Annotated in this window: 105 protein-coding genes and 4 tRNA genes (1 of these 109 only partly in view); 73 read left to right on the top strand and 36 right to left on the bottom strand. The window is 69.7% G+C overall.

What is annotated here, in order from left to right; all coding sequences use genetic code 11:
- Positions 1-430, bottom strand: partial view of an AMP-binding protein gene (locus tag ACT541_RS00545; protein WP_476133435.1) — the 5' end (the start) only. It extends 596 nt beyond the left edge of the window; the window shows 430 of its 1,026 coding nt (coding positions 1-430); it begins with the start codon at positions 428-430; the stop codon falls past the left edge of the window.
- Positions 431-517: 87 nt separating this feature from the next.
- On the opposite strand from ACT541_RS00545, the gene ACT541_RS00540 reads away from it, so the two are divergent.
- Positions 518-799: a sulfurtransferase TusA family protein gene (locus tag ACT541_RS00540; RefSeq protein WP_476133433.1), complete on the top strand. Its 282-nt coding sequence runs from the start codon at positions 518-520 to the stop codon at positions 797-799.
- On the opposite strand, the gene ACT541_RS00535 is transcribed toward ACT541_RS00540, so the two are convergent.
- The gene (locus tag ACT541_RS00535) at positions 771-2,048 is read right to left on the bottom strand and encodes a CobW family GTP-binding protein (RefSeq protein WP_476133432.1); all 1,278 of its coding nucleotides are present in this window, start codon (positions 2,046-2,048) and stop codon (positions 771-773) included. The genes ACT541_RS00540 and ACT541_RS00535 overlap by 29 nt on opposite strands.
- Positions 2,049-2,079: 31 nt before the next feature.
- A complete protein-coding gene (locus tag ACT541_RS00530; protein ID WP_476133430.1) occupies positions 2,080-3,642 on the bottom strand; it encodes a D-alanyl-D-alanine carboxypeptidase family protein in 1,563 nt (520 codons plus the stop codon).
- Positions 3,643-3,882: 240 nt separating this feature from the next.
- Between ACT541_RS00530 and ACT541_RS00525 the strand changes: the two genes are divergently transcribed.
- The 6 genes from ACT541_RS00525 (at position 3,883) to ureC (ending at position 8,160) form a co-directional block, all read left to right on the top strand.
- Positions 3,883-4,734, top strand: coding sequence for an urease accessory protein UreD (locus ACT541_RS00525; protein WP_476133428.1), 852 nt, complete (start codon positions 3,883-3,885; stop codon positions 4,732-4,734).
- A gap of 88 nt (positions 4,735-4,822) precedes the next feature.
- Positions 4,823-5,125 (top strand): urease subunit gamma, encoded by a 303-nt coding sequence (locus ACT541_RS00520; RefSeq protein ID WP_476133427.1) that lies wholly within the window; start codon positions 4,823-4,825, stop codon positions 5,123-5,125.
- Positions 5,126-5,204: 79 nt separating this feature from the next.
- Positions 5,205-5,456 carry a DUF1272 domain-containing protein gene (locus ACT541_RS00515; RefSeq protein WP_476133425.1) on the top strand — a complete coding sequence of 84 codons (252 nt, stop codon included), beginning with the start codon at positions 5,205-5,207 and terminating at the stop codon, positions 5,454-5,456.
- 10 nt (positions 5,457-5,466) lie between these two features.
- On the top strand, positions 5,467-5,772 hold the full coding sequence (locus tag ACT541_RS00510) for an urease subunit beta (RefSeq protein ID WP_476133423.1): 306 nt from the start codon (positions 5,467-5,469) through the stop codon (positions 5,770-5,772).
- A gap of 20 nt (positions 5,773-5,792) precedes the next feature.
- Positions 5,793-6,440, top strand: a complete 648-nt coding sequence (locus tag ACT541_RS00505; RefSeq protein ID WP_476133421.1) for a LysE family translocator — start codon at positions 5,793-5,795, stop codon at positions 6,438-6,440.
- A gap of 7 nt (positions 6,441-6,447) precedes the next feature.
- Positions 6,448-8,160, top strand: coding sequence for an urease subunit alpha (gene ureC, locus ACT541_RS00500; protein WP_476133420.1), 1,713 nt, complete (start codon positions 6,448-6,450; stop codon positions 8,158-8,160).
- A 28-nt stretch (positions 8,161-8,188) separates the two neighbouring features.
- Here ureC and ACT541_RS00495 read toward each other — a convergent pair whose 3' ends face one another.
- Entirely contained in the window at positions 8,189-9,913 is a 1,725-nt protein-coding gene (locus tag ACT541_RS00495; protein ID WP_476133419.1) for a methyl-accepting chemotaxis protein, read from the bottom strand.
- Positions 9,914-10,107: 194 nt separating this feature from the next.
- On the opposite strand from ACT541_RS00495, the gene ACT541_RS00490 reads away from it, so the two are divergent.
- Genes ACT541_RS00490 through ureG form a run of 4 tightly spaced genes read left to right on the top strand, consistent with a single transcriptional unit; the run spans position 10,108 to position 12,702 of the window.
- Positions 10,108-10,926 (top strand): urease accessory protein UreE, encoded by an 819-nt coding sequence (locus tag ACT541_RS00490; protein WP_476133418.1) that lies wholly within the window; start codon positions 10,108-10,110, stop codon positions 10,924-10,926.
- Positions 10,916-11,653 carry an urease accessory protein UreF gene (locus ACT541_RS00485; RefSeq protein ID WP_476133417.1) on the top strand — a complete coding sequence of 246 codons (738 nt, stop codon included), beginning with the start codon at positions 10,916-10,918 and terminating at the stop codon, positions 11,651-11,653. The genes ACT541_RS00490 and ACT541_RS00485 overlap by 11 nt, the downstream gene beginning before the upstream one ends.
- Positions 11,650-12,078 (top strand): DUF3995 domain-containing protein, encoded by a 429-nt coding sequence (locus ACT541_RS00480; protein WP_476133416.1) that lies wholly within the window; start codon positions 11,650-11,652, stop codon positions 12,076-12,078. Before ACT541_RS00485 ends, ACT541_RS00480 begins: the two co-directional genes overlap by 4 nt.
- Before the next feature lie 3 nt (positions 12,079-12,081).
- A complete protein-coding gene (gene ureG, locus ACT541_RS00475; RefSeq protein WP_476133415.1) occupies positions 12,082-12,702 on the top strand; it encodes an urease accessory protein UreG in 621 nt (206 codons plus the stop codon).
- Between the two features lie 3 nt (positions 12,703-12,705).
- Here ureG and ACT541_RS00470 read toward each other — a convergent pair whose 3' ends face one another.
- Entirely contained in the window at positions 12,706-13,605 is a 900-nt protein-coding gene (locus tag ACT541_RS00470) for a LysR family transcriptional regulator (protein WP_476133413.1), read from the bottom strand.
- Between the two features lie 122 nt (positions 13,606-13,727).
- Between ACT541_RS00470 and ACT541_RS00465 the strand changes: the two genes are divergently transcribed.
- Together ACT541_RS00465 and ACT541_RS00460 are read left to right on the top strand one after the other, a co-directional pair.
- A complete protein-coding gene (locus ACT541_RS00465; RefSeq protein ID WP_476133412.1) occupies positions 13,728-14,186 on the top strand; it encodes a tautomerase family protein in 459 nt (152 codons plus the stop codon).
- 119 nt (positions 14,187-14,305) lie between these two features.
- Complete coding sequence (locus ACT541_RS00460) at positions 14,306-14,584, top strand: hypothetical protein (RefSeq protein WP_476133410.1); 279 nt, start codon at positions 14,306-14,308, stop codon at positions 14,582-14,584.
- A gap of 61 nt (positions 14,585-14,645) precedes the next feature.
- On the opposite strand, the gene tlpA is transcribed toward ACT541_RS00460, so the two are convergent.
- The gene (gene tlpA / locus ACT541_RS00455; protein ID WP_476133408.1) at positions 14,646-15,335 is read right to left on the bottom strand and encodes a thiol:disulfide interchange protein TlpA; all 690 of its coding nucleotides are present in this window, start codon (positions 15,333-15,335) and stop codon (positions 14,646-14,648) included.
- Between the two features lie 39 nt (positions 15,336-15,374).
- Here tlpA and argH point away from each other — a divergent pair, with 39 nt between their 5' ends.
- From argH to ACT541_RS00440, 3 genes are all read left to right on the top strand, one after another.
- Positions 15,375-16,775 (top strand): argininosuccinate lyase, encoded by a 1,401-nt coding sequence (gene argH / locus ACT541_RS00450; RefSeq protein ID WP_476133407.1) that lies wholly within the window; start codon positions 15,375-15,377, stop codon positions 16,773-16,775.
- 28 nt (positions 16,776-16,803) lie between these two features.
- A complete protein-coding gene (locus ACT541_RS00445) occupies positions 16,804-17,034 on the top strand; it encodes a hypothetical protein (RefSeq protein WP_476133406.1) in 231 nt (76 codons plus the stop codon).
- Between the two features lie 141 nt (positions 17,035-17,175).
- On the top strand, positions 17,176-19,689 hold the full coding sequence (locus ACT541_RS00440; protein ID WP_476133405.1) for a TIGR02302 family protein: 2,514 nt from the start codon (positions 17,176-17,178) through the stop codon (positions 19,687-19,689).
- 174 nt (positions 19,690-19,863) lie between these two features.
- Here the strand turns inward: ACT541_RS00440 and ACT541_RS00435 are convergent, their stop codons facing one another.
- The 3 genes from ACT541_RS00435 to ACT541_RS00425 form a co-directional block, all read right to left on the bottom strand.
- A complete protein-coding gene (locus ACT541_RS00435; RefSeq protein WP_476133404.1) occupies positions 19,864-20,253 on the bottom strand; it encodes a response regulator in 390 nt (129 codons plus the stop codon).
- 109 nt (positions 20,254-20,362) lie between these two features.
- Complete coding sequence (hpt, locus tag ACT541_RS00430; RefSeq protein ID WP_476133402.1) at positions 20,363-20,902, bottom strand: hypoxanthine phosphoribosyltransferase; 540 nt, start codon at positions 20,900-20,902, stop codon at positions 20,363-20,365.
- Positions 20,899-21,846, bottom strand: coding sequence for a zinc-ribbon domain-containing protein (locus tag ACT541_RS00425; RefSeq protein ID WP_476133401.1), 948 nt, complete (start codon positions 21,844-21,846; stop codon positions 20,899-20,901). Before ACT541_RS00425 ends, hpt begins: the two co-directional genes overlap by 4 nt.
- Before the next feature lie 184 nt (positions 21,847-22,030).
- On the opposite strand from ACT541_RS00425, the gene ftsE reads away from it, so the two are divergent.
- From ftsE to ACT541_RS00385, 8 genes are all read left to right on the top strand, one after another.
- Complete coding sequence (gene ftsE / locus ACT541_RS00420) at positions 22,031-22,690, top strand: cell division ATP-binding protein FtsE (protein ID WP_476133399.1); 660 nt, start codon at positions 22,031-22,033, stop codon at positions 22,688-22,690.
- A gap of 9 nt (positions 22,691-22,699) precedes the next feature.
- Positions 22,700-23,668 carry a cell division protein FtsX gene (locus tag ACT541_RS00415; RefSeq protein ID WP_476133398.1) on the top strand — a complete coding sequence of 323 codons (969 nt, stop codon included), beginning with the start codon at positions 22,700-22,702 and terminating at the stop codon, positions 23,666-23,668.
- Positions 23,669-23,788: 120 nt separating this feature from the next.
- Positions 23,789-24,454: a YdcF family protein gene (locus tag ACT541_RS00410; RefSeq protein ID WP_476133396.1), complete on the top strand. Its 666-nt coding sequence runs from the start codon at positions 23,789-23,791 to the stop codon at positions 24,452-24,454.
- A gap of 27 nt (positions 24,455-24,481) precedes the next feature.
- Positions 24,482-25,270 (top strand): lysophospholipid acyltransferase family protein, encoded by a 789-nt coding sequence (locus ACT541_RS00405; RefSeq protein ID WP_476133394.1) that lies wholly within the window; start codon positions 24,482-24,484, stop codon positions 25,268-25,270.
- A gap of 86 nt (positions 25,271-25,356) precedes the next feature.
- The gene (locus ACT541_RS00400; protein WP_476133392.1) at positions 25,357-25,803 is read left to right on the top strand and encodes a hypothetical protein; all 447 of its coding nucleotides are present in this window, start codon (positions 25,357-25,359) and stop codon (positions 25,801-25,803) included.
- Positions 25,804-25,938: 135 nt separating this feature from the next.
- Positions 25,939-26,970, top strand: a complete 1,032-nt coding sequence (locus tag ACT541_RS00395) for a DUF2125 domain-containing protein (RefSeq protein ID WP_476133391.1) — start codon at positions 25,939-25,941, stop codon at positions 26,968-26,970.
- 130 nt (positions 26,971-27,100) lie between these two features.
- Positions 27,101-27,961, top strand: a complete 861-nt coding sequence (locus tag ACT541_RS00390; RefSeq protein ID WP_476133389.1) for a pirin family protein — start codon at positions 27,101-27,103, stop codon at positions 27,959-27,961.
- A 209-nt stretch (positions 27,962-28,170) separates the two neighbouring features.
- Complete coding sequence (locus ACT541_RS00385; protein ID WP_476133388.1) at positions 28,171-28,611, top strand: MerR family transcriptional regulator; 441 nt, start codon at positions 28,171-28,173, stop codon at positions 28,609-28,611.
- A 26-nt stretch (positions 28,612-28,637) separates the two neighbouring features.
- Here the strand turns inward: ACT541_RS00385 and ACT541_RS00380 are convergent, their stop codons facing one another.
- Positions 28,638-30,608 (bottom strand): methylmalonyl-CoA mutase family protein, encoded by a 1,971-nt coding sequence (locus tag ACT541_RS00380; RefSeq protein ID WP_476133387.1) that lies wholly within the window; start codon positions 30,606-30,608, stop codon positions 28,638-28,640.
- A 441-nt stretch (positions 30,609-31,049) separates the two neighbouring features.
- Between ACT541_RS00380 and ccrA the strand changes: the two genes are divergently transcribed.
- A complete protein-coding gene (gene ccrA / locus ACT541_RS00375) occupies positions 31,050-32,342 on the top strand; it encodes a crotonyl-CoA carboxylase/reductase (RefSeq protein WP_476133385.1) in 1,293 nt (430 codons plus the stop codon).
- Positions 32,343-32,465: 123 nt separating this feature from the next.
- Here the strand turns inward: ccrA and ACT541_RS00370 are convergent, their stop codons facing one another.
- A complete protein-coding gene (locus tag ACT541_RS00370) occupies positions 32,466-33,392 on the bottom strand; it encodes a YihY/virulence factor BrkB family protein (RefSeq protein ID WP_476133383.1) in 927 nt (308 codons plus the stop codon).
- 166 nt (positions 33,393-33,558) lie between these two features.
- Here ACT541_RS00370 and ACT541_RS00365 point away from each other — a divergent pair, with 166 nt between their 5' ends.
- The 4 genes from ACT541_RS00365 to ACT541_RS00350 all read left to right on the top strand — a co-directional run bounded on the left by ACT541_RS00365 (position 33,559) and on the right by ACT541_RS00350 (position 38,682).
- Positions 33,559-36,135, top strand: coding sequence for a DUF3772 domain-containing protein (locus ACT541_RS00365; protein WP_476133382.1), 2,577 nt, complete (start codon positions 33,559-33,561; stop codon positions 36,133-36,135).
- A 23-nt stretch (positions 36,136-36,158) separates the two neighbouring features.
- Positions 36,159-36,674 (top strand): CAP domain-containing protein, encoded by a 516-nt coding sequence (locus tag ACT541_RS00360; RefSeq protein ID WP_476133381.1) that lies wholly within the window; start codon positions 36,159-36,161, stop codon positions 36,672-36,674.
- A gap of 124 nt (positions 36,675-36,798) precedes the next feature.
- Positions 36,799-36,873 (top strand) — tRNA-Val (locus ACT541_RS00355).
- A 156-nt stretch (positions 36,874-37,029) separates the two neighbouring features.
- On the top strand, positions 37,030-38,682 hold the full coding sequence (locus ACT541_RS00350) for an AMP-binding protein (protein WP_476133380.1): 1,653 nt from the start codon (positions 37,030-37,032) through the stop codon (positions 38,680-38,682).
- 7 nt (positions 38,683-38,689) lie between these two features.
- Here ACT541_RS00350 and ACT541_RS00345 read toward each other — a convergent pair whose 3' ends face one another.
- The gene (locus ACT541_RS00345) at positions 38,690-39,115 is read right to left on the bottom strand and encodes a L,D-transpeptidase (protein WP_476133378.1); all 426 of its coding nucleotides are present in this window, start codon (positions 39,113-39,115) and stop codon (positions 38,690-38,692) included.
- Between the two features lie 185 nt (positions 39,116-39,300).
- Here ACT541_RS00345 and ACT541_RS00340 point away from each other — a divergent pair, with 185 nt between their 5' ends.
- Positions 39,301-39,684, top strand: coding sequence for a hypothetical protein (locus tag ACT541_RS00340; RefSeq protein WP_476133377.1), 384 nt, complete (start codon positions 39,301-39,303; stop codon positions 39,682-39,684).
- Between the two features lie 4 nt (positions 39,685-39,688).
- Here the strand turns inward: ACT541_RS00340 and ACT541_RS00335 are convergent, their stop codons facing one another.
- Both ACT541_RS00335 and gluQRS read right to left on the bottom strand, forming a co-directional pair.
- The gene (locus ACT541_RS00335; protein ID WP_476133376.1) at positions 39,689-40,108 is read right to left on the bottom strand and encodes a response regulator; all 420 of its coding nucleotides are present in this window, start codon (positions 40,106-40,108) and stop codon (positions 39,689-39,691) included.
- Between the two features lie 26 nt (positions 40,109-40,134).
- Positions 40,135-41,034, bottom strand: a complete 900-nt coding sequence (gluQRS, locus tag ACT541_RS00330; protein WP_476133375.1) for a tRNA glutamyl-Q(34) synthetase GluQRS — start codon at positions 41,032-41,034, stop codon at positions 40,135-40,137.
- 90 nt (positions 41,035-41,124) lie between these two features.
- Between gluQRS and ACT541_RS00325 the strand changes: the two genes are divergently transcribed.
- The 7 genes from ACT541_RS00325 to ACT541_RS00295 all read left to right on the top strand — a co-directional run bounded on the left by ACT541_RS00325 (position 41,125) and on the right by ACT541_RS00295 (position 47,321).
- Positions 41,125-41,769: a DNA-3-methyladenine glycosylase family protein gene (locus tag ACT541_RS00325; RefSeq protein WP_476133374.1), complete on the top strand. Its 645-nt coding sequence runs from the start codon at positions 41,125-41,127 to the stop codon at positions 41,767-41,769.
- Between the two features lie 197 nt (positions 41,770-41,966).
- Positions 41,967-42,524 (top strand): HNH endonuclease, encoded by a 558-nt coding sequence (locus ACT541_RS00320; protein ID WP_476133372.1) that lies wholly within the window; start codon positions 41,967-41,969, stop codon positions 42,522-42,524.
- Between the two features lie 140 nt (positions 42,525-42,664).
- Positions 42,665-43,045, top strand: a complete 381-nt coding sequence (locus ACT541_RS00315; protein WP_476133371.1) for a DUF2946 family protein — start codon at positions 42,665-42,667, stop codon at positions 43,043-43,045.
- A gap of 87 nt (positions 43,046-43,132) precedes the next feature.
- Positions 43,133-45,385, top strand: a complete 2,253-nt coding sequence (locus ACT541_RS00310; protein WP_476133369.1) for a TonB-dependent receptor — start codon at positions 43,133-43,135, stop codon at positions 45,383-45,385.
- Positions 45,386-45,475: 90 nt separating this feature from the next.
- On the top strand, positions 45,476-46,087 hold the full coding sequence (locus ACT541_RS00305) for a MotA/TolQ/ExbB proton channel family protein (protein ID WP_476133368.1): 612 nt from the start codon (positions 45,476-45,478) through the stop codon (positions 46,085-46,087).
- Complete coding sequence (locus tag ACT541_RS00300) at positions 46,084-46,584, top strand: ExbD/TolR family protein (protein WP_476133367.1); 501 nt, start codon at positions 46,084-46,086, stop codon at positions 46,582-46,584. The genes ACT541_RS00305 and ACT541_RS00300 overlap by 4 nt, the downstream gene beginning before the upstream one ends.
- The gene (locus tag ACT541_RS00295; protein WP_476133366.1) at positions 46,581-47,321 is read left to right on the top strand and encodes an energy transducer TonB; all 741 of its coding nucleotides are present in this window, start codon (positions 46,581-46,583) and stop codon (positions 47,319-47,321) included. Before ACT541_RS00300 ends, ACT541_RS00295 begins: the two co-directional genes overlap by 4 nt.
- A gap of 10 nt (positions 47,322-47,331) precedes the next feature.
- On the opposite strand, the gene ACT541_RS00290 is transcribed toward ACT541_RS00295, so the two are convergent.
- Positions 47,332-47,862 (bottom strand): disulfide bond formation protein B, encoded by a 531-nt coding sequence (locus ACT541_RS00290; RefSeq protein ID WP_476133365.1) that lies wholly within the window; start codon positions 47,860-47,862, stop codon positions 47,332-47,334.
- Between the two features lie 19 nt (positions 47,863-47,881).
- Complete coding sequence (locus tag ACT541_RS00285) at positions 47,882-48,466, bottom strand: YqaA family protein (protein WP_476133363.1); 585 nt, start codon at positions 48,464-48,466, stop codon at positions 47,882-47,884.
- A gap of 158 nt (positions 48,467-48,624) precedes the next feature.
- On the opposite strand from ACT541_RS00285, the gene ACT541_RS00280 reads away from it, so the two are divergent.
- Both ACT541_RS00280 and ACT541_RS00275 read left to right on the top strand, forming a co-directional pair.
- Positions 48,625-48,710 (top strand) — tRNA-Leu (locus ACT541_RS00280).
- A gap of 151 nt (positions 48,711-48,861) precedes the next feature.
- Complete coding sequence (locus ACT541_RS00275) at positions 48,862-49,719, top strand: hypothetical protein (RefSeq protein ID WP_476133362.1); 858 nt, start codon at positions 48,862-48,864, stop codon at positions 49,717-49,719.
- Positions 49,720-49,818: 99 nt separating this feature from the next.
- Here ACT541_RS00275 and ACT541_RS00270 read toward each other — a convergent pair.
- Positions 49,819-49,903: transfer RNA gene (locus ACT541_RS00270), tRNA-Leu, on the bottom strand.
- A 172-nt stretch (positions 49,904-50,075) separates the two neighbouring features.
- Here ACT541_RS00270 and ACT541_RS00265 point away from each other — a divergent pair.
- From ACT541_RS00265 to mepA, 9 genes are all read left to right on the top strand, one after another.
- The gene (locus ACT541_RS00265) at positions 50,076-51,068 is read left to right on the top strand and encodes a complex I NDUFA9 subunit family protein (RefSeq protein WP_476133360.1); all 993 of its coding nucleotides are present in this window, start codon (positions 50,076-50,078) and stop codon (positions 51,066-51,068) included.
- 146 nt (positions 51,069-51,214) lie between these two features.
- Positions 51,215-51,907: a glutathione S-transferase family protein gene (locus ACT541_RS00260; RefSeq protein WP_476133359.1), complete on the top strand. Its 693-nt coding sequence runs from the start codon at positions 51,215-51,217 to the stop codon at positions 51,905-51,907.
- Between the two features lie 11 nt (positions 51,908-51,918).
- Positions 51,919-52,572: a (d)CMP kinase gene (cmk, locus tag ACT541_RS00255; protein ID WP_476133357.1), complete on the top strand. Its 654-nt coding sequence runs from the start codon at positions 51,919-51,921 to the stop codon at positions 52,570-52,572.
- Between the two features lie 315 nt (positions 52,573-52,887).
- The gene (gene rpsA / locus ACT541_RS00250; protein ID WP_476133356.1) at positions 52,888-54,582 is read left to right on the top strand and encodes a 30S ribosomal protein S1; all 1,695 of its coding nucleotides are present in this window, start codon (positions 52,888-52,890) and stop codon (positions 54,580-54,582) included.
- A 177-nt stretch (positions 54,583-54,759) separates the two neighbouring features.
- Positions 54,760-55,722: a signal peptide peptidase SppA gene (sppA, locus tag ACT541_RS00245; protein ID WP_476133355.1), complete on the top strand. Its 963-nt coding sequence runs from the start codon at positions 54,760-54,762 to the stop codon at positions 55,720-55,722.
- An 18-nt stretch (positions 55,723-55,740) separates the two neighbouring features.
- Positions 55,741-56,037, top strand: a complete 297-nt coding sequence (locus ACT541_RS00240; protein WP_476133354.1) for an integration host factor subunit beta — start codon at positions 55,741-55,743, stop codon at positions 56,035-56,037.
- A gap of 47 nt (positions 56,038-56,084) precedes the next feature.
- Complete coding sequence (locus tag ACT541_RS00235) at positions 56,085-56,474, top strand: lipopolysaccharide assembly protein LapA domain-containing protein (RefSeq protein ID WP_476133353.1); 390 nt, start codon at positions 56,085-56,087, stop codon at positions 56,472-56,474.
- A gap of 46 nt (positions 56,475-56,520) precedes the next feature.
- A complete protein-coding gene (lhpI, locus tag ACT541_RS00230; protein WP_476133351.1) occupies positions 56,521-57,483 on the top strand; it encodes a bifunctional Delta(1)-pyrroline-2-carboxylate/Delta(1)-piperideine-2-carboxylate reductase in 963 nt (320 codons plus the stop codon).
- A gap of 67 nt (positions 57,484-57,550) precedes the next feature.
- Complete coding sequence (gene mepA / locus ACT541_RS00225) at positions 57,551-58,480, top strand: penicillin-insensitive murein endopeptidase (protein ID WP_476133349.1); 930 nt, start codon at positions 57,551-57,553, stop codon at positions 58,478-58,480.
- A 46-nt stretch (positions 58,481-58,526) separates the two neighbouring features.
- Here mepA and ACT541_RS00220 read toward each other — a convergent pair whose 3' ends face one another.
- From ACT541_RS00220 to ACT541_RS00205, 4 genes are all read right to left on the bottom strand, one after another.
- Positions 58,527-59,042, bottom strand: coding sequence for a TIGR00645 family protein (locus ACT541_RS00220; protein ID WP_476133347.1), 516 nt, complete (start codon positions 59,040-59,042; stop codon positions 58,527-58,529).
- A 57-nt stretch (positions 59,043-59,099) separates the two neighbouring features.
- Complete coding sequence (locus tag ACT541_RS00215; protein WP_476133345.1) at positions 59,100-59,972, bottom strand: CHAD domain-containing protein; 873 nt, start codon at positions 59,970-59,972, stop codon at positions 59,100-59,102.
- Positions 59,969-60,631 carry a peptide-methionine (S)-S-oxide reductase MsrA gene (gene msrA / locus ACT541_RS00210; RefSeq protein ID WP_476133343.1) on the bottom strand — a complete coding sequence of 221 codons (663 nt, stop codon included), beginning with the start codon at positions 60,629-60,631 and terminating at the stop codon, positions 59,969-59,971. The genes ACT541_RS00215 and msrA overlap by 4 nt, the downstream gene beginning before the upstream one ends.
- Positions 60,632-60,793: 162 nt before the next feature.
- Positions 60,794-61,120, bottom strand: coding sequence for a hypothetical protein (locus ACT541_RS00205; RefSeq protein WP_476133341.1), 327 nt, complete (start codon positions 61,118-61,120; stop codon positions 60,794-60,796).
- Between the two features lie 323 nt (positions 61,121-61,443).
- Between ACT541_RS00205 and ACT541_RS00200 the strand changes: the two genes are divergently transcribed.
- Together ACT541_RS00200 and ACT541_RS00195 are read left to right on the top strand one after the other, a co-directional pair.
- A complete protein-coding gene (locus tag ACT541_RS00200) occupies positions 61,444-63,780 on the top strand; it encodes an NADP-dependent malic enzyme (RefSeq protein ID WP_476133340.1) in 2,337 nt (778 codons plus the stop codon).
- A gap of 56 nt (positions 63,781-63,836) precedes the next feature.
- On the top strand, positions 63,837-66,224 hold the full coding sequence (locus tag ACT541_RS00195) for a transglycosylase domain-containing protein (RefSeq protein WP_476133338.1): 2,388 nt from the start codon (positions 63,837-63,839) through the stop codon (positions 66,222-66,224).
- A 13-nt stretch (positions 66,225-66,237) separates the two neighbouring features.
- On the opposite strand, the gene ACT541_RS00190 is transcribed toward ACT541_RS00195, so the two are convergent.
- The 5 genes from ACT541_RS00190 to ACT541_RS00170 are packed head-to-tail and all read right to left on the bottom strand — an operon-like array spanning position 66,238 to position 71,251.
- Positions 66,238-67,548, bottom strand: a complete 1,311-nt coding sequence (locus tag ACT541_RS00190; RefSeq protein ID WP_476133337.1) for a bifunctional folylpolyglutamate synthase/dihydrofolate synthase — start codon at positions 67,546-67,548, stop codon at positions 66,238-66,240.
- A gap of 20 nt (positions 67,549-67,568) precedes the next feature.
- A complete protein-coding gene (gene accD / locus ACT541_RS00185) occupies positions 67,569-68,447 on the bottom strand; it encodes an acetyl-CoA carboxylase, carboxyltransferase subunit beta (RefSeq protein WP_476133335.1) in 879 nt (292 codons plus the stop codon).
- A 50-nt stretch (positions 68,448-68,497) separates the two neighbouring features.
- Positions 68,498-69,325: a tryptophan synthase subunit alpha gene (gene trpA, locus ACT541_RS00180; RefSeq protein WP_476135992.1), complete on the bottom strand. Its 828-nt coding sequence runs from the start codon at positions 69,323-69,325 to the stop codon at positions 68,498-68,500.
- A 10-nt stretch (positions 69,326-69,335) separates the two neighbouring features.
- A complete protein-coding gene (gene trpB / locus ACT541_RS00175) occupies positions 69,336-70,574 on the bottom strand; it encodes a tryptophan synthase subunit beta (protein WP_476133333.1) in 1,239 nt (412 codons plus the stop codon).
- Entirely contained in the window at positions 70,571-71,251 is a 681-nt protein-coding gene (locus tag ACT541_RS00170; protein ID WP_476133332.1) for a phosphoribosylanthranilate isomerase, read from the bottom strand. The genes trpB and ACT541_RS00170 overlap by 4 nt, the downstream gene beginning before the upstream one ends.
- Before the next feature lie 229 nt (positions 71,252-71,480).
- Between ACT541_RS00170 and coaBC the strand changes: the two genes are divergently transcribed.
- Both coaBC and ACT541_RS00160 read left to right on the top strand, forming a co-directional pair.
- Positions 71,481-72,689 (top strand): bifunctional phosphopantothenoylcysteine decarboxylase/phosphopantothenate--cysteine ligase CoaBC, encoded by a 1,209-nt coding sequence (gene coaBC, locus ACT541_RS00165; protein WP_476133331.1) that lies wholly within the window; start codon positions 71,481-71,483, stop codon positions 72,687-72,689.
- Between the two features lie 91 nt (positions 72,690-72,780).
- Positions 72,781-73,215, top strand: a complete 435-nt coding sequence (locus tag ACT541_RS00160) for a GFA family protein (RefSeq protein WP_476133330.1) — start codon at positions 72,781-72,783, stop codon at positions 73,213-73,215.
- Positions 73,216-73,765: 550 nt separating this feature from the next.
- On the opposite strand, the gene ACT541_RS00155 is transcribed toward ACT541_RS00160, so the two are convergent.
- From ACT541_RS00155 to recQ, 3 genes are all read right to left on the bottom strand, one after another.
- A complete protein-coding gene (locus tag ACT541_RS00155; RefSeq protein ID WP_476133328.1) occupies positions 73,766-73,924 on the bottom strand; it encodes a hypothetical protein in 159 nt (52 codons plus the stop codon).
- 60 nt (positions 73,925-73,984) lie between these two features.
- On the bottom strand, positions 73,985-75,466 hold the full coding sequence (locus ACT541_RS00150; protein ID WP_476133326.1) for an NAD(P)/FAD-dependent oxidoreductase: 1,482 nt from the start codon (positions 75,464-75,466) through the stop codon (positions 73,985-73,987).
- A gap of 252 nt (positions 75,467-75,718) precedes the next feature.
- The gene (gene recQ / locus ACT541_RS00145; protein WP_476133324.1) at positions 75,719-77,557 is read right to left on the bottom strand and encodes a DNA helicase RecQ; all 1,839 of its coding nucleotides are present in this window, start codon (positions 77,555-77,557) and stop codon (positions 75,719-75,721) included.
- Between the two features lie 168 nt (positions 77,558-77,725).
- Here recQ and ACT541_RS00140 point away from each other — a divergent pair, with 168 nt between their 5' ends.
- Positions 77,726-78,898: an acyltransferase gene (locus ACT541_RS00140; RefSeq protein ID WP_476133322.1), complete on the top strand. Its 1,173-nt coding sequence runs from the start codon at positions 77,726-77,728 to the stop codon at positions 78,896-78,898.
- Here the strand turns inward: ACT541_RS00140 and ACT541_RS00135 are convergent, their stop codons facing one another.
- Positions 78,899-79,531, bottom strand: coding sequence for an alpha-ketoglutarate-dependent dioxygenase AlkB family protein (locus ACT541_RS00135; protein ID WP_476133321.1), 633 nt, complete (start codon positions 79,529-79,531; stop codon positions 78,899-78,901).
- 279 nt (positions 79,532-79,810) lie between these two features.
- Here ACT541_RS00135 and dnaK point away from each other — a divergent pair, with 279 nt between their 5' ends.
- The 9 genes from dnaK to dnaN all read left to right on the top strand — a co-directional run bounded on the left by dnaK (position 79,811) and on the right by dnaN (position 90,835).
- Positions 79,811-81,718: a molecular chaperone DnaK gene (gene dnaK, locus ACT541_RS00130; RefSeq protein ID WP_476133319.1), complete on the top strand. Its 1,908-nt coding sequence runs from the start codon at positions 79,811-79,813 to the stop codon at positions 81,716-81,718.
- 109 nt (positions 81,719-81,827) lie between these two features.
- On the top strand, positions 81,828-82,970 hold the full coding sequence (gene dnaJ / locus ACT541_RS00125; RefSeq protein ID WP_476133318.1) for a molecular chaperone DnaJ: 1,143 nt from the start codon (positions 81,828-81,830) through the stop codon (positions 82,968-82,970).
- Between the two features lie 89 nt (positions 82,971-83,059).
- Complete coding sequence (locus ACT541_RS00120) at positions 83,060-83,677, top strand: class I SAM-dependent methyltransferase (protein WP_476133316.1); 618 nt, start codon at positions 83,060-83,062, stop codon at positions 83,675-83,677.
- Between the two features lie 70 nt (positions 83,678-83,747).
- Positions 83,748-84,473: an orotidine-5'-phosphate decarboxylase gene (pyrF, locus tag ACT541_RS00115; RefSeq protein ID WP_476133315.1), complete on the top strand. Its 726-nt coding sequence runs from the start codon at positions 83,748-83,750 to the stop codon at positions 84,471-84,473.
- 316 nt (positions 84,474-84,789) lie between these two features.
- On the top strand, positions 84,790-85,095 hold the full coding sequence (locus tag ACT541_RS00110) for a DUF485 domain-containing protein (RefSeq protein WP_476133313.1): 306 nt from the start codon (positions 84,790-84,792) through the stop codon (positions 85,093-85,095).
- Entirely contained in the window at positions 85,095-86,810 is a 1,716-nt protein-coding gene (locus ACT541_RS00105) for a cation acetate symporter (RefSeq protein WP_476133312.1), read from the top strand. Before ACT541_RS00110 ends, ACT541_RS00105 begins: the two co-directional genes overlap by 1 nt.
- A gap of 234 nt (positions 86,811-87,044) precedes the next feature.
- Positions 87,045-88,859 (top strand): putative nucleotidyltransferase substrate binding domain-containing protein, encoded by a 1,815-nt coding sequence (locus ACT541_RS00100; RefSeq protein WP_476133311.1) that lies wholly within the window; start codon positions 87,045-87,047, stop codon positions 88,857-88,859.
- A gap of 10 nt (positions 88,860-88,869) precedes the next feature.
- Positions 88,870-89,541, top strand: a complete 672-nt coding sequence (locus ACT541_RS00095; protein WP_476133309.1) for a 3'-5' exonuclease — start codon at positions 88,870-88,872, stop codon at positions 89,539-89,541.
- Between the two features lie 145 nt (positions 89,542-89,686).
- Positions 89,687-90,835: a DNA polymerase III subunit beta gene (gene dnaN / locus ACT541_RS00090; protein ID WP_476133308.1), complete on the top strand. Its 1,149-nt coding sequence runs from the start codon at positions 89,687-89,689 to the stop codon at positions 90,833-90,835.
- A gap of 76 nt (positions 90,836-90,911) precedes the next feature.
- On the opposite strand, the gene aroA is transcribed toward dnaN, so the two are convergent.
- On the bottom strand, positions 90,912-92,258 hold the full coding sequence (gene aroA / locus ACT541_RS00085; protein ID WP_476133306.1) for a 3-phosphoshikimate 1-carboxyvinyltransferase: 1,347 nt from the start codon (positions 92,256-92,258) through the stop codon (positions 90,912-90,914).
- Between the two features lie 181 nt (positions 92,259-92,439).
- Between aroA and ACT541_RS00080 the strand changes: the two genes are divergently transcribed.
- Both ACT541_RS00080 and ACT541_RS00075 read left to right on the top strand, forming a co-directional pair.
- Entirely contained in the window at positions 92,440-92,808 is a 369-nt protein-coding gene (locus ACT541_RS00080; RefSeq protein ID WP_476133304.1) for a TIGR02300 family protein, read from the top strand.
- 168 nt (positions 92,809-92,976) lie between these two features.
- Positions 92,977-93,052, top strand: a tRNA-Ala gene (locus ACT541_RS00075).
- Between the two features lie 98 nt (positions 93,053-93,150).
- Here ACT541_RS00075 and ACT541_RS00070 read toward each other — a convergent pair.
- On the bottom strand, positions 93,151-93,459 hold the full coding sequence (locus ACT541_RS00070; protein WP_476133302.1) for a hypothetical protein: 309 nt from the start codon (positions 93,457-93,459) through the stop codon (positions 93,151-93,153).
- A 161-nt stretch (positions 93,460-93,620) separates the two neighbouring features.
- Between ACT541_RS00070 and ACT541_RS00065 the strand changes: the two genes are divergently transcribed.
- Positions 93,621-93,821, top strand: coding sequence for a hypothetical protein (locus ACT541_RS00065; protein ID WP_476133300.1), 201 nt, complete (start codon positions 93,621-93,623; stop codon positions 93,819-93,821).
- 87 nt (positions 93,822-93,908) lie between these two features.
- Positions 93,909-96,272 carry a C1 family peptidase gene (locus ACT541_RS00060; protein WP_476133298.1) on the top strand — a complete coding sequence of 788 codons (2,364 nt, stop codon included), beginning with the start codon at positions 93,909-93,911 and terminating at the stop codon, positions 96,270-96,272.
- A 111-nt stretch (positions 96,273-96,383) separates the two neighbouring features.
- Here ACT541_RS00060 and ACT541_RS00055 read toward each other — a convergent pair whose 3' ends face one another.
- Both ACT541_RS00055 and ubiG read right to left on the bottom strand, forming a co-directional pair.
- A complete protein-coding gene (locus ACT541_RS00055; RefSeq protein ID WP_476133297.1) occupies positions 96,384-96,872 on the bottom strand; it encodes a hypothetical protein in 489 nt (162 codons plus the stop codon).
- 20 nt (positions 96,873-96,892) lie between these two features.
- Positions 96,893-97,651, bottom strand: coding sequence for a bifunctional 2-polyprenyl-6-hydroxyphenol methylase/3-demethylubiquinol 3-O-methyltransferase UbiG (gene ubiG / locus ACT541_RS00050; RefSeq protein ID WP_476133295.1), 759 nt, complete (start codon positions 97,649-97,651; stop codon positions 96,893-96,895).
- 213 nt (positions 97,652-97,864) lie between these two features.
- On the opposite strand from ubiG, the gene ACT541_RS00045 reads away from it, so the two are divergent.
- The 5 genes from ACT541_RS00045 (at position 97,865) to ACT541_RS00025 (ending at position 105,067) form a co-directional block, all read left to right on the top strand.
- Entirely contained in the window at positions 97,865-99,139 is a 1,275-nt protein-coding gene (locus tag ACT541_RS00045) for an aspartate kinase (protein ID WP_476133293.1), read from the top strand.
- A gap of 158 nt (positions 99,140-99,297) precedes the next feature.
- Positions 99,298-101,577 carry a phosphoenolpyruvate--protein phosphotransferase gene (gene ptsP / locus ACT541_RS00040; RefSeq protein WP_476133291.1) on the top strand — a complete coding sequence of 760 codons (2,280 nt, stop codon included), beginning with the start codon at positions 99,298-99,300 and terminating at the stop codon, positions 101,575-101,577.
- A gap of 54 nt (positions 101,578-101,631) precedes the next feature.
- Positions 101,632-102,705 carry a peptide chain release factor 1 gene (gene prfA, locus ACT541_RS00035; RefSeq protein WP_476133289.1) on the top strand — a complete coding sequence of 358 codons (1,074 nt, stop codon included), beginning with the start codon at positions 101,632-101,634 and terminating at the stop codon, positions 102,703-102,705.
- The gene (gene prmC / locus ACT541_RS00030) at positions 102,702-103,607 is read left to right on the top strand and encodes a peptide chain release factor N(5)-glutamine methyltransferase (RefSeq protein WP_476133288.1); all 906 of its coding nucleotides are present in this window, start codon (positions 102,702-102,704) and stop codon (positions 103,605-103,607) included. The genes prfA and prmC overlap by 4 nt, the downstream gene beginning before the upstream one ends.
- A gap of 437 nt (positions 103,608-104,044) precedes the next feature.
- The gene (locus tag ACT541_RS00025; RefSeq protein WP_476133287.1) at positions 104,045-105,067 is read left to right on the top strand and encodes a DUF4167 domain-containing protein; all 1,023 of its coding nucleotides are present in this window, start codon (positions 104,045-104,047) and stop codon (positions 105,065-105,067) included.
- Positions 105,068-105,146: 79 nt separating this feature from the next.
- Here ACT541_RS00025 and ACT541_RS00020 read toward each other — a convergent pair whose 3' ends face one another.
- Positions 105,147-105,905 carry an MOSC domain-containing protein gene (locus ACT541_RS00020; protein ID WP_476133286.1) on the bottom strand — a complete coding sequence of 253 codons (759 nt, stop codon included), beginning with the start codon at positions 105,903-105,905 and terminating at the stop codon, positions 105,147-105,149.
- 230 nt (positions 105,906-106,135) lie between these two features.
- On the opposite strand from ACT541_RS00020, the gene clpB reads away from it, so the two are divergent.
- Together clpB and ACT541_RS00010 are read left to right on the top strand one after the other, a co-directional pair.
- On the top strand, positions 106,136-108,730 hold the full coding sequence (gene clpB, locus ACT541_RS00015; protein WP_476133284.1) for an ATP-dependent chaperone ClpB: 2,595 nt from the start codon (positions 106,136-106,138) through the stop codon (positions 108,728-108,730).
- A gap of 126 nt (positions 108,731-108,856) precedes the next feature.
- Complete coding sequence (locus ACT541_RS00010; RefSeq protein WP_476133283.1) at positions 108,857-109,468, top strand: YitT family protein; 612 nt, start codon at positions 108,857-108,859, stop codon at positions 109,466-109,468.
- Positions 109,469-109,475: 7 nt separating this feature from the next.
- Here ACT541_RS00010 and ACT541_RS00005 read toward each other — a convergent pair whose 3' ends face one another.
- Positions 109,476-111,473, bottom strand: a complete 1,998-nt coding sequence (locus tag ACT541_RS00005; RefSeq protein ID WP_476133281.1) for a peptidoglycan DD-metalloendopeptidase family protein — start codon at positions 111,471-111,473, stop codon at positions 109,476-109,478.
- Between the last annotated feature and the right edge of the window lie 700 nt (positions 111,474-112,173).

Raw genomic sequence — 112,173 nt, 5'->3', positions numbered from 1 at the left:
CGAAGAGCGGCAGCAGGGCACCTTCGACCACCAGACGGCGCGGCTTCAGCGCGTCGATCGCCCGGGCGACGTCTTCGGCGTCGAGCGACGGGTCGACCAGCGTCGGCACCGCGGCAACGCCCGAGAGGCCGAGCCAGGCGGCGGTGCGCTCCGGACGGGCGGAGAAGAACAGCGCGACCGGCTCGGCACTGCCGACGCCCTGGACGATGGCGAAGCGGCTCCAGCGGTTGGCGCGCTCGTAGAGCTCGCGGAAGGAGAGGGTTTCCTCCGTTCCGATCAGGGCGGGACGCTCGCGCCCGGCGGCGGCCCATTCCTCGACCTCGTCGCGCAGGGCGCGGCCTTCGGCGGCGGCGGCCTCGAGGCGGCGCTCGACGGCGGCGCGTTCGCGGTCGGCCTTCCAGGCGCCGATCCATTCGCCGATGCGCTTCACGGGCGATCTCCGGCGGGCGATCCGGCCGCATTGCGTGCGGCGCCCGGCTCATCTAGAGGGGCAGGGGCGAGGCGCGAGGAGGCGGCCATGAGCGATGCGACGGAACGGGTGCTCGATCTCGTCGGGCTGCACTGTCCGCTGCCGGTCATCAAGACCCGGCGGGCGTTGGCGCCGCTCGACGTCGGGGCGCGCTTGACCGTCCGTGCCTCCGACCCGCTCGCCGATCTCGACATTCCCCACATGTGCGCCGAGGACGGCCACAGGCTGGTCGCGCGCGAGCAGGACGGCAGGGTGCTGGTCTTCGTGATCGAGCGCGGGGACGGCACCCGCCCGGCGACGGTCACGACGGACGACCGAACGAGCCGCTGAAGCCCGAGATCGACAGCGGGTTGTCGGTCATCGCCTGTCGATCCGGCGTGTCGGGCGCCAGTTCGCCGGCGAAGGCGTCGAACATGCGCTTGACGAAGGCCTCTTCGAGATCGCGGGTGATGAAGACCAGCCGGGTGCGGCGGTCGTCGTCGGGCCAGCGCTCGAGCTGGGCGATCGGGTGGACGACGTGCTGGACGGCGTGGATGACGAGCGGCCGCTCGGGATCCTCGATCAGCCGCACCACGCCCTTGACGCGCAGCAGCTTGGGCCCGTGCGCGGCGCGCAGCAGCTCGAGGAACATGTCGAGGCTCGCCGCCGACAGGGCGCGATCGGTCGCCAGACAGAAGGCGCGGATGTGATCGTCGTGGCGGTTGGCGTCGTGATGGTGGCCGTGATCGTGATCATGGTCGTGATCGCAGTCGGGGCCGCAGACGTGGTCGTCGTCGCCGTGGTCATGCCCGTGATCGTGGTCATGCCCATGGTCGTGATCGTGGTGGCGATGGGCCTTGGCCTCGGCGCGGCGGCGTTCGGCCTCGCGGTCGCGGAAGGCCTCCTCGGCGAGCCAGCGGGCGACGTCGGCGGTCTTGGTGTCGGGGCGCCAGAGGCCGGTCTCGAGCAGGGCGGCGGGCGCCGCCTCGCCCTTGGCGGCGTCGAGCTGCGGCGCGGCGGGGGCGAGGATCCTGAGACGCGTCTTCAGCGCGACGAGGCCGGCGCGGCGCTCGGGCGTGTCGCAGAGGTCGGACTTGGTGATGACCAGCCGATCGGCGACGGCGGCCTGTTTCACCGCCTCTTCCTGGGCGTCGAGCGTCGCCATGCCGTTGACCGCGTCGACCAGGGTGACGACGCCGTCGAGCCGGTAGCGGCGCACCAGATAGGGGTGGCGCATCACGGTGTGGAGGATCGGCGCCGGGTCGGCGAGGCCGGTCGTCTCGATGACGACGCGGCGCAGCGCCGAAAGGCGGCCGTTGTCGAGGCGCTTCAGCAGGTCCTCGAGGGTGGCGACGAGATCGCCGCGGATGGTGCAGCAGAGGCAGCCGGAGGACAGTTCGACGACGCCGTCGTCGGCGCGCTCGACCAGCACGTGGTCGATGCCGATCTCGCCGAACTCGTTGACGATCACCGCCGTCTCGGCCATCGCCGGATCGGTGAGCAGACGGTTCAGCAGTGTCGTCTTGCCGGCGCCGAGGAAGCCGGTGATGACCGTCAGCGGGATCGGTTCGGGCGGTCTGCGCGTGGCGGGCTCGGTCATCGGTCGGGTCCTCGGGTGTGAAGCGGGCTGATCAGTTCGCCGGCTTCTTCTTCGGCGGCTCGAGATTCTGCGGCGGGGCGCCGGGGCCGGCCTTGGGCTTGGCGGCCGTGCTCACCTTGGGGGCCGGCTTCGGCGCCGGCTTGGCCGCGGCGGCCTTGGCGGGCTTCTCCGGTTCCGGTGTCTTCGGCCGCGCCGCGACGGCGGCGGGCTTGGGCGCCGGTTTGGCGGCGGCGGGTTTGCCGGGTGTGCCGAGCGGCAGCGGTTTGCCGTCGGCGGGCGGCAGCGCCGCCTCGAGGCCGCCGGTCGACTTCGGCCGGATCGCGCCCATCGCCGCCGCGGCGGGCATGGCGGCGGTGGCGGTCGGGGCACCGCCGCCGGGCACGGCGAAGAGCAGCGCACGGGCATTGGCGGGATCGGGGGCGAGCGCCAGCATCGAGGTGCCGGCGGGGGCGTCCTCGATGGTGCCGACCCAGACGCGCACCGGCGGGCCGGGCTCGAAGCGTTCGGTGAGGTAGGAGGTGCGCGGCTGGTGCTGTTCGGAGCCGGGGCGGATCACCGCGCCGGGGTCCTGCCGACCGTTGCTCGCCTCGATGCGGCCGAGCTCTTCGGGGTCGGGCGGATCGGCGCGCTTCGGCCCGCAGATCTCCTTCTTGACGTCGCGTACCGGGTTGCCGGCCTCGGCGCCGCGCGCCATGCGATCGAGCGTCTCGTGGGTGGAGAAGCCCCCGAAGAGGCTGCCGCCCGAGCCTTCGAAGCCGCGGGTGAAGAGTTCGGCGGCGAGTTCGGCGCGCTGGCGGGCCGAGCGCGAGCCGAGCACCACGGCGACGAGCCGGCGATTGCCGCGCGTCGCCGAGGCGACCACGTTGAAGCCCGACGAGCAGATGAAGCCGGTCTTCATGCCGTCGGCGCCGGGGAAGTGGTCGATCAGGTGATTGTGGTTGCGGATGACCTCGTTGCCGAGCTGGATGCCCGGCAGGTGCCACAGTTCCTCGGCCTCGGGGAACTCGTGCAGCAGGGCGCGGGCGAGCAGGCCGAGATCGCGGGCGGTCGTCACCTGACCGGCGTCGGGCAGACCGTGCGGATTGTTGAAGTGGGTCGCGTTCATGCCGAGCAGGCGCGCCTGCCGGTTCATCTCGGCGACGAAGGCCTCCTTGGAGCCGCCGACGGCTTCGGCGAGTGCCCAGGAGACGTCGTTGGCCGACTTCACCATGATGATCTTCAGGGCGTTGTCGACGGTCACCACCTGGCCGGCGGCGAAGCCCATCTTGCTCGGCGGCTGACGGGTGGCGGTCGGCGTCATGGTGACGAGCGAGGCCGGGGTGATGCGGCCGGCGCGGATCGCCTGGAGCGTCACCCAGGTCGTCATCAGCTTGGTGACGGAGGCGGGATACCACGCCTGATCGGCGTTGTGGCGGGCGACGACCTCGCCGCTCGAGGCGTCGAAGACCAGCCAGGCGCCGGCGCTCGGTGCGGCGACGGCGGGCATCGCGATACCCATCGTCAGCACGGCGAGAACGACGGCGGCGATGCGGCGCGGCGCGCTCTTTCGCGTCGGGACCGCGGCGGATGCGCCGGTCGTCGTGGTGGGGCTCATCACGGCTCTCTGCTTCTGGCGGCGACGGCGGCCGCAAATCCGGAACTCGTCACTCTCGATAACGCATTCGGCCACGCGGGGCCAAGGCGCGAGCGACATCGGGCATCGTCGAGTGGATACCGCGTCCACAGGTCGCGCCAAAATGCGACGACATCGGGGCGATCGGCGGGCGGGGACGGCGCAGTCCACGGGTTTCGTCCGGCCGCGTCCCGGTGTAACCGGAAGGACGAGGAGCCGCCGATGACCGAACCCGCCCAGACCGTCGAAGAGCCGATCGTGCTGCAGCGCGCCCGCGGACGCGCCGGCGTGTCCTTCAAGGCGGTCGACGGCGTCACCCGGCTCGACCGGCTGTTCCAGGAGGGGCAGGCGAAGATCCGCATCCCCAAGCCGCAGGCCGGCGAGGTGCCGACGGCGGTCGCCATCAACACCGGCGGCGGCATCGCCGGCGGCGACCGGATCGCCTGGCGTGTGACGATCGGCGCGGGGGCGCGGGCGGTCGTGACGTCGCAGGCGGCGGAGCGGGTCTATCGCACCTCTCGGACCGACGGTGAACTCTCCGGCGAGATCGACACCACGATCATGGTCGAGGCCGGCGGCCATCTCGACTGGCTGCCGCAGGAGACGATCCTGTTCGACGCCTCAGCCCTGTCGCGGCGGCTCGACGTGACGCTGGGGGCGGGGGCGACGGCGCTGCTCGTCGAGCAGATCGTGCTCGGCCGCGCCGCCATGGGGGAAGAGGTCGAGACCTGCCGCCTCGTCGATCGCTGGCGCATCCGCCGCGAGGGCCGGCTGGTCTTCGCCGACACGTTCCGCCTCGAGGGCGCGACGCGCACGATCCTCGCGGGGCGGGCGACCGGCGGGGGCGCGCGGGCCTTCGCCACCGTCGTCGTCGCCGATCCGGCGGCGGAGGCGCGGCTCGACGGCATCCGCGCGGTGCTGGAGGCCGGCACCTGCGACGCCGGGGCGAGCGCCTTCGACGGGCTGGTGGTGGTGCGGCTCGCGCATCCTTCCGCGATGGCGCTGCGATCCGAACTCGTCCGCCTGGTTCTGCACATTCGGCAGGCAGAAATGCCGCGCGTCTGGTCTTGCTGACCGACCGCGCTCGATAGACACTGCCCGAAAGACGATCAGTCCCGATCCGCACGCGACGCGGCGGGCGCCCACGAAGGACCCTCCGGCGATGAACCTCACGCCCCGCGAAAAGGACAAGCTGCTGATTTCGATGGCGGCGATGGTGGCGCGACGCCGGCTGGAGCGGGGCGTGAAGCTCAATCATCCGGAAGCGATCGCGCTGATCTCCGACTTCGTGGTCGAAGGCGCGCGCGACGGCCGTTCGGTCGCCGAGCTGATGGAGGCCGGCGCCCACGTGATCGGCCGCGATCAGGTGATGGACGGCGTGCCGGAGATGATCCACGACATCCAGGTCGAGGCGACCTTTCCGGACGGCACCAAGCTCGTCACGGTCCACCACCCCATCCGCTGAGGTGTGAGGAAAGTCGCAGCCGAGGGGCGGCGGGGGCGTCAGACTCGCACCTTCCCCCTCGCAAGACGGAGACCGAGACATGCTCGAACTCAGACCCAACTGCGAATGCTGCGATCGCGACCTGCCGCCGGAAGCGACCGCCTACATCTGTTCCTTCGAATGCACCTGGTGCGCGACCTGCGCCGGCGAGGTGCTGAAGGGCGTCTGTCCCAACTGCGGCGGCGAGCTGGTGCGTCGCCCGGTGCGCCCGGCGGGCAAGCTCGCGAACAATCCGCCGTCGACGAAGCGCGTGCTGCGCGCCGAACCCTGTCCGCCGATCGCCGCCGAGTGAGGAGAGACCCATGATCCCCGGTGAAGTCATCCCCGCCGACGGCGAGATCGAGCTCAACGCCGGTCTTCCCGTCACCGAACTCGAGGTCGCCAACACCGGCGACCGACCGGTTCAGGTCGGCAGCCACTATCACTTCGCCGAGACCAATCCGGGCCTCGCCTTCGATCGCGCCGCGGCGCGCGGGCTGCGGCTCGACATTCCCGCCGGCACGGCGGTGCGTTTCGAGCCGGGGCAGACGCGGACGGTGCGGCTGGTGCCCTTCGGCGGCGCCCGCGTCGTCCACGGCTTCCGCGGCGACGTCGCCGGCGCCCTCTGACAACGCGAACGGACCGCCCGATGTCGATCTGGTTCCTCGTCGCCTTCGTCCTCACCAACATCTTCCTCGATCTGGCGCCGGGTTCGGCGGTCCAGCGGGTGGTGGCCGAAGGCATGGCCAAGGGGCTCTTCGGCGCCCAGGCGGCGATCCTCGGCGTGCTCGTCGCCGACTTCATCTGGTGCTTCCTGGCGATCTCGGCGCTGTTCACGGTGATGGAGACGGTGCCGCTGCTGCTCTACGGGGCGAAGTGGTTCGGCCTCGCCTGCCTCTTGGCGCTGCTCGCCCGGGCGCTCCGGATCGCGGTGGTCGGGCGCGGCGTCCACGTGGTGGCGCCTTGCGACCACGGGCGCGGATCGGCTTTCGACGCCTTCCGCTCGGCCTTCCTGATGCAGATGCGCCACCCGACCACGATGATCTTCTTCTTCGCGGTGCTCTCGGTCTTCGCCGGCTCGCGCGCGGGTTGGGAGATCCGCCTCGCCGATCTCGGTCTCTTCGCGGTGATCCTCGAGTGGCCGGTCTTCGCGCTCTACGCCTTCTGCGGCGCCGAGGCGGCGCGGGCGGCGGGCCGCCGCGGCACCAAGACGCTCCAGGAGGCGATCGCCTCGGTCTTCCTTCTCACCGCGACGGGCCTCGTCGCGACCCCTTCGGTTCCCGTCGAAAACAGGTGATGGCCCCATGTCCTTCAAGATGAACCGCGGCGCCTACGCCGACATGTTCGGCCCCACCGTCGGCGACAGGGTGCGCCTCGCCGACACCGACCTGATCGTCGAGGTGGAGAAGGACTTCACCACCTACGGCGAGGAGGTGAAGTTCGGCGGCGGCAAGGTGATCCGCGACGGCATGGGCCAGTCGCAGGTGTCGCGCGCCGGCGGCGCCGTCGACACGGTGATCACCAACGCGCTGATCATCGACGCCAGGCTCGGCGTGGTGAAGGCCGACGTCGGCCTGCGCGACGGCCGCATCGTCGGCATCGGCAAGGCCGGCAACCCGGACGTCCAGCCGGGCGTGGCGATCGTCGTCGGTCCGGGGACGGAGGCCATCGCCGGCGAGGGCAAGATCCTGACGGCGGGCGGCATCGACACCCACATCCACTTCATCGCCCCGCAGCAGATCGACGAGGCGCTGATGTCGGGCGTCACCACCATGCTCGGCGGCGGCACCGGGCCGGCGACCGGCACGGCGGCGACCACCTGCACCCCCGGCCCGTGGCATCTCGCCCGGATGTTCCAGGCGGCGGAAGCCTTCCCGATGAACCTCGCCTTCACCGGCAAGGGCAACGCCTCGCTGCCCGAGGCGCTGGCCGAACAGGTGGTGGCGGGTGCCTGCGGCCTCAAGCTGCACGAGGACTGGGGCACGACGCCGGCGGCGATCCGCAACTGCTTGAGCGTCGCCGACAAATACGACGTCCAGGTCGCGATCCACACCGACACGCTGAACGAATCGGGCTTCGTCGAGGACACGATCGCCGCCTTCGAGGGCCGGACGATCCATGCCTATCACTCCGAGGGTGCGGGCGGCGGCCATGCGCCGGACATCATCCGGGTCTGTGGCCTGCCCAACGTCATCCCGTCGTCGACCAATCCGACGCGGCCCTACACGCGCAACACGCTCGACGAACATCTCGACATGCTGATGGTCTGCCACCACCTCGACGGGTCGATCCCGGAGGACGTGGCCTTCGCCGAGAGCCGCATCCGGCGCGAGACGATCGCGGCGGAGGACATCCTGCACGATCTCGGCGCCTTCTCGATCATCTCCTCCGACAGCCAGGCCATGGGCCGCGTCGGCGAGGTGATCATCCGCACCTTCCAGACCGCCCACAAGATGAAGGTCCAGCGCGGCCGTCTCCCCGGCGAAGCGGGCGAGAACGACAATCTGCGCGTCCGCCGTTATCTGGCGAAGGTCACGATCAACCCGGCGGTGGCGCACGGGATGTCGAAGCACGTCGGCTCGATCGAGGTCGGCAAGTTCGCCGATCTGGTGCTGTGGTCGCCGGCCTTCTTCGGGGTGAAGCCGGATCTGGTGCTGAAGCTCGGCTCGATCGTGGCGGCGCCGATGGGCGATCCCAACGCCTCGATCCCGACGCCGCAGCCGGTCCACTACCGGCCGATGTTCGGCGCCTTCGGCAAGGCGGTGGCGGCGTCCTCGATCACCTTCGTGTCGCGGGCCGCCTGGACCGGCGGCATCGCCGAGAAGCTGTCGCTCGAATGCATCGTGCTGCCGGTCGAGGACTGCCGCTCGATCGGCAAGAAGGACATGGTGCTGAACGACGCCATGCCGGTGATCGAGGTCGATCCCGAGACCTACGAGGTGCGCGCCGACGGCGAGCTTCTCACCTGCGAACCGGCCGACGTCCTGCCGATGGCGCAGCGCTACTTCCTGTTCTGAGGTCGACCCCGAGGCCGGATGACCGGCCTCAGGCGCGCATGCGTTCGACGAAGGCGTCGGTCTCGGTGCGCAGGCGCTCGGCGGCGTCGGCGAGTTCGTCGGAGGCCGAGACCATGGACACCGCCGCCTCGTTGGCGAGGCGGGTGGCCGTGTCGACGGAACGGACGTTGTCGGCGACCGCCGAGGTGTCGCGGGTGGTGACCTCGATCGATCGGTTGATCTCGCGCGTCGCCGCGGTCTGCTCGGTCATCGCGCCGGAGACGGCGCCGACGATGTCGCCGATCTCGCCGACGGTCGCGGTGATGCCGCCGATCGCCGAGACCGCCGAATCGGTGGCGGCGCGGACGGCCTCGATCTGACGGGTGACCTCCTCGGTCGCCCGCGAGGTCTGGGCGGCCAGCGCCTTGACCTCCTGGGCGACGACGGCGAAGCCGCGGCCGGCCTCGCCGGCGCGCGCCGCCTCGATGGTCGCGTTGAGGGCGAGAAGGTTGGTCTGACCGGCGACCGCCTCGATCAGGCCGACGATCTCGCCGATGCGGCGGGTCGCCTGCGACAGGTCGGCGACGACGGCATTGGTGGTCTCGGCGCGGGCGACGGCGTCGCGGGAGACGGCGTCGACGCGCAGCATGCGTTCTTCGACCTGGCCGATGGCGTCGGCGAGCTGGCCGGCTGCGGTGGCGACGACACCGACGTTGCGGTCGGTGCGTTCCATCGCCTCGTTGGTCTCGCCCGAGCGACGACTGGCGTCGCGGGAGACGTCGTCGACGCGGCGGGCGTCGGTGCCGATGCGTTCGGCGGCGCGGCCGAGATTCTCCACCACCGAGGCGACGCGACGGGCGAAGTCGTCGGCGAGTTCGCGGCGTTCGCGACGGCGCTCGGCGCGCATGCGCTCCTCTTCGAGCGCCTTCTCGGCACGCATGCGTTCGCGCGCATCGATCGCTTCGCGGAAGACGTCGGTCGCCCGTGCCATCTCGCCGATCTCGTCGTCGCGTTCGACATGGGGGACGGTGACGCCGCGGCGGTCGCCGGCGAGGTCGCGCATGACGCCGGAGAGGGCCCCGATCGGGCCGACGACGCCGCGCAGCAGCGCCCAGCCGGCGAAGGCGGTGAGGAGCGACATGAAGCCCATGGCGACGGTGGCGGCGACGCCGGCGAAGAACTCGGCCGAGACCAGAGCGTCGAGGCTGGCGTGGGTCTCCTCGGCGGCCTTGCTCAGCATGTCCGCACGCACGGTCTGGAGTGCGGCGACCTGCTCGGACAGCGCCTCGGCGGCGGCGTCGAAGACCGGCATCATGGCATTGCCGGCGCCGGTGCCCTGGGCGGCATAGGCTTCGGCCATCTTGCGGCCGGTGGCGAAATAGGGCGCGAAGGCTCTGGTGACGTCGTCGAGTTCGGCGACGACGTCCTTGCGGTCGAGCCCCTCGGCGATGGCGCGGGCGGCGGCGACGTGAGCGCGGAAGTCGCCGGCGGACTTCTCCGCTTCCGCGAGCCCCTTGTCGAGCCCGTCCTCGCCGCGCGTGGCGGAATAGTCCTGCAGGAACTGCTGGACCTGGACGACGTCGCGCTCGAGGTCCTTGATCAGCCCGCCGAGCGGGGTGATCCGGGTCTCGATCAGCCGGTTCTGGTCGGCGACGGTTCGGGTCAGGCCCGAGGTCCTCTGCGACAGGGTGGCGAGCAGACCGACGGTGGCGAGATTGCCACAGACGAGGCAGGTGACGAATGCGAGCGTCTTCGTGCGAAGCGACAGGGCCACGGTGGTCCTCCGTCTTGTCCCGGATCACTCATGAGGCCGGCAAAAAAGTTGAAGAATCCTGACCGAGCGACCCGAAACGCGGCGATCTCTGCCGATCACGCCTGCGGCATCGGGCCTTGTCAGCCGGGCCGATCGGGGCGAATGTCGCCCTCCGGCCCGATCGGGCCTCCCCCTTCGCTCGAGGTCTCAATCGCATGATCCGCGCCACCAAGGTTCTTCCCGCCGGTACCTGGCCCTCCGCGCTCGCCCGCGACCGCGTCGTGCTCGACGTCGAGGAGCGCCGCCGCCGCCGCGGCGTGGCGATCGGCGAGAAGGGGATCGAGTTCCTCGTCGACCTCGCCGAGACGCCGGTTCTGGCCGACGGCGATGCCTTCGAGCTCGAGGACGGGCGCCTCGTCGCGGTGGTCGCGGCCCCCGAGAAGCTGGTCGAGTTCCGCGTCGCCGACGCCCATGCCTTCACCCGCATCGCCTGGCACCTCGGCAACCGCCACACGCCGACGCAGATCCTGCCCGGTGCGCTGCGGATCCGCGACGACTACGTGCTGGTCGAGATGGTCAAGAAGCTCGGCGGCGCGACGATCGGCTTCGTCGAGGCCCCCTTCGAACCGGAAGGCGGCGCCTACGGCCACGGCACGGTGACCGGTCACGCGCTCGCCCACGGCCATTCGCACGATCACGACCACGGGCATGATCACGACCACGACCACGATCATGGACACGGACATTCCCATCCCCATGCGCCGGCGGTGAGCGATCCGGAACTGGCGGCGGCGCTCGCCCGTCGCGCCGAACGCCGCGCTCGCCGTGCCCCCCATGTCCACGGTCCCGACTGCGGCCCGGACTGTGGCCACGACCATTCCCATGATCATGATCACGACCACGGTCATGGACACGATCACCACGGCCATGGTCATTCCCACGACCACGACCACGACCACGACCACGACCACGACCACGACCACGACCACGACCACGCGCATGGGCACGATCACGACCATGAGCATGGCCGCTGAGACGGGCGGGCGGGCCGATCCGGTCGGTGATCTCCTGACGTTGCAGGTCTGGCTGTCGCCGGCCTTTCCGGTCGGCGGCTTCACCTACAGTCACGGGCTGGAATGGGCGATCGAGGCCGGCGACGTCACGTCTGCCGCCGATCTCGAGGCCTGGCTCGGCGACGTGCTGGTCCACGGCGCCGGGCGGTCCGACGCGATCGTGCTGGTCGCCGCCCATCGCGCCGCGGCGGCGGACGATCTCGACCGGCTCGCCGAGGTACTCGAACTCGCCCACGCGCTGCAGCCGTCCAAGGAGCGGCGGCTGGAGGCGGGGGCGCAAGGCGCCGCCTTCGTCCGGGCGATCGCCGACACCTGGTCCGATCCGCGTTTCGAGGCGCTGACGACGGCGCTCGCGACGCGTTTCGCCAAGCCGGTCTGGCCGGCGGTGCCGTGGACCCATGCGGCGGCCGTCGGCGTGGCGGCGGCGGCCCACGGGCTCGACCCGGCCGAGGTGGCGCCGGCCTTTCTCCAGGCCTTCGCCGCCAACGTCATCTCCGCCGGCGTGCGCGCCGTGCCGCTCGGCCAGAGCGAGGGGCTCCGGGTGCTGCGCGCCCTCGCCCCCGTCGTTCGACGTATGGCGGACGCGGCGCTCTCGGCGACACTCGACGACGTGGGCGGTGCGGCGGTCCTCGCCGACATCGCCTCGATGCGTCACGAAACCCAGTACACGAGGCTCTTCCGCTCATGATCGTCTCGGGGCTTCTCGTCGTCGCGCTCGCCGCCGTCACCGCGTTGCACGTGCTCTGGGGGCTCGGCGGGACCTGGCCGGAGCGCGACGAGGCGGCACTGGCGCGACTGGTCGTCGGCGATCCGAAATGGGCGGGGATGCCGCCGCGCCCGCTGACGCTCGCCGTGGCGGCGGCTCTGACGGCACTGACCGTCCTGGCGGGGCTGCTCGCGGTGCGGCTCGGCGGGTGGCTCGATGGTCTCGTCACGCTCGTGGCGGTGCCGGTCGGGCTGGTGTTTCTGGCGCGCGGGTTCGTCACCTATACCGCGTGGTGGCGGCGCGTTCACGGGGTGGAGCCCTTCGCGACGCGCGACCGCTTCTTCTACGGACCACTGTCGGCGGCCCTCGGCGTCGGCTTCCTTCATCTCGTCGCGACGAGGATCTGAACGATGGCATCCAGCATGAACGGCCCCCTTCGCGTCGGCGTCGGCGGGCCCGTCGGATCCGGCAAGACGGCGCTGATGGACGCGCTGTGCAAGAAGCTCCGGCAGCGCTTCGATCTGGCGGCGATCACCAACGACATCTACACCCGCTGGGATGCCGACTATCTGGTGCGCTCCGGCGCGCTCGACGCCGATCGGATCATGGGGGTGGAGACCGGCGGCTGTCCGCACACGGCGATCCGCGAGGATGCCTCGATCAATCTCGCCGCGGTCGCCGAGATGCGGGCGCGCTTTCCCGATCTGGACCTGATCCTGATCGAGTCGGGCGGCGACAATCTCGCCGCCACCTTCTCGCCGGAACTCGCGGATCTGACGATCTACGTCATCGACGTCGCGGCGGGCGAGAAGATCCCGTCGAAGGGCGGGCCGGGCATCACCCGCTCCGATCTGCTCGTCATCAACAAGACCGATCTCGCACCGATGGTCGGGGCGAGCCTCGAGGTGATGGCGCGGGATGCCGAGCGAATGCGCGGCAAGCGGCCCTTCGTCTTCGCCAACATGAAGACCACCGACGGGCTCGAGGCGATCGCCGACTTCGTGATCACCCGCGGCGGTCTCGGGGCCTGAGCCTCACGCCGGCTCGGCGATCGGGGGTGCTACGGCGACGCCGCGAAAGGCGGCGGCGATCCGCTCGAACACCGGCGTCAGCTCGCGGTCGCGGGTGGTGTGCAGGACGATCTCGCTCGACGGCAGGTCGGGCAGACCGTGGTCGGGCCCCGCCACGACGACACCCTCGGGCACAGCCGAACGGCCGATGCAGCCGATGCCGATGCCGGCGGCGATCGCCGCCCTGACCGCCGCGAGGCCGCGACTGGCGAAGGTGACGACGAAGGGCAGACCCGCCCGGGTCAGCGCCTCGAGCGCCTGATCGTGCACCCGGCAGGGTCGGGCGAGGAGGGCGAGGGGCACCGGACGCCCCGGCCCCCAGGTGCAGGTCGGCGACATCGCCCAGACCAGATCGTCGGTGAAGAGCACGCGTCCTTCACCGCCGGTCTCGCCCAGCGGGGCCGCGTCGCGGCGGAAGCGACGGGTCACCGCCGCGTCGAGGCGGCCGGCCGCGAAGTCGTCGCGCAGCTCCTCCGAGAGACCCAGGGTCATCGACAGCGTCAGCCCCGGCAGGGCGCCGTGGAGCGACCGCAGGATGTCGGGAAGACGGCCGGCGGTCGCGTGTTCGCTGACGCCGAGGCCGACGCGCCGGAGTGGCACCGTCCGGGCGGCGCGGGCGAGCGCGTCGTCGTGCAGGGCCAGGATGCGGCGGGCGTCGGGCAGGAAGCCCTCGGCGAAGGAGGTCGGGGCGACGGCCCGCGGCGTGCGCTCGAACAGGCGTCGGCCGAGGCGATCCTCGAGTTTCCTCAGGCGGACCGACACCGTCGACTGCGTCGCCCCGAGCAGATCGCCGGCGAGCGTGAAGCTGCGGTGCTCGGCCAGAGCGACGAAGGTGCGCAGGAGTTCGATGTCGAGATCGGCCATTGGCACCCCCGATGATTTCATTTTCGAATGATTGAAATGGTATCAATTCGTTTCAGTAATGCAAGCCGCGGCGCCATCCTTCACGAACCGGCAAGCCCGCCGGACCGCCAAGGAGTGCGCCCATGCCGACCATCCATGCTCTCGTCTCGTCGCCCCGCGTCGATGCCGCCGCGATCGGCGAGATCGCCCGCACCCTCGTGTCGCTCTCCGGCCGGCTGCTCGGCAAGGCGGAGGCGGTGACGGCGACCGTGGTGGAGACGATCCCGCCGGCGCAGTGGTTCGTCGGCACGCGCTCGCTCGCCGACCTCGACGCGGCGTCGTTCCGGGTGGTGATTCGCGTCACCCAGGGCACCAACGACAAGGACGAGAAGGCCGCCTTCGTCGCCGCCGCGTCGGCGGCGATGGCGCGGATCCTCGGACCTGCGCGGCCGGAAAGCTACGTCGTCGTCGACGAGGTGCCGGCCGACGCCTGGGGTTGGGGCGGCGAGACGCAGGAACACCGGGCGATCGCCGCCAAGATCGCGAAGACCGAGACCGAGACGACGGTGTTCGACACCTATCGCCGGTTCGGCATCCGTTGAACGCGCGCGGGGGTGGACGGCAACACTTCCTTTACTCCCGATGCCTAGTGTTCTCGGCGCGGGGTTCGAGAGTCTTGCGTGCCCCCGCCGAAATTCAGGCACTCCACCCGGAGGCGGTCATGGCCGGCATTTCCACCCTGCGTCCCGCGAGTTCGCACGCTACCTCGGCGACGGGGTCGCGCATCAAGGGGTTCGGATCGCTCGCCGCCGTGCAGGTGAGCGCCGCCAAGCAGGCGCAGGAGAACTCGGGCAAGACCTCCATCGCCTCGATGCTCGACGACAACATGTATTCGTTGGCGTCGAAGTCCGGCGTCGGCGCCTCGTCGGTGATGCTCTTCACCAACAGCTGGTCGACCTCGAGCGGCACCTCCGGCACGATGCTCGACTACTACGCCTGAGCCGTCCCGCTTCGTCTCGACACACGGCGCGCCGCGATCCTCCGATCGCGGCGTCTTCGTTTCACGGCTTCGTCACCGTCTCGACGAGGGCCAGCGCCGCCGGGCCGTCCCAGTGGGCGGGGCCGGCCATGGTGCCCAGTTCGCAGCCCTGCCGGTCGACCAGGATGGTGGTCGGCAGGCCGGAGGCGAGCCCGATCTGCTTCAACGCCTTGAAGACGCCGAGCGTCGCGTCGGTGCGATGGGCGAGCGTGGTGGCGCCGATCTCGGCGAGGAAGGCCTTGGGGCGTTCCGGATCGCGGCTGTCGAGATTGATCGTCACCACCTCGAAGTCCTTCGATCCGGCCTTGGCCTGGAGACGGTCGAGGGCGGGCATCTCGGCGCGGCAGGGCGGGCACCAGGTGGCCCAGAGATTGACCAGGACGACGCGTCCGCGCCAGGCGGCGAGGGTGGTCGGGCTGCCGTCGGCGTCGCGGAAGGCGAGGGTCGAGAGGTCGCGCGGTGTGCTCGCCGGCACGACGCCTGCGACGTCGTCACGCAGGGCCGGGGCGAGACGCGCGGCCGCAGCCGGGGCGGCGCTGCATTTTCCCGCCGTCTCGTCGTTGCCACCCGCCCCGCCGATCCCGTATACGCGAACGAGACCGAAGGCCGTGAGGCCGGCGATCGCGCAGGCCGCCACGACGAGACCGAGCCGCGAGCCCGCAGGGGGGCGCGGGGTCGACGGGGCGGCGGCGTCTTCGTCTCGTTCGTTCATCTCGGTCTCCGGGTCTTCGACCGTCGAGAAAGGTTCGTCATGTCCAATCGCATGTGGGGCGGCCGCTTCGCCACCGGTCCCGACGCCATCATGGAAGAAATCAACGCTTCCATCGGTTTCGACCAGAAACTGTGGCGTCAGGACATCGCCGGTTCCAAGGCTCACTCCATCATGCTCGCCGAGCGCGGCATCATCTCGGCCGCCGATCGCGACGCGATCCACGCCGGTCTCGACGAGATCGCCGCGGAGATCGAGGCGGGGACCTTCGTCTTCGAGCGCAGCCTCGAGGACATCCACATGAACATCGAGGCGAAGCTCGCCCAGAAGATCGGTCCCGCCGCCGGCCGCCTCCACACGGCGCGCTCGCGCAACGATCAGGTCGCGCTCGACGTCAAGCTCTGGGTACGCGACACCCTCGATCACCTCGACTCACAATTTCATGATCTGATGAGCGTGACCGCCGCCAAGGCGCTGGAACACGCCGCCGTCGTCATGCCGGGCTTCACCCATCTCCAGTCGGCGCAGCCGGTGACCTTCGGCCACCATCTCCTCGCCCATGTCGAGATGTGGGCGCGCGACCGCGCCCGCCTGAAGGACGCCCGCGCCCGCCTCAACGAATGCCCGCTGGGCGCCGCGGCGCTCGCCGGCACGTCGTTCCCGACCGATCGGGCGATGGTCGCCTCGGCGCTGGGCTTCGACCGGCCGACCGCCAATTCGATGGATTCGGTCGCCGACCGCGACTACGCCCTCGAGGCGCTGGCGGCGGCGTCGATCGCGGCGATGCATCTGTCGCGGCTCGCCGAGGAGATCGTGATCTGGACCTCGGCGCAGTTCCGCTTCGTCAAGCTCTCCGACAAGTTCACCACCGGCTCGTCGATCATGCCGCAGAAGCGCAATCCGGACGCGGCCGAGCTGGTGCGCGCCAAGACCGGCCGCATCGCCGGCTCGTTCAACGCGCTGCTGATGGTGATGAAGGGTCTTCCGCTGACCTATCAGAAGGACATGCAGGAAGACAAGGAGCAGACCTTCGACGGGCTCGAGTCGCTCTCTCTGGCGCTCGCCGCCACCACCGGCATGATGCGCGATCTCGAACCCGAGGTCGCCACCATGCGCAAGGCGGCCGGCTCGGGCTTCTCCACCGCCACCGATCTCGCCGACTGGCTGGTGCGCCGTCTCGGTATCCCGTTCCGCGAGGCCCATCACGTGACGGGTCGTATCGTGGCGATCGCCGCCGATCGCGACACCACGCTCGACAGGGTGACGCTCGCCGAGATGCAGGCGGTCCACGCCGGCATCACCGAGGAGGTCTTCTCGGTTCTGTCGGTGGCCAAGTCGGTCGCCAGCCGCGTCTCCTACGGAGGCACGGCGCCGAAGAACGTGCGTGCCCAGGCCAAGCGCTGGGTCGCCCGTCTCGCCAAGGAAAAGCCGGCCTCCGCCTGAGGTCCTCACGCCCGAAGGGTAGGCAGCCATGACCGTTTCGAACACACTCGAACGTCTCCGCATCCCGGTCCTCGCCGTCGCGCTCGCGCTCGCTCTCTCGGGCTGCGGCCGCAAGGCCGAGCCCGAACTGCCGCGCGCCACCGGGCCGGAGGCGTCGCGCACCGCGTTCCCGATCGGTCCGATCGGGCCGTCGGCGGCGAAGCCGGCGGACCCCGCCAAGACCGAGAAGAAGTCCTTCCCTCTCGACTTCCTGCTCTGATCGACGGTTCCGTCTGCGGGGCGTGATCACGATCCCGCGCGGGCCATTGCCGCCGAGGCGGTGGCGTGGGACGTTCGGGCGACCGCGGCGGAGGTCGCGAGCGTCGACGCGAGACCCGCGTCGGTGACGCCGGACAGGACGATGGACACCAACGACCACGACGCCCCGCCGAGGGGCGAGACCCTCGGCCCCGCCGCGCTCGATCGACGCCTCGGGCGCGCTCGCGCGCGGGCTCGGGCGGTGGTGATCGCCGAGGCGGTGGCGATCGAGGCGGCGCTGCCGGTCGCGCTCGCCCTCCTCGTCGTGGCGCTCGCCTGGATGGGCCTGCGCGACGCGCTGCCGGGCCTCGTCGGGGCGGTGCTCTTCTGGATCTTCGGCCTGATCACCGCCGCCGCCTTCGTCCGGGCGGGGCTGCGGCTTTCCCGCGATCTGCCGGCGCGGTTGGCGCGGGCCGCGGTCGTGGCGCGGATCGAGCGCGCCTCGGGGCTCGCGGGTCGCGAACTCGAGATCGTCGACGACCGTCTCGCCGACGCGACCGCGGATGCGACGACGCGGGCGCTGTGGGCGGCCCATCGCGAGCGTGCGGCGGCGCGGATCGGCCGGCTCTTCGCCGGTTCTCCGCAGCCCGATCTCGGCCGGCGCGACCGTTTCGCGCTGGGGCCGATCGTCGCCATGGCGCTGTTCGTCGGCTGGTTCGCCGCCCCGGGCGAGCACGGCGCGCGGCTCGAGGGCGCCTTCCGCGCGTCTTGGCCGAGCGGCCCGGCCGATCGGCTCGACGTCTGGGTCGAACCGCCCGCCCATACCGGCCTGCCGCCGGTCTCGCTGCTGATCGACGGTCAGCCGCCGGTCGGCGCCAAGAGCGACGCCAAGACCGACACGGGCGACGGCGCGGCACGGACGCTTCCCGCCGGCAGCGTGCTGGTGCTGCGCGCCACCACCGGCGAGGCGGGGCGCGCGCCGATCCCGGTCGAGGCGGCGGCGACGCCGGCCGAGGCGGTGGCGCCGGTCGACGCGGTACCGGCGCGGACCGGGGTCGCCGAGACGCGGCGCCGGCTGGTCGACGACGTCGACGTGATCCTCAGGCGCGACGGCCGCGAGGTCGGGCGCTTCGCCTTTTCGGTCGCGCCCGACGCGGCGCCGACCATCGCCTTCACCGAGGAGCCGGCGCGAGCCGGGCGCAGCGGGCTCGGCCTCTCCTACGAGATCGCCGACGACTGGGGCGTCGTCTCGGCGCGGGCGCGGGTGCTGAAGCCGGCGGTCGGGCGACCGCTGTTCGATCCGCCGGAGTTCGCCCTGACCCTGCCGCCCGGCGCCCGCCACGTCGGCCGGGCGCGGACGGTGCGTGACCTGACGCTGCATCCCTTCGCCGGGGCCGAGCTCGAGATCGAGCCGGTGGCGGTCGACGGGGCCGGACAGGAGGGCGTCGGCGAGAAGGCGAGCGTGCGCCTGCCAGAACGCGACTTCCGCGATCCGCTCGCCCGGGCGCTGATCGACTATCGCCGCCGGCTGGCGCTCGATGCCGGCGCGATCAAGGGCGTCGCCGCCGCGCTCGAGGCGCTGACGCTGGCGCCGGACCGGTTCAAGACCCGCGCCTCCGTCCATCTCGGCCTGCACCATCTCGCCCACCGTGCCGCCAAGGCGCGCGACGATGCGGAGATGCGCGGGCTGGTCGAGGAACTGTGGACGGCGGCGGTGACGATCGATGCCGGCGACACCGCCGAGGAGGCGAAGGCGCTGCAGGCGGCGCGCGAGGCCTTGGCCGAGGCGCTGCGCAACGGGGCCTCCGACGCCGAGATCGAACGGCTGACCCGCGAGCTGCGGCAGGCGATGGATCGCTATCTCCAGGCGCTGCAGGAAGCGGCGCGCCGCAATCCGGAGGCGCGCGACGGCGCCACGGGGCAGGAGCGCCGAATCGACCGCAAGTCGCTCTCCGACATGCTCGACCGCATCGAGAAGCTCGGCCGCACCGGTTCGCGCGAGGCGGCACAGCGGCTCCTCGACGAACTCGGCGACACGCTGCAGGCGCTGCGCGGCGCCAAGCCCGGCCAGAGCCAGGGCATGGCCGGCAGCGACGCGGAGCGGCAGCTCGGGGACATGATCCGCCGTCAGCGCGACCTGATGGATCGCACCCACCGCGCCGATCGCGAGGGGGCGGACGCCGGCGAGCGCGAGCGGCTGACCCAGGAACAGCAGGCGCTGCGCGACGACCTGCGCCGGCTGCGCCGCTCGCTCCAGGGCGGCGAGGGGCGCGACGGGTCGGCCGGCACCGAGCCGGGCGAGGGCGGCGACGGCGAGGAGAACGGTCTCGACGAAGCCGATCGGGCGATGGACGACGCCGGCCGGGCGATCGATCGCGGCGACGGGCGCGGCGCGGTCGGGTCGCAGGGCCGGGCGATCGACGGGCTCAGGCGCGGGGCGCGCGAGATGGCGCGCGGCGACGAGCCGGGCGAGGGGCGCGAGGGCAACGGCGAGGAGGACCCCTTCGGCCGGCAGCGGCCGTCGAAGAAGGCGGACGGACGGCGCGTCGGCATTCCGGAGGAGATCGACGTGGAACGGGCGCGCCGCATCCTCGAGGACATTCGCCGTCGTCTCGCCGATCCCGATCGACCGGGCGCCGAGCGCGACTATCTCGACCGGCTGCTCGAGGTCGAGTGAGGCGAGCCGACGGCGGTGCGCGATGCTTCGAGACGGCGCGCATCGCGCGCCTCCTCAGCATGAGGCGCTTTTCGTTTTTTATGCAAACACATACGCCTCATGCTGAGGAGGACGCCGAAGGCGTCCGTCTCGAAGCATCAAGCACGGTGTCGAGGCTGCCTCGGCCGGTTCGGTTCAGCCCGCGAGCCGGGTCGGCTGGGGCACGCCGGCGAGCGTCGCGGCGACGATGCGGCGGATGTCCGCCAGCGTGAAGGGCTTGGAGACGACGTCGCGGACGATCTGGTCGAGACCGTGGGCGCGCTCGCGCTGATCGGCGTAGCCGGTCATCAGCAGGATCGGCAGATGGGGATGGTCGCGGGCGACGTTCAGCGCCAGCGCGATGCCGTCCATGATCGGCATCTTGATGTCGGAGACCAGGAGGTCGAAGGCGTCGTCGGTCTCGAGCGTCTCGAGCGCGATGGCACCGTCCTCGACCGCCAGCACCGTGTGCCCGTCCATCTGGAGGGCGCGGTCGACGAAGGCGCGGACGGAATCGTCGTCCTCGGCAAGAAGAATTCGAGCCATTGCGGTTCTCCCATCCCCGCGAATCGTCTCGTGGACGAGTGTGTCTCCGATCGGCTTACGCCGGGAGAGGTTTTCTCCGGCGAATCGGGCCGATCACGCGATTTTCATGTCATTCCACGGCGACGACGTGGCCGATGTAGGGCAATTCGCGGAAGGCGTGCCCCATGTCCATGCCGTAGCCGACGACGAAGAGGTCCGGACAGACGAAACCGACGAAGTCGCCCTCGATCGCCGCGGCGCGGTGGCCGGGCTTGTCGAGGAGGACGGCGAGGCCGACCCGCTCGGCACCACGGTCGAGCATCAGCTGCTTGGCGAAGGCGAGCGTGCGACCGCTCTCGAGGATGTCGTCGACGAGGACGACGTTGCGCCCCTTCACGTCGGTCTCGAGATCGCGCAGCACGGTGACGGTGCCGGCCGAGGTGGTGCCGGAGCGATAGCTCGACAGCGACATGAAGTCGACTTCCGGCGAGACGCCGGCGCCGTGCAGCGCGCGGATGAGGTCGGCGGCGAAGACGAATCCACCCTTGAGGACCGCGACGACGAGAAGGTTCTCGCCGAGGCCGGCTTCACGGATTTCGGCGGCAAGGGCAGCGACCCGCGCGGCGATCTCGTCGGCGGGGAAAAGGACGTCGATACGGGGCTTCGTCATGGAAGTCCTGCCTGTCGGTTGCGGCGTTCGGCGAAACGCACCTGCAACTCGGCGGCGCGATCGGGCGGGGCGACGAGGCGGGTGCGGAACTTGACCGTCTCCCCGGCGGCGATGGTGGTGGCCCGCGGGTCGACGGACCAGACATATAGTTCCTGCGCGTCGCCGTCACGCAGTGCGAAGCGAAGGGCCGGGACCTCGCGGGAGGCGGCGGTGGTGTTGGCGATCGAGCCTTCGACGACGAGGACCGGCTTGCCGTCCTCGGTCTCGCGCAGGGTCTCGATCGGGCCGAAGACCATGCCGCGCAGGTTCACCTCGAGCCCGACCATCCGGTAGAAGCCGGCGAGCGAGGGGACGGTGGCGACGACCGGTGCGCGGAAGACGACGAGGCCGACGACCGCGAGGCAGGCGGAGGCGAAGACCGCCGGGCCGAAGAGGGGCGCGAACTTCTCGAGCGACCGCGGCAGATGGAACAGGCGACGACGATAGACCGGCCCGCGCCGGGGTTTCGACGGGCGAGGGGTGGGCGGAGCGGCGGCGGGCGCGGCGGCGACCTCGGGTTCGGCGGTGGCCTCCATCGCGGCGACGGGGTCCGCGGCGTCGACCGCATCGGCCGAGGCATCGACGTCGTCGGTCGCGTCCATGTCGAAGCCGGCGAAGGCGTCGTCCGAAGCGCCGACCGGTTCGGTCGGCTTGTCGCCGGAGAGCGGGCCGAAGAGGTCGTCGACGGCCGACTGGCCCATCGGTGCGCCGCCGTCTTCCTCGACGGCACGGGCGAACTCGGCATCGATGTCGGAGACGATCTCGGGGGCGCGCTCGGCTTCGGCGGCCGGGAAGACGCGCCATTCCTCGCCGCAGCGGGTGCAGCGGACCTTGCGCCCCTTCGGACCGATGCGGTCGTCGGGGATCGTATAGGCGGTTTCGCAGGCCTGACAGATCGTGCGCATGGGTCTTCGGTCGCCGTTCTCTCGAGCATCTTCGCGGGGCCGGTCTGAACGGCGCGTAAACCAAGGGGGGCGCGTGGGGCGCACGAGGGGGTTGCCCATACATTCTTGGTTAACGAATTCTCAACGCGGCGGGACGAGGATGAGGCTGGACCCGTCGGCCTGCCCACGGGCGATGGAGCATGGATTGATCGAATTCGAGAACGTCGGCCTCAGATACGGAACCGGACCGGAGGTGCTGCGCGATCTCAACTTCGCGATCGCCCCCCGTTCGTTCCAGTTCCTGACCGGCCCGTCGGGCGCCGGCAAGACCTCGCTCATCCGCCTTCTGTTCATGTCGCTGAGGCCGACGCGCGGTCTCATCCGCGTCTTCGGCCGCGACACCGCGCGGGTCGGCCGCGACGAGTTGCCGGGGCTCAGGCGCCGGATCGGCGTGGTCTTCCAGGACTTCCGCCTGCTCGACCACCTGACGACCTACGAGAACGTCGCCCTGCCGCTCCGGGTGGCCGGTAAGGACGAGGCGAGCTATCGGGCCGACGTGGTCGACCTGCTCGAGTGGGTCGGGCTCGGCGAGCGGATGCACGCCATGCCGCCGGTGTTGTCGGGCGGCGAGAAGCAGCGCGCGGCGATCGCCCGCGCCCTCATCACCCGACCCGAGATCCTGCTCGCCGACGAACCGACCGGCAACGTCGACCCGCCGCTCGCGCGGCGGCTGCTCAGGCTCTTCGTCGAGCTCAATCGGCTCGGTACCTCGGTGCTGATCGCCTCGCACGACCTGGCGCTGATGGACCAGTTCGACGCTCGTCGCATCGTGCTGGCCGACGGCACGGTCGAGATCTGGGAGTAGGCGATGGCGATGCGGACCAGAATGGGTGCACGCGGCGACGGCCGCGTCGAGGCGCCGGGACGCGAGCCGATGCGGCCGCCGGAGGGCGGCAACGCGCTGGTGCCGCCGCGCTCGGTCGCCGGCCGTGCGCTGGTCTCGGTGGTGGCGATCATGTGCTTCCTCGCCTGCCTCGCGGTGGTGACGCTGGTCCAGGTCAGGACGGCGGCGCGCGACTGGCAGGTCGACGTCAGCCGCGAGGCGACGATCCAGGTGAAGCCGATCGGCGACGTCGGCATGGAGATGCGCCTCGCCCGCGCGCTGTCGCTGGCGCGCGAGACGCCGGGGGTGCGCTCGGCCCGTCTGGTCGACGAGAAGGAGAGCACGGCGCTGCTCGAGCCCTGGCTCGGACCGGGGCTCGACGCCCGCACCCTGCCGATTCCGCGGCTGGTGGTGCTCGAACTGGCCGATCCGGCGACGGCGGACCTCTCGGGGCTCGCCAGGAAGCTCGCCGAGAACGTCGAGGGCGCGGTGCTCGACGATCACGCCATCTGGGCGGCGCGGTTGCGCACCATGGCCGGCGCGGTGGTGCTCGCCGGCGTGGCGGTGGTGGCGCTGGTGCTGGTGGCGATGATGCTGTCGATCGTCTTCGCGACGCGGGCGGCGATGGCGGCCAATCGCGACGTGCTCGAGGTGCTGCATTTCGTCGGTGCCGAGGACACGTTCATCGCGCGCGAATTTCGCCGTCATTTCGTGGCACTGGGATTGGAAGGCGGCGTCATCGGCGGATCGGCGGCGCTGGCGCTGTTCCTCGTCGCGGGCTTCGTCTTCGGCGGCGGGCGCGGCGATCCGGTCGGCGATCAGGCGCAGGCCCTGTTCGGCGGCTTCTCGATCGGCTGGGGCGGCCTTCTCGGCATCGCCTCGATGGTGGCGTTGGTCACGGTGTTGACGGGGGTGGCGTCGCGCGCCACCGTCCTCGGACACCTGTCCCGCCTGGAGTGAGTATCGGCCATGCTCGGGATCGAGGTCGACGAACCGGATTCTGATATGGTCGGCGAAGGATGGATTCGCTCCGGAACGGCGAGAACGATCGCTGCCGGAAAACTCGGGTCTGCGAAGCCGATGAACTGGTACGAGACAGTGTCGCCGGGCGTGGTGATCGCGTGGGTTGCCCGCGCGGTCGGGCTCGCGGTCGCGACCGGCATCGTGGTCTTCGGCGTCGGTTTCTTCGTCTTCGCCTTCGCGGTCGCCTCGCAGGAGGAACCGGCCGACCCGCGCGCCGACGCCATCGTGGCGCTGACCGGGGGGCGCGACCGTGTCACCGAGGCGATCGAACTGTTGGTCGCCGGCAAGGGCCGGCGCCTGCTGATCTCCGGCGTCCATCCCCAGACGCGCGCCGTCGACATCAAGCGGGCGGCCGACGTCGGCGGGCCGGTCTTCGACTGTTGCGTCGATCTGGGGCGGATGGCGCAGTCGACTGCAGGCAACGCGGAAGAGGCGGCGCGCTGGGTCGAGGAGCACGGCTTCACCAGCCTGATCGTCGTCACCAGTGCCTATCACATGCCGCGCTCGCTGATCGAACTCGACCGGGCGCTGCCCAACGTGCGCAAAGTTCCCTTCGCGGTGGCGCGGCCCGAACTCAACCTCGACACCTGGTATCGCCATCCCGCCGCGGCGAAGCTTCTCTTCGGCGAGTACGTCAAGTATATCGTGGCACGGTTCGCGCACTCGGCGCCACGGGCGAGCGCCACGCAGGTGGTGCGGCTCGACGGAACGACGGCGCATTGATCCCTCAGAGACGGGTGCGCGCGTCCCATGCCGATCACGATCTTCCTCAGGTCCCTGGTCTTCAACGCCTTCTTCTACGTCCACACGCTGACGTGGATGCTGGTGCTGCTGCCGACCGTCTTCTTCCCGCGCTCGGCCATGCTCGCCGGCATCAAGCGCTGGGCGAAGACCAACCGGCGGGCGCTCGAGCTGATCGGCGGCGTCCGCACCGAGCTGCGCGGGCTCGAGAACATCCCCCCGGGTGGGGCGATCATCGCCTCCAAACATCACTCGACCTACGAGACGGTGTCGATGCTCGACCTCTTCTCCGACCCGGTCTACGTGATGAAGAAGGAACTGCTCTCGATCCCGCTCTTCGGCTGGTACGCCAAGAAGGCCGAGCAGATCCCGGTCGATCGCGCCGCCGGGCGCACCGCGCTGGTGGAGATGACGCGGCGGGCCCGCGCGGAAGTGGCGCGCGGCCGTCAGCTGATCATCTATCCGGAGGGCACGCGCCGGCCGGCGGGCGCCGAACGGGCCTACAAGCACGGCATCGTCAATCTCTACGAGGCGCTCGGCGTGCCGGTCGTCCCGGTTGCGCTGAATGCCGGCCTGTTCTGGGCGCGCCACGTCTTCACCCGCCATCCCGGCACGATCGTCGTCGAATTCCTGCCGCCGATCCCGGCGGGCGGCGACGGCGAGGTCTTCTTCGCCGATCTGCAGGAAACCATCGAGACGGCGACCGACCGGCTGATCGCCGAAGCCTTCGCCGGCCCCAACCCGCCGCCGATCCCACCGGGGGGTGAGGCGTGGTCCGCCCGCGCGCCGAAGACCTGAGTGGTCGTTCCTCTTCCGTTCCAGAATCCACTTGCGTGATCTATCGGAATGTTCCATCTTTGTTCCGAGCAAGGATGGAGGGTCCGATGGACGTGCGGGGGATGGCCGGCAGTGCCGCGATGCGGCGGCGCGAGTTCGTGGTGGTCGATCGGGCGGCGGGTGACCGCGCCTCCTCGGGCCGTGCCTTCGGCCGGGTGCCGGCCTTCGACGGTCTCGCTGGACCGGCCGGTTGGCTCGCGAACCGCTTCCTCGTCTGGCGCGGCGCCTCGGGCCGGGTGCATGTCTTCTCCCGTTGCGACGACGTCGACGACGTCGCCGGCGATGCGCTGTTCCTGATCCCGCGGGTCGATGCCGCCGGGCGCATCGTCGGCGCGCGCGTCGGGCTGCGACCGGAGCCGGGACACCCCGCCTGGGTGCATTTCGTCGGCGACGACGAGGGCGCGCTCCGGCGTGCGCGGATGGATCTCGCCGCCGCACCGCGCGGACCGGTGCCGCCGACGATCGCCGATCGGGATCTGCCGCGCGCGGCGTGAGCGGCGACCCGGCCGGGTGGTCACCTGGGGCGTCGAGACGACCTCGGGCGTGACGGCGGAGCCTCGCCGACGGGTGGACGTCCGCGGCGATGCGGCCTATCTCGGAGGACCGCCGATCCGATCGAGAGTGGACCCATGACCGAGACCACCGGAACCGACCATCCGCCGAAGCGCCGCAGGGCGCCGCTGATCGCGCTCGGCGTCGTGGTGATCCTCGCACTCGCCTGGAGCGGCTTCTGGTTCTGGGGCCGCGGCCGGCTCGCCGACGAGATGGATCGCCGGCTGGCGGAGCTCGCGACCCGCGGCGTCTCCGTCGTCTGTCCGAACCGGACGATCGGTGGCTTCCCCTTCCGCATGGAGATCGGCTGCAGCGATCCCGGCCTCGAGATTCCGGACCGCGGCATCGGCGGCTCGGTCTCGGCGCTGCGGGTGGTGGTTCAGGTGTGGAACCCGCGCCTGATCATCGCCGAGTTCGACGGGCCGCTGGTCTTCGCCGACGGTCGCGGCGTCAAGGTCGACGCGACCTGGCGCACGCTCAGGGCCTCGGCGCGGCTCGCGCCGGGCGGGCCGGAGCGGGTCTCGATCGCGGCGGAGGGCATCGACGCGCGGACGACCGATGCGGCGAACGTCGTCTCGCGGCTCGTCGCCGAACATCTCGAACTGCACGGGCGGGTCTCGGGCGAGACGGCGCACGATCTCGACGTCGCGGTCTCTGCCGCCTCGGCCTCGCTCGACCTCGAAGGCCGTCACGTCGGCCCGCCGCGCTCCGATCTCGCGGTCGCGACCACCCTCCGGGACTTCCTGCCGCCGCGTGCCGGAGACGTCGCGCGCGGCTTTGCCGAACGCGGCGGGCGGATCGAACCGATCCGGGTCGACTGGTCGGTCGGCGGCATGGCGGTCGCCGGCAAGGGGGCGCTGACGCTCGGCCGCGACGGGCTCCTCGACGGGGCGATCGGCTTCGCCGCGCGCGGGCTCGAGGCGCTGGCGCTGCAGGGCAAGGCGCTCGGCGCCGAGACGGCGGGACTGCTGGGCGGTTTCGTCCTGCTCGGCAAGACGTCGAGCGATCCCGAGCTTCCCGGCCGCCGCCTCGATCTGGTGATCGAGCACGGACGGCCGCGCTTCGGACGGGTGGTCGGTCCGCCGATGGCGCCGCTCTTCGTGCCTTGAGCCGCCGCGAAGCGGCCGCATCGCGGACGTCGTACGGATCGTTCGACGTTTCCGAGCTGGACCTCGGCCCCCGTCCTCGCCAAATGTCGGGGTGACGGGACGGCCTTCGCCGTCCGCCGAGGATGACCGCATGACCGAACGCCGCGTCGAGACCCTTCTGTCCGCCCCCTCCCGCCACTGGGTGGGCGACGGCTTTCTCGTCCGCCCGATCTTCGGGCAGGCCGCCTTCACCCGCGTGGTGAGCCCGTTCCTGATGTTCGACTTCGCGGCGGAGCGCGAGTTTTCGCCGTCGCCCGCCCCGCGCGGCGTCGGGCCCCATCCCCATCGCGGCTTCGAGACGGTGACGCTGGTCTATGCCGGTACGGTGGATCATCGCGATTCGGCCGGCCATGCCGACACGATCGGCGTCGGCGACGTGCAGTGGATGACCGCCGGCTCCGGCATCGTCCACGAAGAGATGCTCGGCGAGAGCGTCGGCCGCCACGGCGGCCCGGTGTCGATGGCCCAGCTCTGGGTGAACCTGCCGGCGCGCGCCAAGAGCACGCCGCCGCGCTACCAGCCGATCCTCGCCGCGGCGATCCCGACGGTCTCCTTCGAAGGCGGCTCGATGCGGGTGGTCGCCGGCTCGATCGGCGACGTCGTCGGTCCGGCCGAGACCCATACGCCGCTCGCCGTGCTCGACGGCAGGGTCGTGGCCGGCGGACGCATCGCCCTGCCGATGCCGACGGCCTGGACCGTCCTGGTCGCGGTGCTCGACGGCGAGGTGACGATCGGCGGCGTGCGGGTCGGGGCGGAAACGGTGGCGGTTCTGGACGACGGTGGCGACACGGTCGAGGTGGCGGGGGGAGCGACCGACAGTCGCATCCTGATTCTCGCCGGCGAGCCGATCGACGAACCGATCGCCGCCATGGGACCCTTCGTCATGAACACGCGGGACGAGCTTTTTCGCGCCGTCGACGATTTTCAGCAGGGACGGATGGGGCGCCTCTGAAACCGGAAGTGGTTCCGCCTCGGAGTCATGCCTGACATGCAAGTGCGTATCTCGGCGGCAACAAGAGCCGTTCGCTTCTTGCTCCCAAAACGTTTTGAAGGAACAATCTCCTCAACGTCGTCGGAGGGTCGGTTCGAATCGGCCGTGTTGGGAACTCCGCTCGACGCCGTCGGCCGTGCATGCCGGCCGACGTTCAATTCGAGGTGGACATGACGAAGGCGGCCGAGACGATCGAAAGTTTGGCGAACTCACTGCGTTCGCTGATGAACTACTCGACGACGGCCTCCGGAGCGACCTTCACCATAGGCGAGTTGTCGTCGCATCTCGGCGTGTCTCTGCGAACGTTGCGCTTCTATGAACAGGCCGGCCTCCTGCAACCACACCGCGAGGGGGCTCGGCGAATCTATTCCAGCGAAGATCGGGCCCGCCTCGAGGTGATCGTCGCGTTGCGCGAGTTCGAAGTGTCGTTGACCGGGATCAAGCAACTGCTGGCGACCGCCGATGCCGGTGGTCCGAACATCGAGACGCGGATCGTCGCGCTCTACGACCAGCTGCTCGAAGACGTGCATACCGCCAACGCGGTGCGCATCGCCGAGCTCGAAGGCATCAACGGCCGGGTCGAACGCGCCCGCCTCGCCGTCTCCGGCTGACACGGCGGGCGCGGGGCGCGCCGCCCTCAGGCGGCGCGTTCGCCGACGATGCGGACGATGTCCGCCATGATGTCGGTGATCTGGAAGTCCTTCGGCGTGTAGACCGCCGCCACCCCCATACCCTTCAGCGCCTCGGCGTCCTCGGTCGGGATGATGCCGCCGACGACGACCGGGACCTCGTCGAGACCCGACGCCTTCATGCGCGTCATGACGTCCTCGACCAGCGCCAGGTGCGACCCAGACAGGATCGACAGGCCGACGGCGTGGACGCCCTCCTCGAGGGCGGCGTTGACGATCTGCGCCGGGGTCAGGCGGATGCCCTCGTAGACCACTTCCATGCCGCAGTCGCGGGCGCGCACGGCGATCTGTTCGGCGCCGTTGGAATGGCCGTCGAGGCCGGGTTTGCCGACCAGGAACTTGAGGCGGCGTCCGAGTTTCTCGGAGACCGCGTCGACGGCACCGCGCACCGAGGCGACGTCGGCACCGCCGTCACGCGCCGCACGGCCGACGCCGGTGGGTGCCCGGTATTCGCCGAAGACCTCGCGCAGCGTCGCGCCCCATTCGCCGGTCGTCACGCCGGCCTTGGCGGCGGCGATCGACGGCTCCATCACGTTGCGGCCCTCGGCGGCGGCGGAGCGCAGGGCGGCGATGGCGGCAGCGACCGCCTTCTCGTCGCGGCCGGCGCGCCAGGCCTCGATACGTTCGATCGCTTCCGCCTCGACATGGGCTGGAACGGTCAGGATCGAGCCTTCGCCGGTCGTGAGCGGCGAGGGTTCGGTCTCCTTGAAGCGGTTGACGCCGACGACGGTCGAGGCGCCGGCCTCGATCGCCTCGAGCCGGCGGGTGTTCGATTCCACCAGCTTCTGCTTCATGTAGCTCGACTCGACCGCCGCCACGGCGCCGCCCATCGCCTCGATCGCGGCGAGTTCGGTCTTCGCCTCGGCGACGAGTTCGGCGACCTTGGCCTCGATCTCGGCGGACCCATTGAAGATGTCGGCGAATTCGAGCAGATCGGTCTCGTAGGCGAGGATCTGCTGCATGCGCAGCGACCACTGCTGATCCCACGGACGCGGCAGGCCGAGGGCCTCGTTCCAGGCCGGCAGCTGCACGGCGCGGGCGCGGGCGTCGCGCGACAGCGTCACGGCGAGCGCCTCGATCAGGATGCGGTAGACGTTGTTTTCGGGCTGCTGTTCGGTCAGGCCCAGCGAGTTGACCTGGACGCCGTAGCGGAAGCGACGGTTCTTCTCTTCCTCGACGCCCCAGCGGTCACGAGTGATCTCGTCCCAGAGGCGGCCGAAGGCGCGCATCTTGCAGATTTCGGTGACGAACCGCATGCCGGCGTTGACGAAGAAGGAGATGCGGCCGACCGCCTCGCCGAATTCGGCCTCCGGGATCACGCCGGTCTTCTTCACGTTGTCGATGACGGCGATCGCGGTCGCGAGTGCGAAGGCGAGCTCCTGGACCGGCGTCGCGCCCGCTTCCTGCAGATGGTAGGAGCAGACGTTCATCGGGTTCCACTTCGGCATCTCCGTGTAGGTCCAGGCGATGACGTCGGTGGTGAGCCGCATCGAGGGCGACGGCGGGAAGACGTAGGTGCCGCGCGACAGATACTCCTTGATGAGATCGTTCTGCGTCGTACCGGCCAGCTTGGCACGGCTCGCGCCCTGCTCGTCGGCGGCGGCGACGTAGAGCGACAGCAGCCAGGGCGCCGTCGCGTTGATCGTCATCGAGGTGTTCATCTTCTCGAGCGGGATGCCGTCGAACAGCGCCCGCATGTCGCCGAGATGGGAGACCGGCACGCCGACCTTGCCGACCTCGCCGCGCGACAGCGCGTGGTCGGGGTCGTAGCCGGTCTGGGTCGGCAGGTCGAAGGCCACCGACAGGCCCGTCTGGCCCTTGGCGAGATTTCCCCGATAGAGGCGATTGGAGGCCTCGGCGGTCGAGTGACCGGCATAGGTGCGGAACAGCCAGGGCTTGTCGGGGGAGGCGAGGGGCATGGACGTTCGATCCCGGTTACATCATCTTATGATCGATTAGATATCGCACCGCACAAGCGTCGTCATCCCACACGAACGTCGGACTGCGACATTCGGTCTCGCGCCGGTGCGGCGCGTACGGGTAGCCGAGGGCGTGTCGGCGCGCCCGATATCGCGAGCGAGGCGGAAACCCGGGCAAAACCCGCGTGACGCCCACTGCGATCCGTCGCTCCGGCCAGTGTCGGCGATCCGGAGGAATTTTGCATTGCGGCAAGATCTGGCCCGAACGGCGCCGATCGGTCGAATTTCAATCCTTTAGTATTATGGAAATCCGCCGCGAACCGGGCCGATAGTGCGGCCATCGTTGCAGTGCGGCATGGGCCCTTCCCCTGGGGCGCGGTCGCGGGCCCAAAGAAGGAAACGGCCGACGCATGCGTCCGGTCGAACGCGGGAAGGAAGACCATGGCTGGGAATGCTGAAGACCGTCCGCTGAAGGACCTCTACGAGATCGGCGAGATCCCGCCGCTCGGCCACGTCCCGAAGAACATGTACGCCTGGGCGATCCGCAAGGACCGTCACGGTCCGCCGGAAGAGGCGATGCAGCTCGAGGTCGTGCCGACCTGGGAGCTCGACAGCCACGACGTGCTGGTGCTCGTGATGGCCGCGGGCGTCAACTACAACGGCGTGTGGGCGGGTCTCGGCAAGCCGATCTCGGTCTTCGACGTCCACAAGCAGCCCTATCACATCGCCGGTTCCGACGCGGCCGGCATCGTCTGGGCGGTCGGTTCCAAGGTGAAGCACTGGAAGGTCGGCGACGAAGTCGTCATCCACTGCAATCAGGACGACGGCGACGACGAGGAATGCAACGGCGGCGACCCGATGCTGTCGCCCTCGCAGCGCATCTGGGGCTACGAGACGCCGGACGGGTCCTTCGCCCAGTTCTGCCGCGTCCAGGCGCGCCAGCTGCTGCCGCGGCCGCAGCACCTGACCTGGGAGGAGTCGGCGTCCTACATGCTGACGCTGGCGACCGCCTATCGCATGCTGTTCGGCCACAACCCGCATCAGCTGAAGCCGAGCCAGAACGTGCTGATCTGGGGCGCCTCGGGCGGCCTCGGCGTGTTCGGCGTGCAGCTGACCGCGGCGGCGGGCGCCAACGCGATCGGCGTCATCTCCGACGAGGACAAGCGCGACTACGTCATGAGCCTCGGCGCGCGCGGCGTCATCAACCGCAAGGACTTCAAGTGCTGGGGCCAGCTGCCCAAGGTGGGCAGCCCGGAATACGACACCTGGTTCTCCGAGGTGCGCAAGTTCGGCAAGGCGATCTGGGACATCACCGGCAAGGGCAACAACGTCGACATGGTGTTCGAACACCCCGGCGAGAGCACCTTCCCGACCTCGACCTTCGTGGTGAAGCGCGGCGGCATGGTGGTGTTCTGCGCCGGCACGTCCGGCTTCAACATCACCTTCGACGCCCGTTACGTCTGGATGCACCAGAAGCGCATCCAGGGTTCGCACTTCGCCCATCTCAAGCAGGCGGCGGCGGCCAACAAGTTCGTGCTCGATCGCCGCGTCGAGCCGTGCATGTCGGAGGTCTTCGAGTGGAAGGACATCCCGCTCGCCCACACCAAGATGTGGAAGAACGAGCACAAGCCCGGCAACATGGCGGTGCTGGTGTGCTCGCCCAAGACCGGTCTCACCACTTTCGAGGACGTCATCGAAGCGTCGGAAGAGAAGTTCGGCGCCACGGCGAGCTGAGCGGGCGCCGCGCCGCCGGCATCGAAGAAAAAAGGAGCCCCGTCGGAGCGATCCGGCGGGGTTCCGCATTTTTCCGACGAGTTTTCGCAAGGATGCGGGCTGTTTGACCCGGATCTCCCAGCCTCAATGCGTCGGCGGCGTCCGCGTTCTCACCAGCGCCACGGCGTGGTTGATCTCGGCGCCGAGCAGGAAGATCAGGCCGACGATGTAGAAGAACAGCATCGTCGCCACCGCGCCGCCGAGGCCGGCGTAGGTCTTGGCGTAGCCCGAGAAGTGGGAGAGGTACCAGGAGAAGACCCAGCCCGCCGTGAACCACAGCGTCAGCGTCACCAGGACACCCGGCAGGACGCCGGCGATGCGCTGGGTGCGGGCCGGCAGCCACATGTGGGCGGAGAAGAGGAACAGGAACACCGCCAGAATGAAGAGCAGCAGCGGCAGGCGGTTGAACCAGTTCCACCACGGCTCGATGTCGGGGACGTGCGGCGCGAGCAGCCCCCAGGCGACCGGCAGGACGACGACCAGGAAGCCGAGCCCGAGGATGACGATCGCTGCGATCAGCATGAAGAACGTGCCTTCGAGCCGGCGGATCAGGAAGTGGCGGCTGTCGTAGGCGCGATAGGCGTAGTTGAGCCCCATGCGCAGGCTCTCGACCAGACCCGTCACGATGATGACGAGGAGCAGGGCGCCGACGGTGAGGACGCGGCCCTGCGAGGTGGTGAGCACCGCCGAGATCTCGGGCTTGAGGATCGCCGCCACCTGCTCCGGCAACACCGCGAAGAGGCCGCCGGTGCCCTGTTCGGCCGCCGCGGTCAGGTCGGCGACGCCCCATTGGCCGGCCGCCCAGCCGGCGACGCCGGTGACCAGGATCAGGAAGGGGAAGAGCGAGAAGATCACCGAGAAGGCGATGTTGGAGGCGTGCGCGAAGCTCTCGTTGCGCAGCAGACCCCAGTAGATCGCTTCCCAGACGACCCATCCGACGGCGCGCCAGCCGCGGGGCGGCTGGCCGGGAAGGGCGGTGACGGCGGTGTCTTCGGTGGTCGGTTCCGACATGGCGCGGAGATTATGTGGCGGACGCGACGGAGACAATCGTCTCGATGCAGGAATGCACGGCGGGCTGCCTTCGCTTCCCTTTTGCCTTAATCTGGGCTCAAGGAAACGGCGACTCGCGCCGCTTCGACGGCCCTTCCCACGATCAGACCACGGACGGCTCCCGGTGATGACGCCCCGCGCCCGCGCGCTCCGATTCGCGATCCTTCTCGTCTCCGGCCTGGTTCTCGGCCCGGTCGCCCCTTCGGGTGCCGCCGAGACCCCGACCGCCAAGCCCGCCGCCGCCGCTCAGGCCCCCGCCGCAAAGCCGGCGGCGGTCCAACCCGCCCCGGCGCCCGCGCCCGCGCCCGCCCCGGCGGTCAAGGCCAAGCCGGACGAGGTGCAGCTCAGGCTCGACGGCTGGAAGAACGAGATCGAACAGATCGGCGCGGCCCTGCAGCGCGACGGTCTGACCGACTGGCGCCTCGCCGAGATGCGCGGCCGCATCGACACGATCCGCGCCGAGGCCGACGTCATCGACCAGACCGAGAGCCCGCGCGTCGCCTCCTTCGAGGCGCGGCTGAAGCAGCTCGGCCCGGCGCCGGACGCCAAGGAGGACGATACCGCGCCGATCGAGGCGGAGGCGGTCAAGGCCGAGCGCGACGAGCAGCAGAAGCTGCTCGCCGAGGCGCAGGGCCGGGTCAAGCAGGCCCAGCTGATCCGCCTGCGCGCCGAGGAGATCGTCAAGGCGATCGGCGACAAGCGTCGCGCCCGTTTCGCCCAGGACATGGTGCAGCGCTCGCGTTCGGTCGCCGATCCGTCGCTGTGGCTCGAGGCCGGTCATGCGGTTCCGGGCATCGTCTCGGGCTTCGGCTATCTGCTCGGCGACTGGTTCGCGCTTCTCGCCAAGCGCGGCTTCGAGACGGCGACGGCGGTCGGCTCGGCCATCCTCGCCTTCCTCGGCATCCTGTTCCTGGCGCGCCGCCGGGTCGCCCAGTTCGCCGATCGCGACCCGGAAGCGGTCGAGCCGACGCGCTTCCTCAAGGCGCTGAAGGCGGCGGGCATCGTCGTCTTCAACGTGGCGGGACCGGTGCTGGCGATCTGGGGCATCCAGGTGGCGCTCGACGTGTTCGAGCTCAACCCGCCGCGGGTCGGCCTGTTCATCTCGGCGATCGCCGCGGGCGTCGGCTCGGCGGCGATGGTCTACGGCATCGCGCTGGCCATTCTCGCCCCCGGCAAGCCGCAGTGGCGGATGGCGGCGGTCGGCGATCACACCGCGGCGCGGCTGCTCGGCCTCTTCGTCGTGCTGGCGATCGTCCACGGCGTCGGCGTCTGGATGATCCGCCTGTTCGACGCGCTGACCGCCTCGGTGGCGGCGCTGATCCTGGTCTCCGGCCTCTTCGCCATCGCCGATGCGGTCTTCGTCATGTTGGCGCTGCGCGTCGCGGCCCGCACCATGGCCGGCGAGGACGGCGACGAGGAAGCGGCGGAGAAGCCCGAGGAGAAGCGCTCCGGCCTGTGGCGCTGGCTGGTGCCGCTCGGCTGGATCCTGGCGATCGGCGCGGCGGTCGCGGCGATCGGCGGCTACGTGGCGCTCGCCGCCTTCGTGACGCAGCAGACGGTCCGCGTCGGCTTCCTGCTCGGCGCGCTCTACATCCTGCTGGTGCTCGCCGACGAGGCGATCCAGCGGACCTTCGACGCGCGCAGCCGCTTCGGCATCGTCATGACGCGGTCGATGGGTCTGGCGCGCGAGACGGTCGAGCAGATCGGCGTGGTGCTGTCCGGTCTCGTCCGGCTGCTCCTCCTGGCACTCGCCGCGCTCTTCATCCTGGCGCCGATCGGCATCGACGGACAGGACGTCGTCACCGACGCCAAGATCGCCTTCTTCGGCTTCAAGATCGGCGGGCTGACGATCTCGCTGTCGTCGATCCTGACGGCGATCGTCTTCCTGGTCATCGGTATCGGGGTGACGCGCGGCGTGCAGGGCTGGCTCGACCAGCGCTTCCTGCCGCGCACCCGGCTCGACGTCGGCCTGAAGAACTCGATCCGCACGTCCTTCGGCTATCTCGGCATCGTCATCTCGGTGGCGCTCGCCTTCTCGGTGATCGGCCTCGACCTGCAGAACCTCGCCATCGTCGCCGGCGCCCTGTCGGTCGGCGTCGGCTTCGGTCTGCAGTCGATCGTCAACAACTTCGTCTCGGGCCTGATCCTGCTCGTCGAGCGGCCGATCAAGTCGGGCGACCTCGTCGAGATCGGCACCCAGAAGGGGTTCGTGCGCAAGATCAACGTGCGCTCGACCGAGATCGAGACCTTCGACCGCGCGAGCCTGATCGTGCCGAACTCGTCGCTGATCACCGGCAACGTCAAGAACTGGATGCACCGGGATCTCACCGGCCGCTGCCTCGTCGACGTCGGCGTCTCCTACGACACCGATCCGGCCGAGATGAAGGCGGTGCTGCTCGCCTGCGCCGAGCGCCACGACAGGGTGCTGAAGTTCCCGGCGCCGCTGGTGCTCTTCACCAATTTCGGCGCCGACGCGCTGGAGTTCCGCCTGATCTGCACGATCGGCGCGGTGACCGACGTCGGCACGGTGGAGAGCGACCTGCGCTTCGACATCGTACGGACGCTGCGCGAGAAGGGGATCGAGATCCCCTCCGCCCAGCGCGACATCAACATTCGCCAGCTCGGCGACATCGGCGAACTCCTCGACCGTTTCGGCATCGCGCCGGCGGCGAAGGCGCCGACGCCGTCCGAGCCTCAGCCGTGATCTGCCGAGGGATACCCCGCTCCATGAACGTCCAGTCGCGCCTTCTCGTCGTCCTGCCGCTCGTCGCCGCCGCGCTCGCGGCCTGTTCGCGCGAGGCCGCCCCCGTCCGCAGCGAGCCGCCGTTCTATCGCCGGCTCGACATGGGCGGTGGCCCGGTCGATCCGGCCTCGTCGCTGTCGATGATCAACCAGTATCGCGGCAACAACGGCCTCGTTCAGCTGCAGTGGGATCCGACGCTCGCCCGCATCGCTCAAGGACAGGCCGACCGCATGGCGGCGGCCGATCGGGTGCATTCGACCGAGGAAGCCGGTCTCGATCGCGAGTTGCAGGCGGCCGGCATTCCCTATGCCAGCTTCCTCGCCAACTTCTCGGCCGGTTACCGCACCTTCGCCGAGGCCTTCTCGGGCTGGCGGGAATCGAAGCAGCACAATGCGACGATGCTCGCCGGTCGCGCCACGCGGGTCGGGCTGGCCACCGCCTATGCGCCGAACTCGAAGTACAAGATCTTCTGGACGCTGGTCGTCGTCGAGCCGCGCTGACGGGGAGCCGGCGCGGCGGTCGGACCGTCGCGAATACGGGTCGCGCGGCCGGGGCGGGAAAAGCCGTCGGCCGCGCTTGACTTGCGGGGGCCGCCCCCCTTATATCGCGGCGTCTCGCAAGAGTGGGCGCGTAGCTCAGCGGGAGAGCACTTCGTTCACACCGAAGGGGTCACAGGTTCGATCCCTGTCGCGCCCACCATCCACTCTTCTTTTCTCATCGATCGGCAACGGCGCCTCGCGCCGCGCCGGCCTTCGGGTCGGGCGATGCCGCGTCTCCGTCCTCCGTCCGGCTTGTGACCCGTCGGCGTTCCGATAGGATCGCGCCTCCCGACCGGTCCCGAGGAGACGGACGACGATGCTGCCCACCGCGTCGACCTACGCCGACATCATGCGCGCGTTCCGCTGGATCGTGCCCGCCGCCTACAACATCGGCGTCGACGTCTGCCACAAGTGGGCGGCGAGCGAACCCGATCGTACGGCGATCGTCTCGGTCGCGCCCGACGGTGCGGTCGACGAATGGCGCTACGGCCGGCTGGCCAAGGCGGCCAATCGGCTCTCCAACGTGCTCGTCGCCCACGGGGTGGCGCGCGGCGACCGGGTGGCGATCCTGCTGCCGCAGTCGCCCGAGACGGCGATCGCCCATGTGGCGATCTATTCCATGGCGGCGATCGCGCTGCCGCTCGCCGATGTCTTCGGGGCGGAGGCGCTGCTGCATCGGCTGATCGATTCGGGCGCACGGGCCGTCGTCACCAGCCGCGCCGGCGCGCGCAAGATCGCCGAGATCCGCGACCGGCTGCCGGCGCTCGCCCATGTCTTCTGCGTCGACGGGGCGGAGGACGGCGGGCTCGACCTCGCGGCGCTGCTGGAGTGGGCGTCCGATGCCTTCGAGCCCGTGGCGACGCTCGCCGACGAGCCGGGGCTGATGATCTACACCTCGGGCACGACCGGGGCGCCGAAGGGGGCGCTGCACGGGCACCGGGTGCTGCTCGGCCACATCCCGAGCGTCCAGTACACCCACGAGTTCCTGCCGCAGGCGGGCGACCGGCTGTGGACGCCGGCCGACTGGGCCTGGGCGGGCGGGCTCCTCAACGTGCTCCTGCCGGCGCTCGCCCTCGGCGTACCGGTGGTGGCGGCGCGGCGCGAGACCTTCGATCCGCAGGCGACCTGGGCCCTGATCGAGACGCAAACGATCCGCAACGCCTTCATCCCGCCGACGGCGCTGAAGCTGCTGCGCAACGCCGGTGGTCCGCCCGGCGGCAGGCGGCCGGGGCTGCGCACGGTCGGCTCGGGCGGTGAGGCGCTGGGGCGCGAGACCTTCGAATGGGCGCGCGCCGAGCTCGGTCTCGTCATCAACGAGTTCTACGGCCAGACCGAATGCAATCTGGTGCTCGGCTCCTGCGCCGCGATCGGCGTGGTGCGCGCCGGGGCGATCGGTCGGGCGATGCCCGGCCACGTCGTCGGCGTGATCGACGGCGAGGGCCGGCAGGTCGGTATCGGCGAGACCGGTCAGATCGCGGTGATGCGGCCCGATCCGGTGATGTTCCTCGGCTACTGGAACAAGCCGGAGGCGACGTGCGAGAAGTTCGTCGGCGACTGGATGACCACCGGCGACCAGGGCATGGTCGACGAGGACGGCTACGTCTATTTCGTCGGGCGCAACGACGACCTGATCACCTCGGCCGGCTATCGCATCGGCCCGTCGGAGATCGAGGACTGCATCGTCGGTCATCCCGCCGTGGCGCTGGTCGCCGTCGTCGGCAAGCCCGATCCGGTGCGCACCGAGATCGTCAAGGCCTACGTCACGCTGGTCCAGGGATGGGAGCCGAGCGAGGCGCTGGCGAAGGACATCCGCGACCACGTTCGAACCCGGCTCTCGGCGCACGAATATCCGCGCGAGATCGCCTTCGTCGACGAGGTGCCGCTGACGACCACCGGCAAGGTGATCCGTCGCTTCTTCCGCGAACAGGCGCGCGACGAGGCGGCCGAGGCGGCGCGCGAGAAGCCGTGAGCGGCCGTCAGTAGGTCACGACGATGCGGCTGTTGCCCATGCCGTGCTGCTTGACCAGATCGAACAGCTGGGCGGCGGCCTGCGGATGCATGCGGACGCAGCCGTGCGAGGCGGGCTTGCCGAGGCGGGCGACCTCGTAGGTGCCGTGCACGGCGATGCCGCCGTTGAAGAAGATCGAGTTCGGCATCGGCGAGTTGTGATACTTCTTCGAATAGTACTTCTTGTGCATCCGCTGCGGCTGGTATTCGCCGACCGGGGTGCGATAGCCCTTGCGGCCGGTCGAGACGGCGTATTCGCCGGCCTTGACACCGTCGACCATGACGATCATCCGCTGCGACGAGATGTTGATGCGGGCTTCGACCGCGGCTTCCGCGTGGCGGGAATGGCCGAACAGGGCGACGAGGGCGAGGAGGGTCAGAGCGAGAAGACGCATCGCAGAGATCCTTTTGTCACGCCAGGACCCGATACTCGTGGGGTGCATGGCAGGGCACACGAAAACGATGGGACACACTACCGTAATCCGCGGTGACGTTGCATCCCTCCACTCGTATTAAGATTAAGCGCAAACCCAAACGACCTCGCGCGCGTCCGCCGCGTCGGTCAGGAGTCTTCGTCGCCGTGAAACGTCTCGCACTGCTTTCCCTCTTCGCCGTTCTCGCCACCCTGCCGGCTCGCGGCGAAGACATGCCGCATCAGCTGACCGGCGAGCTCATCCAGACCGAACACGAGAACTGCAAGACGTCGACCGGATACGGCATGAAGTTCACCCGCTTCGTCGATTTCGACGGCGACGGGCGCAACGACGTGGTGCTCGACTACGCCGACGCCTCCTGCGGCGGCAATCCGGAGCCCTATTGCAACGACGCCGGCTGCCTGCTGAAGGCCTATCGTTCTGAGAAGGGTTCGTGGCGCAAGGTCTTCGACGGCCGCGTCAAGTCGTGGTCGGTGGGCGAGGCCGGCGGGCGCAAGGCGCTGCTGGTCGACGGCAAGCCGGCCTACTGAGGGCTCACGCCGTGCGTTCGAGCGGTGGGCGGCCGGCGAGCAGCCGGCCGTGCAGCTCGCGCACCGAATAGGGCTTCTCCAGCCAGTCGTCGATCGCCGGCGGCAGCTCCGCCGGGCGGGCGCGGCCGGTGACGGCGACGATGCGGGCGCGCCGTGTGCCGCGCGTGCGGGCGAGGTCGTGGGCGAGCCTGTCGCCGGCGACGTCGGGCAGGCCGAGATCGATCAGCACGACGTCGAAGGTCTCGGCCTTGGCCGCGGCGATCGCCTCGCGGCCGTCGGCGACGATGGTCGCGGCGACGCCGAGCGGCTGCATCATCGCCGCCAACAGCGTGCGGCCGATGGCATGATCCTCGACCGCGAGCACGCGCAGACCGGCGAGCGGCAGGCCGGCAAGGGTGGGATCGGTGGAGCGGGTCTCGGTCATCTGGCTCTCCGGACGATCGGATGAGCCTACGCCCCGTCGCTCAACACCCGGTTAAGCCGGTCGATCTCGGCCGCGGTCTTCTCCCAGCCGATCAGGCGGCGGATGTCGTCGGGCGTGGCGCCGCCGGCGCGCAGATCGGCGAGCGCGGTGTCGGCCGCCGACTTCGACAGTTTGCGGCCCTCGGCGTCGAGCACCAGATCGTGATGGCACCAGATCGGCGTCGGCAGGCCGAGCAGGGTCTGCAGGGCGCGATGGACGCTGGTCGACCAGAAGAGATCGCGGCCGCGCACCACGTGGGTGACGCCCTGGGCCGCGTCGTCGACCACCACCGACAGGTGATAGCTGGTCGGGATCTCCTTGCGCGCCAGCACCGGATCGCCCCAGGCGGCGAGATCGACCGGGATACGGCCGGTCTCCCCGTTCGGACCTTCGCCCACCTCGCGCCAGTCGAGCGGCCCGATCCGGGCGGCGGCGCGGGCGCCGTCGAGGCGGAGCGCCACCGGTTCGCCCGGACGCGGATCGCCGTCGCCGGGGGGCGGGAAGGGAGCGCCGTCGGGATCGCGCGGCCAGACCTCGCCGCGGGCTTCGGCCGCGGCGACGGCGGTGCGGATCTCGGCCCGCGTCGCATGGCTCGGGCGCAGCAGACCCTGCGTCTCGAGCCGGTTCAGCGCCGATCGATAGCCGGCGAAGTTTTCCGATTGACGCCGCGGTTCGCCGTCCCAGTCGATGCCGAGCCAGGCGAGATCCTCGAGGATGCCGGCCTCGTACTCGGGGCGGCAGCGCGTCGTGTCGATGTCTTCGAGCCTCAGCAGGAAGACGCCGCCGAGCGCGCGGGCGAGCGCGTGATCGAGGAGGGCGGAACGGGCGTGGCCGAGGTGCAGCCGGCCGTTCGGCGAGGGGGCGAAGCGGAAGACGGGTCTGGACATGGGCGGGGGTGCGAGACGACAGTTCGCGATCCTAACCCGCCGCGCGGCCGCTGTCGCCTCGGAGGGGGACGGGCGACGAGGGAGCGAACGATGCGGCGGATCGAGGGCGACGACGACGTGGCTGCGGGGCTCGTGGCCCTCGCGACGATCGATCCGCGGCTCGTGCCGGTGATCGCGGCGAGCGGCCCGGTGCCGCTCCGGCGGCGTCCGCCCGGTTTCGGCGGTCTCGCCCGGGTGATCACGGCGCAGCAGGTCTCGGCCCAGGCCGCGGCCTCGATCTGGTCGCGGGTCGAGGGCGTGATCGGCGCCGAGCCTCTGCCCGAGCACGTCGCGCGGGTCGACGACGAGACGCTCAGGGCGGCGGGGCTCTCGGCCGCCAAGGTCCGGACGCTCCGGGCGGTGGTCGAGGCCTGCGAAGCCGGGCTCGATCTCGAGGGTTGCGCGAACCTCGCCGAAGAGGACGCCGTGGCGCGGCTGGTGGCGATCAAGGGCATCGGCCGCTGGACGGCGGAAGTGTGGCTGCTCTTCTCCGCCGGTCATCCCGACATCTGGCCGGGCGGCGACCTCGCCCTGCAGGCGGCGATCGGCGACGCCTTCGGCATCGCGGAGCGGCCGAACGAGAAGGCGGTGCGGGCGATCGCGTCGGCCTGGGCGCCGTGGCGCGGCGTCGCGGCGCGGCTGTTCTGGGCCTATTACGCGGCGCGACGGCAGGGGCGCGAGGGCATGGCGCGCTGAAGGCGCGCGGCGGCACGGCGTGTCGTCGCGGACACGCGGTGCGCATCGGCAACAGGGCCGCGCCATCACGCGTCCGCGTCTTCACACGAGCGACATGCGTCCCGTACACTGTCCCCGTCGTTCGTGGTGCCGGCGTTCTCGGCCGATTCGATCGTCGGCGAGGCCCGCACCGCTCCCAGCGGAGAGCGAGGTGCGCCTTGACGATCCACGTGACGCCCCGATCCCATCCCGTCCTGGTGCTGAACGCCGACCATCGTCCGCTCAGCTATTACCCGCTGTCGCTGTGGTCCTGGCAGGAGGCGATCAAGGCGGTGTTCATGGACCGCGTCGACATTCTCGCCTGTTACGACGTCGCCGTCCGCAGCCCGAGCCTGAGCATGGCGCTGCCCTCGGTGGTGTCGCTCAAGTCCTATGTCCGCTCCGAGCGGACGCCCGCCTTCACCCGGTTCAACGTCTTTCTGCGCGATCGCTTCACCTGCCAATATTGCGGCTCGGGCCAGGACCTGACCTTCGACCACGTGGTGCCGCGGGCGCGCGGCGGGCAGACGACCTGGGAGAACATCCTGACCGCCTGTGCCCCCTGCAATCTGCGCAAGGGCGATCGCTCGATGCGCGAGGCGGGGCTCCATGCCCACCAGATGCCGTGGCGCCCCACGGTCCACGACCTGCACGAGGCCGGCCGGCACTTCCCGCCGAACCATCTGCACGAGAGCTGGATGGACTATCTCTATTGGGACACCGAACTCGATCCGTGAGCGGCGGACGGTGGTCGCGGCGATCGGTCGCCCCGCCCTTTTCGCGCGAGCGCGGCGGGGTTCGCCCTATTGTTGATGGAAATCAAGTTGTGCGGCGTCGATGAAATGTTAAGAGACGATCGGGGCAAGGGGTATCCGTTTTGTCGCGTTCCGTCCGCTTCGCGTCGCGTCTGCTCGTCGCACTGGCGTTGATCGTTCAGATCGTCGCGCCGGTGGGTGCGAGCGCGGCCATGATGCGGATGACCTTCGATCCGGCGGCCGAAGCCTCGATCTGTCTCCACGACGAGGACGGCGCCGACCTCTCCGGCAACGCCGATCACGGGCTCGCCCGTCACGGCGAGGCCTGTGGCCTCTGCCAGCTGGTGGCGGCGGGCGGCCATGCGCCGCCGGTCTTCGTGCAGATCCCCGTCGACGTGCCGCCCGCGAGCGCGATCGTCGCCTGGCGCATCGTCGTCGAGGCCGTCGTCGCCGAACGGCACCTCGACCAGATCCGCGGCCGCGCACCGCCCGCTCTTTCCTGACCTGCCCTCAGCCGCCGGCGCGTTTCCGCGCGTCCGGCCGTCTTGGCGCGCGACGCCACGCGTCCGCCCGGCATCAGGAAAACCGTCATGTCCCGTATCGGTCTCATGGGGAGCACCGCGCTCCTCGCCGCCGTCGTTCTCGCCCTTCCCGCCCAGGCCGCGCCGCAGGAGAAGCGGGCCGCGGAGGCCCTTCCCGAAGTCGTCGTCACCGCCGACCGCGCCAAGCCGGCCGCTGCGCCCGCCGGGCTCTCGACCCCGATCGGTGCCTTCACGCTGACCGGCGAGCCGCTGGCCGCGGCCGCCGCCGTCTCCGACGACACCGCCGCCATGCTGACGGCGATCCCCGGCGTCCAGGTGGCCGCCGGCGGCGGCGTCTCCTCGCTGCCGGTGATGCGCGGCCTCGGCGACGACCGCATCAACGTGCTGACCATGGGCATGGCCATCACCTCCGCCTGCGGCAACCACATGAATCCGCCGCTGTCCTATGTCGACCCGTCGCGCATCGGCAAGGTCGAGGTGCTGGCGGGCGTGACGCCGGTCTCCAAGGGCGGCGACTCGATCGGCGGCACGATCATCGTCGAGCCGCGGGCGCCGCGCTTCGCCGGCTCGGTCGGCATCGACGGCCTGCCGGGCCTCCGGCTCGGCAACGGCGTCGTCGCCCACGGTTCGGTGTCGACCTTCTATCGGTCGAACGGCAACGTCGTCGGCGGGGCGCTGAACGCCTCGGTCGCCAATGCCGACTGGAGCCTCGAATACGACGGCGCCGGCTCGCGCGGGCAGAACTACGAGGCGGGCGGCGGCAAGATCGTGCGCGATTCGCTCTATGCGACGCAGAACCACGCGGTGACGCTAGCCCGGCGGCTCGACAGCGGCCAGCTGACCTTCGCCGCCGGCATCCAGGACATCCCCTACCAGGGCTTCCCGAACGTCCGCATGGACATGCTCTACAATCGCAGCGAGTTCATCAACGTCCGTTTCGAGAATGGCTACGACTGGGGCAGGCTCGACGCCCGCGCCTCCTGGCAGGAGACGCGCCACTACATGAACTTCCTCGCCGACAAGATGTCGAACGGCATCGACGCCGCGTCGAGCAAGGGCATGCCGATGTACACCAACGGCACCGACAGCGGCTGGTCGGTCAAGGCCGAGATCCCGATCGGCAAGGCCGACACGCTGCGGATCGGCAACGAGTTCCAGCACACCACGCTCGACGACTGGTGGCCGCCGGTCGCCGGCATGACGACGACGATGTGCTGCTCGACCTTCGTCAACATCAACGGCGCACGGCGCGACCGGCTCGGCACCTGGGCCGAACTCGAGCACGTCTTCTCCAAGGAGTGGTCGGGCCTCCTCGGCATCCGCAACGACACCGTCTGGATGGACACCGGCAACGTCGGCGGCTACAGCGCCGTCGACGTCGGTCCCAACATGATGGGCATGGCGACGCGGGTGAACTATCTGAGCGACAGCACCGCCTTCAACACCCGTTCGCACGCCAAGACCGACGTCAACTTCGATCTGACGGCGCTCGCCCGTTGGAAGCCGCTGGAGACGGCCGAGTTCGAGTTCGGCTACGCCCGCAAGACCCGCTCGCCGAACTTCTACGAGCGCTATTCGTGGTCGACCGGTGCCATGGCGAGCCGGATGATCTCGTGGTTCGGCGATGCCAACGGCTATGTCGGCAACATCGACCTGAAGCCCGAGGTCGCCCACACGCTGTCGACGACACTGGTGCTGCACGATCCGGCGAAGAAGGCGTGGGAGGTCAAGGTCACGCCGTGGTTCTCCCATGTCGAGAACTACATCGACGCCGACCGCAAGACCGGCACCGGCATCAGCTACGGCACGTTCCCGCTGCTGCAGTTCGCCAATCACGACGCCCGGCTCTACGGTTTCGACGCCGCGGTGCGGGCGGAGGTGTGGACCTCGGCGACCTGGGGCCGCTTCGACGTGTCGGGCCGGGCCGCCTACACCCACGGCCGCAACCTCGACACCGACGACGGGCTCTACCGGGTGATGCCGCTCGAGGGCGCGATCGGTCTCGATCATCGCCTCGGCGCCTGGAGCCAGCATGCCGAGGTGCAGATGGTCTCCTCCAAGACCGACGTGTCCTCGACCCGCAACGAGCTGCGCACCGCGGGCTATGCCCTGGTCAACTGGCGGACCGGCTACCAGTGGCGGAACGTCCGCCTCGAGGTCGGCGTCGACAATCTGCTCGACCAGAAATACTCGAGCCCGCTCTCCGGCATCGACTATGGCGAGAACAAGAAGACCGGCGCGATCGGCCCGCTGGCAGGTCCGGGGCGGTCGATCTTCGCCACCGCCAAGGTCGCGTTCTGACCACCGGGGGCGCGGGCGACCCTCGCGCCCCCGTCCGGCATCGTCGGAAGGGTCGATCGGCCGGATCGACCGGGCATTCGGAGTTCATCGTTGGAAACCATCTCGCTCTCCCCGCTGGCGCTCTACGAGAGTGCCGGTCTCGTCGGCCGATCGGTGATGATCGTCCTCGGCCTCGCCTCGGTGTGGTGCTGGGTGCTGATCGTCGAGGCGATCGTCACCATCGTCCGTCTGCGGCGCGCCCTGACCCGGCCCGCCGCGGCCGGTCTCTTCGCGCCGGTCTTCGCCGCCGGGGCTTCGGCCGCGGCGCGCGTGCTGCCCGGCGAGACGACCGGCGAGCGCCGTCATCGGCTCGGCGAGGCGATGGCGGCGACCGGCCGCGCGCTCCTCGCCCGGGCCGAGGGACGGATGCCCGATCTCGCGGTGATCGCCTCGGTCGCGCCTTTCGTCGGTCTGTTCGGGACCGTCTGGGGCATCATGGCGAGCTTCGCCGGCATTGCCGCGGCCCGCGACACCAGCCTCGCGGTGGTCGCCCCCGGCATCGCCGAAGCGCTCGCCGCCACCGCCTGGGGGCTCGCCGCGGCGATCCCCGCGTCGGTCGGCTACAGCCGGCTCGGCGCCGCCTTTTCCGCCATCGCCGCCGATCTCGGCGACCGTGTCGAAGCCCATGCCGTCGATCTCGTCGAAGGAGGAGCCACGCCGTGACCCCCGTCGCTCGCCAATCCGGCCTCGCCCGCCGTCATCGCCCGCTCGCCGACATCAACGTCACGCCGCTGGTCGATGTGATGCTGGTGCTGCTCGTCGTCTTCATGATCACCGCGCCGATGCTGGCGGCCGGCCTCAAGGTCGATCTGCCGCGCGCCTCGGCCGCTCGGCCGCTGCCGCCGGCGGAGCCGATCGTCGTGTCGGTGACGCGCGACGGCGGCGTCGCCGTCGGCCAGGACATCGTCGGCCGCGAGGCGCTGGTCGAGGCGGTGCGGGCGCGGACGCAGGGCGACGACACCCGCGCCATCCACGTCCGCGGCGACCGCGAGGCGGCCTACGGCGAGGTGGTCGGGGTGATCGATCTCCTCGCCGCCGGCGGCTTCTCGCGCATCGCGCTGGTGTCGCAGAGCCGGTCGACCCCGACGGCGGCGTCCGATTCCCGTTCGCCGGCGGCGACGCTCGCCGCCGCGACCACGGTCGACGAGACGATCCGGTGACCACGCGCGCGATCCGACCGGTCTGGCTGCGTCCGGCGGTCGTCGTCGCGGTCGTCGGCGTGCACGCGGCGGTCTTCGCCGCGCATTTCGGCGAGGCGGTGACGCCCGGCTCCGGACCGATCGAGATCGCGGTGGTCTCCGAGCCCGAGCCCTCGCCCGAACCGACGCCGGAGGTGCTGCCGAGCGACGCCTCGCGCGCCGAGGCGCCGCCGCCCGAACCCGAACCGCCGCCGCCGGAGGTCGTCGAGGAGACGCCGCCGATCGCCGTGCCGACGCCGGTCGCCGAGGTGGCGCTGCCCGAACCGCGCCCGGAACCGGTGCGCGAACGGCCGAAGAAGCCGGTCGAGCGCAAGAAGGAGAAACCGAAGCCGCGGCGCGAGGTCGAGAAGCCGACGCGGGTCTCTTCGATCGATGCCTCGGCGCAGGCGGCGGCGCGGGCCTCGGAGGCGGAAGCGCGGCGGGCGGCGGCGGCTTCCTATGCCTCGCTGGTCGCGGCCGAGATCGCCCGCCACAAGCACTATCCGGCATCGGCGCGCGAGCGCGGCATCGCCGGCGCGGTCGGGGTCGCCTTCACGGTGGGGGGCGGCGGCACGATCGTGTCGCATTCGATCGTGCGATCGTCGGGCCACGGCGAACTCGACGCGGCGGTGCACGGGATGATGGCGGCGGTGCGTCTGCCGCCGCCGCCGGGCGGTTCATACCGCTCGTCGATCTCGGTGCGTTTCGACCTCCGGTGAGGGCGGTCGATCAGGCGCGATCGTTCGGGCCGGCGGCGCGCAGGGCGGCGAAGAGCGTGACGGCGATCAGGCCGAGCGAGGTCAGCACGTTCCAGCCGGCGAAGGACAGGCCGAGGATGCGGATCTGCGGCTTGGTGCAGTCGACGACGTGGGCGGCGCCGAGCGAGCCGAGCAGGTCGCCGGCCTTCGACGGCAGGGCACCGAGGCGGGCGCCGGAACAGTCGGCCGGACCCGGCCACCAGCTCCATTCGGCACCGGCCTGATAGGCGCCGACCCACAGGCCCCAGGCGAAGAGCCCGGCGAGTGCCAGCAGCGCCAGGCGCGGCAGGATCGCCGGCAGGCGGAGGCGGTCGAGGCCGAAGGCGAAGAGCGCCAGCGGCGCGCCGGCGTAATAGGGCACGCGCTGTTCGAGGCAGAGCCGGCAGGGCACGAAGCCGCCGATCAGCTCGAAGCCCCAGGCGGTGGCGACGATGCCGACGGCGGCGACCGCGAGGAGGAGGGCGATCGTGTCGCGGCGCAGGAACGGGGCGGGGATGGTCATCGTCGTTCTCCCGCTCGGCTCACCCGAGCAGTTTCACCGCGAGATAGAGGCCGATGATCAAGGCGGCGGCGAGGCCGGCGATCAGGCCGAGGCGGTTTTCGATGAAGTGGCGGATCGGCTCGCCCCAGCGCTTCAGCGCCCAGGCGAGCGCGTAGAAACGGGCGCCGCGGGCGACGATGGCGGAGACGACGAAGAGCCAGAGATCGACCTTCATCACGCCGGAGAGGATCGTCACCACCTTGATCGGCGGCAGATGGGCGAGGCCCGAGGTGATCAGCAGCAGCAGGACCGAATCGCCCCAGTCGCGCTTCAGCCGCTCGAAGGCCTCGGCCTTGTGGTAGAACTCGAGGATCGGCATGGCGAGCGCGTCGAAGGCGTAGTGGCCGAGCATCCAGCCGGCGATGCCGCCGAGGACCGAGGCCGCCGTGGCGATGAAGGCGTAGCGATAGACGCGATCCGGCCGGGCGAGGCCCATCGGCAGGAACAGCACGTCGGCCGGCACCAGGAAGACCGAGCTCTCGATGAAGGCGATGACCGCCAGCCAGACCTCCGCCGTCTTGCGGGCGGCGAGCGACAGGGTCCAGTCGTAGAGGCGTTTCAGCATCGGGGGGTCTCGTCGGCGGCTTCGGTCGGCCGGGTTTAGCGGAGGCCGGCGGGGGCGTCCACCTCCGCCGCGCCGCTCGAGGCGACGTGATCGCCGGTGATGAACTCGGCGGCGACGTTGACGCCCGACCCTGCCCGACTAATATGCGCCGCCGTGCGGCCCCAGTGGCGAAATGGTAGACGCGGCAGACTCAAAATCTGTTGCCGGCGACGGCGTGTTGGTTCGAGTCCGACCTGGGGCACCACTCTCGAACATCGGCGGGATCTCGCGGCGGCGGCCTCGGCGGCGGCCCGCGTCGCCGCGCCCGAACGGCGCCCTCGATTTGTTTCCCGCAGGTGCCCAATCGACACGGAAAACGCTCTAGTGTCGGGCGACATTCGCCGAGGGCCGATTCGATGCTGACGATTCGCTATGCCGCGTTCTTTGCCGCCGACCAGTCGAACCCGAAGCTCTATTCCGAACTGGCGCTGTCGCTCCTGACCATCGACCGCCACGTCGCGCCCTATCTCGACATCACCGTGCGCATCCACACGATCTCGCCCTTCGTGGCGGCGGCGGAGGCGCTCTGCGGCCACTTCTCGTTCCCCTTCGAGGTGGTGGCGCTCGACCGGATCGAGGGCGGCCGCTTCGAGGAGAACGCGGAATTCGCCAACGCGCTCGGCAATCTGACCGAGATCGATCGGTTCTGCGTGATCCGGATGCTGTCCGACTTCGCGCTGCTCGACGACGACGGCTTCCGTCTGTTGATCGGCACCGACGTCTTTTTCCTCGACTGCCCGCAGGAGGTCTTCGCCTTCGTCTGGGGGCCGGGCGACGGCAAGCGGGTCCTCTACATGCAGGACCTGCATTCCTTCTCGGGCGCCGAATACGGCATCCGCTACTATCACCCGCCGGCACTGCCGTCGCTTCTCGGCGACTTCTACTGCCTGGCCCCGGGGGTGAAGCTGTCGCGCTCGGCGATCACCGGGTGTCTGAAGATGATCGACGCCTGGCCGACGACGCCCAGCCGATTCGTGCCGTCGACCGGTGGCGCGACGGCGCCCGAGCAGCAGGCGGCGGCGATTCTGCTGCAACGTTTCGGCGGCGAGGCGCTGCCGGCGGCGCGCTACGCGCACATCCACGCCCATCCGGATCTGGCGGTCCTGCACACCCACAACATCGCCGACGTGTTCCGCCGGCTGGGATCCTGGAGCATCGAGGCGTTTCAGGAGATCACCGGCTTCAAGGTCGAGATCAAGACGGGTGGCGCCTGACGGGCGGCCGGTCGCACGACGCGGACGTGCGTCGAGGCTCGCGAAGACGGCGGTCGAATGTCTCTGGAGGATCACGGAGGAGAACGCGTCTCCGTGAAATGGTGCCCAGGAGAGGACTCGAACCTCCACTCCTTGCGGAACACGGACCTGAACCGTGCGCGTCTACCAATTCCGCCACCTGGGCAACGGGGGGCTTGTTAAGGGGTCGGCGGAGGCTTGTCAATCGGGTCCGTCGCCGTCTTTCGACCTTTCCACCAAGGGCGAGTGTCGAAGCGCTTCACAGGAGCCGCGGCGAGCGCTAAGAACCGTTCCATATCAAGTCGAACGAGACCCGCCACAGTCAGGGGTTCACGCGCATGACCGCTTCCGACGTCGCCTCCAACGAATCCAAGCTGGTCACCGTCTTCGGCGGCTCCGGCTTCGTCGGCCGCCAGGTGGTTCGCGCGCTCGCCGCCCGTGGCTGGCGCATCCGCGCCGCCTGCCGTCGACCCGATCTCGCCGGCCAGCTGCAGCCCTGCGGCGGCCCCGGCCAGATCGTCGGCGTCCAGGCCAACATCCGTCGCGATCACCGCTGGTCGGTCGAACGCGCGATCGAAGGCGCCGACGCCGTCGTCAATCTGGTCGGCATCCTCGCCCCCTCGGGCAAGCAGACCTTCGCCGACGTCCAGGCCGACGGCGCCCACATGATCGCCGAGGTCGCCAAGTCGGCCGGCCTCGCCTCGATCGTCCACGTCTCGGCGATCGGCGCCGACGAGGCGAGCGCGTCGGAATATGCCCGCACCAAGGCGCTGGGCGAGAAGGCGGTGCTGCACGCGCTGCCCGATTCGGTGGTGCTGCGTCCCTCGGTGCTGTTCGGGCCCGACGACGACTTCTTCAACAAGCTCGGCTTCCTCGCCACGCTGTCGCCGGTGCTGCCGCTGTTCGGCGGCGGTGCCACCCGCTTCCAGCCGACCTACGTGCGCGACGTCGCCGAGGCGATCGCCGTGGCGGTCGAGGGCGGCGCCAGGGCGGGTGCCACCTACGAGCTCGGCGGCCCCGAGGTGAAGACCTTCCGCGAATGCGCCGAGCTGGTGCTCGCCGCCTCGCGCCGCAAGCGCTTCCTGGTGCCGGTGCCCTTCTCGATCGCCAAGATCGCGGCGAGCGTGCTGCAGATCCTGCCGAACCCGGTCGTCACCGTCGACCAGCTCGAGCTGCTCAAGGTCGACAACGTCGTGTCCGACGCGGCGGTCGCCGAGGGCCGTACCTTCGCCGGCCTCGGCATCACGCCGACGGCGATCGAGGCGGTGATCGAGAGCTACCTCTGGCGCTTCCGCGAGCAGGGTCAGTTCAACCGCGACCGCACCGCCTGAGGCGCCGCGCCGGGCGCCCACGAGCGGCGGCGACGGGTCGTACCGGGTCCGTGTCGGGGGCGTGCTCGGCTTGTCGGGGGCGCCGACGCGGCCTATAGGAAGGTCTGCGCCGGCGAACCGTCGAGGCGCTGCTTTTCCGGACCGCGATGCTCACGCTCTTTCATCACCCGTTCTCGACCTCGAGCCGTTTCGTGCGGCTGGCCTGTGCCGAATACGGCGTGACGCCCGATCTGGTGGTGGAAAAGCCCTGGGAGCGGCGGCGCGACTTCCTGCTGCTCAATCCGGCCGGTTCGCTGCCGGTGCTGGTCGAGAACGACGGCCCGCCGATCTGCGGCGCCTCGGTCGTGATGGAATATCTCGACGAGACCCGCGGCTACGCCATGGGCGACCGCCGGCTGATGCCGCAGCATGCCGAGACTCGCGCCGAGGTGCGGCGGCTGGTCGACTGGTTCCTCGGCAAGTTCGACGCCGAAGTCGTCGGCTATCTCGTCCACGAGAAGATCTTCAAGCTGGAGATCCCGCGGGCGCAGGGCGGCGGGGCGCCGGATTCGGCGGTGATGCGGGCGGCGCGCGCCAACATCCGCCATCATCTCAAGTATCTCGGCTGGCTGACGGCGACGCGCGACTGGCTCGCCGGCCCGCGGCTGTCCTATGCCGATCTCGCCGCCGCCGCGGCGCTGTCCTGCGTCGACTATCTCGGCGAGGTGCCGTGGTCGGAGGACGACACCACCAAGTCCTGGTACGGGCTGGTGAAGTCGCGCCCGTCGTTCCGCACGCTGCTCTCCGACCGCATCCTCGCCATCCCGCCGGCGTCGACCTACGCCGACCTCGACTTCTGACGAGCCGCACGATGACCGACGCCTCCCGCCCCTTCGTCGTGGCGATCGACGGCCCGGCCGCCGCGGGCAAGGGCACGCTGGCGTTGCGGCTGGCGGAGGCGCTCGGCCTGCCGCATCTCGACACCGGGCTGCTCTATCGCGCCATCGGCCGGCTGATGTTCGATCGCGGCTACGATCTCGACGATCCGGTGGTTGCCGGACAGTTCGCGGAAGCCCTCGACCCCGAGGATCTGAAGCGCGGCGATCTGCGCGGCCGCGAGGCGGGGGAACTGGCGTCGCGGGTGGCGGTGCATCCGTCGGTGCGCTCGGCGCTGGTCGAGTTCCAGCGCGCCTTCGCCGCGAAGGCTCCCGGCGCGGTGCTCGACGGGCGCGACATCGGCACGGTGATCTGCCCCGACGCCGACGTGAAGATCTTCGTCACCGCCTCGCCGGAGGTGCGTGCCCGCCGCCGCACCGACGAACTGCTCGCCAAGGGCCGCGACGTCCACTACGAGATCATCCTCGAGGAGACGCGCGAGCGCGACGAACGGGACAGCAATCGCGCCATCGCGCCGCTCAGGCCGGCCGCCGACGCACTGGTGCTAGACACGTCGACGCTCGACCGCGACGGGGCGTTCGAGGCCGCCATGGCGATGGTCACGGCCAAACGGGCCGCCATCGGCTGATTTTCTCGCGTTTCCGCCCGTTTCGGCCTTGCCGGATCGGGGCGCGTCGGCTATGGAACGCCGGTTCGAACGGGTGTCCCGGCAACGGGGCGCGTCCGTCTTCCGTCGGCGTCCGAAACGCCGGTCGCATCGGGTTTCCGAGGCGAGGGGAGGGCGGGCATCGTTCGAACGACGATCTCGAGCACGTTCGCCGGCGCCGGCACCCGTGGGTGATACCCCGGGCGTTTCCCCAGAGGGGATCCGGACGCGGTCGGGATCGGAAACCAACGCGAACCCAAGCCGGCGCTCGCCGATATTTCGGCATCAGGAGTTTCAATGTCTCAGATGAACCCCACCCGCGACGAATTCGCTGCCCTTCTCGAAGAATCCTTCGAGCAGTCCAATCTGTACGAAGGCTCGGTCGTCAAGGGCAAGATCGTCGCGATCGAGAAGGACCTCGCGGTCATCGACGTCGGCCTGAAGGTCGAAGGTCGCGTCGCGCTCAAGGAATTCGGCGCCCAGGGCCGCGACGGCGGTCTCAAGGTCGGCGACGAAGTCGAAGTCTATCTCGACCGCGTCGAGAACGCGCTCGGCGAAGCCGTCATCTCCCGTGAGAAGGCGCGTCGCGAGGAGAGCTGGACCCGTCTCGAGGAAGCCTTCGGCAAGAACGAGAAGGTCACCGGCATCATCTTCAACCAGGTCAAGGGTGGCTTCACCGTCGACCTCGACGGCGCCGTGGCGTTCCTGCCGCGCTCGCAGGTCGACATCCGCCCGGTGCGCGACGTCGCCCCGCTGATGCACGTGACGCAGCCGTTCCAGATCCTGAAGATGGACAAGCGTCGCGGCAACATCGTCGTGTCGCGTCGTACGGTTCTCGAAGAGACCCGCGCGGAACAGCGTTCGGAGCTGGTGCAGAGCCTGCAGGAAGGCCAGATCGTCGACGGCGTGGTCAAGAACATCACCGATTACGGTGCGTTCGTCGACCTCGGCGGCATCGACGGCCTGCTGCACGTCACCGACATCGCGTGGCGCCGCATCAACCACCCGTCCGAGGTGCTGTCGATCGGTCAGACCGTCAAGGTCCAGATCATCCGCGTCAACCCGGAAACCCATCGTATCTCGCTCGGCATGAAGCAGCTCGAGGCGGATCCGTGGGAGGGCATCGTCGCCAAGTACCCGATCAACGCCAAGTTCGCGGGTCGCGTCACGAACATCACCGACTACGGTGCGTTCGTCGAGCTCGAGCCGGGCATCGAAGGCCTGATCCACGTCTCCGAGATGTCCTGGACCAAGAAGAACGTCCATCCGGGCAAGATCGTTTCGACCTCGCAGGAAGTCGAAGTGATGGTGCTCGAGGTCGATCCGGTCAAGCGCCGCATCTCGCTCGGCCTGAAGCAGACGCTCGCCAACCCGTGGGAAGTCTTCGTCGACAAGTACCCGCAGGGCACGGTCGTCGAGGGCGAGGTCAAGAACAAGACCGAGTTCGGTCTGTTCGTCGGTCTCGACGGCGATGTCGACGGCATGGTCCACCTCTCCGACCTCGACTGGAACCGTCCGGGCGAGCAGGTCATCGAGGAGTTCCGTCGCGGCGACAAGATCAAGGCCGTGGTTCTCGACGTCGACGTCGAGAAGGAGCGCATCTCGCTCGGCGTCAAGCAGCTCGCCGGCGACCCCTTCGAGAAGGCCGGTGATCTGCGCCGCGGCGCGATCGTCACCTGCGAAGTGACCGAGGTGAAGGATTCGGGCATCGACGTTAAGATCGTCGACACCGAGTTCACCACCTTCATCAAGCGCTCCGAGCTCGCCCGCGAGCGTGGTGACCAGCGTCCGGACCGTTTCGCCGTCGGCGAGCGTCTCGATGCCCGCGTCATCACCTTCGACCGCAAGACCCGCAAGGTCGGCGTCTCGATCAAGGCGCTCGAAGTGGCCGAAGAGAAGGAAGCGATCGCCCAGTTCGGTTCGTCCGACTCGGGTGCCTCGCTCGGCGACATCCTCGGCGCCGCCCTGCGCGCGCGCACCGAAGACAAGTGATCGGCCGGCCGGGCATCCCGGCCGACCCTTCCAACGAGACCCGCGTCGGGAAACCGGCGCGGGTCTTCGCGTTTTCCGGGCTCCCGTCTCGGTGCTCACGAGGACGTGACGGGCGGGGCTTGTTTCCGCCGCCCGGGCTCGATAACGCTGTGAAACTGGTTCACCGGAGGTCTCCCCATGCTCCTCGATCCGGACGCGATCGCCGACCGTCGTCGGCTGAAGCGTCGTCTCGGTTTCTGGCGGATCGCCGCGATCGTGCTGGCGGTGGTCGCGGTGGCGGCACTGGCGGCCCGTTTCGGCGGGCTCGGACCGTCGACCGCCCAGCCGCACGTGGCGCGGGTGACGATCAAGGGCATGATGCTGCCCGACCGGCCGCTGATCGCGATGATCGACGAGATCGCCCGCACCGAGTCCGTCAAGGGCGTGATCGTCGACATCGACAGCCCCGGCGGCGCGACCTCGGCCGGCGAGGCGCTCTACGAGAGCCTGCGGCGGTTGTCGGCCAAGAAGCCGACGGCGAGCTGGGTCGGCTCGCTCGCCGCCTCGGCCGGCTACATGACGGCGCTCGGCACCGACCGGATCGTGGCGCGGCGCACGGCGCTGACCGGCTCGATCGGCGTGCTCGCCCAGTGGGGCGACGTCTCCGAACTGATGAAGATGGTGGGCGTCAAGCTCGAGGAGGTGAAGTCCTCGCCGATGAAGGCGGAGCCGACGCCCTTCAAGCCGACCTCGCCGGAAGCCCGCGCCATGCTCGACCGGGCGATCCGCGACACCTACGACTGGTTCGTCGGCCTCGTCGCCGATCGCCGCGGCCTGCCGCGCGACAAGGCGCTGGAACTCGCCGACGGCCGCGTCGTCACCGGCCATCAGGCGCTCGGTCTCAAGCTGATCGACGCGATCGGCGAGGAGAGCGTGGCGGTCGAGTGGCTGCAGTCGAAGGGCGTCGCTGCGGGGCTCCCGATCGTCGACTGGAAGCCGAAGCGGCCCGAGACGGCGCTCTCCTGGGTGCAGTCGACGGCGGAGGCGGCGACCGCCGGCGTCGTCGCCGCGCTGGGGCTCGACGGTGAGATCGCGGCAATGCGCTCGCTTGACGGACTGCGGTCGGACTGGCACCTTGGACGCAACCAAAAATCCGAGTGATTTCGAGGGGATCGGTCGATGATCAAGTCCGAGCTGGTGACGCGGCTGGCGGAGCGCAACCCGCACCTCTACCAGCGTGACGTGGAGCACATCGTCAACGCGGTGCTCGACGAGATCACCGGTGCGCTGACCCGCGGCGACCGTGTCGAGCTGCGCGGCTTCGGCGCCTTCTCGGTCAAGAACCGCCCGGCCCGCACCGGCCGCAATCCGCGCACCGGCGAGAAGGTCTCGGTGACCGAGAAATACGTGCCGTTCTTCAAGACCGGCAAGGAAATGCGCGAGCGGTTGAACGACGGCGTCGACCTCGGCGACTGAGCCGGGATCCGCGGTCCGACCATCTGACATCGAACGGGGACGTCGCGATGAAGCGATTCTTCACCTGGCTCCTGGCGCTGCCGATCGGCGTGGTCGTGGTGGCGCTCGCCGTGGCCAATCGCCGCCTCGTCACCGTCTCGCTCGATCCGTTCCGGCCGGACGATCCGGCGCTTTCCGCCACGTTGCCGCTGTTCCTGCTGCCGCTCGCCGCGCTGATCCTCGGCGTGATGCTCGGCGGCGTCGTCACCTGGTGGCGTCAGGGCGTCTATCGCAAGGCGGCTCGCACCGTCCGGCGCGAGGCGGTGCGGCTCGAGGCCGAGCGGGCGGGTCTCGCCGCCCAGGTCGCCGAGAAGGACGCGGTCGTCGCCGCGCTGACGGCGCCGGCCCCCGCGCCGGGTCCGGCGCTTCCGGCTCCCGGCCCCGCGCGCGCCGCCTGATCTCGGCGGGTCTCATCATTCCATCTTCCCAGACGAGGGTTCCGCGATGATCGGCATCGACGCGGACGCGATCGATCGCGTCCTGACGCGCCAAGGCATGGTCGAGGCGCTGCGCGCCGGCTTTCGCGAGGCGGTGGTGACGCCGGTGCGCCATCACCATCCGATGAAGCGGGCGGGCGAGGACGACGCCATGCTGCTGCTGATGCCGGCGTGGAGCGACACGTCGGGTGCGATCGGCGAGGACGCGGTGATGGGCGTCAAGATCGTCTCGGTGATCCCGGGCAACGCGGCGCGCGGGCTCGCCTCGGTGGTCGGCGCCTACGTGCTCCTCTCCGGCGTCACCGGTGTGCCGCTCGCCGTGCTCGACGGGGCGCGGCTGACGCTGTGGCGCACCGCCGGCGCCTCGGCACTCGCCGCCGACTTCCTCGCCCGGCCCGATGCGCGCCGCCTCGTCATGGTCGGCGCCGGATCGCTCGCCGAACATCTGGTCGAGGCGCATACGAGCGTGCGGCCGATCGAGGAGGTGACGGTGTGGAACCGTTCTCGTGCCAAGGCCGAGGCCTTCGCCGCGACATTCGCCGGGCGGCCGTTCAAGGTGACGGCGACCGACGATCTCGAGGCGGCGGTGCGCGAGGCGGACGTCGTCTCCGCCGCCACCATGTCGACCGAGCCGCTGATCCGCGGCGCTTGGCTGAAGCCCGGCGCCCATGTCGATCTCGTCGGCGGCTACACGCCCGCCATGCGCGAGGCCGACGACGCGGCGGTGGCGCGGGCCCGGGTCTTCGTCGACACCCGCGCCGGCGCGACCAAGGAGGCCGGCGACATCACCCGGCCGATCGCGGCCGGAGCGCTGACGCTCGACGGCATCGTCGGCGAGCTGGCGGAGCTCTGCCGCGGCACGGTCCGGGGCCGGGCGACCGGGCAAGAGATCACGCTCTTCAAGTCGGTCGGCACGGCGCTCGAAGACCTCGTCGCCGCACGCCTCGTCCATCGCGCGATCTCGGCGTGATGGTCAACGATTCGTAAACGCCGCCGGGGCGATGATCGGCGCTCGCCGTCACGCCGGAGTGCGAGCCATGTCGAGAGCACGTCGTCTCATCTCCCTGCCGGGCCTCGTGCTCGCCGTCGCCGCGCTCCTCGCTGCGGGTGGGGCCACGGCCCAGACGACCGGGTCGGACGGACTCTCCGAGATGGAGAGGGCGCGGGCGGCGTTGCCGCCGGACGCCGCCAAGGTTCTGTTCGGCGAGAAGGCCGCACCGGCGCCGCTCGAGGCGCGGTCGATCGGCTCCTATGCCCGCGGCTGTCTCGCGGGTGCGACGGCGCTGCCGGTCGACGGGCCGGCGTGGCAGGTGATGCGGCTCACGCGCAATCGCAACTGGGGTCATCCCGCCCTGATCGCCTTCCTCGAGCGCTTCGCGGCCCGGGGGCGTGCGATCGGCTGGCCGGGGTTGCTGGTCGGCGACATGTCGCAGCCGCGTGGCGGGCCGATGCTGACGGGCCATGCCAGCCACCAGATCGGCCTCGACGCCGACATCTGGTTCTCGCCGATGCCCGATCACCGGCTCTCGGCCGACGAGCGCGAGACGATCTCGGCGGTGTCGATGGTCGACATGGCCAAGCGCGAGCTCGATCGCTCGAAGTGGACCGAGACGCGGGCGAAGCTGGTGCGCGAGGCGGCGCGCGATCCGTCGGTGGCGCGGATCTTCGTCAATCCGCCGATCAAGAAGGCGCTGTGCGACTGGGCGGGGTCCGATCGGGCGTGGTTGGCCAAGGTCCGCCCGTGGTACGGCCACAACTATCACTTCCACGTCCGCATCGCCTGCCCGGCCGGCGACGGCGCCTGCGCCGACCAGGATCCGCCGCCCTCGGGCGACGGTTGCGGGGCGGATCTCGCGTGGTGGCTGGGGCCGGAGCCGTGGAAGCCGAGCGAGCCGGAAAAGCCGCGCCCGCCGATGATGCTCGCCGACCTGCCGGAAGCCTGCCGGCAAGTGCTGCTGATGAAGTGAGGCGCCCGCGCCGTCGAAAGTGGCGCGTGACCGCGCGCCGGCTCGCTCAGTGCAGCGCTTCCTGCCTGGTGTGGGAGCCGTGGATCTTGTCCATCAGCGCCAGCAGGACGCCCGAACCGACGAAGACGACGTGGATGATCGTCATCCACATGATGTCGCGGTCGGTGTATTTGGCGATGTCCATGAAGATCTTCAGCAGATGGATGCCCGAGATCGCCACGATCGAGGCAATCAGCTTGATCTTCAGCGCGGCGAAGTCGACCTTGCCCTTCCATTCGGGCTGGTCCTCGTGGTCGCCGACGTCGATCTTCGAGACGAAGTTCTCGTAGCCCGAGAAGATGACGATCAGCAGCAGGTTGCCGGCGAGCGTCATGTCGATCAGCGACAGGATGGCGAGGACGGTCTGCGCTTCCGATGCCGCCCAGAAATGGAGGGCGAATTCGAAGAGACCCTGGCCGAACTTGAGCATCAGCACGAGCAGCGCGCCGACGAGGCCGACATACATCGGCGCCATCAGCCAGCGGCTGGCGAAGAGACCGCGTTCGATCGTGTGTTCGGCCATGTCCATCTCCCGTTCCGTCCGGTCGCACCGGTCCCGTCTTCCTCGTCCGGCCAGCCCTTAGCAGAGTTCGGCCAGTCTCTCCAGTTCGCGCTCGAAGGCGCGGGTGCGGGCACCGTAGAGGTCTTCGCCGAGCTCCAGCGCCTCCTTGCGCAGCGCCTTGCGGCGGCGGGCGAAGCGGGCGAGGAGGGCGGTGCGGTCGTCCTCGCCGGCCGTCAGTCCGGCATCGTCGACGACCCGCTCGCTCATCACCGCCAGATCGTGCTCCTCGCCCAGGACGTCGCCGAGCCGGCCGAGATCGTCGCGCAGCGACGGCGCGGTGGAGGCGGTGGCGAAGGGCACTAGCTCCGACAGATGGCGGCGGCGGGCGACGTGGCGGCGCCACTCGTGCAGCGTCTCGTCGCCGGCGCCGTCGTCGAGGTCGCGCCAGATGCGGCGGCCGCGGCGGTAGGTGACGACGAGGCCCTCGTGCAGCAGGCGGCCCGCCGGGAAGACGCGCGGCAGCGATTGCGCGTCGGCCTCGCAGGCGCGCAGCCGGGCATCGACGGCGGTGAAGTCCGGCGTCCTGAGATGGGCCTCGGCGGCGCGGTCGGCACAGACGCGGGCGAAACGGGCGGTCTCGTCGTCGCGGCCGTCGTCGGCGAGGCGACGCGCCTCGGCGGCCATGACGTCGGCATCGCGGGCGTCGGCGAGGAGGCGGGCGCATTCGCGCACACGGCGGGCGCGGCCCTCGCGATCACCGGCCACCGGCTCCAGCACGAACCACAGGTTCCGCGCCCGCTTGAGGCAGCGGCGGACGCGATGGACGATCGCCTCGCGCGGCAGGGCGGGGTCGACGAGGGTGGCCCGCGCCGCGGCGATCTCGTCGGCGAGGCGGCGTTTCAGCGCGATCGCCAGCGTCGCCGAGGCGGGGGCTTCGAGCGTCGTCGTCATGCCTGTGCTCCGCGCGGGATCGGGCAGGCGATGCCGGTGCCGGCGAGGCCGCAATAGCCGTCGGGGTGGACGTCGAGATACTGCTGGTGCTCGGCCTCGGCATAGTAGAAGGGCGGCGCGGCGCGGATCTCGGTCGTCACCGGGTCGAGGCCGGCGGCGCCGAGGCGGGCGTCGTAGGCGTCGCAGGCGGCATGGGCGGCGGCGGCCTGCGCCGGCGTCGTGGTGTAGATCGCCGAGCGATACTGCGTGCCGACGTCGTTGCCCTGGCGCATGCCCTGGGTCGGGTCGTGGCTCTCGAAGAAGAGGCGCAACAGGTCCTCCCACGAGACGCGGGCGGGGTCGTAGATCACCTTCACCACCTCGGCGTGGCCGGTGTGGCCGGAGCAGACCTCGGGATAGGTCGGATTCGGCGTCTCGCCGCCGGCATAGCCGACCGCGGTCAGCACGACGCCGGGGGTGCGCCAGAACAGGCGCTCGGCGCCCCAGAAACAGCCCATGCCGAAGAAGGCGGTCTCGCAACCCGCCGGCGCCTCGGCCTTCAGGTCGAGATCGTAGATGCGGTGACGCGTGGCGGTGGGGATCGGCGCGTCGCGGCCGGGCAGTGCTTCGCCGGCGGGCGGCATCCGCAGCTTGGCGTGGGAAAGGCCGAACAGGCTCATGGCGGGTCTCCTCCTGTGGCCGCGCGTCCGCGACCGCCGGCGGGCGGTCGGCGCGTCTCGGCGCGGTCGCGGGAGAGATATGGGGATGCCTCGCGCGTTCGCCAGCCGTCGCGGCGTCGAGCTGGCGATTAGGGGCGTTTCGTCACGAATCGATGACGGCCGTCATCCGCGCGGGGCGATCACCGGGCGTTCGCCCGACCGATCGCGGGCGGACGCGACCAGGAGGAAGCCGACGACGCCGAGCAGCAGGCAGGTCGGAACGATGCCGAGGAGGCCGAAGACCGCGTCGCGCACCCCCGGTCCGGCGCTGGCGGCGAGCGAGGCCGAGGCGCTCTCGAAAGTTGCCGGAAAGACGGATTTCCACGACTGGGCGGCCGAGCTCAGGCGGGGCGCAGAGGCGGCGATCGAACTCATTCCGTCGATCACGGCGGCGGCGAAGCCGCCCGCCAGCAGCCACAGACCGAGCGTGCGCACGAGAAAACGGATCATCGTTCTTCCCTCCGTGTCGTCGCGTTCCATCCGGGTCGGTTCGCCCGTCGCGCGCGTCTTTCGGCGACGATTCGAGCGGAGGCACCCTAACGCGACGGCGGTGCAAAGGCGAGTGCTGCGTTGCAGCATGAAAAGAATTGATTTTTCAATCGATTACGAGACATTTCGTGTCATCGTGAGGGTTGCCCGGCGCCGGCCTCGCGGTTAACGCTTGCGGCCTGTCGTCGCAGGCAGGGTGGAATGTGATCGACCGGTCGCCACCCCGTCGAGACCGCCGGCCGGCGGGGGCCGACGAATGCGCCGACGCGAAACGGGAGTGACCGATGCCGACGACCGAGCCGACCAACGAGATCGCCACGTCCTTCGCCGAACGCAGCCACAACGACGAGCTCTCCGAAGCCGCGCTCTATTTCCACAAGATGCCGCGTCCCGGAAAGCTCGAGATCCAGGCGACCAAGCCGCTCGGCAACCAGCGCGATCTGGCGCTCGCCTATTCGCCGGGCGTCGCGGCCCCCTGTCTCGCGATCCGGGACGATCCGGATCGGGCGGAGGACTACACCGCGCGCGGCAATCTCGTCGCCGTCGTCTCCAACGGCACGGCGGTGCTCGGTCTCGGCAACATCGGGCCGCTCGCCTCCAAGCCGGTGATGGAGGGCAAGGCCGTCCTCTTCAAGAAGTTCGCCGGCATCGACGTCTTCGACATCGAGGTCGACGCGCCGACGGTCGAGCGCATGGTCGACGTCGTCTCGGCGCTGGAGCCGACCTTCGGCGGCATCAACCTCGAGGACGTCAAGGCGCCCGAGTGTTTCGAGGTCGAGCGCCAGCTGCGCGAGAAGATGAAGATCCCGGTCTTCCACGACGACCAGCACGGCACGGCGATCATCGTCGCGGCGGCGATCCTCAACGGGCTCGAGCTCGCCGGCAAGGACATCGCCGCGGTCAAGATCGTCGCCTCGGGCGCGGGTGCGGCGGCGCTCGCCTGCCTCAACCTGCTGGTCTCGCTCGGCGCGAAGGTCGACAACATCTGGGTCTGCGACCTCGAAGGCCTCGTCCACGTCGGCCGCGAGAAGCTGATGGACCGCTACAAGGCGGTCTATGCCAAGGAGACGGACAAGCGCACGCTGGCGGAAGTGATCGAGGGGGCGGACGTCTTCCTCGGGCTCTCGGCCGGCGGCGTGCTGAAGCCCGAACTGCTGAAGTCGATGGCCGAGCGGCCGATGATCATGGCGCTCGCCAATCCGACGCCGGAGATCATGCCCGACCTCGCCCGCGAGGTGCGCCCGGACGCCATGATCTGCACCGGCCGGTCGGATTTCCCCAATCAGGTCAACAACGTCCTCTGCTTCCCCTACATCTTCCGCGGCGCGCTCGACGTCGGCGCGACGACGATCGACGAGACCATGAAGATGGCGGCGGTGCATGCCATCGCCAAGCTCGCCCACGAGGAGGCGGGTGATCTCAAGAACGCCGACGGCAGCCCGGTCGTCTTCGGCCCGGACCATCTGATCCCCTCGCCCTTCGACAACCGCCTCATCCTGCGCATCGCGCCGGCGGTGGCGAAGGCGGCGATGGAAGCGGGCGTGGCGCGCCGGCCGATCAAGGATTTCGACGCCTATGTCGAGCGTCTCTCGCGCTTCGTCTTCCGCTCCGGCCTGATCATGAAGCCGATCACGGCGGCGGCGAAGGCGTCGAAGGTCAAGAGCCGCGTCGTCTATTCCGACGGCGAGGACGAGCGCGTGCTGCGCGCGGCCCAGGTGCTGCTCGAGGAAGGCGTCGCCACGCCGATCCTGATCGGCCGGCCGAAGGTGATCGAGGCGCGCTGCGAGCGCTTCGGTCTGCGCGTGCGCCCGAACGTCGACTTCGAGGTCGTCGATCCCTCCAACGACCCGCGCTACAACGACTATGTCGCGACCTATTTCTCCAAGGTCGGCCGCAAGGGCGTGACGCCGGACGGCGCCAAGACGATCGTGCGGTCGAACACCACGGTGATCGGCGCGGTGGCGGTCGAACGCGGCGATGCCGACGCGCTGATCTGCGGTCTCGGCGGCGGCTTCATCCGTCACCTCAAGGTGGTCGACGACGTGATCGGCCGCGATACGGTCGACACGCATTTCGCCACGCTGTCGCTGCTGATCACCCAGACCGGCTCGTGGTTCCTCACCGACACCTATGCGACGCCGGATCCGACGCCGGAGGAAGTGGCGCGCACGGCGGTGCTCGCCGCCCGCCACATCCGCCGCTTCGGTCTGCCGCCCAAGGCGGCGCTGCTGTCGGCGTCGAACTTCGGTTCGCGCGACCTCGCCTCGGCCAACAAGATGCGGGCGGCGCTGTCGATCGTTCGCGCCATGGAGCCGGACCTCGAGATCGACGGCGAGATGCACGGCGACGCGGCGCTCAACACGGCGATGCGCAACCGGGTGATGCCGGATTCGACGCTGAAGGGCGACGCCAACCTGCTGGTCTTCCCCTCGCTCGATTCGGCCAACATCGCGCTGAACCTGATCAAGGGCATGACCGACGGTCTCCACGTCGGCCCGATCCTGCTCGGGGCGGCGAAGCCGGCGCACGTGCTGACCCAGTCGGTGACCTCGCGCGGCGTCGTCAACATGTCGACGCTGGTGGCGGTCGAGGCGCAGTCGCGTCGCTCCGGCGGGCGCTGATTCTCGTTGGGTTAACTCCGCCTTAAAACGCCCCCAATAGGCTCCCAAGGGGAGACATGGGCACTGCTTCGGTGTCGAAGGGGCGAGGAGAGAGCGGCGTGGCGCGAGGGGCGGATCGGCGACGGGATCCCGTCTTCGACGACGACGAACACGAGGCGGGTGACCGCCTCGACATTCGTCTGTCGCCGGACGACCGCCCGACCGGTGTCCGTGGACCGCGCCGTCCGCCGCAGCGCCCGTCGCGCGCCGAGCCGAGCTTCGAGGGCCGTCGTCCGCAGGCGCGCGACGAGGACCACGACGAGCCGCCGCGCCGCCGTCGCGCGAGCCGCGACGAAGACTTCGACGACTACGACGAGGCCCCGCCGCCGCCGCCGCGCCGGCCCCGCAAGGGCGGTGGCAAGTCGCCGCCGCCGTCGGGCAGCGGCTTCGGCCGATTCGTGCGCCGCGCGCTCTACTGGAGCTTCGTGCTGGCGATCTGGGCCGGCATCGCCGCGGGCGGCGTGCTCGTCTATTACGGGGCGCGTCTGCCGCCGACGTCGGAATGGGCGGTGCCGGAGCGGCCGGCCAACGTCAAGATCCTGTCGTCCGACGGCAAGCTCGTCGGCAATCGCGGCGACACCGGCGGCGAGGCGGTGAAGATCTCGGAACTGCCGCCGTGGCTGCCCGGCGCGATCATCGCCACCGAGGACCGCCGCTTCCGCGACCACTGGGGCATCGATCCGATCGGTCTCGCCCGCGCGGTCGTCGTCAACCTGACGCGGCGCGGCGTGTCGCAGGGCGGCTCGACGCTGACCCAGCAGCTCGCCAAGAACCTGTTCCTGACCCAGGAACGGACCTTCGGCCGCAAGGTGCAGGAGGTGCTGCTCGCCCTGTGGCTCGAGCGCACCTACACCAAGGACCAGATCCTCGAACTCTACATGAACCGCGTCTACATGGGCGCCGGCGCCTATGGCGTCGACGCGGCGTCGCGGCGCTATTTCGGCAAGTCGGCGCGCGACGTGACGCCGCTCGAGGCGGCGATGCTGGCGGGCCTGCTGAAGGCGCCGTCGCGCTATGCGCCGTCGCGCGATCCGGAGCGCTCCAAGGCGCGCGCCCAGACCGTCCTCGCCCTGATGGTCGAGACCGGGGTGATCACCGACAAACAGCGCGAGGCGGCGATCGCCCAGCCGAAGATGATCTTCACCCAGCCGAACGCCGGCTCGGAGAACTACGTCGCCGACTGGGTGATGGACCAGATCCCGAGCTTCATCGGCTCGATCGACAAGGACATCGTGGTCGAGACGACGATCGATTCGTCGCTGCAGATCCTCGCCGAGGCCGCGCTCCAGGCCGGCATGGCGCAGTTCGGCGACAAGAAGGACGTCTCCCAGGGCGCGGTCGTGTCGATCGACTCGACCGGCGCGGTCAAGGCGCTGGTCGGCGGCGTCGACTATTCGAAGTCGCAGTTCAACCGCGCCGTCGCCGCCAAGCGCCAGCCGGGTTCGACCTTCAAGCCCTTCACCTATCTGACCGCGATGGAAGCCGGGCTGACCCCCGACACGATCCGCGAGGATGCGCCCTTCACCTACAAGGGGTGGAGCCCGAAGAACTTCGAGAAGGAGTTCAAGGGGGCGATCACGCTGAAGGAGGCGCTGTCGCAGTCGATCAACACGGTGGCCGCCAAGCTGGCGATCGAAGTGGGGCCGAAGAAGGTCGCCGAGACGGCGATGCGGCTCGGCATCACCTCGCCGCTCACCGCGACGCCGTCGATCGCGCTCGGTACCTCGGAAGTGACGCCGCTCGAGATCACCGCCGCCTTCGTGCCCTTCTCCAACGGCGGCATGGGCGTGGTGCCGCACGTCATCAAGTCGATCAAGTCGGCCGACGGCAAGGTGCTCTATGCCCGCAAGGGCACCGGCATCGGCCGGGTGATCGATCCGGTGCCGCTCGCCGAGATGAACGAGATGCTGGCCGAGACGCTGGCCTCGGGCACGGCGCGCAAGGCGCAGATCCCCGGTTGGCAGACCGGCGGCAAGACCGGCACGTCCCAGGATTTCCGCGACGCCTGGTTCATCGGCTACACCGCCAAGCTCACCACCGGCGTCTGGCTCGGCAACGACGACGGCCAGCCGACCAAGCGCGGCACCGGCGGGTCGCTCGCCACCGTCGTGTGGCAGCGCTTCATGCTCGACGCCCATCGCGGCCAGCAGGCGATGGCGGTGCCCGGCACCGGCTACGCCCGCGGCGTGGCGGGCCTGCCGGCGACGCCGATGGGGACCGTCGAGACGACCGGTTCGGCGCCGGTCGGCCAGCAGCCGATCCTGCCGGTCGCCCGCAACCGGGCGCGCCCGGCCGATCCGGAGACCACCGGCTCGATCGCCGAGGCGCCGGTCCGGCGTCCCTCGCGCGGCGGCCCGGAGGGCCAGACGCTGGGCGAGTTCATCGGCGGGCTGTTCCGCTGGTGAGGGATGCCGCCGCTCACACCGGCGGCGTGCCGTTCTCCGCCAGGACGGCGCCGGCGAGATAGAGCGATCCACAGATCAGGATGCGCGTTGGCGCACCCCCGTCGTCGCGCAGGCTTTCGAGCGCGGCGCGGACGCTTCGCATCGGCGTGGCGGCGAGCCCGGCGCGTGTCCCGACGATCTCGGCCAGCGCCGCCGGATCGCGGCCGGGGTGCTCGCCGCCGTCGATCGGCACCGTCAGTACGCGCGGCGCCAGCGGGGCGAAGGGGCGAAAGAAGCCGATCGGATCCTTGGTCTCGAGCAGTCCGGCGATCAGCACCAGCGGGCGCGGCGAACGGCGGCCGAGATCGGCGAGCGTCGCGGCGATGACTTCGCCGGCGCCGGGGTTGTGGCCGCCGTCGAGCCAGATCTCGGCACCCGTCGGAGCGGCCTCGACCAGGGCGCCTTCGGTCAGCCGCTGCATGCGCGCCGGCCAGTCGGCACAAGCGATGCCGCGATCGATCGTCGCCTCGGGAAGGTCGAAACCGGCCGCCTCGAGCGCGGCGACGGCGGTGCCGGCGTTGACGATCTGGTGGGGGCCGAGGAGACGCGGCGGGGCGAGGTCGAGGAGGCCGCGTTCGGAGCGGAAGATCATCCGCCCGTCGTCGAGCGTCGCGGTCCAGTCCTGCCCGCCGAGCGACAGCGTTGCGCGGGCGCGGGCGGCGGCGCGTTCCAGCACCGCGGCGACGGCGTCGACCTGCGGCGCGGAGACGAGCGGCCGGCCGGGCTCGACGATGCCGGCCTTCTCGGCGGCGATCTTCTCGATCGTGTCGCCGAGGAACTTCTCGTGATCCATCGAGATCGGCGTGATCACCGAGGCCAGCCGGTTCGCCACCACGTTGGTGGCGTCGAGCCTGCCACCGAGGCCGACCTCGAGCAGGGTCGCGTCGGCGGGTGTCTCGGCGAAGAGCAGGAAGGCGGCGACGGTCGCCAGCTCGAAGAAGGTTACGGCCGCGCCGGCGTTCGCCTCTTCCGCCCTTCGAATCGCCGCGGCGAGCGCGTCGTCATCGGCGAGCGTTCCTGCGACGCGGATGCGTTCGGCGAAGCGGACGAGGTGGGGCGAGGTATAGACGTGGACACGGCGGCCGGACGCCTCGAGGATCGACCGCAGGAAGGCTGTGGTCGAGCCCTTGCCGTTGGTGCCGGCGACGTGGATGACCGGCGGGATGGCGCGATGGGGATCGCCGAGCCGGGCGAGCAGGCGGTGCATGCGGTCGAGACCGAGGTCCCAACCGGCCGGCACCGTCTTCTCGAGCCGTGCGAGGAGGGCGTCGAGCGACGACGACATGATGCCCTCCCGGATCGCGATCAGGCCGCGGCGGCGTCGTGGCGCGGGCGATCCTTCTTCATGAAGAGATGCGCCAGCCGCGAGACGGTGTCGCGGATCTCGTGGCGATGCACGACGAGGTCGACCATGCCGTGATCGAAGAGATATTCCGAGCGCTGGAAGCCCTCGGGGAGCTTCTCGCGGATCGTCTGTTCGATGACGCGCGGGCCGGCGAAGCCGATGAGGGCGCCGGGTTCGGCCAGATGGACGTCGCCGAGCATGGCGTAGGAGGCGGTGACGCCGCCGGTCGTCGGGTTGGTCAGCACGACGAAATAGGGCAGTTTCGCGCGGCGCAGCGCCTGGACGGCGACGGTGGTGCGCGGCATCTGCATCAGGGACAGGATGCCTTCCTGCATGCGGGCGCCGCCGGAGGCGACGAAGAGCACGAAGGGCGTGCCGCGGTCGCGCGCCGTCATCATGCCGGTGACGATCGCCTCGCCGGCGGCCATGCCGAGCGAACCACCCATGAAGTCGAAGTCCTGCACCGCGGCGGTCACCGGCAGCCCCTCGAGGCGGCCGTAGGCGACCTGGACGGCGTCGTCCTTGCCGGTCTTGGAACGGGCGTCGCGGATGCGGTCGGAATAGCGGCGCTCGTCGCGGAACTTCAGCGGATCGGCGGCGACCGTCGGGGTCGCGACCGCGGTCCATTCGCCGCGATCGAAGAAGGCGTCGAGCCGCGCCTTGGCCGGCATGCGCATGTGATAGCCGGACGAGGGAACCACGAACTGGTTCGCCTCGAGATCGCGGTGGAAGACCATCTCGCCGGTCTCGGGACACTTGATCCAGAGGTTCTCCGGTACGTCCTTCTTGGTGAGAAGGCTCTTGATCTTCGGACGGACGACGTTGGTCAGCCAGTTCACGGGAGTACTCCACTCAGGCGGCACGGCGCTTTCGGGCCTGCCGGAAAATCTCAGCCGCGGGCGGCGCGGACGCCGGCCGCGAGGTCGGCCACGAGGGCGGTCACGGCCGGGACGGTCGCGGCCGTCGGCCTGCCGTCGACGAGGGTCGCCGCCATCGCCTGGACGATCGCCGAGCCGACCACCACGCCGTCGGCGTTGCGGCCGATCTCACGGGCGGACACCGCGTCGCGCACGCCGAAGCCGACGGCGACCGGCAGCGCCGTGTGGCGCTTGATGCGGCCGACCGCCTCCGCCACCTTCGTCGCGTCGGGCTTCGCCGCGCCGGTGATGCCGGTGATCGAGACGTAATAGACGAAACCGGAGGTGTTCGCGAGCACCGTCGGCAGCCGGCGATCGTCGGTGGTCGGCGTCGCCAGGCGTATGAAGTTGAGGCCGCGGGCGAGCGCCGGGATGCAGAGCTCGTCGTCGGCCTCCGGCGGCAGGTCGACGACGATCAAGCCGTCGACGCCGGCCGACTGGGCATCCGTGAGGAAGCGCTCGGGGCCGTAGATGTAGATGGGGTTGTAATAGCCCATCAGCACGATCGGCGTGTCGGCGTCGGTCCTGCGGAAATCGGCGACCAGCGCCAGCGTCTTGGTGAGCGTCGCGCCGGCGTCGAGGGCACGCTTGCCGGCGGCCTGGATCGCCGGACCGTCGGCCATCGGATCGGAGAAGGGCATGCCCACCTCGATCACGTCGGCGCCGGCGCCGGGCAGGGTCTTCAGGATGGCGAGGCCGGTCTCGTGGTCGGGATCGCCGCCCATCACGAAGGTGACGAGCGCCGGACGGCCCTCGGCCGCGACGGCCGCGAAGCGGCGGGAAATGCGGGTCTCGGTCATCGTCGGCACCTCAGATCTTCTCGCCGAGATAATCGGCGACCGAGAAGACGTCCTTGTCGCCGCGGCCGGAGAGGCACATCACGATCGACTGCGACTTGTCCATGGTCGGCGCCATCTTCAGCACATGGGCCAGAGCATGGCTCGGTTCCAGGGCCGGGATGATGCCTTCGAGCTTCGAGCAGATCTGGAAGGCGTCGAGCGCCTCCTTGTCGGTCGCCGGCACGTAGGAGACGCGACCGGTGTCCTTCAGCCACGAATGCTCCGGGCCGACGCCGGGATAGTCGAGGCCGGCGGAGATCGAGTGACCCTCGAGGATCTGGCCGTCGGCGTCCTGCAACAGATAGGTGCGGTTGCCGTGGAGCACGCCGGGGCGGCCGCCGGTCATCGAGGCGGCATGGCCGTTCGGCACGTCGATGCCGTGGCCGGCGGCCTCGACACCGACGATCTTCACGCCGCTGTCGTCGAGGAAGGGATGGAAGAGGCCGATGGCGTTCGACCCGCCGCCGATGCAGGCGACGACCGCGTCGGGCAGACGGCCCTTGGCGGCGAAGAACTGCTCCTTCGTCTCCTTGCCGATCACCGACTGGAAGTCGCGCACCATCGCCGGATAGGGATGCGGACCCGCCGCCGTGCCGATCAGGTAATAGGTGTTCTCGACGTTGGTCACCCAATCACGCAGCGCCTCGTTCATGGCGTCCTTGAGGGTGCCGGCACCGGAGGTGACCGGCGTGACCTCGGCGCCGAGGAGCTTCATGCGGAAGACGTTGGGCTTCTGCCGCTCGACGTCGGTCGCGCCCATGTAGACCATGCAGGGGTAGCCGAAGCGGGCGGAGACGGTGGCGGAGGCGACGCCGTGCTGGCCGGCGCCGGTCTCGGCGATGATCCGCGTCTTGCCCATGCGCTTGGCGAGCAGGATCTGGCCGAGGCAGTTGTTGATCTTGTGGGAACCGGTGTGGTTCAGCTCCTCGCGCTTGAACCAGATCTCGGCGCCGAACTTGCCGCCCGTCTGGGCGCGCAGGTGCTCGGTCAGGCGCTCGGCGTAGTAGAGCGCCGAGGGGCGACCGGCGTAATGGGTCGAGAGCGACGAGAGCTCGGCGGCGAAGCTCGGGTCCTTCTTCGCGTCCTCGTAGGCCTGTTCGAGCTCGAGGATCAGCGGCATCAGCGTCTCGGCGACGAAACGGCCGCCGTAGAGGCCGAAGAAGCCGCGCTCGTCGGGACCGTTCCGAAGCGAATTGATGAGCGTGTTCAAGGGCGGGACCTCGGGTTTCGCGCGCGGCGGGCGGCCGCCTCGCGGGCATTCTTCACGAAGGCGCGGATCCGCACGGGATCCTTGACGCCGGGAGCGCTCTCCACGCCGGAGGAGACGTCGACGGCGGAAACACCGGTGACGGCGACCGCCTCGGCGACGTTTTCCGCCGTCAGGCCCCCCGATAGCATGATCGGCAGAGCCGGGTCGAGATCGGCGACGAGCCGCCAATCGAAGGAGAGGCCGTTACCGCCGGGCAGCGCATCGGGCGTCTTCGGCGGCTTGGCGTCGAAGAGAATGCGCGCGACATGCGGCAGGACCATGGGCAGCGCGTCGAGATCGGCGGCCTCGGCCACCGGCAGCGCCTTCATCAGGGGCGTCGCCGTCAACCGTGCGATCTCGGCGACGCGCTCGGTGCTCTCGTGGCCGTGGAGCTGGATCAGGTCGGGCGTCAGGCGAGACGCGATCGCCGAAAGGCTCGCGTCGTCGGCGTCGACCACCAGGGCGACGATCTTCGCCCGGCCGCGGGCCGGCGCCGCGAGGCGGACCGCCTCGTCGAGGGTGACGTTGCGCGGGCTCTTCGGAAAAAAGACGAAGCCGATCAGATCGGCGCCGGCGTCGAGCGCGGCGGCGACCGCCTCGTCCGTCTTCAGGCCGCAGATCTTGATCTCGAAAGCCATCGGCTCGTCGTTTCGTCCGGGTTGCGCGGGCGCGCGGGAAGGGTCGTCTCTGCCACGACGCCACGCGGGAGTCCATGGCCAGGGCTTCTTCTTCCTTCTCCCCTGCGTGGGAGAAGGAAGGGACGGCGGCCGTTCACCGCAGGCGCGGCTTTGCGTGGCGGCGTCGCGGGTGTCCTGCTAGGGTGCGGCGCCGCGCCGGGATCGGCGTCAACGAGGGAATTTCGGGCCCATGCTCGCCGAAAAGCGCATTCTTCTGATCATCGCGGGCGGTATCGCCGCCTACAAGTCGCTCGATCTGATCCGTCGCCTCCGCGAACGCGGCGCGCGCGTGCGGGTGGTGATGACGGAGGGGGCGACCAAGTTCGTGACGCCGCTCTCCGCCGGTGCGCTGTCGGAGAACCGCGTCTTCACCGATCTCTTCGACCTGACCGGCGAGAACGAGATCGGCCACATCCGTCTGTCGCGCGAGGCCGATCTCGTCGTGGTGGCGCCGGCGACGGCCAATCTTCTCGCCAAGGCGGCGAACGGGCTGTGCGACGACCTCGCCTCCAACGTGCTGCTCGCCACCGACAAGCCGGTGCTCGCCGCCCCGGCGATGAACCCGCGGATGTGGGCGCATCCGGCGACCCGCCGCAACGCCGCGCGGCTCGCCGCCGACGGCTGGCGTTTCGTCGGGCCGAACGTCGGGTCGATGGCCGAGCGCGGCGAGGAAGGGGCGGGGCGGATGTCCGAGCCGCTGGAGATCGTCGCGGCGATCGAGGCCTACTTCGTGGAAGCCGCGGCGCCGAAGCCGCTCGCGGGCCGCAAGATCGTGGTGACGGCGGGGCCGACCCACGAGCCGATCGATCCGGTGCGCTACATCGCCAATCGCTCGTCGGGCAAGCAGGGTTATGCGGTGGCCGCCGCCCTCGCCGAGGCCGGGGCGACGGTGACGCTGGTCTCGGGACCGGTCGGGCTTTCCGATCCGGCGGGGGTGACGGTCGTGCGGGTCGAGACGGCGCGCGAGATGCGCGACGCGGTCGAGGCGGCGCTGCCGGTCGACGTCGCGGTGATGGCGGCGGCGGTCGCCGATTGGCGGGTGGCCTCGGAAGCCGCCGAGAAGATCAAGAAGGGGCCGGGCGGCGTGCCGACGCTGGCCTTCGTCGAGAACCCGGACATCCTGGCGGGCGTCGGGCGTCACCCGACGATGCGGCCGAAGCTCGTCGTCGGCTTCGCGGCCGAGACCGAGAACCTGCTCGCCAATGCCCGCGCCAAGCTCGACAAGAAGGGCGCCGATCTCATCGTCGCCAACGACGTCTCGCCGGAGACCGGCATCATGGGCGGCGACCGCAACACGGTCCGGATCGTCGCGGCCGACGGCATCACCGAATGGCCGGACCTGCCCAAGGACGAGGTCGCGGCGCGGCTGGTGGCGCTGATCGCGGAGCGGCTCGGCTGACCCCGGCGTCCGTCGCGCCGCCGTCATCGAACCGTCTCGTTCGTCGGCCTAGACCGGGCCGAGAAGCGATCGGAGCGAGGGGCGAGCGGCGATGCGTGCAGAGGGAACGGTTCGGCTCGGGCGATGCCATTGCGGCACGGTGCGCTTCGAGGCGACGCTCGTCGACGATTTCGAATCGATCCGCCGCTGCACCTGTTCCTACTGCCGGATGCGCGGCGCCGTCGTCGCCATGGCGGAGACCGGGGGGATCCGGATCGTCGAGGGCGAAGCGGCGCTGACCAGCTACCGCTTCCACAGCGGCACGGCGCAGCACTTCTTCTGCTCGCGCTGCGGCATCTACACCCACCATCAGCGGCGATCGAACACGGCGCTCTTCGCCGTGAACGTCGCCTGTCTCGACGGGGTCAGCCCCTTCGACTTCGCCGAAGTGCCGGTCATGGACGGCGTCGAACACACCAGCGACACCGGTCGGCCGACCCGTCGGGCCGGGACGCTGCGCTACGAGCCGGCCGACCGGGACGGATGACGGCGGGGCGGCATCACCGAATGGCCGGACCTGCACAAGGACGAGGTGGCGGCCCGGCTCGTGGCGTTGATCGCGGCGCGGCTTTGAGAGGAGAGTTGTTCCGAATCGCTCTACATGCCAAGGATTGAATTCTCGGGCTGCCACGGCATTGGTTCTTGGCACTCTCGACCCGTTGATCATCGGGAGGGCGAGAGATTGGAGCTTCGGTTCACCAGGCGCAGGGCACACGAGCGCCAGCTGTCTTCGGGTCGGAAGATCCACGTTCGCGAATGCTGGGTTCCGATCGCGGATGCGGCGTCTGAACGCAGCAACAGTTACCGACATCCTTGTCCGACCTGTGGTGCCGAGATCATCAGCGTCCACATGCCCAATGGCGGATGGGTTCACTTCAACGGTGCCCCGGGATCGGAGACGATCAAGCACCCGTGCTTTTATTTGGGCGAGCATCTTTCCAAGAAGCGCGACCCGGATACACCCGACCTGTTCGACTACGCCGACCGTCGGAAGCCGTGATCGGCCCGTCGCGTGAATGGGCCGATCCTTCGCCGGCTCAGTGATGCGAGTTCCGCATCAGGCGGATCATCTTCATGTTGATGACGAAGAAGCGCACGATCTGCCAGGGCAGGAACTTGCGCAGGAAGATCGTCGCCCAGGTCGGCTTCGGCGGGTAGTAGGCCTGCTGGTAGGGCTCTTTGTTGGTGACGGTCATGGCGTCTCTCTCCGGTCTCTGATTTCGCGAGGGTGGTTCGGCTGCCGATCGATCGGGTGATCAATCGGGCAGCAGGGACCAGCCGAGCTTCATCTTGGCCTGGTAGATGAAGGTGTAGTGCAGCATCGCCTTCATCCAGTGGCCGGCGAGACCGATCTCGCCGAAGGTCAGCGACAGATCGCGTCCGTATTCCGGATATTTCTCGTAGTCGGGCACCACCGGGAAGACCGTCATCGTGGCGGCCGAGCCGGTGAAGAAGTTGCGGCCGGTCGAGGCGACGCAGGCGGCGCCCATCTTGGCCATCGAGGCCGTCCTGGTCGGCGCCGGGGCACCGTCGAGCATGTCGCGGATGCTCTCGGCCACCGCGATCGCCATGGCGGCCGACGGCATGCCGGTGCGCGGCGGGGCCGGGTTGATCGGCGTGCCGTTGACGCTGGTCATCGGCTTGGAGATCAGGTGCGGCGGGGCGAAGGCGATGCCGACGGCGAAGAGGTTGCCGTATGTCGGGTTCTGGTAGGTCGAGGGCCAGTCCTTGGCCGACCATTCGGCATAGGGGCGGGGGGTGTAGTCGCCGTCGACCTTCATGAAGCCGGAGGGCGCGAAGATCTTCGCGGTGATGTCCTCGCCGGCCTTGTCGAAGGCCTTCAGGCCGACGCCGGAGAAGGGCGGGATCAGCATGGCGAAGTCGAAGTCGAGTTCGCCGCGGGTGCCGTCGAGTTGCTCGTAGTGGAGCTTGCCGGCCTCGACCTTGTTGACCGCGGCGCGGGTGATCCACTCGATGTCGCGCTCGACCATCAGGCTCTCGGCGAAGACCTTGCCGTTGGTGATGTAGCCGCCGCGTTCGATGTGGACGCCGCCCATGCCGAAGTCGCCGAGCTCGTATTCGTTGGAGATCCAGACCATCCGCGCCTTGTCGCGGACGCCGGCTTCGCGCAGCACGTGGTCGACGTTGTAGATGTATTCGAAGGCCGCGCCCTGACAGGTGCAGGTGCCGTGACCGGTGCCGATGACGATGGTCTTGTTCTCGCCGCGGCGCATGGCGTCGATCGTCGCCTGCAGCTTGTGGTTCGCCTCGATCGCGTGATCGGCGGTGCACACCGACACGGTGTGGCCGTGGTCGGGGCCGAGGCCCTCGGTCGCGCCGAAGTTCAGCTTCGGGCCGGTGGCGTTGATCAGGTAGTCGTAGGGAACCTTCGCCGTCTGACCGACCTTGGCGCCGCCGGTGTACTCGACCGTGACGAAGGGCGTCGGATGCTCGGCGTCGCCCTCCGGGTGGATCGACACGGCGCGCGCCCGGTGGAAGGGGATGCCGACGCGGGCATAGAGCGTGGCGAGGTCGAAGGTGACCTGTTCCTTGGTCATCTGGCCGACGCCGACCCAGATGTTCGAGGGGATCCAGTTCCACGCCTCGTTCGGCGAGATCACCACGACCTCGTAGGGCGTGCGGGTCTTCGGCCGCCCGCGCAGCAGGTAGCGCGCCGCGGTGTGGCCGGAGATGCCGGCGCCGAGAATGACGATCTGCTTCTTGTCCAGAGTTGCCATGAGACCGGCTCTCCCCCCTCGCTGTCGCCGCTTGTCCTTGCGGATCGGATGTCCGATGCGTCGCCGCGGCTTTATATGAGAACATACTTATATTATGAATTATGGCTTCCCCTCAATAGGTCGGGGAGTAGCGCTTTGGTCGTTGTTCGCCGGGCGTCGGCGCATCGCCGCGCGGGCGCGCGGAGGCGCCCACGAGTGGCATCGGACGACGTGGCAGGAGAGGGGCGATGGCAGCCGGCGGACGAAGCCGGATCAGCCCTCGAAGTCGCGGACCGCGCGCAGGAAGACGTCGGCGAAGCGTTCGAGCTTGGCGGCGCCGACGCCGTGGAGGGCGGCCATCTCGGTCCGCGTCGTCGGCCGGGCACGCGCCATCTCGATCAGGGTGCGATCGGCGAAGACGACGTAGGCCGGGGCGTTGAGCTCGCGGGCGAGGTCGGCGCGGGTGCGCTTCAGTGCGTCGAGGAGGCGCGTCTCCGCCTCGTCGAGGCCGGAGACGGCGAGCTTCTTCTCGATCTTCGCCGATTTCCTGCGGCCCTCGGCGCGGGCGGCCTCGACCACGTCGCGGCGGAAGACGACCGGGCGGGCGCCCTTCAGCACCTCGCCGCCGGCTTCCGTCACGTACCACGCGCCGTGGGCGGTCATGTCGACGTCGGCGAGGCCGGCGGCCAGCATCTGGCGGAAGATCGCCCGCCACTGCGGCCGGGTGAACTCCTTGCCGACGCCGAAGGTCTTGAGCTTTGCGTGGCCGAACTTCTCGATGCGCTCGGTCGTCTCGCCGAGCAGGATGTCGACGAGATGGGTCTCGCCGAAGCGCTGGTCGGTGCGGACCATGGCGGAGAGCGCCTTCTGGGCGGCGAGGGAGCCGTCGAAGGTCTCCACCCCGTCGCGACAGACGTCGCAGTTGCCGCAGGGCTCGCTCTCCTCGCCGAAGAAGGCGAGCAGCACCTGGCGGCGGCAGCGCGGCGTCTCGGCCAGCGCGACGAGCGCGTTGAGGCGCTGGCGCTCGACCCGCTTCTGCTCGTCGCCGGCGTCCGATTCGTCGATCTGACGGCGGCGCAGGATGATGTCGTCGGTGCCGTAGAGGGTCAGCGTGTCGGCGGGCAGGCCGTCGCGGCCGGCGCGGCCGATCTCCTGGTACCAGGCCTCGATCGACTTCGGCAGCGCCGCATGGGCGACGAAGCGGACGTCGGGTTTGTCGATGCCCATGCCGAAGGCGACGGTCGCCACCATGACGACGCCGTCCTCGCGCAGGAACGTGTCCTGCGCCACCGAGCGCGCCTCGCCCTCCATGCCGGCATGATAGGCGAGTGCGCGGTGGCCGGCGCCGCGGAAGGCCTCGGCGAGTTCCTCGGTCTGGCGGCGCGAGGAACAGTAGACGACGCCGCTCTCGTCGCGATGGCCGTCGAGGAAACGGACGAGCTGGCGCCGCGGATCGGCCTTGGGCCGCATGGCGAGGAAGAGGTTCGGCCGATCGAAGCCGTGGACGAAGGTGACGGGCTCGCGGACGAAGAGCCGTTCGCGGATCTCCTCGCGGGTGGCGGCGTCGGCGGTGGCGGTCAGCGCCAGGATGCGCGGATTGCCGAGCTTCTCGGCGAAGGCGCCGATGTCGCGATATTCGGGGCGGAAGTCGTGGCCCCACTGCGAGATGCAGTGCGCCTCGTCGACCGCGATCATCGCCACCTCGGCCCGGGCGAGACGCTCCTGCGTCTCCGGGCGGGCGAGGCGTTCCGGGGCGAGATAGAGGAGCCGCAGGCGGCGGGCGGCGAGATCGTCCATGATCCGGCGCCATTCCTCGGCGTCGGTCGTGGAGTTCAACGCGCCGGCGCAGATGCCGTTCGCCTGCATCTGGGCGACCTGGTTGCGCATCAGGGCGATCAGCGGCGAGACGACGACGACCAGTTCCTCGCGCACCAGCGCCGGCAGCTGGTAGCACATCGACTTGCCGGCACCCGTCGGCATGACGGCGAGCACGTCGGCGCCGTCGAGCACCGCGGCGACGATCTCGTCCTGGCCGGGGCGCAGGTCGGGATAGCCGAAGACCTCGCGCAGCACGGCGCGGGCACGGTCGAGGCGGGGCGAAGACGCGATCATCGGCGGGGAACGACTCCGTGGGGCCTCAGGGCTAACGGGCCGGCGGTCCCACGTCAAACCGTCGCTCGTCCTTCGTTAACCAGTGGCATTGGCGAAGTCTTTGCAACTTGCGGCGATGATCGGCGACAGGGAACGTTGCCGCGTGTGGCGGCGAGGGGCAGAGGACGCATGGCGGTGACCGGCGCGAGCAAGAGCGCGACGGAGATCCTGAAGGGTCTCGGCTTCGTCGATCCGCCGGGACTGGCGCCCGTCCGGCCGCAGCCGCTCGACGCGACGCTGCCGGCGGCGGCGAGCGTGGTGGCGACCCGGGCGCGGGTCGAGCAGATCGACGCGATGCGTTTCGTCGCCTTCTGCACCGTGACGACCATCCACGTCATCGCCGTCGACACGCGGGAACTGAACGCCTACGGCGTGCTGCTGATGGTGCTGCGCTATTCGCTCGCGTTCTTCTTCATGACGTCGGGCTTCATGGCCGGGCTGAAGGCGACCAACGGGCTCGACTACGGCTGGCGCGTCTTCAAGCGGCTCTTCGTGCTCTTCGTCGCCTGGGAGCTGGTCTACAACGGCGTGCACTTCCTGGTGCACGACCTCGGCTATCATCCGCCGCCTTCGTCGATCCCGCAGCCCTACCGGCATCTCGTCGCCACGCTCAACGGCGGCGGCGTCGCCTTCCATCTGTGGTTCCTGCCCTGGCTCGGCGTGTCGATCGCGATCTTCCTGGCGCTCCGGCCCTTCGGTTGGCGGGTGGTGTGGACGGTGTCGCTGGCGCTCTACGCGATCGGGCTGGCGGTCGGGCCCTACAACGAGATGACCGGCGCCTTTCCCTGGGTGGCGCGGATCTATCCCGACGCCGTCGCCTTCACCGGGCGCAACGGGCCGTTCTTCGGGCCGCTCTTCGTCGCCATGGGGGCGTGGTTCGCGGCGCGGCGCGACGAAGTGCCGGCGGTGCCGGTCGCGGCGCTCGCGGTCTTCGTGGCGATCGGGCTCGCGCTCTTCGTCTGGGAGGCGCTGTTCATCTCCGCCCACGGGGTGAAGCCGATCTCCAACTTCAACTTCCTCCTCGGCTCGGCGATCTTCTCGCCGGCGCTGTTCCTCCTGGTGCTGCGGGTGCCGATGGGCCGGATGGCGGCGCGGATCGCCCGGCTCGGCCGTTTCGCCGTCGGCATGTACTGCATCCACGGCCTGTTCACGCTCGGCTGGTGCCTGATCGTGCCCTCGACGAGCCGGCTGTCGGTGCCGATCGCGGCGTCGCTCGCGGTCTCCGCGGCGATCGTCGTCGTCTCGGCGGTCTGCGCCGTCGGGCTCGCGAAGGTGCCGGGGCTCCGGCGCCTCGTCTCGTGATCACGCCGGCCGCGGCGACACCCTTCTCAGCGTCAGATTGATCCGCCCGCCGCGCGGCAGCAGCGTCGAGGAGGCCGGCAGCACGCGGTCGATGCCGTGGAAGGCGAGACGCATCGGCGGGGCGAGCATCAGCACGTCGCCGCTCTCCAACGGAAACGACCGGGTCGGATCGCCGCGCTCCGGCCCGCCCAGGCGAAAACGCGCGGTGTCGCCGAGCGAGATCGACAGCAGAGGCGCGGTGAAATCGGCCTCGTCGCGGTCCTGGTGCAGGCCCATCTTGGCGCCTTCGTCGTAGAAGTTGACGAGGCAGGCCTCGGGCGCGAGATCGTAGCCGGTCACCGCGTTCCACAGATCGAGGAGCACCGGCGGCATCGCCGGCCAGGGCCGTCCGGTCGTCGGATGGGTCGGCTGATAGCGATAGCCCGCGCGGTCGGAGACCCAGCCGAGCGGGCCGCAGTTGGTCATGCGCACCGAGAAGGGCCGCCCGTTTCCCGGCATCACCGGCGTGAAGAGCGGCGCCTCGCGGATCACGCCGCGCAACGCCTCGACGAGGGCCGTCTGGGCGCTGCGGTCGAGCCGGCCGGGGAGGAGCGTGACGCCGTCGGGCAGGGGGGAGGCGGAGCGTTTGGGCATGGCGCGCGGCTCGATCGGGACGGCGGTCATTCTAGGCCGGTCGGCCCGCGCCCGCCACGGCGGAGGCGAATTCGCCGGAAAAGCCGAGCGGCCGCGTCTTGCGGCGCCGAAACGCGCCTCTTATATACCCCGGCGAAGCATGACTTCCGGTCTTTCCCGGAGGTCTTCACAGGTTGAAACCATGGGGTCCCGAGGGGCCCGTCAATCGGGGGCCGTGGGCGAACGCCCTTCCCGAAACGCCCGACAGGGGTTCGGACGGCCCGCCAGAGGAGAAGCATCATGGGCAAGGTGATCGGTATCGACCTCGGCACGACCAACTCGTGCGTCGCCGTCATGGACGGCAAGACCGCCAAGGTCATCGAGAATTCGGAAGGCGCGCGCACCACGCCGTCGATCGTCGCTCTGACCGACGACGGCGAGCGTCTGGTCGGCGTCGCCGCCAAGCGGCAGGCCGTGACCAATCCGGAGCGCACCTTCTTCGCGGTGAAGCGCCTGATCGGCCGCCGCTACGAAGATCCGATGGTCGAGAAGGACAAGCATCTCGTCCCCTACACGATCACCAAGGGCGCCAACGGCGACGCCTGGGTCGAGGCGGACGGCAAGCCCTATTCGCCCTCGCAGATCTCCGCCTTCACGCTCGGCAAGATGAAGGAGACGGCCGAGGCCTTCCTCGGCCAGCCGGTGACGCAGGCCGTCATCACGGTGCCCGCCTACTTCAACGACGCCCAGCGTCAGGCCACCAAGGACGCCGGCCGCATCGCCGGTCTGGAAGTCCTGCGCATCATCAACGAGCCGACGGCTGCGGCGCTCGCCTACGGCCTCGACAAGAAGACCTCCGGCACGATCGCGGTCTACGACCTCGGCGGCGGCACCTTCGACGTGTCGATCCTCGAGATCGGCGACGGCGTCTTCGAGGTGAAGTCGACCAACGGCGACACGTTCCTCGGCGGTGAGGACTTCGACATGCGGCTGGTCGGCTATCTCGCCGACGAGTTCAAGAAGGAGACCGGCATCGATCTCCGCAACGACAAGCTCGCCCTCCAGCGTCTGAAGGAAGCGGCCGAGAAGGCCAAGATCGAGCTGTCGAGTGCCACCCAGACCGAGATCAACCTGCCGTTCATCACCATGGACGCGACCGGTCCGAAGCACCTCAACCTCAAGCTCACCCGCGCCAAGTTCGAGGCGCTGGTCGACGACCTGATCCAGCGCACCATCGAGCCCTGCAAGGCGGCTCTGAAGGACGCCGGTCTCGCCGCCGGTCAGGTCGACGAGGTGGTGCTGGTCGGCGGCATGACCCGCATGCCGAAGGTGCAGGAGATCGTGAAGTCGTTCTTCGGCCGTGAGCCGCACAAGGGCGTCAACCCGGACGAGGTCGTCGCCATCGGCGCCGCGATCCAGGGCGGCGTGCTGCAGGGCGACGTCAAGGACGTCCTGCTGCTCGACGTGACGCCGCTGTCGCTCGGCATCGAGACGCTGGGCGGTGTCTTCACCCGCCTGATCGACCGCAACACCACGATCCCGACCAAGAAGTCCCAGGTCTTCTCGACCGCCGAGGACGGTCAGACCGCGGTGACGATCCGCGTCTTCCAGGGCGAGCGCGAGATGGCGGCCGACAACAAGATGCTCGGCCAGTTCGATCTCGTCGGCATCCCGCCGGCGCCGCGCGGCGTGCCGCAGGTCGAGGTGACCTTCGACATCGACGCCAACGGCATCGTCCAGGTCTCGGCCAAGGACAAAGGCACCGGCAAGGAGCAGCAGATCCGCATCCAGGCCTCGGGCGGTCTGTCGGACGCCGACATCGAGAAGATGGTCAAGGACGCGGAAGCCAACGCGGCCGAGGACAAGAAGCGCAAGGAACTGGTCGAGACCAAGAACCACGCCGAAGGCCTCGCCCATTCCGCCGAGAAGGCGCTGAAGGACTACGGCGACAAGGTCTCGGCGGCCGACAAGTCGGTCATCGAGGCGGCGATCGCCGACACCCGCAAGGCGCTCGAGGGCGACGACGTCGAGGCGATCAAGGCCGCGGCCAACAAGCTCGCCGAGGCCCAGATGAAGCTCGGCGAGGCCATGTACGCGGCCGGTCAGGCGGATGCGGGCGCGGCCGAGGCCGGCCATGCCGAGCCCAAGCGCGAAGACGTGGTCGACGCCGACTTCGAGGAAGTCAAGGACGACCACAAGAAGCACTGATCGAGGTGTTTCCCCGTGACGTGACGAAGCGCGACCCGGTGTGATTTTCCACGCCGGGTCGCGCCGTATCTCCCGGGCGGCATTCGGACCCGCGAACGACGGATCGACCATGGCCAAGCGCGACTACTACGAGGTTCTCGGCGTTTCCCGGACCGCCGACGAGAAGGAGCTGAAGAGCGCCTTCCGCAAACTCGCCATGCAGTATCACCCGGATCGCAATCCGGGCGACGGAGCGGCGGAAGCGGCCTTCAAGGAGATCAACGAGGCCTACGACTGCCTCAAGGACGGCCAGAAGCGGGCCGCCTACGATCGCTTCGGCCACGCCGCCTTCGAGGGCGGCGGCATGGGCGGGGGCGGCGGCGCCGGCTTCAACGGCGACTTCGCCCAGACCATGTCGGACATCTTCGAGAACTTCTTCGGAGGCGACTTCGGCGGGCGCGGCGGCGGTGGTCGCGGCGGGCGCGAGCGCGGCGCCGACCTGCGCTACAACATGGAGATCTCCCTCGAGGAGGCCTTCGCCGGCAAGCAGATCGAGATCAAGGTGCCGACCACGGTCACCTGCGAGGTCTGTTCCGGCACCGGCGCCAAGGCCGGCACCCAGGCCCAGACCTGCCGCACCTGCGGCGGTCACGGCCGGGTCCGTGCGGTGCAGGGCTTCTTCACCATCGAACGCACCTGCCCGACCTGTCAGGGCCGCGGTCAGGTCATCCCCGACCCCTGCAAGGCCTGCGGCGGGTCGGGCCACACGTCGGTGGAGAAGACGCTCGCCGTCAACATTCCGGCCGGCATCGAGGACGGCAACCGGATTCGGCTCGCCGGCGAGGGCGAGGCGGGGACGCGCGGCGGCCCGCCGGGCGACCTCTACATCTTCGTCTCGATCAAGCCGCACGCCTTCTTCCAGCGCGACGGGGCGGACGTGTTCTGCGCCGTGCCGATCTCGATGACCACGGCGGCGCTCGGCGGCATGATCGACGTGCCGACGCTGTCGGGCGAGACCGCCAAGGTGAAGATCCCGGAGGGCACCCAGTCGGGCAAGCGCATCCCGCTCAAGGGCAAGGGCATGCCGATCCTCCGGACGCGCGGCTACGGCGATCTCTACATCCAGGTCGGCGTCGAGACGCCGCGCAACCTGACCAAACGCCAGCGCGAGCTGCTCGAGGAGTTCGAGAAGGACTGCTCCGGCGACACCCATCCCGAGTCCCACGGATTCTTCGCCAAGATGAAGGGCTTCTTCGACAATCTGGGGGGGTGAGCCGGGTCGCATTTCAGCCGGCGCCATTGTAACGTCACGGGAGTGCCGCAGGGTCGCGGCGACCCGATCTCATCGAGCCGGAGCCACCCATGGGACACCCCAAGTTGCGCGAAACCACCGGCGACCTGCGCCACAAGGTTCTCGACGAGGTCCGCTTCCTCAAGAACTGGATCGACAAGCCGCTGATCACCGGCGCGGTGGCGCCGTCTTCGCCGCAGCTGGCCCGCGCCATGGCCGCCTATGTCGATCCGGCGCGGCCGGGCTTCGTGGTCGAGCTCGGACCCGGCACCGGCGTCGTCACCCAGGCGCTGATCGAGCGCGGCATCGCGCCGGAGCGAATCGTCTCGATCGAGTACAACGGCGACTTCTGCTCGCTGCTGCGCCAGCGCTATCCCGGCGTCCACTTCGTCCACGGCGACGCCTATCGCATGGCACAGTCGATCGCCGGCCTCGTCGGCACCGAGGCGCGGCCGCTGGCGGCGGTGGTGTCGAGCCTGCCGCTCTTCACTCGGCCGCTGCCCGAACGCGTCCGCCTGCTCGACGATTCCTTCTCGCGGATGGAGCCGGGAGCACCCTTCATCCAGTTCTCCTACGCGCTGGTCTCGCCGGTTCCGCACGGGGCGACGCGTTTCGACATCGAACGGTCGAACTGGGTGGTGCGCAACCTGCCGCCCGCCCGCGTCTGGGTCTATCGCCGCTTCGACTGAGCCCTCCCACCGCTTGGCCGAACGGCCCGACGCGGCTATGACGGGGGCGACCAGACAGGGAGCTCCGACCATGGCCTTCACCGCCGCCCATCCCCGCGATCGCCTGATCCTCGGCCTCGACCTGCCGTCGGTTTCCGACGCGGAGGAAGCCGTGCGCCAGACCCGCGGCGCGGTCGGCGTCTACAAGATCGGCTATCGGCTGGTCTTCGCCGGCGGTCTCGGACTGGTCGAACGGCTGGTGGGCGAGGGCGAGAAGGTCTTTCTCGACGTCAAACTGCTCGACATCGACAACACGATCGAGGAAGGCATCGAATCGATCCTGAAGCTCGGGGTCGACTGGGTGACGCTGCACGCCTACCCGAAGGCGATGCGGGCGGCGGTGGCCGCGCGCGACGCGCATGGGGCGGGGCGCACGAAACTCCTCGGCGTGACGGTGCTGACCTCGATGGACGACGCCGACCTGAAGGCGGCGGGCTACGGCACCGCGGTCGCCGATCTGGTCGAGGCGCGGGCACGCGACGCGGTCGCCGCCGGCATGGACGGCATCGTCTGTTCGGCGGCGGAAGCGGCGCGGCTCCGCGCCGCGGTCGGACCCGATCTGGCGCTGGTCACTCCCGGCGTCCGCCCGGCGGGGGCGGCGGCCGGCGACCAGAAGCGGGTGACGACGCCGGGCGACGCGATCCGCGCCGGCGCCGACCTCCTCGTGGTGGCGCGGCCGATCCTCGGCGCGTCCGATCGGCGTGCGGCGGCGGAGAGAATCGTCGCCGAAATCGCCGAGGCATGCGAAAAACGCTGACCCGAAATCGTCATGTATTACTGAAGCGCCGCAGCAATAATATTGCTGCGTTGCGATAGTTCGACCGCGAGTCCGACGATCTGCGTCTTAAGTAGCTATACGAAGGACGGGCTATCGCCAAAGATTGCGCAAAGGCAAATTTCTGCCATGGCAGATCGCATTCCGGGGCGAGTCTGCTCAGGACCGGGGGGAGACCGTAGTCCGCTCTATCTGCGAGCCGATGGTGTTCGTTCATCTGGGGATGGACGGCAGGCTTCGCGGTTCGGGCTCGACGGATCTCCCCGAAAAAAATCAGAATCCAAGGGAGGTATTCATCGTGAGTAACGATGTCATCCAGAAGGTTCGGGCCAACCCGAAGTTCGCCGAGCTGGTGCACAAGCGGAACAGCCTGGCGCTGACGCTGACGATCACCATGCTCGTCATCTACTACGGCTTCATTCTCCTCGTCGGCTACGCCAAGCCGTTCCTGGCGACGCACATCGGGTCCAACCTGATGACCTACGGCGTGCCGATCGGCATCGGCGTCATCGTCTCGGCCTTCGTGCTGACCGGCATCTACGTCCGCAAGGCGAATGCCGAATTCGACACGCTCACTGCCCAGATCGTCGAGGAGACCAAGTGATGAACCGCATTCTGACGCTCCTCACGACGGCCGCGGTCACCGCGCTGCCGACGCTCGCCATGGCGGCCGGCGTCGACGCCGCCGACATCAAGCAGCAGGCGACGAACTTCCCGGCGATCATCATGTTCGTGATCTTCGTCGGCATCACGCTCGGCATCACCTACTGGGCGGCGCGCAAGACCAAGTCGGCCGCGTCCTTCTACACCGCCGGCGGCGGCATCACCGGCTTCCAGAACGGTCTGGCGATCGCCGGCGACTACATGTCGGCGGCCTCGTTCCTCGGCATCACCGGCCTCGTCTACGGCTCGGGCTACGACGGCCTGATCTTCTCGGTGGGCTGGCTGGTCGGCTGGCCGATCGTGACCTTCCTGGTCGCCGAACAGCTGCGCAATCTCGGCAAGTTCACCTTCGCCGACGTGGCCTCGTTCCGCTTCGCCCAGACCCCGATCCGCACGCTCGCGGCCTGCGGCTCGCTGGTCACCGTGGCCTTCTATCTGATCGCCCAGATGGTGGGCGCCGGCAAGCTGATCCAGATCCTGTTCGGCCTGCCCTATCTCTGGGCCGTCATGATCGTCGGCGTGCTGATGATCGTCTACGTCACCTTCGGCGGCATGACCGCGACCACGTGGGTGCAGATCATCAAGGCCTGTCTGCTGCTCGGCGGCGCCACCTTCATGGCCCTCATGGTCATGATCAAGTTCGGCTTCTCGCCGGAGGCCCTGTTCAAGGCGGCCGTCGACATCCATCCCAAGCATGCGGCGATCATGGGCCCCGGCTCGCTGATCACCGATCCGATCTCGGCGATCTCGCTCGGCATGGCGCTGATGTTCGGTACCGCCGGTCTGCCGCACATCCTGATGCGCTTCTTCACCGTGAAGGACGCCAAGGCCGCGCGCAAGTCCGTGTTCTACGCCACCGGCTTCATCGGCTACTTCTACATCCTGACCTTCATCATGGGCTTCGGCGCGATCGCGCTGATCGCCGGCAACACCGCGTCCCCGGCCACCAACCCCTTCATGGACCAGTCTCTGGTCGCGGCGGGCAAGGACGTGATCGCGGCGATCCGTGGCGGCTCCAACATGGCGGTCATGCATCTGGCCAACGCGGTCGGCGGCGAATACTTCCTCGGCTTCATCGCCGCGATCGCCTTCGCCACCATCCTGGCCGTCGTCTCGGGCCTGGCGCTCGCCGGTGCCTCGGCGATCTCCCACGACCTCTACGCCTCGGTGTTCCGTCGCGGCCGGGTCAACGAGGTCGACGAGATGCGCGTCTCGAAGATGGCGTCGGTCGGCCTCGGCATCCTCGCCGTCGGCCTGGGCATCGCCTTCGAGAACCAGAACGTCGCCTACATGGTGGGCCTGGCCTTCGCGATCGCCGCGTCGTGCAACTTCCCGGTTCTGCTGATGTCGGTGTTCTGGAAGGGCATGACCACCCGCGGTGCCTTCATCGGCGGCTTCCTCGGCCTGATCTCGGCGGTGGCCATGGTGGTCATGGGTCCGACCGTGTGGGTCGCGGTGCTCGGCAACGTGAAGGGCTCCAACCCCTTCCCGTACGACAACGTCGCGATCTTCTCGATGCCCATCGCCTTCATCGGCATCTGGCTGTTCTCCGTGCTCGACGGCTCGGCCCGCGCGCAGGAAGACAAGGACGGCTTCGAGGCTCAGTACATCCGCTGCCAGACCGGCATCGGTGCGTCGGGCGCCGCCTCGCACTGAGTTCGATCCCGGACCGGGGCGGTCTCCGCTCCGGTCCACCTTCCGACGGTCGGGGCCTTCCCGATCGTCCGAGTTCCGAACGGCCGGGCGCTCGAGAGGGCTTCCGGCCGTTCGTCCCTCGATCGGGGCGGGACGAGGGGCCCGTCCGGATCGCCGGTCCCGTCACGACCCGCGGCCCGCGGGCAACGATCACGCGCGGCGCCCGCCGGGGGTCGCGATCGCCCGGTGATATCCATGCCCAGATCCTTCGACACCAAGAGCCCGCCCTTCGATCGCCTGAGCGAGGCGGAGGCGGCCGAACTCGTCGCCTCTCTCGACATCGGCTACTGGCCTGAGGGCGAGACGATCCTCGCGCGCGGCGCGCCGTCGGAGCACTATCACGTCGTCCTCAAGGGCGCGGTGGAGGAGCACGACGACGACGGGCACGTGGTGGCGGTGCTCGGGCCGAAGGAGACCTTCGGGGCTCGCGCCGTGGTCCACGGCGGTGCCGGTGCGCGCTACGTCGCCTGCGAGGAGACGCTGACCTATCTCGTCCCGCGGGCGACGCTTCTCGACCTCATCCACCGCAATCCCGGCTTCGCCGCGTTCTTCTACCAGGACATCTCGCGCAAGCTCGCCGAAGCCGCCAAGGGCGACCGGGGCGAGGGTCTCGAAGGTGTGCTGCGCACCCGCATCTGCGAGGCGCGGCTGCGTCCGCCGGTCTTCATCGACGCCTCGGCGACGATCGAGGAGACCGAGCGGCGGATGACCGACACCGACACCAACAGCCTCCTGGTGCTCGGCGCCGATCAGGTCGGCATCGTGACGCGGACCAATCTGTCCAAGGCGGCGATCCTGTCGAAGCTGCCGCTGTCGACGCCGGTCGGCGAGTGCACCAGCTGGAACCTGATCACCGTCGGTGACGACGAGTTCGTCTTCGACGCGCTGATCACCATGACGCGCCACAACAAGCGACGGCTGGTGGTGACGCGCGACCGCGACACCGTCGGCGTGCTCGAGGACATCGACATCCTCGGCCTCTTCGCCGGCAACTCGCAGCTGATCCCCGGCCGCATCGACCGGGCGCGGTCGATCGACGATCTGGCGGGGGCGGCGGCCGACATCCAGTCCCAGGTCGAGCGGCTGCATCGCCAGGGCATCAAGGTCCACGACATCGCGGCGATCACCTCGGACCTCAACCGCCATCTCTTCCGCAAGCTGTTCGAGACGATCGCGCCGGAGAGCATCCGCGAGAGCGGTTGCCTGATGGTGATGGGCTCGGAGGGCCGCGGCGAACAGACCGTGCGCACCGACCAGGACAACGGCCTTCTCCTGGCGAAGCCCGTGCCGGCGGAGGACCTCGAACAGTTCCGCAGCGAGTTCCAGGGGGCGCTCGCCCGGTTCGGCTTCCCGCCGTGTCCCGGCAACGTGATGGTGTCGAACCCGATCTGGTCGCAGACGCTCGACGACTTCCTCGTCCAGCTGAAGCGCTGGGTCCACCTGCCCGACGAAGACAGCCCGATGAATCTCGGCATCTTCTTCGACGCGGTGGCGGTGGCCGGCGACGCCGAGCTGCTGGCGAAGGCCAAGCGGGCCTTCATCGAGATGATGGCGGGCGAGACCGCGGCGATCGCCCATTTCGCCAAGGCGATCGACCAGTTCCCGGGGCCGGGCGGCATCGTCTCGTCGATCCTCGCCACCGTCGGCCGCGAGGAGGCGATCGACCTCAAGAAGTCGGGCACCTTCCCGATCGTCCACGGCATCCGCAGTCTCGCCATCGAGAAGGGGCTGACCCAGACCTCGACGGTGGAACGCATCCAGGCGATCGCGGCGACCCATCTCTTCGACGAGGCCTTCGCACGCGACCTCACCGAGGCCTTCGGCTGGTTCGTGCAGCTGCGCCTGCGCTCGCAGCTCCGGGCGCATCTGGCGGGCACCACCGAGGGCGAATCGCTGCTGCGTCCGTCCGATCTGACGACGCTCGAGCGCGACCTGATGCGCGACGCGCTGCGGGTGGTGAAGCAGTTCCGCGAGATCGTGCGCAACCACTTCAAGCTCGGCATGTTCTGAGGGGGCGGCCATGTTCGACTGGGCGAGACGCCGCCTCGACCTGATGCGGCTCAAGGACGAACGCTGGCGGACCCTCTTCGCCGAGGATCCCTCCGGCGAGGTGGTGTCGGTCGATTGCGAGACCACCGGTTTCGACACGAGACACGACGACATCATCTCGATCTCGGCGATCCGTATCGCCGGCAACCGGATCCTGACGTCGCAGTCCTTCGACGCCTATGTGCGGCCGGAAGCCGAGATGCGGGCGGATGCCATCCGCGTCCACCAGCTGCGCGCCAAGGACGTGGCGGATGCCCGGCCGATGCGCGAGGTGCTGCCGGAGTTCCTCGACTTCCTCGGGGGGCGGCCGCTGGTCGGCTACTGGATCGACTACGATGCGGCGATGATCGGCCGTTACGTGAAGGACTACTACGGCTTTCGCCTGCCCAACCGCCGCATCGAGGTCTCGGCGCTCTACTACGAGCGCAAGTACGGCGATGCGCCGCAGGGTACCCAGATAGACCTCTCCTTCGCCGCGATCACCCGCGACCTGGGCCTGCGGACCCTGACGCTGCACGACGCCTTCAACGACGCGCTTTCGGCGGCCGAGATGTATGTCCAGTTGAAGGACATGCAGAGCCGCGGGGTGCGCATCGCGCGCGCCAGGACCCACGACGCGACGGCCGGAATCACCGCCGGATGACGGCGAAAAGCGTGACTTCCGCATTGCGGGACTTGCGTCCGGAAGCGGGACGGGCGAAGGTCTTCGCCCCCGGTCGCACGACCGGACGGAATCCCTCCATCCGCGCATTTCGCGCGGGCCACAGCCGGACCTTCGGAACACATCGATGAAAGTGACCGTCGAGCGCGCGCAGCTGGTGAAGTCCCTGACCCACGTCCATCGGGTCGTGGAGCGCCGCAACACCATCCCGATCCTCTCGAACGTCCTCCTGCGCGCCGAAGGCGGCGAGTTGAAGCTGAAGGCGACCGATCTCGACATCGAGATCTCCGAGGCCATTCCGGCGGTCGTCTCCGAGCCGGGCGCCACCACGGTGCCGGCGCACATGATCCACGACATCGTGCGCAAGCTGCCGGACGGCGCCCAGGTGGAACTCGCCACCCGTCCCGACGGCGCGACGCTCGACATCCGCTCGGGCCGGTCGAAGTTCTCGCTGCAGATGCTGCCGGAGAGCGACTTCCCCGACCTCACGGCCGGCACCTTCAGCCACACGTTCACGCTGGCGGCCGCCGATCTGAAGCGTCTGGTCGACCGCACCTGGTTCGCGATCTCCACCGAGGAGACGCGCTACTACCTCAACGGCATCTATTTCCACGCGGTGGAGAACGGCGGCGGGCTGAAGTTCCGCGCGGTCGCCACCGACGGCCACCGGCTGGCGCGTGCCGAGATCGAGGCGCCGCACGGGTCGGAGGACATGCCGGGCGTCATCGTGCCGCGCAAGACCGTCGGCGAGATCCAGAAGCTGGTCGAGGACCCCGAGGCCAAGGTCACGGTCGAGCTGTCCGACAGCAAGATCCGCCTGACCTTCCTGGGCAAGGACGGCGAGAACCCGTCTGTCGGCATCGTGCTGACGTCGAAGCTGATCGACGGCACCTTCCCGGACTACGGTCGCGTCATCCCGCAGGGCAACGACAAGCTGATGCGCGTCGACCGCGGCGAGTTCGCCACCGCCGTCGACCGCGTGTCCACGATTTCGTCCGAGCGCGGCCGCGCCGTGAAGCTGACGATGAGCGAGGGCAAGCTGGTGCTCTCCGTCACCAACCCGGACAGCGGTTCGGCGACGGAAGAACTGCCGGTCGAGTACGATCAGGAGACGCTCGACATCGGCTTCAACAGCCGCTACCTGCTCGACATCGCCGGTCAGCTCGAGACCGAGAGCGCGCTCTTCCGCTTCTCCGATCCGGGGTCGCCGACCCTGATCTCGGACGACGCCGAGCCCTCGACGGCGCTCTACGTGCTGATGCCGATGCGGGTGTGACGCCCATCTCGCGGAATTCATGAAAACGGCCGGCGGAGCGATCCGCCGGCCGTTTCGCATTTCGGGGTCGGGCGTGTCACGCCTCGACGAACCGGGCGCCGAGGCCCTCCATCAGGCCGCGGAAGGACGGGAAGGACGTCGCGATCATGGCCGTGTCGTCGACCGTCACGGCCGCGTCGGCGGCCATCCCGAGGACCAGGAAGCTCATGGCGATGCGGTGGTCGAGGTGGGTCGCCACCTTTCCGCCGCCGATCTTCACGCCCGCCCTGCGGCCGGCGACGACGAGGCTCGCCGCGCCCTCGGTGCAGGCGATGGCGTTGGCCTCGAGGCCGCGGGCGACGGCGGCGAGGCGGTCGCTCTCCTTGACGCGCAGTTCCTCGAGCCCCTCCATCACGGTGGGGCCTTCGGCGAAGGCGGCGGCGATCGACAGGATCGGGTACTCGTCGATCATCGCCGGAGCGCGCTCCGGCGGCACCACGACGCCCTTCAGCGTCGAGGCACGGACATGGACGTCGCCGATGCGCTCGCCGCCCGAGAGGCGCTCGTTCTCGATCGTCAGGTCCGCGCCCATCTCGATCAGCGTCTGGAAGAGGCCGGTTCGCAGCGGGTTCAGCAGCACGTTCTCGACGGTGACGTCGGAGCCCGGCACGATCAGGCCGGCGACGACCGCGAAGGCGGCCGACGACGGGTCGCCGGGGACGACGACGTGTTGCGCCTTCAGCTCCGGCCTGCCCTTCAGACGGATGACGCGGGTGCCGTCGGCGTCGATCTCGACCGAGAGCTCGGCGCCGAAGCCCTCGAGCATGCGTTCGGTGTGGTCGCGGGTGGCGACGGGTTCGATCACCGTGGTGGTGCCGGCCGCGCCGAGGCCGGCGAGCAGCACCGCCGACTTCACCTGCGCCGAGGCCATCGGCACGCGGTAGGTGATCGGCAGCAGGCTCTTCGGCCCGCGCAGGGTCAGCGGCAGGCGGTCGCCGGCGCGGGCGATCACCTCGACGCCCATGGCGCGCAGCGGATCGAGCACGCGCCCCATGGGGCGGCGCGACAGCGAGGCGTCGCCGACGAAGGTGGCGGCGATCGCATGGCCGCCGACGAGACCCATGGTGAGGCGCGAGCCGGTGCCGGCATTGCCGAAGTCGAGGACGCTCTCGGGCTCCAGCAGGCCGCCACAGCCGAGCCCCGAGACGCGCCAGGCGCCTTCGCCGTCGCGGATGACGCCGGCGCCCAGCGCCGCCATGGCGCGGCCGGTCGCCAGCACGTCGTCGGCCTCGAGCAGGCCCTCGATGCGGGTCTCGCCGAGCGAAACCGCGCCGAACATCAGCGAGCGATGGGAGATCGACTTGTCGCCCGGCACACGAATCCGGCCCTTCAGGCTCGCGCCCGCGCGGGCGGAAAGCGGCATCGGCGTGGCGGCGTGGCTCATGATCGTCCTCGTATGTCTCGGCCGGATCTCGTTCGGGCGCCCCTCCTAGCACGCGCGCCGACGGGCGTCATCCGACGGAAGGGCCGGAATGCGGCGCTCCGACGCGAAATCGGGTTTTGACACTCATGGTTTCTCGGACTAGAGGGGAAGACCTTTCCATCTCCAATGAGCGAGACGATCCGTGGCGAAACCCGAACTCGGCACCAAGCGCCTCTGCCAGAACTGCGGCACCAAGTACTACGACCTCAACCGCGATCCGATTCTGTGCCCCAAGTGCGGAACGGCCTTCACGATCTCGGCGGTGGCGCTGCGCGCCAAGGCCGCTCCGGTCGAGGAAGAAGAAGAGGTCGAGACCGAGGAGGCCCAGGTCGATTTCGTCAGCCTCGAGGAGGCCGATGCCGAACAGGGCGGCGGCGAGGACGTGCCGGAGATCGAGGACGAGGAGATCGCCGACATCGGCGACGACGACACGTTCCTCGAAGCGGACGACGAGGACGAGGACATCGACGGCATCGACATCGACGTCGAGACCGAAGACGAGGAGCGCTGAGGCGCTCCCACCCCGGAAATCCGTCACTCTCGGACGGATTTTCCACAGTTCTGCCCGTGACTTCGAAAAAAAAGTGACGGTCCGAGCGAAAGGGGCTTGATCAGGGGCGGCGATGCCTTTAGAGATCGCCGCCGTCGCCGGGGTTACCCAAGCCCGGCCGGAGACAGTGGGGCCATAGCTCAGTTGGGAGAGCGCTTGAATGGCATTCAAGAGGTCAGGGGTTCGACTCCCCTTGGCTCCACCAAATCTCCTCCGAAAGGCCCCGGTTCGCCGGGGCTTTTTCGTTTTCGGGACCCTGCCGCCGATCTCCGAGGCCTTCGCCGTCGCCCGCCCCGCCGGCGATCAGGCGGAGGCGGCGTTCAGCATGGCGACGACGGCGTAGACCTGCAGCACGATGCCGAGGACGAGGGCCACGGCGAAGAGCTTCCACAGGAGGCCCGCAGAGGCCGCGAAGGCGAGGGCCGCGCCGCCGAGGGGGCCTGCGACGGCCATCAGCGCCTCGCCGACCATCATGGTGATCAGCAGGCGGGCGTGGACCTCGGAGGCGACGGTGCCGGCGTCGTTGGCCATGGCGCCGGCCATCAGCGACATGACGAACCAGACGGCCGCCAGGCCCAACCAGACGACGGTGAAGACGATACCGAGAATCACACGACGTCCCTCCGTCGGAAGACGCCGCCCGATGCGGCACCTCTCGCCCATCCTATTGGGGCGGACCGGGACGGCAAGAGGCGGCGTCGCCAGCCTTCGTTAAGCATTCGCGGGCAGGATGAACGGATGTCGCCGCCAGCCGTCGTTGGGAGTATCCGGCCATGCTGCCTCGCGTTCTCGAACGTCTCGAAGTCCTGAAGGCCGAAATCTCGGCGATCGATCCCGAAGGGCGCACCGACGCCGCCGACCGGGTGGCCGAGATCGCCGTCGCCCTGCGGGCCGAACTGGCGGGTCTCACCGCGGTGACACAGGCGACGAAAGACCATCGTCCAGAAGCGGTCTCGACCTCCACGGCGGCTTGATTCTTCTCGATTTTTCGTGCGACGCTGACGTTCCGTGACCGCGGAGGCGGTCGCGTGTACGTGCGTCTCCCGGGGAGGGGAAGTGTCATGCCGACGGAAATCCTCGAGCAACTGAAAGTTCTGCGTGCCAACGTCGCCGAGGCCTTGAAGAAGGATCCGCGCTATCTGACGCTGCAGGCCCTCGACAAATCGATCGCCGAGATCGGCGGGGTGCTGTCCGCCTCGGGTCTCCTGCCTGCCGAGAAGACGTCCGCGGCGGCGCCGCAGCCGCTCGCCGGCCTCGACGCGCCGGCCGCCGCGGCTCCTGCCAAGGCCGCGCCCGCCAAGGCGGCGCCGGCCGAGGCGGAGGACGAGGGCGAGGACGGCGAGGGCGACGAGGAGCCTTCCAGACCGGCGGCGGCCCTCGCCGCGTCACCCCCGGCTCCGGCCGTTGCCCCGACCAAGGGCTCGGGCTCCGGTCTCGCCAAGGCCGCCGGCCTCGCCGCCGCGGCCGGGCTCGCCGCCCTGGCGGTCGGGGTCGCGGCCTCGTCGTCCGCTTCGGCGCACGAGAGCGACGCTGCCGCCGACGAGGGCGAAGCCGACAAGGGTGAAGCCGACGAGGGTGACGGGGACGAGGCCGAGGAGAAGGCCGAGGCCGCGGGTGAGACCGACGTCGCCGAGGCGGGCGACGACGGGGTCGACGAGGCGCCCGAGGCGGCTGCCGATGCCGAAGGGGACGACGTCGAAGGCGACGAGGTCGCGGACGGCGACGAGGCCGAAGAGGCGTCCGCCGACGCCGGCGACGACGAGCCGTCCGACGAGGCGGGCGAGAGTGTCGAGGCCGACGCCGACGATGCCGCCGACGCGAAGCCCGCGCCGCTCGCGTCCTCGGCTGCCGGTGCCGGGTCGAGCGTCGTCGAGGGACGGTCGTCGGGCTATCGGGCGATGGCGGCGCGCGCCGAGGCGCCGGAATATGCGCCCGGCATTTCGATCAAATACGCCAAGCTGCCGAACCGGGTCGACCTGCGCTCGCTGATGACGCCGGTCGAGGACCAGGGGCAGACCAACTCCTGCGTCGCCAATGCGGTCGCGGGTGCCTGGGAGTACTGGGTCAAGCGGGCGACGCGGCAGCAGACCGACGTGTCGCGGCTCTTCGTCTACTACAACGCCCGCTGGCGCGGCGGCGATCAGGACAAGGACGAGGGTGCGGTCATCCAGCTGGCTATGGAGAGCCTCGCCAAGTTCGGTGCCTGCCCGGAGAAGGCCTGGCCCTTCGACAAGCGACTGATCCTGAAGAAGCCGGGCCAGGAGGCCTATCGCGAGGGCTACGGCAATCGCGTCCAGGACATGGCCAAGGTGCCGCTCGAGCTCGACGCCTGGAAGCAGGCGCTGGCGGAAGGCCGGCCGATCGTCTTCGGCGTGGCGCTGTTCAAGTCGTTCGACGAGGCCTCCAAGCGCGGCGGCGTCGTGCCGATGCCCTCGCCCGAGGACGTCGGCCGCGCCTCGCACGGCGGTCACGCCATGTGCGCGGTCGGCTACAACGAGGCCGAACGGGTCTTCATCGTGCGCAATTCGTGGGGTGGGGAGTGGGGCGACAAGGGCTATTGCTACATGCCCTACGACTACCTGATGAACCCGAAGTTCAACTTCGGCGACAGCTGGGTCTTCGTGCCGCGCGTGCCGCTGCCGCCGCCGCGCGAGGTGTGGTCTGACACGCTCGATCCGGTGACCAACGACGGTCGCGGCGTCGACTTCCCGATCTCGCCCTTCCGGATCGAGGACTACGCCAGCATCGTCATCGATCTCTTCGCCGACACGATCCTGCCGTTCCAGACCACGGTGTCGGAGGAATGGTCGAGCTACGTCTCCTGGGCCTCGGAAGGCCGCTGGAGCATGCTCGAGACCTTCGACGTCACGACCTATCTCGAAGAGACCTCGATCGAGGAAACCACGATCGAGGAGACGACCGAGGAGAGCCTCGAGGAGTCCTCCGAGGAGACGGTCGAGGAGGAGGAGATCTCCGAGGAGGAGACCTCGGAAGAGGAGGAGACGTCCGACGACGAGGATGACGAGGACGACTCAGAGGACGACGACGACGATTCCGACGAGGAAGGCGACGACGAGTCCGAGGACGACGAGGAATCGGACGACGAGGACGACTCCGAAGAGGCGGACTCCGAAGACGACTCCGAGGATGACGAATCCGACGACGAGGCCGACGAGGACGACTCAGAGGACGACGGCGACGACGAGGAGTCGGACGACGACGAGTCCGAAGAGGACGAGGACGACTCGGACGGCGAAGACGAATCCGAGGACGACTCCGAAGACGACGACGGCGGTGACGACGACTCCGGCGACGATGACGACGGTGGCGACGATGACGGCGGCGACGATGACGGCGGCGACGATGACGGTGGCGACGATGACGGCGGCGACGACGACGGCGGCGGGGACGACGAGGAGGAGTGATCGCCGCAGGCGGTCGATCGACGGGATCGGGGCGACGGGAAACCGTCGCCCTTTCTCGTCTTCGGATCGTGTCGGGAAGCGGTCGTGGTCGGCGCGGGCGCGCGGGCGGCGTCAGTCGCCGCCGCCGTCTCCACCGTCGCCGCCGTCATGGCCATGGTGGCCGTCGCCGTCGGGGGTGACGGCATCGCCGCCGGTGCGTCGACGGTCGCGGGCCTCCTCGTCGCCGACGTCGACCGCGGCGAGGCCGGCAATCCACCACAGGAAGGCGCTGCCCACGACCGCGCAGACGAGGATCGTCACGGGCAGCTTCTCGCCGCTCCACAGGCTGTCGAACCACTGGGTGAAGCGTGCCGCCTCGACGGCGAACTTGCCGCCCATGCGCTCGAGCTGCATCTCCTGCACGCGGGTGCGCTCGAAGGTGGTCGAGGCCTCTTGGCCCAGATCGCCGAAGAGGCGCAGCCAGCCGGCGGCGCCGAGGCCGGCGACGAGGGTCGCCGCGGCGGCGAGGCGCAGGCGGCTCGCGACGGGCGGAACGGTCGTCGCGACCGGGCTTCCCGAGCGGTTCGAACGGCGAAGGGTCGCGGCGGGATCGGGCTTCATCGGCGACCTCGCTGTTCGTGTCAGGTACGGTCGGGGCGTTCGGCGACCATCAGGTAGTTCACGTCGAGATCGCCGCTCTTCAGCGACCACGACCAGCGCAGCGGGTCGAAGACCATGCCGCAGGCCGCCTGGACCTCGAGGCCGGTCGCCTCGACGCCGCGTTCGAGTTCGCGCGGGGTGACGAACTTCGACCAGGTGTGGGTGCCCGGCGGCAGCCAGCGCATGATGTACTCGGCGCCGACGACGGCGAGGGCGAAGCTCTTGGGCGTGCGGTTGAGCGTCGCCAGGAACAGGAGGCCGCCGGGGCGGACGAGGCGGGCGATCGTCTCCAGAAAGAGCCGCAGGTCGGAGACGTGTTCGACGATCTCCATGGCGACGACGACGTCGAAGGTGGCGCCCTCGGCGGCCAGTTCCTCGGCGGTGCCGGCGCGCCAGGCGACGTCGATGCCGTCCTTCTCGGCCTGGACGCGGGCGGCCTCGACATTGGCGGCGCCGGCGTCGACGCCGGTCGCCACGGCGCCGAGGCGGGCGAGCGGAATGGTGAGGAGACCGCCGCCGCAGCCGACGTCGCAGACCGTCAGGCCGTCGAGGGCGCGGGTGTCGTCCTCGGAGCGGCCGAAATGCCGGCAGATCTCGCGTTTCAGCCAGGAGAGGCGGACCGGATTCATCTCGTGCAGTGGCCGGAGACGGCCCTTGGGATCCCACCACTCGGCGGCCATGGCCTCGAAATTGCCGATCTCCGTCTCGTCGACGGTGGCGCGGGCGTGGGGGATGGTCATGGGGTCTGGTCCTCGTCTGGCGTTCCGGAAGGTAGCCGGCGGGCGGGCGAGGTCAAGCGCGGCGAGGGGGCGGAGGGCGCGCCGTCGGCGAAACCACGGAGAAAACGCGGCGTTGCGCCGCGAAAGCCTTCGATGTATCAAGCGCCCGACCCGTGACGCGGGGCGCCGAGGTGCGCCGCGTCGCATCTTTCGGCATCGATCGCGAGTGGCACGATGGCCCGTCTGGTCCTGAAATTCGGCGGCACGTCCGTCGCCAACGTCGAACGCATCCGCAACGTCGCCCGCCACGTGGCGCGCGAGGTGAAGGCCGGCCATCAGGTCGCGGTCGTCGTCTCCGCCATGTCCGGCGTGACGAACCAGCTGGTCGCCTATGTCCAGGACGCCGCCAAGAGCGGCGAGGCCAAGGCCGGGCTCTACGACCAGATGGAATACGACGCGGTGGTCGCCTCGGGCGAACAGGTGACGTCCGGACTGCTCGCCATCGTGCTGCAGTCGATGGGCATCCCGGCGCGCTCGTTCCAGGGCTGGCAGATCCCGCTGGTCACCGACGACGCCCACGGCGCCGCCCGCATCATGGACATCGACGGCGCCCGGCTGATCGACGTGATGAGCGGCGGCGAGGTGGCGGTGATCGCCGGCTTCCAGGGCATCGGCCCGACGGGGCGGATCGCCACGCTGGGCCGCGGCGGCTCGGACACGTCGGCGGTCGCGATCGCGTCGGCGGTCTCGGCCGATCGCTGCGACATCTACACCGACGTCGACGGCGTCTACACCACCGACCCGCGCATCGTCTCCAAGGCGCGGCGGCTGGAGAAGGTCGCCTTCGAGGAAATGCTCGAGATGGCCTCGCTCGGCGCCAAGGTGCTGCAGGTCAGGTCGGTCGAGCTGGCCATGGTCAAGAAGGTGCGCACCTTCGTGCGCTCGAGCTTCGAAGATCCCGACACCGTCGGGGTCGACGCCAACGGCAACCCGCCGGGAACTCTCATTTGCGACGAGGACGAGATCGTGGAAACTCAGGTCGTCACCGGTATCGCCTACTCCAAGGACGAGGCGCAGGTCTCGCTGCGCCGCGTCGCCGACAAGCCGGGCGTCGCCGCCCGCGTCTTCGGTCCGCTGGCGGAGGCCAACATCAACGTCGACATGATCGTGCAGAACACGTCGCCGGACGGTTCCACGACCGACATCACCTTCACCGTGCCGGAAGCCGAACTCGCCCGCGCCACCGCGGTGCTCGAGGCGGCCCAGGCCGACATCGGCCCGACGGTCATCGAGTCGTCGTCGGACGTGGTCAAGGTGTCGGTGATCGGCATCGGTATGCGCTCCCACGCCGGCGTCGCCGCCCAGGCCTTCCAGGCGCTGGCCTCCAAGGGCATCAACATCCGCGCCATCACCACGTCCGAGATCAAGATCTCCGTGTTGATCGACGCGGCCTATACCGAGCTGGCGGTGCGCACCCTCCACACCGCCTACGGTCTCGACAAGGCCTGATCGGCCGACTGCCCGGGCGCGACCGCCGGTCGCGCCCGGCGGATTCCCCATGGTGACGGCGATCCGATTGATTTCGGACGCGGATCGGTGACATGGTGGAATCGGATTACGGGGGATCGGCCCCCGCGTGCCGAGCCTTCGGAGAGGAGAGAGCGGAGATGCGAGGATCTCTGGGCGCACCGCGCATCCTGCTCCGCAAGCTCCGCGAGTTGATGGCGCAGCCGATCGACGCGCAGGAGCGGCTCGACCACATCGTCGAACAGATCGCCACCAACGTCGTCGCCGAGGTGTGCTCGGTCTACGTGCTGCGCGACGACAACGTCCTCGAACTCGCCGCCACCGTCGGCCTCAAGCGCGAGGCGGTGCACCAGACCTCGCTCAAGGTCGGCGAAGGTCTGGTCGGCCTGATCGCCTCCGAGGCGCGCTGCCTCAACCTGCCCAACGCCCAGTCGCATCCGGCCTTCGCCTACAAGCCGGAAACCGGCGAGGAGATGTTCAACGCCTTCCTCGGCGTGCCGATCCTGCGCGCCGGCCGCATGCTCGGCGTGCTGGTCGTCCAGAACAAGGCGCATCGCACCTATCAGGAAGACGAGGTCGAGATCCTCCAGACGACCGCCATGATCATCGCCGAGATGATTGCGGCCGGCGGGCTCGACCACCTGATGCTGCCGGGTTCGGCGCTCGACGTGAAGCGGCCGATGCATCTGGACGGCGTCGGGCTGGGCGAGGGCGTCGGCCTCGGCCACGTCGTGCTGCACGAGCCGCGCATCGTCATCTCCGCCCTCATCGCCGACGACGCCAGCCGTGAGGCGCGGCGGCTCGAGGCGGCGATCGAGAAGCTGCGCATCTCGGTCGACGACCTGCTGTCGTCGAGCGAACTCGATCAGGTCGGCGAGCACCGCGACGTGCTCGAGGCCTATCGCATGTTCGCCTACGACCGCGGCTGGGTGCGCAAGATGGAAGAGGCCGTGAAGAACGGCCTGACGGCGGAAGCGGCGGTCGAGAAGGTCCAGTCGGACACCCGCGCGCGCATGCTGCGCCAGACCGACCCCTACTTGCGCGAACGCCTGCACGACTTCGATGCGCTGGCGAACCGCCTGATTCGCGAACTGATCGGCAAGCCGCACGGACCGATGGCCGGCGAGCTGCCGAAGGACGCGGTGATCGTCGCCCGCAACATGGGCGCGGCCGATCTCTTCGACTACGATCGCGACCGCATCAAGGGTCTCGTGCTCGAGGAGGGCGCGCCGACCAGCCACATCTCGATCGTCGCGCGCTCGCTCGGCATTCCGGTCGTCGGCCAGATCGAGGGCGTGGTCTCGCTGGTCGAGGACGGCGATTCGATCATCGTCGACGGCGAACTGGGCATCGTCCATCTCCGCCCGGCGCCCGACGTCGAGGCGGCCTTCGCCGAGAAGGTTCGCTTCCGCGCCCGCAAGCAGGCGCAGTATCGCCGGCTGAAGTCGAAGCCGTCGATCACCCGCGACAACCAGCACGTCCAGCTGCTCCTGAACTCCGGCCTGTTCCTCGATCTGCCGCATCTCGAGGAATCGGGCGCATCGGGCATCGGCCTCTTCCGCACCGAACTGCAGTTCATGGTGGCGACGTCCTTCCCGCGCGCGGCGGAACAGGAATCGCTCTATCGCAAGGTGCTGGAATCGGCCGGCGGCAAGCCCGTCACCTTCCGCTCGCTCGACATCGGCGGCGACAAGATCCTGCCCTATGCCCAATCCTTCGAAGAGGAAGAGAACCCGGCGATGGGCTGGCGGGCGATCCGCATCGGTCTCGACCGGCCGGGTCTGCTGCGCATCCAGGTCCGGGCGCTGCTCAAGGCGGCGGCCGGGCGCGAGTTGCGGCTGATGTTCCCGATGGTCGCCAGCGTCTCGGAGTACGAGCGGGCGCAGGCGCTGGTCGAACGCGAGAAGAACTTCCTCAAGCGGCTCGGCTACGAACTGCCGGAGACGATCAAGCTCGGCGTGATGATCGAGGTGCCCTCGCTCCTCTTCCAGCTCGACGAGCTCTTCTCCAAGGTCCACTTCGCCTCGATCGGCACGAACGACCTGTTCCAGTTCACCTTCGCGGCCGATCGCGGCAACAACCGCCTGTCCGGACGTTACGACCCGATGTCGCTGCCGTTCCTCAGGATGTTGAAGCTGATCCAGGACAAGGCGATCGAACACCATGTGCCGGTGACGCTGTGCGGCGAGCTGGCGGGCAAGCCGCTCGAGGCGATGGCGCTGGTGGCGCTCGGCTATCGGTCGCTGTCGATGTCGTCGTCGTCGGTCGGTCCGGTGAAGTCGATGCTGCTCGATCTCGACGTCGCCAAGCTGCGCGCCCGCGTGTTGCCGCGGCTCGAGGCCGGCGGTCGGCCGAACGAGGATCTGCGCGCGGTGCTGAAGAAGTTCGCGGAAGAGCAGGGCCTGCCGATCGTCCCCTAGCGGCGATCCCGTCACGCTCCGCCGCCCGTCTTCCTCCCGCACGCCCGATTTCCCATGTCCCTCTCGGCCAAGCTCGATGTGGTTCTCGACCGTTTCGCCGTCCTCGACGCGCGGATGAACGCCGGCGTCGACGGGAGCGAATGGGCGGCGTTGTCGCGCGACCGCGCCGAACTCGAACCACTGGTCGAGGCGATCCGGGCGCTGCGGGCGGCGGAGACGGAAGTCGCGGGGCTCGATCAGCTCCTCGCCGATGCGGAAACCGACGCAGAGATGCGGGCAATGGCGGCCGAGGAACGGCCGCAGGCACTGGCGCGTGTCGCCGACCTCGACCGCGCCGTCCGTCTCGCGCTGCTGCCGAAGGATTCGGCCGACGATCGCAGCGTCATCCTCGAGGTGCGCGCCGGTACCGGCGGCGACGAGGCGGCGCTCTTCGCCGGCGATCTCTTCCGCATGTACACCCGCCACGCGGCGCTGCACGGCTGGACGGTGACGGTCCTCTCGGCGAGCGAGAGCGAACTCGGCGGCTACAAGGAGATCGTCGCCGAGATCTCGGGCGCCGGGGCCTACGGCCGGCTGAAGTTCGAATCGGGCGTCCACCGGGTGCAGCGCGTGCCGGTAACCGAATCGGGTGGGCGCATCCACACATCGGCGGCGACGGTGGCGGTGCTGCCGGAGGCCGAGGAGGTCGACGTGGCGATCGCGCCGTCCGATCTCGTCTTCGACACGTTCCGCGCCTCGGGCGCCGGCGGTCAGCACGTCAACAAGACCGACAGCGCCGTCCGCGTGACGCATCTGCCGACCGGCATCGCGGTGGCGGTACAGGAGGAGCGCTCGCAGCACCAGAATCGCGCCAAGGCGATCGCCCTGCTGCGCACCCGGCTGTTCGACATCGAGCGCGAACGGCAGGCGGCGGCACGCGCGGCGGATCGTCGCGGACAGGTCGGTTCGGGCGATCGCTCCGAGCGCATCCGCACCTACAACTTCCCGCAAGGCCGCGTCACCGATCACCGTATCGAGCTGACGCTCTACGAGCTCGACCGGATGATGGCCGGCGAGGCGCTCGACACGATCGTCGACGCGTTGGTCGCCGACCATCAGGCGACGCTGCTGGCGGAGGCGGAGACATGAGCGCGGGTGTCGCCGAACGGCTCGCGGGTCTCGCGGTGAAGACCGTCGACACGGTCGGCCGGACGCTGCGTGCGGCGCTCGCCGGATCGGGCGAGGGGGCGGTCGCGGAGGCGCGGCTGATCCTCGGCCACGTGCTCGGGCTGGACCTGACCGGCCTGATCGCGAAGGGCGATCGACCGGTCTCGGACGACGAGATCGGCCGCATCGCGACGCTCGCCGAGCGGCGGATCGCCGGCGAACCGGTACAGCGAGTGATCGGCGAGGCGTGGTTCCGCGGTCTGCGCTTCGCGCTGTCGGAGGCGACGCTGGTGCCGCGGCCGGACACCGAGACGCTGGTCGAAGTGGCGCTTTCGCGCCTCGCGGGCGTCGAAGCGCCGGTCTTCGCCGACCTCGGCGTCGGCTCGGGCGCGATCGTGGTGGCGGTGCTCGCCGAGCTTCCCGATGCGCGGGGGGTGGCGAGCGATCTCGCCGAGGAAGCGATCGTCACGGCGCGAGCGAACGCGAGAGCGAACGGCGTCGTCGATCGGGTGATCTTCGTCGCCGGATCGCAGGGCTCGATGCTGGCGCCGGGGCTCTTCGACGCCGTTCTCTCCAATCCGCCCTACATCGAGACCGCGGACATCGACGCGCTCGACGCCGAGGTGCGGCTCCACGACCCGCGGCTCGCGCTCGACGGCGGCGCCGACGGGCTCGACGCCTATCGCGAGATCGCGACCCAGGCGATCGTCGCGCTGAAACCGGGGGGATTCCTCGCCGTCGAGATCGGCTGGCGGCAGGGGGAGGCGGTCTCTGCGCTGTTCGCGGCGGTCGGTCTCGAGGGCGTTTCGGTCGTCCCCGACCTCGCGGGACGAGACCGCGTAGTGGTCGCCCGGCGCCCCCGCGACACGGCTGCCTCAAAATAAGCCTTGGAAACCGGGCGAGAAATCGTTACGGTCCAAGCACCGAAGCAAATCGTCGACGGACGTGGACCTGCGATGCGCTCTTGTAGCGCCGCTGGGAAGGGGCCTCCCGATCGGGAGAGACCGTCGTACGTGGTGGCCGCATCTCGAGGGGGGACGGCCGTCGGACTTGCGGTTCGTCCAACACTTTCAGGGGCCGTAATGCCCGTTCGTGACCGTATCGCTTCGATCCACCGGCAACGGTGACTTCGTCTCGCAGGGATTCCTCCCTCGGAACGGAGCGGATCGGACGGCGCGAAAGCTGGAAGGACGAGAGTCTGCGCGCGGAGCGGGGGCCCGTTGCGCATTGTCCGGCACGCCCTCGCACATGGGCCTCGGCAGAGGAGGCCCGACAGAGGACGAGACCTCGAAACATGTTCCTCGGCAGAGATCGCACGGGTATGAGACAGGGTAATTCCAACAAGCGCATGCGTGGCCGCGGTGGCGGTGGCGGTGGTGGCGGCGGTGGCAACAACGGTGGTGGTGGTCGCAAGGGTCCCAATCCGCTGAGCCGCAGCTACGAGTCGACCGGTCCCGACGTCAAGATTCGCGGTACGGCCCTCCACATCGCCGAGAAGTACGTCGCCCTGGCGCGCGATGCGCAGTCGAGCGGCGACCCGGTGCTGGCGGAGAACTATCTCCAGCACGCCGAGCACTACTACCGCATCATCGCCGCCGCGCAGGCCACCATGCCGCAGCCGCAGCCGATCGTGCGCTCCGACATCCAGTCCGACGAGGACGAAGAGGATTTCGACGAGAACACCGGCGAGGCTCGGGTCGAGCCGCGCGGCGAGGCGCGTCAGGCGGTCGGCGACGACGGCTTCATGTCGCCGGATGCGCCGCAGCCCTTCCTCGACGATCTGCCGGTCGACGGCCGCGGCGAGCGGGTGCGTGACGACCGGGTTCGGGATCGCGGCCGTGGCCGTGAACGCACCAACTTCCGCGACCGCGGCGATCGTCCCGAACGGGGCGACCGGCCGGAGCGCGTCGAACGCGCGGAACGTCCCGAACGTGCAGAACGCCCGGAGCGTGCCGAACGCCCCGAGCGGGCGGAACGTCCGGAGCGTGCGGAACGTCCCGAGCGGGCCGAGCGTCCGGAGCGTGCCGAGCGGGCCGAAGGCCGTCGCGAAGGTCGCTTCGAGGGCGAGCGTCGCCCGCGTCGTGCCGAGGCCGCCAAGCCGGAGGCCGACGACGTCGCCGATCTCTCGGCGCTGCCCGCCTTCCTGACCGCCGCGCCGACCCGTGTCGCGCCGCCGGTCGAGGCGCCCGTCGAGGCCCCGGCCGTCGAGACGGCGGAAGCCGTCGGTGACGACGAGGCGCCGCGTCGCCGCACCCGTGGCGGTCGCGGTCGTGGCCGCCGTCCGGCCTACGAGGCCGGCGAGGGCGAGACCGAGGCTCCGGCGGCCGAACCGGTCGCCGAGTGATCGGATCGATCATTTCATGACGAAGAGGCCCGGATCGCGAGATCCGGGCCTCTTTCGTATGCGGCGTCGGTCGGATGTCTCACACCACCAGCGCGTCGCCGAGCGACAGGCGGCCGGGTTCGAGCACGCGGACGTAGATGCCGCAGTCGGTGTGGCCGAGCGTCTGCATGAGATGACGCGGGATCTGGAGATCGCGCTCGGCGGTCGCCGGGTTGACCGTGGTGGCGGCGCAGCGCTCGGTGCGCTTGACCACCTCGAAGGGGATGCCGCCGATGGTCAGGCGCATCTCGCGCGGCCAGTCGAGTTCGGCAAGCGCCTCGAGACCCTCGACGACGATGTTGGGGCGGAAGCGGACCGGATCGACGGGCACGCCGAGGTCGCGCTCCATCCGGCGGATGGTCTCGGCATTGACCAGATGCAGCACCTTCTTCGCCACGTCGGAGAAGGAATGCCCGGGCGCGCGCAGGAGCTTCGGCGCGCCGCGCAGCTCGTCGGGGAAACGCTCGGTGACGAAGGCCTCGACGGCGGTGCGGCCCGCTTCGGTGTCGAGCCGGGCGACGAGCCGGGTCTCGCCGCCTTCCGCGATGGTCAGCTCGTTCGTTTCGGGATCGAAACGGGTTCGGAGCTTCACCAGCGCGGCGTTGCGCATCAGGCAGAGGAACTTGATCTTGGGCAGATGGGTGGGTGCCGCGGGATCGAAACCCGAGGGGCCGTTCTCGATGGCGAAGGCGCGATCGAAGGGGATGGTCTCGCCGGCTTCGAGATCGACGCTCTCGAGGGTCTCGGGCGAGAAGCCCTTCAAGGGGTAGCGCCAGAGGGTGGCGACGCGTGCGGTCATAGGGTGGCTCCGTTTCGGTCGTCCGGGCCGTCCATTCGGACGATCGGCGCGCGAACGTCAAGCGGGGGTGTCGCAAAGCTGCGTTTCGCCTCTTCACAGCGGGGTGATCGCTCCCCACATTTGCCCTCGAAGACGAGATCTCGGTCCAGGGCCGGGGTCCACCCATCGATCCAGACGTCGTGTGGCCGTGCCCGATCGGGGCGGCGGGGCGACGGGCCAGGAGGGAAGTCATGAACATCGAGAAGATGACCGAACGCGCCCGCGGGTTCCTGCAGTCGGCGCAGACCATGGCCCTGTCGCGGGGCCATCAACAGTTTCTCCCCGAGCACCTGCTCAAGGTGCTGCTCGACGACGACCAGGGGCTCTGCGCCGGGTTGATCGATCGCGCCGGCGGCCGTTCGCGCGACGCGCTGAAGGCCGTCGAGGCGGCGCTCGACAAGCTGCCCAAGGTTTCGGGTGGCGCCGGCCAGCTCTATCTGGCAGCGCCGACCGCGCGCCTCTTCGATCAGGCCGAAAAGATCGCCGAGAAGGCGGGTGACAGTTTCGTCACCGTCGAGCGGCTGCTCGTCGCCATCGCGCTCGACAAGGACTCGGACGCCGGCAAGATCCTGGCGGCGGCCGGCGTCACGCCGAACGCGCTCAATGCCGCGATCAACGACATCCGCAAGGGCCGCACGGCAGACAGCGCCTCGGCCGAGAACCAGTACGACGCGCTCAAGAAATACGCCCGCGACCTGACCCAGGCGGCGCGCGACGGCAAGCTCGACCCGGTCATCGGCCGCGACGAGGAGATCCGCCGCACCATCCAGGTCCTGTCGCGCCGCACCAAGAACAACCCCGTGCTGATCGGCGAACCCGGCGTCGGCAAGACGGCGATCGTCGAGGGGCTGGCGCTGCGCATCCTCAACGGCGACGTGCCGGAGAGCCTCAAGGGCAAGAAGCTGATGGCGCTCGACATGGGCGCGCTCATCGCCGGCGCGAAGTATCGCGGCGAGTTCGAGGAGCGCCTCAAGGGCGTGCTGTCGGAGGTGCAGGCGGCGGAGGGCGGCATCGTCCTCTTCATCGACGAGATGCACACGCTGGTCGGCGCCGGCAAGTCGGACGGGGCGATGGATGCCTCGAACCTCCTGAAGCCGGCGCTCGCCCGCGGCGAGCTGCACTGCGTCGGCGCGACCACGCTCGACGAGTTCCGCAAGCACGTCGAGAAGGACCCGGCGCTGGCGCGGCGGTTCCAGCCGGTCTTCGTCTCCGAGCCGACGGTCGAGGACACGATCTCGATCCTGCGCGGCCTCAAGGAGAAGTACGAGCTGCATCACGGCGTGCGGATCGCCGACTCGGCGATCGTCGCCGCCGCGACCCTGTCGAACCGCTACATCACCGACCGCTTCCTGCCCGACAAGGCGATCGACCTGGTCGACGAGGCCTCGGCGCGGCTGCGCATGCAGGTGGATTCCAAGCCCGAGGAACTCGACGAACTCGATCGCCGCATCATCCAGCTGAAGATCGAGCGTGAGGCGCTCAAGAAGGAGACCGACCAGGGTTCGCGCGATCGTCTCGTGCGGCTGGAGAAGGAGCTCTCCGAACTCGAGGAAGAGTCCGCCGGTCTCACCGCCAAGTGGCAGTCGGAGAAGGACGAGCTGGCGTCGGCCAACAAGATCAAGGAGAGCCTCGATCAGGCCCGCCTCGAACTGGAACAGGCGCAGCGTGCCGGTCGCTTCGACCGGGCGGGCGAACTCGCCTATGGCGTGATCCCCGGGCTCGAGGCGCGGCTGAAGGAGATCGAAGCCAAGGGCGAGGGCGAGAAGGTCCAAGAGGCGGTCACCGCCGACATGGTGGCGCAGGTCGTCTCGCGCTGGACCGGCGTGCCGGTCGACCGCATGCTCGAGGGCGAGCGGGAGAAGCTCCTGCGCATGGAGGACGAACTCGCCCGCCGCGTCGTCGGTCAGGCGGAGGCCGTCCATGCGGTCTCGACCGCGGTGCGCCGGGCGCGCGCCGGCCTGCAGGATCCGAACCGGCCGATCGGCTCGTTCATGTTCCTGGGGCCGACCGGCGTCGGCAAGACCGAGCTGACCAAGGCGCTGGCGTCGTTCCTCTTCGACGACGACACCGCGATGGTGCGCATCGACATGTCCGAATACATGGAGAAGCACTCGGTCGCCCGGCTGATCGGCGCGCCTCCCGGCTACGTCGGCTACGAGGAGGGCGGGGCGCTGACCGAAGCGGTGCGTCGTCGGCCCTATCAGGTGATCCTGTTCGACGAGGTCGAGAAGGCCCATTCCGACGTCTTCAACGTGCTCCTCCAGGTGCTCGACGACGGGCGGCTGACCGACGGCCAGGGTCGTACGGTCGACTTCCGCAACACGATCATCGTGCTGACGTCGAACATCGGCGCCGAGTTCCTGGTCGAGCTCGGCGAGCACGACGACGTCGACAAGGCGCGCGACAACGTCATGGCGCTGGTCCGGGCCCACTTCCGGCCCGAGTTCCTGAACCGGCTCGACGACATCCTGCTGTTCCACCGGCTCAAGCGGGCCGACATGGGGCGGATCGTCGACATCCAGTTCGCACGGCTGACGAAGCTCGTCGCCGACCGGCGGATCGAGCTGGCGCTCGAGCCCTCGGCGCGGGAATGGCTCGCCGATCGCGGATACGACCCGGCCTACGGGGCGCGGCCGCTGAAGCGGGTGATCCAGCGCGAGGTGCAGGACCCGCTGGCCGAGAAGATCCTGATGGGCGAGATCGGCGAGGGTGTCCGCGTCGAGGTGACGGGCGGCGGCGACCGGCTGTTCTTCACCGTCGCCGGCCCGGCGCTCGAAGCGGCGTGACGTCGCCTGCGCGATGCCGAGAAACGACGAGAGGCCGCCTTCGGGCGGCCTCTCGCGTGTCGGCCCTCGACGCGGGCGCGGCCTTCGCATAGAGGATCGATCGTAACGAAAGTCGAAGGTCGATCGATGGACGCGCCGGACGAGACGATCCCCCATACGCCGCTCGAGGACCTGCTCGCGCTTGTGACCGGCACGTTGATCGTGGCGGTCGGGCTCGAGCTGTTCCGTCGCACCGGCATGGGCACCGGCGGCGCGCCGGGCCTCGCCTTCCTCGTCGGCTACACCACGGCGATTTCGCTGCCGGTGGCGCTGATGGTCGTCAACGCGCCGTTCTATCTCTTCGCGCTGTGGCGGATGGGCTGGCGCTTCACGTTGAAGACGGTCGCCGCCGTCTCGCTGCTCGCGACCGAGACCTGGGCGGTGCCGCGGCTGATGGAGGTCGGCCGGCTCGATCCGTTCTTCGGCTCGGTCTTCGGCGGCCTGATGATCGGCGTCGGCCTGCTGATCCTGATCCGCCACCGCGCCAGCCTCGGCGGCGTCGGCATCGTCGCCTTCTGGCTGCAGGAGACGCGCGGCTGGTCGGCCGGCAAGGTGCAGATGGCGTTCGACGCGGCGATCCTCGCCGGCACGCTGCTGGTGCTCGACGCCTTCCACGTGATGCTGTCGATCCTCGGCGCGGCGATGATCAATCTGGTGCTCGCCACCAATCACCGTCAGGGCCGCTATCGCGGTTGGTGAGCCGGCTTCAGTTCGCCGCGGCGGTCTTGGTCGTGCCGGTCTTCGCCATCAGCGCGTCGATGCGCGAGCGCTCGCGGCCGAATTCGGCCAGCATGCCGCCGTTCAGTTCCTTGCCGCGCGGCAGCTTGACGCGCATCGGATCGACGAAGGCCGAATTGATCAGCACCTCGTAGTGGCAGTGCGGACCGGTCGAGACGCCGGTCGAGCCGACGTAGCCGACGATCTGGCCCTGGCGCACCTTGGTGCCCTTCTCGATGCCCTTGCCGAAGCCGGACATGTGGCCGTAGCCGGTCTCGTAGCCGTTGGCGTGCTGGATGCGGACGTAACGGCCGTAGCCGCCCTTCCATCCCGCTTCCGTCACGGTGCCGTTGCCCGAGGCGAAGATCGGCGTGCCGGTCGGCGCCGCCCAATCGACGCCGGTGTGCATGCGGTAGTAGCCGAGCACCGGGTGGCGGCGGCCGCCGAAGCCGGAGCGGAACACGCCGCCGTCCATCGGTTTGCGCATCAGGAACTTCTTCGCGCTCTTGCCGGCCTCGTCGTAGTAGTCGACGGTCCCGTCGTCGGGCGAACGGTAGCGGTAGTAGCGCTTGGGCGTGCCGTTGGTGGTGATCGAGGCGTAGAGGATCTCCTGCGGCGCCTTGGCGTCGGCATCGTCCTCGGCGGCGTAGAGCACCTCGAAATGGTCGCCCGGCTTGACGCGCTGATTGAAGTCGACGTCGAAGGAATAGACCTCGACCAGCTTCTTGATCAGCGCTCGGGGGATCTGGTTGTCGATCGCCGTCTGATAGAGGCTGTAATAGAGCGACGGCACGCCGCTGGCTTCCGCCACGGTCTCGTCCTCTTCGGCCCCGACGTCGTCGTCGCCGAGACCCGGCTCCTGGGCGGTGACGAAGTTGCCGTAGTCGTCGAGCGCGATGGTGGCGACGTGGGCGCCGTCCTTGGCATAGACGGTGACGCGCACCGGCTTCAGCTTGTCGGTGGTGTCGACCTTGGCGGTGCCGATGCGCAGGCGATAGCCGCTGTCGATCGACTTGAGGTCGAAGGTCTTGGCCAGCGCCTTGAGTGCGTCGGCGATCGCCTTCTCGTCGCCGCCGGCGTCGCGCAGCAGGGTGCGGATCTGGTCGGCGCGATCGATCGTCGTCGTCTTCTCGTCGAGGCCGTTGCCGGTCGCGGCACCCGCGCGGTCGTTGTCCGACTTGGCGAAGAAGGTGACGTTCTCCGGCACGATGCGCATGGCGAGCGCCGAGGCGACGCCGCTGCCGCCGGCTCCGCCGAAGAACCCGCCGTCGGAAGCGGTGATCGGCAGGGCCGCGACCTGGATCGAACCGTCGGAGAGGAAGCGCGCCTGATCGCCGACGATCATCTGCACTTCGTTGGCGGTCATCACCACGTCCGGATCGAAGCCGGCGACGTCCATCGGCATGTCGCGGGTGCGCAGCGTGATCTCGCCCTCGACCGTCGCGTCGTAGAAGGCGGGGTTGCGCGCCGTCGAGGTACGCCCGGCGAGGATCTCGGTGTCGGCGAAGACCTTCAGCGGATTGAAGGGCGGGATGTCGGCCGTCGCCTCGGTCTTCTTCAGGCTCAGCGCCGAGGCGATGCGGACGAAGGGGCGGACGCGCACCAGGTCGCGGTCGCCGATCCGCGTCATCGTCGACAGATTGAGCACCTGGCGGGTGGCGGCCCGGTCGGGGCCGACGCGCAGGCGGTCGCCCTTCGACAGGACACCGGTCTCGGCGTTGACGGTACGGGCGAGCGGTTCGGGTGCATCGTCGGCACCGGCCGCGATCTCGCGCGGCACCGCGGCATAGGTATGGCGGCCGTCGAGCGCGACATAGAGCGCGCCGCCCATCAGGAAGGTCGAGGTGCAGGCGGTGAGCAGGGTGCCGGCGAGCCACCGGAGCGACAGGGCGCGCCGATCCAGCCGTCCGAGCCCGCCGTCCACGAGGAGCGGCAGGTCGGGCCCGAGATCGATGGCGTCACGCCGGTCGGAGGATGAATGTCGCATCGAAGTCCGTGCTGGCCTTCCGTCGCGAAGGCGTCGTCTTCCCTGTCCGCGTCGCCAGATGCCGCGGCGATGCGGCGAAGTCGTGGCGAAGCAGCGGACAAGGGTGGCCCTCGGGGGCGCAAACGTCAATCCGCGGCGGCGGTGCGACCGAAACGCCGGAGGCGAGCCGCTATGTCGCATCCCGATCGCCGCGGCGATCGGGAGAGGGATGAGGCAACCGCGGATACGCGCGCGCTCGCGTACGCGCGAGGGCTCGGGAAGGCGGGAGAGACGCGCCTCGCCGACGTGCTTCTGCGGGGCCGACAGGCCGAATTCGCGGTCGCAAAACTTGTCCACAGGGCGCGAAGTATCTGAAATCGGCGGAAAATCTGGCTTTTGCGAAAAAACACGGATGCAGCGCAAAAAAGTGCGAGACGGGTGTTGACGGGCAAAAGAGGTGGGCCTATAACCCGGTCCAACGACGGCGGCCAACGCTGCTGACGACGAAATCCTTCGCTCTGGCGAACGGCTTCGGGTTCTGAAAAAGGGACTTGCCAAGTTGTTCGAAAAGGTGTTGAAGGTCGCTTCATTCGGTTGATCCGAAGGAATGTGAAGCCGCCGGGACGCGAGTTCTGGCGCACGAAGCCTGCGGGCTTCGGGTTGTTTGACAATCGAATAGGAAGAAAGAGAAACGTGGACGGCGTGATCCCTGCGAGGGATC

Source organism: Pinisolibacter sp. DMC100, from assembly GCF_056313705.1.
This window is presented reverse-complemented; position numbering and strand designations above follow the sequence as displayed.

Excerpts from the sequence above, each read along its gene's own strand:
- ACT541_RS00540 (WP_476133433.1), top strand. The coding sequence starts at position 518 with ATGAGCGATGCGACGGAACGGGTGCTCGATCTCGTCGGGCTGCACTGT.
- ACT541_RS00535 (WP_476133432.1), bottom strand. The coding sequence starts at position 2,048 with ATGACCGAGCCCGCCACGCGCAGACCGCCCGAACCGATCCCGCTGACG.
- ACT541_RS00530 (WP_476133430.1), bottom strand. The coding sequence starts at position 3,642 with ATGAGCCCCACCACGACGACCGGCGCATCCGCCGCGGTCCCGACGCGA.
- ACT541_RS00525 (WP_476133428.1), top strand. The coding sequence starts at position 3,883 with ATGACCGAACCCGCCCAGACCGTCGAAGAGCCGATCGTGCTGCAGCGC.
- ACT541_RS00520 (WP_476133427.1), top strand. The coding sequence starts at position 4,823 with ATGAACCTCACGCCCCGCGAAAAGGACAAGCTGCTGATTTCGATGGCG.
- ACT541_RS00515 (WP_476133425.1), top strand. The coding sequence starts at position 5,205 with ATGCTCGAACTCAGACCCAACTGCGAATGCTGCGATCGCGACCTGCCG.
- ACT541_RS00510 (WP_476133423.1), top strand. The coding sequence starts at position 5,467 with ATGATCCCCGGTGAAGTCATCCCCGCCGACGGCGAGATCGAGCTCAAC.
- ACT541_RS00505 (WP_476133421.1), top strand. The coding sequence starts at position 5,793 with ATGTCGATCTGGTTCCTCGTCGCCTTCGTCCTCACCAACATCTTCCTC.
- ureC (WP_476133420.1), top strand. The coding sequence starts at position 6,448 with ATGTCCTTCAAGATGAACCGCGGCGCCTACGCCGACATGTTCGGCCCC.
- ACT541_RS00490 (WP_476133418.1), top strand. The coding sequence starts at position 10,108 with ATGATCCGCGCCACCAAGGTTCTTCCCGCCGGTACCTGGCCCTCCGCG.
- ACT541_RS00485 (WP_476133417.1), top strand. The coding sequence starts at position 10,916 with ATGGCCGCTGAGACGGGCGGGCGGGCCGATCCGGTCGGTGATCTCCTG.
- ACT541_RS00480 (WP_476133416.1), top strand. The coding sequence starts at position 11,650 with ATGATCGTCTCGGGGCTTCTCGTCGTCGCGCTCGCCGCCGTCACCGCG.
- ureG (WP_476133415.1), top strand. The coding sequence starts at position 12,082 with ATGGCATCCAGCATGAACGGCCCCCTTCGCGTCGGCGTCGGCGGGCCC.
- ACT541_RS00470 (WP_476133413.1), bottom strand. The coding sequence starts at position 13,605 with ATGGCCGATCTCGACATCGAACTCCTGCGCACCTTCGTCGCTCTGGCC.
- ACT541_RS00465 (WP_476133412.1), top strand. The coding sequence starts at position 13,728 with ATGCCGACCATCCATGCTCTCGTCTCGTCGCCCCGCGTCGATGCCGCC.
- ACT541_RS00460 (WP_476133410.1), top strand. The coding sequence starts at position 14,306 with ATGGCCGGCATTTCCACCCTGCGTCCCGCGAGTTCGCACGCTACCTCG.
- tlpA (WP_476133408.1), bottom strand. The coding sequence starts at position 15,335 with ATGAACGAACGAGACGAAGACGCCGCCGCCCCGTCGACCCCGCGCCCC.
- argH (WP_476133407.1), top strand. The coding sequence starts at position 15,375 with ATGTCCAATCGCATGTGGGGCGGCCGCTTCGCCACCGGTCCCGACGCC.
- ACT541_RS00445 (WP_476133406.1), top strand. The coding sequence starts at position 16,804 with ATGACCGTTTCGAACACACTCGAACGTCTCCGCATCCCGGTCCTCGCC.
- ACT541_RS00440 (WP_476133405.1), top strand. The coding sequence starts at position 17,176 with ATGGACACCAACGACCACGACGCCCCGCCGAGGGGCGAGACCCTCGGC.
- ACT541_RS00435 (WP_476133404.1), bottom strand. The coding sequence starts at position 20,253 with ATGGCTCGAATTCTTCTTGCCGAGGACGACGATTCCGTCCGCGCCTTC.
- hpt (WP_476133402.1), bottom strand. The coding sequence starts at position 20,902 with ATGACGAAGCCCCGTATCGACGTCCTTTTCCCCGCCGACGAGATCGCC.
- ACT541_RS00425 (WP_476133401.1), bottom strand. The coding sequence starts at position 21,846 with ATGCGCACGATCTGTCAGGCCTGCGAAACCGCCTATACGATCCCCGAC.
- ACT541_RS00415 (WP_476133398.1), top strand. The coding sequence starts at position 22,700 with ATGCGGACCAGAATGGGTGCACGCGGCGACGGCCGCGTCGAGGCGCCG.
- ACT541_RS00410 (WP_476133396.1), top strand. The coding sequence starts at position 23,789 with ATGAACTGGTACGAGACAGTGTCGCCGGGCGTGGTGATCGCGTGGGTT.
- ACT541_RS00405 (WP_476133394.1), top strand. The coding sequence starts at position 24,482 with ATGCCGATCACGATCTTCCTCAGGTCCCTGGTCTTCAACGCCTTCTTC.
- ACT541_RS00400 (WP_476133392.1), top strand. The coding sequence starts at position 25,357 with ATGGACGTGCGGGGGATGGCCGGCAGTGCCGCGATGCGGCGGCGCGAG.
- ACT541_RS00395 (WP_476133391.1), top strand. The coding sequence starts at position 25,939 with ATGACCGAGACCACCGGAACCGACCATCCGCCGAAGCGCCGCAGGGCG.
- ACT541_RS00390 (WP_476133389.1), top strand. The coding sequence starts at position 27,101 with ATGACCGAACGCCGCGTCGAGACCCTTCTGTCCGCCCCCTCCCGCCAC.
- ACT541_RS00385 (WP_476133388.1), top strand. The coding sequence starts at position 28,171 with ATGACGAAGGCGGCCGAGACGATCGAAAGTTTGGCGAACTCACTGCGT.
- ACT541_RS00380 (WP_476133387.1), bottom strand. The coding sequence starts at position 30,608 with ATGCCCCTCGCCTCCCCCGACAAGCCCTGGCTGTTCCGCACCTATGCC.
- ccrA (WP_476133385.1), top strand. The coding sequence starts at position 31,050 with ATGGCTGGGAATGCTGAAGACCGTCCGCTGAAGGACCTCTACGAGATC.
- ACT541_RS00370 (WP_476133383.1), bottom strand. The coding sequence starts at position 33,392 with ATGTCGGAACCGACCACCGAAGACACCGCCGTCACCGCCCTTCCCGGC.
- ACT541_RS00365 (WP_476133382.1), top strand. The coding sequence starts at position 33,559 with ATGACGCCCCGCGCCCGCGCGCTCCGATTCGCGATCCTTCTCGTCTCC.
- ACT541_RS00360 (WP_476133381.1), top strand. The coding sequence starts at position 36,159 with ATGAACGTCCAGTCGCGCCTTCTCGTCGTCCTGCCGCTCGTCGCCGCC.
- ACT541_RS00350 (WP_476133380.1), top strand. The coding sequence starts at position 37,030 with ATGCTGCCCACCGCGTCGACCTACGCCGACATCATGCGCGCGTTCCGC.
- ACT541_RS00345 (WP_476133378.1), bottom strand. The coding sequence starts at position 39,115 with ATGCGTCTTCTCGCTCTGACCCTCCTCGCCCTCGTCGCCCTGTTCGGC.
- ACT541_RS00335 (WP_476133376.1), bottom strand. The coding sequence starts at position 40,108 with ATGACCGAGACCCGCTCCACCGATCCCACCCTTGCCGGCCTGCCGCTC.
- gluQRS (WP_476133375.1), bottom strand. The coding sequence starts at position 41,034 with ATGTCCAGACCCGTCTTCCGCTTCGCCCCCTCGCCGAACGGCCGGCTG.
- ACT541_RS00325 (WP_476133374.1), top strand. The coding sequence starts at position 41,125 with ATGCGGCGGATCGAGGGCGACGACGACGTGGCTGCGGGGCTCGTGGCC.
- ACT541_RS00310 (WP_476133369.1), top strand. The coding sequence starts at position 43,133 with ATGTCCCGTATCGGTCTCATGGGGAGCACCGCGCTCCTCGCCGCCGTC.
- ACT541_RS00290 (WP_476133365.1), bottom strand. The coding sequence starts at position 47,862 with ATGACCATCCCCGCCCCGTTCCTGCGCCGCGACACGATCGCCCTCCTC.
- ACT541_RS00285 (WP_476133363.1), bottom strand. The coding sequence starts at position 48,466 with ATGCTGAAACGCCTCTACGACTGGACCCTGTCGCTCGCCGCCCGCAAG.
- ACT541_RS00275 (WP_476133362.1), top strand. The coding sequence starts at position 48,862 with ATGCTGACGATTCGCTATGCCGCGTTCTTTGCCGCCGACCAGTCGAAC.
- ACT541_RS00265 (WP_476133360.1), top strand. The coding sequence starts at position 50,076 with ATGACCGCTTCCGACGTCGCCTCCAACGAATCCAAGCTGGTCACCGTC.
- ACT541_RS00260 (WP_476133359.1), top strand. The coding sequence starts at position 51,215 with ATGCTCACGCTCTTTCATCACCCGTTCTCGACCTCGAGCCGTTTCGTG.
- cmk (WP_476133357.1), top strand. The coding sequence starts at position 51,919 with ATGACCGACGCCTCCCGCCCCTTCGTCGTGGCGATCGACGGCCCGGCC.
- rpsA (WP_476133356.1), top strand. The coding sequence starts at position 52,888 with ATGTCTCAGATGAACCCCACCCGCGACGAATTCGCTGCCCTTCTCGAA.
- sppA (WP_476133355.1), top strand. The coding sequence starts at position 54,760 with ATGCTCCTCGATCCGGACGCGATCGCCGACCGTCGTCGGCTGAAGCGT.
- ACT541_RS00240 (WP_476133354.1), top strand. The coding sequence starts at position 55,741 with ATGATCAAGTCCGAGCTGGTGACGCGGCTGGCGGAGCGCAACCCGCAC.
- ACT541_RS00235 (WP_476133353.1), top strand. The coding sequence starts at position 56,085 with ATGAAGCGATTCTTCACCTGGCTCCTGGCGCTGCCGATCGGCGTGGTC.
- lhpI (WP_476133351.1), top strand. The coding sequence starts at position 56,521 with ATGATCGGCATCGACGCGGACGCGATCGATCGCGTCCTGACGCGCCAA.
- mepA (WP_476133349.1), top strand. The coding sequence starts at position 57,551 with ATGTCGAGAGCACGTCGTCTCATCTCCCTGCCGGGCCTCGTGCTCGCC.
- ACT541_RS00220 (WP_476133347.1), bottom strand. The coding sequence starts at position 59,042 with ATGGCCGAACACACGATCGAACGCGGTCTCTTCGCCAGCCGCTGGCTG.
- ACT541_RS00215 (WP_476133345.1), bottom strand. The coding sequence starts at position 59,972 with ATGACGACGACGCTCGAAGCCCCCGCCTCGGCGACGCTGGCGATCGCG.
- msrA (WP_476133343.1), bottom strand. The coding sequence starts at position 60,631 with ATGAGCCTGTTCGGCCTTTCCCACGCCAAGCTGCGGATGCCGCCCGCC.
- ACT541_RS00205 (WP_476133341.1), bottom strand. The coding sequence starts at position 61,120 with ATGATCCGTTTTCTCGTGCGCACGCTCGGTCTGTGGCTGCTGGCGGGC.
- ACT541_RS00200 (WP_476133340.1), top strand. The coding sequence starts at position 61,444 with ATGCCGACGACCGAGCCGACCAACGAGATCGCCACGTCCTTCGCCGAA.
- ACT541_RS00195 (WP_476133338.1), top strand. The coding sequence starts at position 63,837 with ATGGGCACTGCTTCGGTGTCGAAGGGGCGAGGAGAGAGCGGCGTGGCG.
- ACT541_RS00190 (WP_476133337.1), bottom strand. The coding sequence starts at position 67,548 with ATGTCGTCGTCGCTCGACGCCCTCCTCGCACGGCTCGAGAAGACGGTG.
- trpA (WP_476135992.1), bottom strand. The coding sequence starts at position 69,325 with ATGACCGAGACCCGCATTTCCCGCCGCTTCGCGGCCGTCGCGGCCGAG.
- ACT541_RS00170 (WP_476133332.1), bottom strand. The coding sequence starts at position 71,251 with ATGGCTTTCGAGATCAAGATCTGCGGCCTGAAGACGGACGAGGCGGTC.
- coaBC (WP_476133331.1), top strand. The coding sequence starts at position 71,481 with ATGCTCGCCGAAAAGCGCATTCTTCTGATCATCGCGGGCGGTATCGCC.
- ACT541_RS00160 (WP_476133330.1), top strand. The coding sequence starts at position 72,781 with ATGCGTGCAGAGGGAACGGTTCGGCTCGGGCGATGCCATTGCGGCACG.
- ACT541_RS00155 (WP_476133328.1), bottom strand. The coding sequence starts at position 73,924 with ATGACCGTCACCAACAAAGAGCCCTACCAGCAGGCCTACTACCCGCCG.
- ACT541_RS00150 (WP_476133326.1), bottom strand. The coding sequence starts at position 75,466 with ATGGCAACTCTGGACAAGAAGCAGATCGTCATTCTCGGCGCCGGCATC.
- recQ (WP_476133324.1), bottom strand. The coding sequence starts at position 77,557 with ATGATCGCGTCTTCGCCCCGCCTCGACCGTGCCCGCGCCGTGCTGCGC.
- ACT541_RS00140 (WP_476133322.1), top strand. The coding sequence starts at position 77,726 with ATGGCGGTGACCGGCGCGAGCAAGAGCGCGACGGAGATCCTGAAGGGT.
- ACT541_RS00135 (WP_476133321.1), bottom strand. The coding sequence starts at position 79,531 with ATGCCCAAACGCTCCGCCTCCCCCCTGCCCGACGGCGTCACGCTCCTC.
- dnaK (WP_476133319.1), top strand. The coding sequence starts at position 79,811 with ATGGGCAAGGTGATCGGTATCGACCTCGGCACGACCAACTCGTGCGTC.
- dnaJ (WP_476133318.1), top strand. The coding sequence starts at position 81,828 with ATGGCCAAGCGCGACTACTACGAGGTTCTCGGCGTTTCCCGGACCGCC.
- ACT541_RS00120 (WP_476133316.1), top strand. The coding sequence starts at position 83,060 with ATGGGACACCCCAAGTTGCGCGAAACCACCGGCGACCTGCGCCACAAG.
- pyrF (WP_476133315.1), top strand. The coding sequence starts at position 83,748 with ATGGCCTTCACCGCCGCCCATCCCCGCGATCGCCTGATCCTCGGCCTC.
- ACT541_RS00105 (WP_476133312.1), top strand. The coding sequence starts at position 85,095 with ATGAACCGCATTCTGACGCTCCTCACGACGGCCGCGGTCACCGCGCTG.
- ACT541_RS00100 (WP_476133311.1), top strand. The coding sequence starts at position 87,045 with ATGCCCAGATCCTTCGACACCAAGAGCCCGCCCTTCGATCGCCTGAGC.
- ACT541_RS00095 (WP_476133309.1), top strand. The coding sequence starts at position 88,870 with ATGTTCGACTGGGCGAGACGCCGCCTCGACCTGATGCGGCTCAAGGAC.
- dnaN (WP_476133308.1), top strand. The coding sequence starts at position 89,687 with ATGAAAGTGACCGTCGAGCGCGCGCAGCTGGTGAAGTCCCTGACCCAC.
- aroA (WP_476133306.1), bottom strand. The coding sequence starts at position 92,258 with ATGAGCCACGCCGCCACGCCGATGCCGCTTTCCGCCCGCGCGGGCGCG.
- ACT541_RS00065 (WP_476133300.1), top strand. The coding sequence starts at position 93,621 with ATGCTGCCTCGCGTTCTCGAACGTCTCGAAGTCCTGAAGGCCGAAATC.
- ACT541_RS00060 (WP_476133298.1), top strand. The coding sequence starts at position 93,909 with ATGCCGACGGAAATCCTCGAGCAACTGAAAGTTCTGCGTGCCAACGTC.
- ACT541_RS00055 (WP_476133297.1), bottom strand. The coding sequence starts at position 96,872 with ATGAAGCCCGATCCCGCCGCGACCCTTCGCCGTTCGAACCGCTCGGGA.
- ubiG (WP_476133295.1), bottom strand. The coding sequence starts at position 97,651 with ATGACCATCCCCCACGCCCGCGCCACCGTCGACGAGACGGAGATCGGC.
- ACT541_RS00045 (WP_476133293.1), top strand. The coding sequence starts at position 97,865 with ATGGCCCGTCTGGTCCTGAAATTCGGCGGCACGTCCGTCGCCAACGTC.
- ptsP (WP_476133291.1), top strand. The coding sequence starts at position 99,298 with ATGCGAGGATCTCTGGGCGCACCGCGCATCCTGCTCCGCAAGCTCCGC.
- prfA (WP_476133289.1), top strand. The coding sequence starts at position 101,632 with ATGTCCCTCTCGGCCAAGCTCGATGTGGTTCTCGACCGTTTCGCCGTC.
- prmC (WP_476133288.1), top strand. The coding sequence starts at position 102,702 with ATGAGCGCGGGTGTCGCCGAACGGCTCGCGGGTCTCGCGGTGAAGACC.
- ACT541_RS00025 (WP_476133287.1), top strand. The coding sequence starts at position 104,045 with ATGAGACAGGGTAATTCCAACAAGCGCATGCGTGGCCGCGGTGGCGGT.
- ACT541_RS00020 (WP_476133286.1), bottom strand. The coding sequence starts at position 105,905 with ATGACCGCACGCGTCGCCACCCTCTGGCGCTACCCCTTGAAGGGCTTC.
- clpB (WP_476133284.1), top strand. The coding sequence starts at position 106,136 with ATGAACATCGAGAAGATGACCGAACGCGCCCGCGGGTTCCTGCAGTCG.
- ACT541_RS00010 (WP_476133283.1), top strand. The coding sequence starts at position 108,857 with ATGGACGCGCCGGACGAGACGATCCCCCATACGCCGCTCGAGGACCTG.
- ACT541_RS00005 (WP_476133281.1), bottom strand. The coding sequence starts at position 111,473 with ATGCGACATTCATCCTCCGACCGGCGTGACGCCATCGATCTCGGGCCC.